At 66.3% G+C, this 115,343-nt stretch carries 101 protein-coding genes, 2 tRNA genes and 2 pseudogenes (1 of these 105 running past the window's edge); 48 read left to right on the top strand and 57 right to left on the bottom strand.

The window, feature by feature from the left end:
* Window positions 1-2,427 (top strand): DUF4118 domain-containing protein (locus QN350_RS00005; protein WP_323515569.1); only part of this gene is annotated, 2,427 nt, incomplete at its 5' end.
* Window positions 2,428-3,141: a response regulator gene (locus tag QN350_RS00010; RefSeq protein ID WP_281534915.1), complete on the top strand. Its 714-nt coding sequence runs from the start codon at window positions 2,428-2,430 to the stop codon at window positions 3,139-3,141. It begins immediately after the preceding gene.
* Window positions 3,142-3,266: 125 nt separating this feature from the next.
* Here QN350_RS00010 and QN350_RS00015 read toward each other — a convergent pair whose 3' ends face one another.
* Entirely contained in the window at window positions 3,267-4,583 is a 1,317-nt protein-coding gene (locus QN350_RS00015; protein ID WP_323502370.1) for a ScyD/ScyE family protein, read from the bottom strand.
* Between the two features lie 336 nt (window positions 4,584-4,919).
* Here QN350_RS00015 and QN350_RS00020 point away from each other — a divergent pair, with 336 nt between their 5' ends.
* From QN350_RS00020 to QN350_RS00060, 9 genes are read left to right on the top strand one after another with little or no spacing between them, the layout of a single operon-like run.
* Window positions 4,920-5,828: a xanthine dehydrogenase family protein subunit M gene (locus QN350_RS00020; RefSeq protein WP_322139811.1), complete on the top strand. Its 909-nt coding sequence runs from the start codon at window positions 4,920-4,922 to the stop codon at window positions 5,826-5,828.
* A 4-nt stretch (window positions 5,829-5,832) separates the two neighbouring features.
* Window positions 5,833-6,438: a (2Fe-2S)-binding protein gene (locus QN350_RS00025; RefSeq protein WP_322139810.1), complete on the top strand. Its 606-nt coding sequence runs from the start codon at window positions 5,833-5,835 to the stop codon at window positions 6,436-6,438.
* On the top strand, window positions 6,435-8,828 hold the full coding sequence (locus QN350_RS00030) for an aerobic carbon-monoxide dehydrogenase large subunit (RefSeq protein ID WP_322139809.1): 2,394 nt from the start codon (window positions 6,435-6,437) through the stop codon (window positions 8,826-8,828). The genes QN350_RS00025 and QN350_RS00030 overlap by 4 nt, the downstream gene beginning before the upstream one ends.
* Before the next feature lie 11 nt (window positions 8,829-8,839).
* Window positions 8,840-9,835: an XdhC family protein gene (locus QN350_RS00035; protein ID WP_322139808.1), complete on the top strand. Its 996-nt coding sequence runs from the start codon at window positions 8,840-8,842 to the stop codon at window positions 9,833-9,835.
* A gap of 2 nt (window positions 9,836-9,837) precedes the next feature.
* On the top strand, window positions 9,838-10,776 hold the full coding sequence (locus QN350_RS00040; protein WP_322139807.1) for a MoxR family ATPase: 939 nt from the start codon (window positions 9,838-9,840) through the stop codon (window positions 10,774-10,776).
* A 10-nt stretch (window positions 10,777-10,786) separates the two neighbouring features.
* Entirely contained in the window at window positions 10,787-12,112 is a 1,326-nt protein-coding gene (locus tag QN350_RS00045) for a vWA domain-containing protein (RefSeq protein ID WP_322140422.1), read from the top strand.
* A complete protein-coding gene (locus tag QN350_RS00050) occupies window positions 12,102-12,923 on the top strand; it encodes an SRPBCC family protein (RefSeq protein ID WP_322139806.1) in 822 nt (273 codons plus the stop codon). The genes QN350_RS00045 and QN350_RS00050 overlap by 11 nt, the downstream gene beginning before the upstream one ends.
* A 9-nt stretch (window positions 12,924-12,932) precedes the next feature.
* Complete coding sequence (locus tag QN350_RS00055; RefSeq protein WP_322139805.1) at window positions 12,933-14,135, top strand: XdhC/CoxI family protein; 1,203 nt, start codon at window positions 12,933-12,935, stop codon at window positions 14,133-14,135.
* A gap of 2 nt (window positions 14,136-14,137) precedes the next feature.
* Window positions 14,138-16,135: an amino acid transporter gene (locus QN350_RS00060; protein WP_322139804.1), complete on the top strand. Its 1,998-nt coding sequence runs from the start codon at window positions 14,138-14,140 to the stop codon at window positions 16,133-16,135.
* A gap of 73 nt (window positions 16,136-16,208) precedes the next feature.
* Here QN350_RS00060 and QN350_RS00065 read toward each other — a convergent pair whose 3' ends face one another.
* The 3 genes from QN350_RS00065 to QN350_RS00075 form a co-directional block, all read right to left on the bottom strand.
* Window positions 16,209-17,201 carry a hypothetical protein gene (locus QN350_RS00065; protein WP_322139803.1) on the bottom strand — a complete coding sequence of 331 codons (993 nt, stop codon included), beginning with the start codon at window positions 17,199-17,201 and terminating at the stop codon, window positions 16,209-16,211.
* 326 nt (window positions 17,202-17,527) lie between these two features.
* Entirely contained in the window at window positions 17,528-18,916 is a 1,389-nt protein-coding gene (locus QN350_RS00070) for a glutamate decarboxylase (RefSeq protein ID WP_322139802.1), read from the bottom strand.
* A 201-nt stretch (window positions 18,917-19,117) separates the two neighbouring features.
* Entirely contained in the window at window positions 19,118-19,414 is a 297-nt protein-coding gene (locus tag QN350_RS00075) for an antibiotic biosynthesis monooxygenase (protein ID WP_322139801.1), read from the bottom strand.
* A 263-nt stretch (window positions 19,415-19,677) separates the two neighbouring features.
* On the opposite strand from QN350_RS00075, the gene QN350_RS00080 reads away from it, so the two are divergent.
* Window positions 19,678-20,283 carry a PadR family transcriptional regulator gene (locus tag QN350_RS00080; RefSeq protein ID WP_322139800.1) on the top strand — a complete coding sequence of 202 codons (606 nt, stop codon included), beginning with the start codon at window positions 19,678-19,680 and terminating at the stop codon, window positions 20,281-20,283.
* Window positions 20,284-20,323: 40 nt separating this feature from the next.
* Here QN350_RS00080 and QN350_RS00085 read toward each other — a convergent pair whose 3' ends face one another.
* On the bottom strand, window positions 20,324-21,196 hold the full coding sequence (locus QN350_RS00085; protein WP_322139799.1) for a LysR family transcriptional regulator ArgP: 873 nt from the start codon (window positions 21,194-21,196) through the stop codon (window positions 20,324-20,326).
* 72 nt (window positions 21,197-21,268) lie between these two features.
* Between QN350_RS00085 and QN350_RS00090 the strand changes: the two genes are divergently transcribed.
* The 3 genes from QN350_RS00090 to QN350_RS00100 all read left to right on the top strand — a co-directional run bounded on the left by QN350_RS00090 (window position 21,269) and on the right by QN350_RS00100 (window position 23,547).
* On the top strand, window positions 21,269-21,880 hold the full coding sequence (locus QN350_RS00090; protein WP_322139798.1) for a LysE/ArgO family amino acid transporter: 612 nt from the start codon (window positions 21,269-21,271) through the stop codon (window positions 21,878-21,880).
* Between the two features lie 84 nt (window positions 21,881-21,964).
* Window positions 21,965-22,231 (top strand): hypothetical protein, encoded by a 267-nt coding sequence (locus QN350_RS00095; RefSeq protein ID WP_322139797.1) that lies wholly within the window; start codon window positions 21,965-21,967, stop codon window positions 22,229-22,231.
* 62 nt (window positions 22,232-22,293) lie between these two features.
* Window positions 22,294-23,547 carry a hypothetical protein gene (locus QN350_RS00100; protein WP_322139796.1) on the top strand — a complete coding sequence of 418 codons (1,254 nt, stop codon included), beginning with the start codon at window positions 22,294-22,296 and terminating at the stop codon, window positions 23,545-23,547.
* A 102-nt stretch (window positions 23,548-23,649) separates the two neighbouring features.
* Here QN350_RS00100 and QN350_RS00105 read toward each other — a convergent pair whose 3' ends face one another.
* From QN350_RS00105 to QN350_RS00115, 3 genes are all read right to left on the bottom strand, one after another.
* Complete coding sequence (locus QN350_RS00105) at window positions 23,650-24,054, bottom strand: hypothetical protein (protein ID WP_322139795.1); 405 nt, start codon at window positions 24,052-24,054, stop codon at window positions 23,650-23,652.
* 69 nt (window positions 24,055-24,123) lie between these two features.
* Window positions 24,124-24,759: a hypothetical protein gene (locus tag QN350_RS00110; RefSeq protein ID WP_322139794.1), complete on the bottom strand. Its 636-nt coding sequence runs from the start codon at window positions 24,757-24,759 to the stop codon at window positions 24,124-24,126.
* Between the two features lie 14 nt (window positions 24,760-24,773).
* Window positions 24,774-25,496, bottom strand: coding sequence for a pyridoxamine 5'-phosphate oxidase family protein (locus tag QN350_RS00115; protein ID WP_322139793.1), 723 nt, complete (start codon window positions 25,494-25,496; stop codon window positions 24,774-24,776).
* 320 nt (window positions 25,497-25,816) lie between these two features.
* Between QN350_RS00115 and QN350_RS00120 the strand changes: the two genes are divergently transcribed.
* The 3 genes from QN350_RS00120 to QN350_RS00130 all read left to right on the top strand — a co-directional run bounded on the left by QN350_RS00120 (window position 25,817) and on the right by QN350_RS00130 (window position 27,938).
* The gene (locus QN350_RS00120; protein ID WP_322139792.1) at window positions 25,817-26,434 is read left to right on the top strand and encodes a CGNR zinc finger domain-containing protein; all 618 of its coding nucleotides are present in this window, start codon (window positions 25,817-25,819) and stop codon (window positions 26,432-26,434) included.
* Window positions 26,435-26,519: 85 nt separating this feature from the next.
* Window positions 26,520-27,068, top strand: coding sequence for an NADPH-dependent FMN reductase (locus QN350_RS00125; RefSeq protein ID WP_322139791.1), 549 nt, complete (start codon window positions 26,520-26,522; stop codon window positions 27,066-27,068).
* A gap of 84 nt (window positions 27,069-27,152) precedes the next feature.
* Window positions 27,153-27,938 (top strand): isocitrate lyase/phosphoenolpyruvate mutase family protein, encoded by a 786-nt coding sequence (locus tag QN350_RS00130; RefSeq protein WP_322139790.1) that lies wholly within the window; start codon window positions 27,153-27,155, stop codon window positions 27,936-27,938.
* An 8-nt stretch (window positions 27,939-27,946) separates the two neighbouring features.
* Here QN350_RS00130 and QN350_RS00135 read toward each other — a convergent pair whose 3' ends face one another.
* Together QN350_RS00135 and QN350_RS00140 are read right to left on the bottom strand one after the other, a co-directional pair.
* The gene (locus QN350_RS00135; protein WP_322140421.1) at window positions 27,947-28,309 is read right to left on the bottom strand and encodes a DUF2200 domain-containing protein; all 363 of its coding nucleotides are present in this window, start codon (window positions 28,307-28,309) and stop codon (window positions 27,947-27,949) included.
* A gap of 31 nt (window positions 28,310-28,340) precedes the next feature.
* A complete protein-coding gene (locus QN350_RS00140) occupies window positions 28,341-29,399 on the bottom strand; it encodes a DUF5684 domain-containing protein (protein WP_323515572.1) in 1,059 nt (352 codons plus the stop codon).
* A gap of 206 nt (window positions 29,400-29,605) precedes the next feature.
* Between QN350_RS00140 and QN350_RS00145 the strand changes: the two genes are divergently transcribed.
* Window positions 29,606-30,286 (top strand): GNAT family N-acetyltransferase, encoded by a 681-nt coding sequence (locus tag QN350_RS00145; RefSeq protein WP_323507845.1) that lies wholly within the window; start codon window positions 29,606-29,608, stop codon window positions 30,284-30,286.
* A gap of 393 nt (window positions 30,287-30,679) precedes the next feature.
* A complete protein-coding gene (locus tag QN350_RS00150; protein ID WP_322139787.1) occupies window positions 30,680-31,786 on the top strand; it encodes a hypothetical protein in 1,107 nt (368 codons plus the stop codon).
* Between the two features lie 228 nt (window positions 31,787-32,014).
* On the opposite strand, the gene QN350_RS00155 is transcribed toward QN350_RS00150, so the two are convergent.
* The gene (locus QN350_RS00155) at window positions 32,015-33,199 is read right to left on the bottom strand and encodes a permease (RefSeq protein WP_322139786.1); all 1,185 of its coding nucleotides are present in this window, start codon (window positions 33,197-33,199) and stop codon (window positions 32,015-32,017) included.
* Between the two features lie 325 nt (window positions 33,200-33,524).
* Window positions 33,525-33,833: pseudogene (locus QN350_RS00160) on the bottom strand (trehalase-like domain-containing protein); the annotation flags it as partial.
* A gap of 31 nt (window positions 33,834-33,864) precedes the next feature.
* Between QN350_RS00160 and QN350_RS00165 the strand changes: the two are divergent.
* The 3 genes from QN350_RS00165 to QN350_RS00175 all read left to right on the top strand — a co-directional run bounded on the left by QN350_RS00165 (window position 33,865) and on the right by QN350_RS00175 (window position 36,904).
* A complete protein-coding gene (locus QN350_RS00165; protein ID WP_322139785.1) occupies window positions 33,865-35,256 on the top strand; it encodes a glucose-6-phosphate dehydrogenase in 1,392 nt (463 codons plus the stop codon).
* A gap of 149 nt (window positions 35,257-35,405) precedes the next feature.
* On the top strand, window positions 35,406-35,720 hold the full coding sequence (locus QN350_RS00170; RefSeq protein WP_134447109.1) for a hypothetical protein: 315 nt from the start codon (window positions 35,406-35,408) through the stop codon (window positions 35,718-35,720).
* Window positions 35,721-35,815: 95 nt separating this feature from the next.
* Window positions 35,816-36,904, top strand: a complete 1,089-nt coding sequence (locus QN350_RS00175; protein ID WP_323515574.1) for a sodium:calcium antiporter — start codon at window positions 35,816-35,818, stop codon at window positions 36,902-36,904.
* A 43-nt stretch (window positions 36,905-36,947) separates the two neighbouring features.
* Here QN350_RS00175 and QN350_RS00180 read toward each other — a convergent pair whose 3' ends face one another.
* Window positions 36,948-37,304, bottom strand: a complete 357-nt coding sequence (locus tag QN350_RS00180) for a DUF2254 family protein (RefSeq protein WP_323507807.1) — start codon at window positions 37,302-37,304, stop codon at window positions 36,948-36,950.
* Between the two features lie 534 nt (window positions 37,305-37,838).
* Here QN350_RS00180 and QN350_RS00185 point away from each other — a divergent pair.
* Window positions 37,839-38,516 carry a response regulator transcription factor gene (locus QN350_RS00185; protein ID WP_322139782.1) on the top strand — a complete coding sequence of 226 codons (678 nt, stop codon included), beginning with the start codon at window positions 37,839-37,841 and terminating at the stop codon, window positions 38,514-38,516.
* On the top strand, window positions 38,491-39,597 hold the full coding sequence (locus QN350_RS00190; RefSeq protein ID WP_323515575.1) for a HAMP domain-containing sensor histidine kinase: 1,107 nt from the start codon (window positions 38,491-38,493) through the stop codon (window positions 39,595-39,597). The genes QN350_RS00185 and QN350_RS00190 overlap by 26 nt, the downstream gene beginning before the upstream one ends.
* A gap of 33 nt (window positions 39,598-39,630) precedes the next feature.
* On the opposite strand, the gene QN350_RS00195 is transcribed toward QN350_RS00190, so the two are convergent.
* The 7 genes from QN350_RS00195 to QN350_RS00220 all read right to left on the bottom strand — a co-directional run bounded on the left by QN350_RS00195 (window position 39,631) and on the right by QN350_RS00220 (window position 51,247).
* Complete coding sequence (locus QN350_RS00195; RefSeq protein ID WP_322139780.1) at window positions 39,631-41,358, bottom strand: CopD family protein; 1,728 nt, start codon at window positions 41,356-41,358, stop codon at window positions 39,631-39,633.
* A gap of 61 nt (window positions 41,359-41,419) precedes the next feature.
* Window positions 41,420-46,975, bottom strand: a complete 5,556-nt coding sequence (locus QN350_RS00200) for an Ig-like domain-containing protein (protein ID WP_322139779.1) — start codon at window positions 46,973-46,975, stop codon at window positions 41,420-41,422.
* Window positions 46,976-47,188: 213 nt separating this feature from the next.
* Window positions 47,189-47,401, bottom strand: a complete 213-nt coding sequence (locus QN350_RS19920; RefSeq protein ID WP_369125164.1) for a helix-turn-helix domain-containing protein — start codon at window positions 47,399-47,401, stop codon at window positions 47,189-47,191.
* A gap of 220 nt (window positions 47,402-47,621) precedes the next feature.
* The gene (locus tag QN350_RS00205) at window positions 47,622-49,595 is read right to left on the bottom strand and encodes a cation-translocating P-type ATPase (RefSeq protein WP_322139778.1); all 1,974 of its coding nucleotides are present in this window, start codon (window positions 49,593-49,595) and stop codon (window positions 47,622-47,624) included.
* A 77-nt stretch (window positions 49,596-49,672) separates the two neighbouring features.
* Window positions 49,673-49,912, bottom strand: a complete 240-nt coding sequence (locus tag QN350_RS00210; RefSeq protein WP_322139777.1) for a heavy-metal-associated domain-containing protein — start codon at window positions 49,910-49,912, stop codon at window positions 49,673-49,675.
* 148 nt (window positions 49,913-50,060) lie between these two features.
* Window positions 50,061-50,885 carry a Crp/Fnr family transcriptional regulator gene (locus QN350_RS00215; protein ID WP_323515578.1) on the bottom strand — a complete coding sequence of 275 codons (825 nt, stop codon included), beginning with the start codon at window positions 50,883-50,885 and terminating at the stop codon, window positions 50,061-50,063.
* A 26-nt stretch (window positions 50,886-50,911) separates the two neighbouring features.
* The gene (locus QN350_RS00220) at window positions 50,912-51,247 is read right to left on the bottom strand and encodes a DUF2249 domain-containing protein (protein WP_322139775.1); all 336 of its coding nucleotides are present in this window, start codon (window positions 51,245-51,247) and stop codon (window positions 50,912-50,914) included.
* Window positions 51,248-51,386: 139 nt separating this feature from the next.
* On the opposite strand from QN350_RS00220, the gene QN350_RS00225 reads away from it, so the two are divergent.
* Entirely contained in the window at window positions 51,387-51,713 is a 327-nt protein-coding gene (locus tag QN350_RS00225; RefSeq protein WP_323507808.1) for a non-heme iron oxygenase ferredoxin subunit, read from the top strand.
* A 45-nt stretch (window positions 51,714-51,758) separates the two neighbouring features.
* Here the strand turns inward: QN350_RS00225 and QN350_RS00230 are convergent, their stop codons facing one another.
* From QN350_RS00230 to QN350_RS00240, 3 genes are all read right to left on the bottom strand, one after another.
* Window positions 51,759-52,457 (bottom strand): helix-turn-helix transcriptional regulator, encoded by a 699-nt coding sequence (locus QN350_RS00230; protein ID WP_322139773.1) that lies wholly within the window; start codon window positions 52,455-52,457, stop codon window positions 51,759-51,761.
* Between the two features lie 45 nt (window positions 52,458-52,502).
* On the bottom strand, window positions 52,503-53,618 hold the full coding sequence (gene moaA / locus QN350_RS00235; RefSeq protein WP_322139772.1) for a GTP 3',8-cyclase MoaA: 1,116 nt from the start codon (window positions 53,616-53,618) through the stop codon (window positions 52,503-52,505).
* A 228-nt stretch (window positions 53,619-53,846) separates the two neighbouring features.
* Entirely contained in the window at window positions 53,847-55,010 is a 1,164-nt protein-coding gene (locus QN350_RS00240) for a globin domain-containing protein (RefSeq protein ID WP_322139771.1), read from the bottom strand.
* A 216-nt stretch (window positions 55,011-55,226) separates the two neighbouring features.
* Between QN350_RS00240 and QN350_RS00245 the strand changes: the two genes are divergently transcribed.
* Together QN350_RS00245 and QN350_RS00250 are read left to right on the top strand one after the other, a co-directional pair.
* Window positions 55,227-56,549 (top strand): MFS transporter, encoded by a 1,323-nt coding sequence (locus QN350_RS00245; RefSeq protein WP_322139770.1) that lies wholly within the window; start codon window positions 55,227-55,229, stop codon window positions 56,547-56,549.
* Window positions 56,550-56,644: 95 nt separating this feature from the next.
* The gene (locus QN350_RS00250; protein WP_281534875.1) at window positions 56,645-57,184 is read left to right on the top strand and encodes a chlorite dismutase family protein; all 540 of its coding nucleotides are present in this window, start codon (window positions 56,645-56,647) and stop codon (window positions 57,182-57,184) included.
* Between the two features lie 10 nt (window positions 57,185-57,194).
* On the opposite strand, the gene narI is transcribed toward QN350_RS00250, so the two are convergent.
* From narI to QN350_RS00280, 6 genes are all read right to left on the bottom strand, one after another.
* A complete protein-coding gene (gene narI / locus QN350_RS00255; RefSeq protein WP_281534874.1) occupies window positions 57,195-57,968 on the bottom strand; it encodes a respiratory nitrate reductase subunit gamma in 774 nt (257 codons plus the stop codon).
* Window positions 57,965-58,657, bottom strand: coding sequence for a nitrate reductase molybdenum cofactor assembly chaperone (narJ, locus tag QN350_RS00260; RefSeq protein WP_322139769.1), 693 nt, complete (start codon window positions 58,655-58,657; stop codon window positions 57,965-57,967). The genes narI and narJ overlap by 4 nt, the downstream gene beginning before the upstream one ends.
* On the bottom strand, window positions 58,654-60,318 hold the full coding sequence (narH, locus tag QN350_RS00265) for a nitrate reductase subunit beta (RefSeq protein ID WP_243013471.1): 1,665 nt from the start codon (window positions 60,316-60,318) through the stop codon (window positions 58,654-58,656). Before narH ends, narJ begins: the two co-directional genes overlap by 4 nt.
* Window positions 60,319-64,041 (bottom strand): nitrate reductase subunit alpha, encoded by a 3,723-nt coding sequence (locus QN350_RS00270; protein WP_323515621.1) that lies wholly within the window; start codon window positions 64,039-64,041, stop codon window positions 60,319-60,321.
* Between the two features lie 144 nt (window positions 64,042-64,185).
* Window positions 64,186-64,896, bottom strand: coding sequence for a helix-turn-helix transcriptional regulator (locus QN350_RS00275; protein WP_322139768.1), 711 nt, complete (start codon window positions 64,894-64,896; stop codon window positions 64,186-64,188).
* Window positions 64,897-64,903: 7 nt separating this feature from the next.
* Window positions 64,904-65,668 (bottom strand): helix-turn-helix domain-containing protein, encoded by a 765-nt coding sequence (locus QN350_RS00280; RefSeq protein ID WP_322139767.1) that lies wholly within the window; start codon window positions 65,666-65,668, stop codon window positions 64,904-64,906.
* 73 nt (window positions 65,669-65,741) lie between these two features.
* Here QN350_RS00280 and QN350_RS00285 point away from each other — a divergent pair, with 73 nt between their 5' ends.
* On the top strand, window positions 65,742-66,962 hold the full coding sequence (locus QN350_RS00285; RefSeq protein ID WP_322139766.1) for a TIGR04053 family radical SAM/SPASM domain-containing protein: 1,221 nt from the start codon (window positions 65,742-65,744) through the stop codon (window positions 66,960-66,962).
* 81 nt (window positions 66,963-67,043) lie between these two features.
* On the opposite strand, the gene QN350_RS00290 is transcribed toward QN350_RS00285, so the two are convergent.
* Both QN350_RS00290 and QN350_RS00295 read right to left on the bottom strand, forming a co-directional pair.
* Window positions 67,044-69,704: a multicopper oxidase domain-containing protein gene (locus QN350_RS00290; protein ID WP_322139765.1), complete on the bottom strand. Its 2,661-nt coding sequence runs from the start codon at window positions 69,702-69,704 to the stop codon at window positions 67,044-67,046.
* The gene (locus tag QN350_RS00295) at window positions 69,701-70,885 is read right to left on the bottom strand and encodes a hypothetical protein (protein ID WP_322139764.1); all 1,185 of its coding nucleotides are present in this window, start codon (window positions 70,883-70,885) and stop codon (window positions 69,701-69,703) included. The genes QN350_RS00290 and QN350_RS00295 overlap by 4 nt, the downstream gene beginning before the upstream one ends.
* Before the next feature lie 241 nt (window positions 70,886-71,126).
* On the opposite strand from QN350_RS00295, the gene QN350_RS00300 reads away from it, so the two are divergent.
* From QN350_RS00300 to QN350_RS00310, 3 genes are all read left to right on the top strand, one after another.
* Window positions 71,127-71,726 (top strand): arginase family protein, encoded by a 600-nt coding sequence (locus tag QN350_RS00300; protein ID WP_323507809.1) that lies wholly within the window; start codon window positions 71,127-71,129, stop codon window positions 71,724-71,726.
* A 329-nt stretch (window positions 71,727-72,055) separates the two neighbouring features.
* Window positions 72,056-73,048, top strand: a complete 993-nt coding sequence (locus QN350_RS00305; RefSeq protein WP_322139763.1) for an NAD-dependent epimerase/dehydratase family protein — start codon at window positions 72,056-72,058, stop codon at window positions 73,046-73,048.
* Window positions 73,049-73,121: 73 nt separating this feature from the next.
* Complete coding sequence (locus QN350_RS00310) at window positions 73,122-74,114, top strand: AraC family transcriptional regulator (protein ID WP_322139762.1); 993 nt, start codon at window positions 73,122-73,124, stop codon at window positions 74,112-74,114.
* A 629-nt stretch (window positions 74,115-74,743) separates the two neighbouring features.
* On the opposite strand, the gene QN350_RS00315 is transcribed toward QN350_RS00310, so the two are convergent.
* Window positions 74,744-75,043, bottom strand: coding sequence for an SHOCT domain-containing protein (locus QN350_RS00315; protein WP_322139761.1), 300 nt, complete (start codon window positions 75,041-75,043; stop codon window positions 74,744-74,746).
* Window positions 75,044-75,111: 68 nt separating this feature from the next.
* Window positions 75,112-75,711 (bottom strand): sulfocyanin-like copper-binding protein, encoded by a 600-nt coding sequence (locus QN350_RS00320; RefSeq protein ID WP_322139760.1) that lies wholly within the window; start codon window positions 75,709-75,711, stop codon window positions 75,112-75,114.
* Window positions 75,712-75,851: 140 nt separating this feature from the next.
* Here QN350_RS00320 and QN350_RS00325 point away from each other — a divergent pair, with 140 nt between their 5' ends.
* Window positions 75,852-76,541, top strand: a complete 690-nt coding sequence (locus tag QN350_RS00325; RefSeq protein ID WP_322139759.1) for a response regulator transcription factor — start codon at window positions 75,852-75,854, stop codon at window positions 76,539-76,541.
* On the top strand, window positions 76,538-77,902 hold the full coding sequence (locus QN350_RS00330; RefSeq protein WP_322139758.1) for a HAMP domain-containing sensor histidine kinase: 1,365 nt from the start codon (window positions 76,538-76,540) through the stop codon (window positions 77,900-77,902). Before QN350_RS00325 ends, QN350_RS00330 begins: the two co-directional genes overlap by 4 nt.
* Window positions 77,903-77,908: 6 nt before the next feature.
* Here QN350_RS00330 and QN350_RS00335 read toward each other — a convergent pair whose 3' ends face one another.
* Complete coding sequence (locus QN350_RS00335) at window positions 77,909-80,002, bottom strand: copper-translocating P-type ATPase (protein WP_322139757.1); 2,094 nt, start codon at window positions 80,000-80,002, stop codon at window positions 77,909-77,911.
* A gap of 92 nt (window positions 80,003-80,094) precedes the next feature.
* Here QN350_RS00335 and QN350_RS19925 point away from each other — a divergent pair, with 92 nt between their 5' ends.
* The 10 genes from QN350_RS19925 (at window position 80,095) to QN350_RS00380 (ending at window position 86,198) form a co-directional block, all read left to right on the top strand.
* On the top strand, window positions 80,095-80,697 hold the full coding sequence (locus QN350_RS19925) for a DUF6153 family protein (protein WP_369125186.1): 603 nt from the start codon (window positions 80,095-80,097) through the stop codon (window positions 80,695-80,697).
* Window positions 80,698-80,851: 154 nt separating this feature from the next.
* Window positions 80,852-81,445 carry a DUF305 domain-containing protein gene (locus QN350_RS00340; protein WP_322139756.1) on the top strand — a complete coding sequence of 198 codons (594 nt, stop codon included), beginning with the start codon at window positions 80,852-80,854 and terminating at the stop codon, window positions 81,443-81,445.
* A 139-nt stretch (window positions 81,446-81,584) separates the two neighbouring features.
* Window positions 81,585-81,950 (top strand): BlaI/MecI/CopY family transcriptional regulator, encoded by a 366-nt coding sequence (locus QN350_RS00345; RefSeq protein ID WP_322139755.1) that lies wholly within the window; start codon window positions 81,585-81,587, stop codon window positions 81,948-81,950.
* Window positions 81,947-83,017 carry a M56 family metallopeptidase gene (locus tag QN350_RS00350; RefSeq protein WP_322139754.1) on the top strand — a complete coding sequence of 357 codons (1,071 nt, stop codon included), beginning with the start codon at window positions 81,947-81,949 and terminating at the stop codon, window positions 83,015-83,017. The genes QN350_RS00345 and QN350_RS00350 overlap by 4 nt, the downstream gene beginning before the upstream one ends.
* Before the next feature lie 110 nt (window positions 83,018-83,127).
* Window positions 83,128-84,105, top strand: a complete 978-nt coding sequence (locus QN350_RS00355) for a cytochrome c biogenesis CcdA family protein (RefSeq protein ID WP_322139753.1) — start codon at window positions 83,128-83,130, stop codon at window positions 84,103-84,105.
* Window positions 84,102-84,776: a peroxiredoxin family protein gene (locus QN350_RS00360; protein ID WP_322139752.1), complete on the top strand. Its 675-nt coding sequence runs from the start codon at window positions 84,102-84,104 to the stop codon at window positions 84,774-84,776. Before QN350_RS00355 ends, QN350_RS00360 begins: the two co-directional genes overlap by 4 nt.
* The gene (locus tag QN350_RS00365) at window positions 84,773-85,057 is read left to right on the top strand and encodes a hypothetical protein (protein ID WP_322139751.1); all 285 of its coding nucleotides are present in this window, start codon (window positions 84,773-84,775) and stop codon (window positions 85,055-85,057) included. The genes QN350_RS00360 and QN350_RS00365 overlap by 4 nt, the downstream gene beginning before the upstream one ends.
* A 1-nt stretch (window position 85,058) precedes the next feature.
* On the top strand, window positions 85,059-85,271 hold the full coding sequence (locus tag QN350_RS00370; RefSeq protein ID WP_322139750.1) for a hypothetical protein: 213 nt from the start codon (window positions 85,059-85,061) through the stop codon (window positions 85,269-85,271).
* Window positions 85,268-85,492 (top strand): hypothetical protein, encoded by a 225-nt coding sequence (locus tag QN350_RS00375; protein ID WP_322139749.1) that lies wholly within the window; start codon window positions 85,268-85,270, stop codon window positions 85,490-85,492. Before QN350_RS00370 ends, QN350_RS00375 begins: the two co-directional genes overlap by 4 nt.
* Window positions 85,493-85,583: 91 nt before the next feature.
* On the top strand, window positions 85,584-86,198 hold the full coding sequence (locus QN350_RS00380) for a DUF3105 domain-containing protein (protein ID WP_322139748.1): 615 nt from the start codon (window positions 85,584-85,586) through the stop codon (window positions 86,196-86,198).
* A 565-nt stretch (window positions 86,199-86,763) separates the two neighbouring features.
* Here the strand turns inward: QN350_RS00380 and QN350_RS00385 are convergent.
* The 3 genes from QN350_RS00385 to QN350_RS00395 form a co-directional block, all read right to left on the bottom strand.
* Complete coding sequence (locus tag QN350_RS00385; protein WP_323502330.1) at window positions 86,764-88,839, bottom strand: transglycosylase domain-containing protein; 2,076 nt, start codon at window positions 88,837-88,839, stop codon at window positions 86,764-86,766.
* Window positions 88,840-89,225: 386 nt separating this feature from the next.
* Window positions 89,226-89,849 (bottom strand): class I SAM-dependent methyltransferase, encoded by a 624-nt coding sequence (locus QN350_RS00390; RefSeq protein ID WP_322139746.1) that lies wholly within the window; start codon window positions 89,847-89,849, stop codon window positions 89,226-89,228.
* Window positions 89,850-89,988: 139 nt separating this feature from the next.
* Window positions 89,989-91,233 (bottom strand): chloride channel protein, encoded by a 1,245-nt coding sequence (locus QN350_RS00395; RefSeq protein ID WP_322139745.1) that lies wholly within the window; start codon window positions 91,231-91,233, stop codon window positions 89,989-89,991.
* 236 nt (window positions 91,234-91,469) lie between these two features.
* On the opposite strand from QN350_RS00395, the gene lgt reads away from it, so the two are divergent.
* The 3 genes from lgt (at window position 91,470) to QN350_RS00410 (ending at window position 94,607) form a co-directional block, all read left to right on the top strand.
* Window positions 91,470-92,426 (top strand): prolipoprotein diacylglyceryl transferase, encoded by a 957-nt coding sequence (lgt, locus tag QN350_RS00400; protein ID WP_322139744.1) that lies wholly within the window; start codon window positions 91,470-91,472, stop codon window positions 92,424-92,426.
* A gap of 540 nt (window positions 92,427-92,966) precedes the next feature.
* A complete protein-coding gene (locus QN350_RS00405; RefSeq protein WP_323507810.1) occupies window positions 92,967-94,430 on the top strand; it encodes an NAD(P)/FAD-dependent oxidoreductase in 1,464 nt (487 codons plus the stop codon).
* A 33-nt stretch (window positions 94,431-94,463) separates the two neighbouring features.
* Window positions 94,464-94,607: a hypothetical protein gene (locus QN350_RS00410; RefSeq protein WP_322139742.1), complete on the top strand. Its 144-nt coding sequence runs from the start codon at window positions 94,464-94,466 to the stop codon at window positions 94,605-94,607.
* A gap of 288 nt (window positions 94,608-94,895) precedes the next feature.
* On the opposite strand, the gene QN350_RS00415 is transcribed toward QN350_RS00410, so the two are convergent.
* The 4 genes from QN350_RS00415 to QN350_RS00430 form a co-directional block, all read right to left on the bottom strand.
* Window positions 94,896-96,002, bottom strand: coding sequence for a GGDEF domain-containing protein (locus QN350_RS00415; protein WP_322139741.1), 1,107 nt, complete (start codon window positions 96,000-96,002; stop codon window positions 94,896-94,898).
* A gap of 615 nt (window positions 96,003-96,617) precedes the next feature.
* Window positions 96,618-96,691 (bottom strand) — tRNA-Ile (locus QN350_RS00420).
* 9 nt (window positions 96,692-96,700) lie between these two features.
* Window positions 96,701-97,918 (bottom strand): glycosyltransferase, encoded by a 1,218-nt coding sequence (locus QN350_RS00425; protein WP_322139740.1) that lies wholly within the window; start codon window positions 97,916-97,918, stop codon window positions 96,701-96,703.
* A 181-nt stretch (window positions 97,919-98,099) separates the two neighbouring features.
* Complete coding sequence (locus QN350_RS00430) at window positions 98,100-99,026, bottom strand: DMT family transporter (protein ID WP_281534856.1); 927 nt, start codon at window positions 99,024-99,026, stop codon at window positions 98,100-98,102.
* Window positions 99,027-99,066: 40 nt separating this feature from the next.
* Between QN350_RS00430 and def the strand changes: the two genes are divergently transcribed.
* Window positions 99,067-99,633 (top strand): peptide deformylase, encoded by a 567-nt coding sequence (def, locus tag QN350_RS00435; RefSeq protein WP_281534855.1) that lies wholly within the window; start codon window positions 99,067-99,069, stop codon window positions 99,631-99,633.
* Between the two features lie 2 nt (window positions 99,634-99,635).
* Here the strand turns inward: def and QN350_RS00440 are convergent, their stop codons facing one another.
* The 16 genes and pseudogenes from QN350_RS00440 to QN350_RS00515 all read right to left on the bottom strand — a co-directional run.
* Complete coding sequence (locus QN350_RS00440; RefSeq protein WP_322139739.1) at window positions 99,636-99,941, bottom strand: AzlD domain-containing protein; 306 nt, start codon at window positions 99,939-99,941, stop codon at window positions 99,636-99,638.
* Window positions 99,938-100,721, bottom strand: a pseudogene (locus QN350_RS00445) (AzlC family ABC transporter permease). Before QN350_RS00445 ends, QN350_RS00440 begins: the two are co-directional and overlap by 4 nt.
* A 4-nt stretch (window positions 100,722-100,725) precedes the next feature.
* Complete coding sequence (locus QN350_RS00450; RefSeq protein ID WP_322139737.1) at window positions 100,726-101,601, bottom strand: sensor histidine kinase; 876 nt, start codon at window positions 101,599-101,601, stop codon at window positions 100,726-100,728.
* 96 nt (window positions 101,602-101,697) lie between these two features.
* Window positions 101,698-101,770: transfer RNA gene (locus tag QN350_RS00455), tRNA-Asn, on the bottom strand.
* A 131-nt stretch (window positions 101,771-101,901) separates the two neighbouring features.
* Complete coding sequence (locus QN350_RS00460) at window positions 101,902-102,924, bottom strand: D-isomer specific 2-hydroxyacid dehydrogenase family protein (RefSeq protein WP_322139736.1); 1,023 nt, start codon at window positions 102,922-102,924, stop codon at window positions 101,902-101,904.
* Window positions 102,908-103,750, bottom strand: coding sequence for a dipeptide/oligopeptide/nickel ABC transporter ATP-binding protein (locus QN350_RS00465; RefSeq protein ID WP_322139735.1), 843 nt, complete (start codon window positions 103,748-103,750; stop codon window positions 102,908-102,910). The genes QN350_RS00460 and QN350_RS00465 overlap by 17 nt, the downstream gene beginning before the upstream one ends.
* Before the next feature lie 5 nt (window positions 103,751-103,755).
* On the bottom strand, window positions 103,756-105,504 hold the full coding sequence (locus QN350_RS00470) for an ABC transporter ATP-binding protein (protein WP_322139734.1): 1,749 nt from the start codon (window positions 105,502-105,504) through the stop codon (window positions 103,756-103,758).
* On the bottom strand, window positions 105,501-106,616 hold the full coding sequence (locus QN350_RS00475) for an ABC transporter permease (protein WP_281534849.1): 1,116 nt from the start codon (window positions 106,614-106,616) through the stop codon (window positions 105,501-105,503). The genes QN350_RS00470 and QN350_RS00475 overlap by 4 nt, the downstream gene beginning before the upstream one ends.
* Window positions 106,617-106,618: 2 nt before the next feature.
* The gene (locus QN350_RS00480) at window positions 106,619-107,704 is read right to left on the bottom strand and encodes an ABC transporter permease (RefSeq protein ID WP_322139733.1); all 1,086 of its coding nucleotides are present in this window, start codon (window positions 107,702-107,704) and stop codon (window positions 106,619-106,621) included.
* An 88-nt stretch (window positions 107,705-107,792) separates the two neighbouring features.
* Window positions 107,793-109,421 (bottom strand): ABC transporter substrate-binding protein, encoded by a 1,629-nt coding sequence (locus QN350_RS00485; RefSeq protein ID WP_281534848.1) that lies wholly within the window; start codon window positions 109,419-109,421, stop codon window positions 107,793-107,795.
* Between the two features lie 156 nt (window positions 109,422-109,577).
* Window positions 109,578-111,446: a DNA primase gene (gene dnaG, locus QN350_RS00490; RefSeq protein ID WP_322139732.1), complete on the bottom strand. Its 1,869-nt coding sequence runs from the start codon at window positions 111,444-111,446 to the stop codon at window positions 109,578-109,580.
* 58 nt (window positions 111,447-111,504) lie between these two features.
* Window positions 111,505-112,752 (bottom strand): deoxyguanosinetriphosphate triphosphohydrolase, encoded by a 1,248-nt coding sequence (locus tag QN350_RS00495; RefSeq protein ID WP_322139731.1) that lies wholly within the window; start codon window positions 112,750-112,752, stop codon window positions 111,505-111,507.
* Window positions 112,745-113,932: a tRNA dihydrouridine synthase DusB gene (gene dusB / locus QN350_RS00500; RefSeq protein WP_322139730.1), complete on the bottom strand. Its 1,188-nt coding sequence runs from the start codon at window positions 113,930-113,932 to the stop codon at window positions 112,745-112,747. The genes QN350_RS00495 and dusB overlap by 8 nt, the downstream gene beginning before the upstream one ends.
* 66 nt (window positions 113,933-113,998) lie before the next feature.
* Complete coding sequence (locus QN350_RS00505) at window positions 113,999-114,133, bottom strand: hypothetical protein (protein WP_322139729.1); 135 nt, start codon at window positions 114,131-114,133, stop codon at window positions 113,999-114,001.
* Window positions 114,133-114,804: a DsbA family oxidoreductase gene (locus tag QN350_RS00510; protein ID WP_281534847.1), complete on the bottom strand. Its 672-nt coding sequence runs from the start codon at window positions 114,802-114,804 to the stop codon at window positions 114,133-114,135. Before QN350_RS00510 ends, QN350_RS00505 begins: the two co-directional genes overlap by 1 nt.
* 111 nt (window positions 114,805-114,915) lie before the next feature.
* Window positions 114,916-115,343 carry the 3' portion of an isoprenyl transferase gene (locus tag QN350_RS00515; RefSeq protein WP_322139728.1) on the bottom strand. The gene runs 403 nt beyond the window's last position, so 428 of the gene's 831 nt are visible here — the last part of the coding sequence; the start codon falls outside the window, past its right edge; the stop codon is at window positions 114,916-114,918.

Raw genomic sequence — 115,343 nt, forward strand, 5'->3', positions numbered from 1 at the left:
GGGCAACCCCCCGACCGCGCTGCGACGGCCGCGATGCTCGAGGGGCTCGAGGTCGTGCCGCGCCTCGTCCGGCGGCACCGCGGGATCGAACTCACCGACCTCGACCTCGACGCTGTCCTCGATCGCGCGCCCGCAATCGCACTCGTCGACGAGCTCGCCCACACCAACGCCCCCGGCCTCGCCCACGACAAACGGTGGCAGGACGTCCAGTCCCTCCTCGACGCGGGCATCGACGTCATCTCGACGGTCAACATCCAGCACATCGAGTCGCTCAACGACGTCGTTCAAAAGATCACGGGCGTCCCCCAGCGCGAAACCCTGCCGGACAGCGTGCTGCGGGCCGCGGATCAGGTCGAGGTTATCGACCTCGCCCCGCAGTCCCTGCGCGACAGGCTCGCCGAAGGCCACGTCTATCCCGCCGCCCGGATCGACGCCGCCCTGTCGAACTACTTCCGGCTCGGCAACCTCACCGCCCTGCGCGAGCTCGCGTTGCTCTGGCTCGCCGACGAGGTGGATACAGCGCTCAAGAACTACCGGGCCGAACACGGCATCGACAGCAAGTGGGAAGCCCGCGAACGTGTCGTGGTCGCGCTCACCGGCGGGCCAGAGGGTGAGACGCTGCTGCGCCGCGGGGCACGGATCGCCGGCCGCGCGGCCGGCGGCGAACTCCTCGCCGTGCACGTGATCAGCCAGGACGGGCTCCGTTCGGCCCACCCCGGCGCGCTCGCCGCCCAGCGAGCCCTCGTCGAGAAGCTCGGCGGCAGCTACCACCAGCTCGTCGGCGACGACGTCCCGACCGCCCTCGTCGAATTCGCCAGGGCCTCGAACGCGACCCAGCTCGTGATCGGGGTGAGCAGGCGAACCCGGCTCAAGGCCGCATTCAGCGGGCCGGGAATCGGCACGACGGTCGTCAGGGAGTCCGGGGACATCGACGTGCACGTCGTCACGCACTCCGCCGCGGGCGAGCGGAAGCGCCTCCCGCGGATCGGCGGTGCGCTCAGCCTCCGCAGGCGGCTGGCCGGCCTCGGCCTCGCCGTCGTCGGCGGGCCGCTGCTCACGGCGCTCCTCGTGGCGACCCACAGCGAGGAATCGATCACGAGCGAGGTGCTCAGCTACCAGCTCCTCGTCATCGTCGTCGCCCTCGTCGGCGGACTCTGGCCGGCCCTGTTCGCCGCGTTGCTCTCCGGGCTCACCCTCGACTACTTCTTCGTGAACCCGCTCTACACCGTCACAATCGCCGAACCCGCGCACGCCCTCGCGCTCGTCCTGTACCTGGCCAACGCGGGCGTCGTCAGCTACGTCGTCGACCTCGCCGCCAGGCGGAGCCGCAGCGCCCAGCGCGCCGCCGGCGAGTCAGAACTCCTTGCTACCGTTGCCGGCAGCGTGCTCCGCGGCGAGGACGCCGTCCCGGCGCTCGTCGCCAGGACCCGCGAGGCCTTCAACCTCACCGGGGTGCGCTTGTTCGCGGACGGGAAGCTGTTGTACTCGGACGGCTCGCCCGCGGAGGTCGGCCCGGACACCGCCCTCGCAACGGTCCCCGTCGGAACGCGGGGCACCCTCGAGCTCTCCGGACGCGACCTCGCCGCATCCGAACGACGACTGCTCGGCGTGATCGCGACCCAGCTCGACGCCGCGCTCGAACACAGCGACCTCGCGGAGACCGCGAGTGCAATCGGACCGCTCGCAGAGGCCGACCGGATGCGCAGCGCCCTTCTCGCCGCCGTCGGCCACGACCTGCGACGGCCGCTCTCCGCAGCGACAGCCGCCATCAGCGGGTTGCGTTCGGCGGAGCTCACGCTGTCGCCCGCCGACAGGGAGGAGCTCTTCGAGACGGCCGAGGAGAGCCTCGAGTCGCTCGCCGGCCTCATCACGAACCTCCTCGACGTGAGCCGGGTGCAAGCGGGCGCTCTCGCGGTCTCCCTGGGTCCCGTCGACGCCGCGGACGTCGTGCTCCCCGCCCTCGACGAGCTCGGCGTCGGGCCGGACACGGTTGAACTCGAATTCCCGCCCGGGCTGCCGCCGATGCTCGCTGATGCCGGGCTCCTGCAGCGGGTCGTCGTGAATGTGCTGGCCAACGGCATCCGCTTCTCGCCGACGGGCGGGCGCGTGCTCGTCTCGGCGAGCGAATTCGGCGGCGTCGTCGAACTGCGGATCATGGATCGCGGCCCCGGCATTCCCGCAGACCGGCGCGACGAGGTCTTCCTCCCCTTCCAGCGCCTCGGCGACACGGACAACCTGACCGGCCTCGGCCTCGGCCTCGCGCTCGCAAAGGGCTTCACCGAAGGCATGGGCGGGCGGCTCGAGGCCGAAGACACCCCGGGCGGCGGGCTGACGATGGTCATCGCCCTGCCGGCATTCGACCCCGCAGCGCCGGCCGGCCAGTCGGCCGAGACGGCCGCCGCCGCGGGCACTGACGAGGAGGCCTGAGTGAAGATCCTGATCGCGGACGACGACCCGCAGATCCTGCGCGCACTGCGGGTCACCCTCGGCGCGCGCGGCTACGACGTCGTCACCGCCAGGGATGGCGCCGAGGCCCTCGCCGCCGCCGCGCACGAGCATCCTGACCTTGTGATGCTCGACCTCGGGATGCCGCACCTCGACGGGATCGAGGTCATCGCGGGCCTGCGCGGCTGGACCCAGGTGCCGATCCTCGTCGTCTCCGGGCGCAGCGGCGCCGCCGACAAGGTCGATGCGCTCGACGCGGGAGCGGACGACTACGTCACGAAGCCGTTCTCCATCGACGAACTCCTCGCCAGGATCCGCGCACTCACCCGGAGGCTCGGCCCGGTCGACTCCGCAGCCGAACCGGTGATCATGCTCGGCGCGATCGCCGTCGACCTCTCGGCACGGAGCGTCGTGCGCACGGGCACGGGGTCCGGCTCAGATCCCGGAAAGCCGGAGACGATCCGGCTCACCCCGACCGAGTGGCGCATCCTCGAGTTCCTGCTGCGCAACCCGGGGAAGCTCGTGTCCCGGCAGTCACTGCTCACGGACATCTGGGGCCCGCACCACACGACGGACTCCGGCTACCTGCGCCTCTACCTCGCCCAGCTGCGCAAGAAGCTCGAACCCGACCCGGCGCACCCGCGTTACCTGCTCACGGAGGCCGGAATGGGGTACCGATTCACCCCCGATCCGTAGTGTCTGCAGGTCTACTGCTCGGCCCCTCGGTCACTGGCTGATCCCTCACTGGCTGATCCCTGCAACTGGCTGATTCCCGGCCGACCCGGCCCGCCCGGATGGACAGGCCGGGTCGGCGGCGGGGGTCAGTCGGTCGTGTCGTCGAGGGCGTCGCTCGCGGCGTGGCCTCCCGTCAGCGGAATGCGCACGAGCTTGCCCACCGGAGTCGGCGCCCCGTTCGCATCCGGAGTGATCGCATCCGTCGTGAGGTAGAGCGCACCGTGTCGCAGCTCGATCGCGGCCGGCTGTGACACCGCCACGAGCGCACTCGGCGTGTCAGAGCCTGGCTCGAGCACCGACACCTGGCCAGTTCCGGCCGGACCGCCGAAGAGCTCTGCGACGTAGATCGTGCCGTCGTCCTGCGAGACCGCGAGCCCCGTCGCGCCGACGAACCCGGTCGCGACAAGTTCGACCTCACCGGAGTCCGGATCGACCCGGTACACCGAGCCGCGCGCGCCGAGGCTGGCATCCTCGGGCCCGCCGGGGAGCGACGTCACGTAGAGCCACCCGTCCGGGCCGAGCTCGACGTCCGTCGGAACCGGTTCGAAGCGGTACTCGTGACCGGCGGCACAGGCCGGGAAACCGATGTCGGCGATCATCGCCGCGTCGATCGTGACCGGTTCGCTCGGCGGCAGCACCGCGGTCGTGGACACCGTTCCGTCCCAGTCGACGTGCAGGATCGCGTTGCCGCCCGCATCCGCCACGTACACCCCGTTCCAGAGGGCGAGCGACGCGTAGGGGTGCGTGTCGACGACCCCCGTGTATGTCGCGGGGACTAACGGCGGCTGGGTGGGATCGAACTGGGCCGCACACGTGGGGTCGAGGTCGACGAACCCGTAGCTGTTGTTCTGGTCCGGGTTCGCCGATTTCTCGTAGGCAGCGATGTCGGCGAGCTCGGCGTCGGTGCCGTCCGGCGCGATGGACCTGAGGGTGGCCGCACTGTGGTCCTGGGCGACCCTGGCGTAGTACACAGTGCCCTTGCGCGCGGTGACCGCGGAGATCTCCTCTCCCGGAGCGCTCGCAAGGGTCGATGTTGTCCCGTCCCTGGCGACTTTGGTGAGTTCACCCTTGAAATTCTGCGTGACGTAGACGGTGTTGTGCCGGCCGACCTCGAGGCTGAGCGGGCCGAGCAGGCCCTCCGCGAGGGTCACCGGTGTGCCCGTTCCACTCCCGTCCCTGGCGCCGTCGTCGTGTCCGGATTTCTGTCCGGCCGTGGCCGGGGTCGCGCCGAAGAGCGCCACCGCGAGGGAGGCGCACGCGACACCCGCGACGAGCCCCCTGCGCAGTCCTGTCGAGCCCAGTCCTGTGGAGTGCAGTCCTGTGGAGTGCAGTCCCGTTCCGTGCGATCCTGTTCCGGGCTGTCGTGTTCCGTGCAGTCCTGTTCCTTGCCCTGTCCTGGTCATGATCTCTGTTCTCTTCACGATCGGCTCTCGCCACGACCGAGGAGACAGAGGCGCCGGTGGACAAGCGCCGGCAGCTGCGCCGAGAGCAGATGACGGATACGTGTTGTCAAGCACCGCGGAGAGAACGCGTGATGCACAGCGTCTCCCGTGGAGGCCGGCACACACGAGTGCCGACGCTGGCAGATTAATCCGAAGCCTGTGCGTTGTCTAGGTCTTTGCCATGAACCCAGGGAAATGCCCGATGGGCGGCTCATTGACTTCATGGGGACCCGGGGCCACTATATGTGCATCCAGTGCCCCCCATTTCTGCCGGGCATGTCTCAATGGGGAGGGTCCGTGCAAATTCCTGCACCGTTCGAATATGCCCGCGCCGACACGGTCGACGACGCCATCGCCCTGTTGGCCCGGCACGGGCCGGAGGCCCGGATCATTGCGGGCGGCCACAGCCTGTTGCCGATGATGAAGCTCCGGCTCGCCAGACCGGAATGGCTCATCGACATCAACGACCTGTTCGAGCTCGACTTCGTGCTGCGGGACGGTGACCGGTTGCGGATCGGCGCCCTCACCCGGCACACCACCCTCCTCGAGTCCGCCGAGATCGCCGCGCTCTTCCCGATCGTCGCCGACGCCGAACGGGTGATCGCAGACCCGGTCGTCCGCAATCGCGGCACGATCGGAGGCTCGCTCTGCCAGGCAGATCCGGCGGAAGACCTCGCGACGGTCTGCGATGTGCTCGGCGCCGAGGCGATCGTTCGCGGTCCTTCCGGCGAGCGGATGCTGACTATGACCGAGTTCCATCGCGGAGCCTACGAGACCGCGGTCGCCGCGGACGAGGTGCTCTGCGAGGTACGGATCCCGATCCGTCCGCGCTCGGGAAGCGCATACGAGAAGGTCGAGCGCCGGGTCGGCGACTGGGCCGTCGCCGCGGCCGGAGCCGCGCTCTCGTTCGCAGACGACGGCACGATCGTGGAGGCATCCGTCGGCCTGACCGCCGTGGGGCTCGACGGCACGGTCGGCGCTGTCACCGAGCTGCTCCGCGGTGAGCGCCCCGGCGAGCCGCTGTTCATCGAGGCCGGCCGCCTCGCGGCGCTCGCGGCGGACCCGGTCGCCGACCAGCGCGGACCGATCGACTACAAGCGGCACCTCGCCGACGAACTCACCCGGCGCGTCCTGCGCCGCGCGACAGAACGTGCCGCGCAGTACGCCGGCACAACCGGGCATCCCACCACACCGCAGGAAGGCTGAGTCCATGCAGATCACGATGACGGTGAACGGAACCGACGTCACGAACGAGGTCGAACCACGCGTCCTGCTCGTGCACTACATTCGTGACGTGCTCCGGCTCACCGGAACCCACTGGGGCTGCGACACCTCCAACTGCGGCACCTGCGTGGTGCTCCTGGACGGCCAGCCGGTGAAGTCGTGCACCGTGCTCGCGGCGATGGCCGACGGCCATGCGATCACGACCGTCGAGGGCCTCGCCACCGGCGGCACGCTCGACCCCGTGCAGCAGGGCTTCATGGAGGAACACGGCCTGCAGTGCGGGTTCTGTACCCCGGGCATGATGCTCACCGCCCGCGCTCTCCTCGACGTGAACCCCCATCCCGACGACGCCGAGATCCGCCGGGCGATCTCCGGCCAGATCTGCCGCTGCACCGGCTACGCGACGATCGTCCGCTCCGTGCGCTGGGCGGCAGACCACCCGGCGGGCATGACCGAAGCGGATGCCGCCGATGGCGACCCCTCCGCGCTCGACGACTCCGCGGGCACGACCACCGACCCGGGCGGCGCCGCCGCGGAGGCAGCCCACGCGATCCCCGCAGCCCAGACGGAACCGGAAGAGGTGACCGCATGACCATCCTGCAGGAACACGCGCCGAACCCGGCGGCGGACGACGGAGACCGCCCGATCGGCTACGGTCGGCTGCAACGCAAGGAAGACCCCCGCTTCGTGCGCGGCCGCGGCCACTACGTCGACGACATCGTCCTGCCCGGCATGCTGCACGGCGCAATCCTCCGGTCCCCGGTCGCGCACGCCCGGCTCGTGTCGATCGACACGAGCGCCGCACTCGCCCACCCGGGCGTCGTCGCCGTCATCACGGGCGCAGACCTGCTCGGCCTCGGCCTCGCGTGGGCGCCGACCCTGTCCGCGGACGTGCAGGCGGTGCTCGTGACCGACAAGGTGCGTTTCCAGGGCCAGGAGGTCGCGTTCGTCGTCGCGGAGGACCGCTACGCCGCCCGCGACGCCCTCGAACTCATCGAGGTCGACTACGACGTGCTCCCGCCGCTCGTCGACGCGAGGAAAGCGCTCGACGCCGACGCGCCGGTCGTGCGCGACGAGATGGAGGGGCGCACCGACAACCACATCTTCGACTGGGAGGCGGGCAACAAGGCCGAGACGGATGCCGTTTTCGCCAGCGCCGACGTCGTCGTCAGCCAGGAGATCGTCTACCCGCGTTCGCACCCGGCTCCGATGGAGACCTGCGGCGCCGTCGCCGACTTCGATGCGGTGACCGGCAAGCTCACGCTCTACGAGACGAGCCAGGCGCCGCACGCGCACCGCACGCTCTTCGCGATGGTGGCGGGCATCCCCGAGCACAAGATCCGGATCGTCTCACCGGACATCGGCGGCGGCTTCGGCAACAAGGTGGGCATCTACCCGGGCTACATCCTCGCCGTCGTCGGCTCGATCGTGACCGGCAAGCCCGTGAAGTGGATGGAAGACCGCTCGGAGAACCTGATGTCGACGTCCTTCGCCAGGGACTACATCATGCAGGGCGAGATCGCCGCGACGAAAGACGGCAAGATCCTCGCCGTGCGCACCAACGTCCTCGCCGATCACGGCGCCTTCAACGCCACCGCGCAGCCCACGAAATACCCCGCCGGCTTCTTCCACATCTTCACCGGCAGTTACGACCTCCAGGCCGCGCACTGCTCGGTGACCGGCGTGTACACGAACAAGGCCCCTGGCGGGGTCGCGTACGCGTGCTCCTTCCGGGTCACCGAGGCCGTGTACCTCATCGAGCGACTGGTCGACATCCTCGCCGCGAAGCTCGAGGTAGACCCGGCCGAGTTGCGGCTGAAGAACCTGATCAAGCCCGAACAGTTCCCCTACCCGAACAAGACCGGCTGGGAGTACGACTCCGGCGACTACGAGCGTGCGCTGCGACTCTCGATGAAGATGGCCGGCTATGACGACCTGCGCCGCGAACAGCAGGCCAAACGCGAGCGCGGCGAACTGATGGGCATCGGCATCTCGTTCTTCACCGAAACGGTCGGGGCCGGCCCGCGCAAGCACATGGACATCGTCGGCCTCGGCATGAACGACGGCGCCGAACTGCGCGTGCACCCGACCGGCAAGGCCGTGGTGCGCATCTCGGTGCAGAGCCAGGGCCAGGGCCACGAGACGACGTTCGCCCAGATCGTGGCCGAGGAGATCGGCATCCCGCCCGAGGACATCGACGTCGTGCACGGCGACACCGACCAGACCCCGTTCGGGCTGGGTACCTACGGCAGCCGGTCGACCCCGGTCAGCGGCGCCGCCGTCGCCCTCGTCGCCCGCAAGGTGCGCGAGAAGGCCCGGTTCATCGCCGCCGCCATGCTGGAGACCCGCCCGGAAGACCTCGAGTGGGAGAAGGGGCGGTGGTTCGTGAAAGGTGACCCGAGCGTCGGCAAGACCATCGCCGAGATCGCGATGGGCGCATACGGCACCGTCGCCCTGCCGGAGGGGATCGACGGCAACCTCGACGCCGAGGTGACCTACGACCCGCCGAACCTGACCTTCCCGTTCGGCGCCTACATCTGCGTCGTCGACGTGGACCCCGGCACCGGGCACGTCGCGGTGCGCCGGTTCGTGGCCGTCGACGATTGCGGCACGCGGATCAACCCGATGATCATCGAGGGCCAGGTCCACGGCGGCCTCACCGACGGGGTCGGCATGGCGCTGATGCAGATCATCGAGTTCGACGAATCGGGCAACAACCTGGGCGGCTCGTTCATGGACTACCTGATCCCCACGGCGATGGAAGTGCCGGACTGGGAGACCGGGTACACCGTGACGCCCTCGCCGCACCACCCGATCGGAGCGAAAGGCATCGGAGAGTCCGCGACCGTCGGCTCTCCCCCCGCGATCGTCAATGCGGTCGTCGACGCGCTCTCCCCCTTCGGGATCACTCACATGGACATGCCCTGCACGCCGGCCCGGGTGTGGGCGGCCATCCAGGGTCGTCCCCGCCCGCCGATCTGAGTGCTGTCCCGATGCCACCGATTCCGGATGCCCTCGCCCGCAGGGCGCACGAGCTCACCGAACGCCGCGAGTCTTTCGTCCGAGCCACCGTCGTGCGCGCCCAGCGCCCGACGAGCGCCCACGCCGGCGACACTGCCCTGGTGGATGCCGCCGGCCGGATCGACGGATTCGTCGGCGGTGCCTGCGTCGAGGCATCCGTGCGCTACTACGGGCTCAGGCAACTCGCAGCGCGCGAGCCCCTCCTGCTCCGGGTCGTCCCGGGCGAACCGTCGGGCGTGACAGAGGAAGGCGCTGTCGAGGTGCGGAACCCCTGCCTCAGCGGAGGCGCCGTCGAGATCTTCCTCGAGCCGTGGCATCCGTCGCCGCGGGTCGTGGTGGTGGGTGCGACACCGGTCGCGCGGGCCCTCGCCGCCATCGGCGACGATCTCGGCTTCGACGTGGAGCTCACCGAGACGATGGCCACCCCGGCCGGGCCGCGCGCGGACGACGCCGCACTCATCGTCGCCTCCCACGGCCGGGAGGAGGAACCCGCACTCGAAGCGGCCCTCCGCGCGGGCGTGCCGTACGTCGCGCTCGTCGCGAGCCCCACCCGCGGGGCTGCGGTGCTCTCCTCCCTCAACGTCGACGCCGAGCAGCGCGCCCGGGTGTTCAACCCGGCGGGACTCGACCTCGGCGGGAGGACCCCCGGAGAGATCGCAGTCTCGGTCTTCGCGCAGCTCGTCGCCGAACGGGCCAGGCTGCGGGGCGCCGGCCTCGCCGCCGGCGAGCCCGTGCCCGGGGCGCAGAGCTCGGAAGACGGTCGCGCGAACCCGGAGCCGCCGAGCGCCATCGACCCGGTCTGCGGGATGACCGTCGCCGCGGTGCCCTCGAGCCTCCACTACGAGTTCGCGGGAAAAACGAGCTACTTCTGCTCCCCCGGCTGTCGCGCCGCCTTCGTCGCCGAACCCGAACGCTTCTCCCTCGCCTACCCCCATACCCACACCCTCGGCTCGACCGTGGAGTCCTGAGCATGCCACCGAGCGTTGAGCGAGCCCCGTCGAGCCCGGCCAGGGGCGGGGCCACGGCAGGAATGCGCGCTCTGGTCCCTGACGTGACGGCGTTCCAGGCGACACTCGCCGACGAGGACTACCTCGCTGACGAGGGCCTCGCGACGGCGCTCTTCCTCGCGGTCCGGCTGCCGCAGCCGATCCTGCTCGAGGGTGAACCGGGCGTCGGCAAGACCGAGGCCGCCAAGGCCCTCGCGAGGGCCCTCGACACTCCCCTGTTCCGCCTCCAGTGTTACGAGGGCATCGATGCGGGAGAGGCCCTCTACGAGTGGAACTACCCTCGCCAGCTCCTCGCGATCCGACTCGCGGAGGCCAGCGGGTCGGCGATCGACGAGAATGCGCTGTTCGGGCCGGACTACCTGCTGCGGCGCCCCCTCCTTCAGGCCATCGAACACCGCGGTCCCCGGCCGGCCGTGCTGCTGCTCGACGAGATCGACCGTGCGGACGCCGAGTTCGAAGCCTTCACCCTCGAGCTCCTCGCCGAGGCCGCCGTCACGATCCCCGAACTCGGCACGATCAGGGCCGCGTTGCCACCGATCGTGATCCTCACCTCGAACCGCACCCGCGACCTGCACGATGCGCTCACCCGGCGGTGCCTGTATCACTGGATCGACTACCCCGGCCCGGAACGGATCGCCGAGATCGTGCGCCGCCGGGTGCCCGGCAGTACCGAACGACTCACCCTCGACGCCGCGACGGCCGTCACCCGGCTGCGGTCCCTTGACCTCACCAAACCACCCGGAATCGCCGAGGCCATCGACTGGGTGGCCGCGCTCGCCGTGCTCGGCGCAGACCGCCTGGATCCGCAGTACGTCGCCCGGACCTGGGGGTCCCTGCTCAAGAACAGGGACGACCTCGATCTCGCGCTCGCGCGCGGGGCCGACTGGCTGGCCGGGAAGTGACGTGGCGGAGATGAACGGCCACACACCGCCGGTTGCGGCCCCTCGGGTCGAACCGGCCGCATTCGCGGCCGGGTTCGTCACCGCACTGCGCCGCGCGGGCCTGCCGGTTTCGGTCGACGGGGCCGCGCGACTCGCGAGCGCGATCCAGGTGGCGCCGCCGACCCAGCGCTCCGTTCTCTATTGGACGTGCCGCATCGTGCTCCTCTCGTCCAGGGACCAGGTGCCGGCGTTCGACGCCGTCTTCTCCGCCGTCTTCGACGGCCGGCTCGACCCGGCGGACCAGCGCGGCGACCCGAACGCGCCGCCGGCCATCGGCTCGGAGGCCAGGACCCGCCCTGCGCCGCGAGATGACCTCGCTGCGAGGAAGCAGGAGCCGCGCGACGGATCCGAGACCGGGGAGCCCACGCCGGCGCCCGCCGGAGGGAACGCGGATCCAGGAGCCGTCGAACGCGAGACCATCCTGATGCTCGCCTCGTTCGAACGCCGGCTGCACGACACCTCTTTCGCTCTCCTGAGCGACGAGGAGACCGAGCGAGTGCGGCACCTCGTGCGCCGGATCGCGCTCTCGACCCCGCTTCGGCGCAGCAGGCGGGTGCGCCCGACCCGCGCGGAGGGTGCCCGGCTCGACCTCAGGCGCACCGTCCGCGCCGCACACCGCACCGGCGAGGAGCCGATCCTGCTGGTCTCCTCCCGCCGCAGGGAAGAACCGCGCAGGCTCATCCTGCTCTGCGACGTGTCGGCGTCCATGGAACCGTACACGCGGGTGTTCCTGACCCTGCTCCAGGGCGCCGTCGCCGGCGCGAACGCGGAGGCCTTCGTCTTCTCGACCGGGCTGACCCGGCTGACCCGCCAGCTCGCCATCAGGGATGCGGACGCAGCGCTCGCGAGCGCTGCGGCGAGCACCTCGGACTGGGCTGGCGGCACCCGCCTCGGCGAGAGCATCCGCCGGTTCATCGACGAGCACGGTCGGCGCGGACTGGCCAGGGGCGCCGTGATCGTGGTGCTGTCCGACGGCTGGGCGCTCGACGACCCGGCCGTCGTCGCTGCACAGATGGCCCGGCTGCGCCGGCTCGCGCACCGGATCGTCTGGGTCAACCCGCGTACGGTCGCACCCGGATTCCAGCCGCTCGTCGGCGGGATGAACGCCGCCCTGCCCTACGTCGACGCCATCGTGAGCGGCCACAGTTATGCGGCGCTCGGCGAACTCGCCGACCTGATCCGCGCGGAACGACTCGACCCCCGCAGCCAGCCCGGTACCGCATCCGACACCGCATCCGACACAGACCACCGCACTCGACCCCACCCGACGACCAGAGGACACGACCATGCAGCTTGACAGCACCTTTTCCGTCACCGCGCCGATCGATGAGGTCTGGGCGACCCTGATGGACTTCGAACGTGTCGCCGGTTGCGTCCCGGGAGCGCAGATCCTGAACCGGCTCTCCGACGACGCGTACCAGGTCGGCATGAAGGTGAAGCTCGGACCGGTGGCCATGCAGTACAAAGGAATGATGAACGTCATCGAGCGGGATGCAGACGCCCACCGGGCGGTCTTCGAGGGGCGCGCCCAGGAGGCGCGCGGCCAGGGCACCGCGCAGGGAACCGCGACGCTCGTCCTCACCGAGGCGGATGGCACGACCCACGGCACCGTGAACGCCGACGTCGACCTCTCCGGGAAGGTCGCCGTGATGGGCAAGAGCATCATCGGCAGTGTCACCGACCAGATGATGGCACTCTTCGCGGAGAACCTGCAGGCGATGCTGAGTGAAGCCGGCGCACCGGCGGACACCGCACCGGCCGATAGCGAACCGGCCGAGATCGCACCCGCCGGTGCCGAGCCGGCCCCGACGGCACCGATCGACGTCGTCCGGGCGGCGGATACCGCCACGCAGGCACCGCGGAGCCCGTCGGCTCCGGTTGCTGCCCCGATTCGCCCGACCACTCCCCCGGTCTCGCGGAAGCCCGCGGCGGCGGCAGAATCGAGCCTCGACGCCCTGACCCTCGCCAAAAGCCTGATCATGGACCGTCTCAGCAACCCGGCCGTGCTCGCCGGCCTGCTCGTCGTTACCGGATTCGTGGGCTACCGCCTCGGCAAGCACAGTGGCGGCCGGCGCGCCGGGGATTCACGCCAGAGCCGGCGACAGTGAGCGACAGCCGTGCGTGACGTCATCGGAGACCTGCTTCCCGACTGGGAAAACGGGCAAACGGCTGCGCTCGCCACGGTCGTGCGCACGTTCCACTCCGCACCCCGGCCCGCGGGGGCATCGATGCTCGTCACGAGCGAGGGTGCCGTCGTCGGCTCCGTGTCCGGCGGGTGCGTCGAGGGCGCCGTCTACGAACTCGCGCGGGACGTGATCCGCACCGGACGGGCCGCCCTCGTGCGCTACGGCATCAGCGACGACGACGCCTTCGCGGTCGGCCTGACCTGCGGCGGCATCCTCGACGTCTTCGTCGAACCGGTGTCCCGCGAGACCTTCCCCGAACTCGACACGATCCAGCGGGACCTCGCGACGTCCGTTCCGATCGGCGTCGTCACCGTCATCGAGCATCCCGAACCCCGCATGCTCGGCCGGCACCTCATCGTCCGCGGCGACGGGGTGACCGGAGACCTCGGTTCCGAACGGCTCACCCACGTCGTGGGCGACGACGCCCGCGGTCTCCTCGCCGCGGGACGCACCACGACGATCGGCTACGGGCCGGAGGGAGAGCGCGACGGGGAGGGACTGCGCGTCTTCGTGGCGAGCTTCGCCCCGCGGCCACGGATGCTCGTCTTCGGCGCTGTCGACTTCGCCGCGGCCTTGACCCGGCTGGCCGACTTCCTCGGATACCGGGTCACCGTGTGCGACGCGCGCGCCGTGTTCGCGACCCCGGCGCGGTTCCCCGGAGCCGACGAGGTCGTCGTGGCGTGGCCACACCGCTACTTCGCCGAGCAGAGGGCCGCCGGCCTTCTCGACGCGCGCACCGTCGTCTGCGTGCTCACCCACGACCCCAAATTCGACGTCCCCCTCCTCGAGCTGGCACTCGACGACGGGAGTCTCGCCTACGTCGGCGCCATGGGTTCGCTGCGCACCCACGACGACCGCCTGGACCGGCTGCGCGCGGCATCCGTGCCCGAGGTCGCCCTGGCACGCCTGCACAGCCCGATCGGGCTCGATCTCGGCGCCCGCACCCCGGAGGAGACCGCGGTGTCGATCATGGCCGAGGTCATCGCCGGGACATGGGGCGGCACCGGTGAATCGCTCGGTGACCGCCGGGCGCCAATCCACCGCGACCCGGCCGAGCACGACCGGACCGAGTACAACGTGGCCGAGCAGGACGTCGACGACGTGCGCGACGATGCCTCCCGAAGGCTTGTCTGACCATGGACCCGACACCGGGCCGTGCCGTTCGTCCCGAGATTCCTGCGAGCGTGCCGAGTCCGATCCGGAAGCAGACGGCAAACGGCCCCCTCGGCCGCTGGCTCCTGGCCAACCGGGTGCAACCGGTGGGCCTGGAGAGCGCCGAGGGGACGACATCCACCCACCCGTGGTGGCAGGTGATGTGCCTCACCGGCGTCGACTACTTTTCGACGCTCTCCTACCTGCCCGGCATCACCGCGCTCGCCGCCGGCGCGCTCTCTCCCGTGGCCACCCTGCTCATCGTCGCGCTCACCCTCCTCGGCATGCTGCCGATGTATCGCCGCGTCGCGAAGGAGAGCCCGCACGGGCAGGGCTCCGTGGCGATGCTCGAGCGGCTGCTGCCGTTCTGGCGCGGCAAGGTGTTCGTGCTCATCCTGCTCGGCTTCGTGGCGACGAGCTGGATCATCACCATCACACTATCCTCGGCGGATGCGACGGTGCATATCCTCGAGAACCCCTTCGTACCGGGCTTCCTCGCCGGCCAGGCCGTGCCGATCACGATCGTGCTGCTCCTCATCCTCGGCGGCGTGTTCCTCCTCGGTTTCAGTGAAGCCGTGTCCGTCGCCATCCCCCTCGTCGCGGTGTACCTGCTCCTGAACGGAGTCGTGATCGGCGTGGGCCTCTACGACGCGTTCACCGAGCCCGGGGTGATCGCGACCTGGACGGACGCGCTTACCGCGCGCGGGAGCGGCTTCGGTGACATTCTCGGGCCGGCCGTGATCGCCTTTCCGCTTCTGGTCCTCGGGCTCTCGGGGTTCGAGACCGGGGTGAGCATGATGCCGCTCGTCGCCGCGGACGGCAGGAACCCGGAGGAGCGACTCGCCTCGCGGATCCGGAACACCCGCAGGCTACTCACGACCGCGGCCCTGATCATGAGCGTCTACCTTCTCTCGAGCAGCTTCGTGACGACGGTGCTCATCCCGCCGGCCGAGTTCGAAACCGGCGGCGCCGCAAGCGGGCGTGCCCTGGCCTTCCTCGCCCACGAACGGGTCGGCGAGGTCTTCGGCACGGCCTACGACGTGAGCAGCATCCTGATCCTCTGGTTCGCGGGTGCGTCCGCGATGGCCGGACTGATCAACATCGTGCCCCGGTACCTGCCGTCGTACGGGATGGCGCCGGACTGGAGCCGCGCCATCCGCCCGGTCGTGCTCGTGTACACCGGGGTGAGCGTGTTGATCACGATCGCTTTCCGGGCGGACGTGAACGCGCAGGCCGGCGCGTACGCGACCGGGATCCTCGCGATGATGGTGTCCGGCGCGGTCGCCGTGACCATCTCGGCCGTCCGGCGCAGACAACATCGCGCAAGCCTGGGCTTCAGCATCCTGTCGCTCGCACTGCTCTACGCCCTCGGCGCGAACATCATTGAGAAACCGGACGGGATCACGATTTCGGTGTTCTTCATCGCAGGCATCATCGCCGTGTCCCTGATCTCACGCGTCTCACGGTCGACCGAGCTACGAGTGGACAGCGTTGAGTTCGATGAGGCTGCCCGGACGTTCGTTGCCGATTCCCTCGTCTACGACGGTGCCCTGAACATCATCGCGAACAAGCCCCAGAGTGGCGATCGTGCCGAGTACGCAGCGAAGGAGGCGGACCAGCGGGGGATGAATCCGGTTCCCGGAACCGCGGACGTACTCTTCCTCGAGGTCGAGGTCATCGATCCCTCCGGCTTCAGCAAGATTGTGCACGTCCGGGGTGTCGAGATCGAGGGCTACCGGGTGCTGCGCGCGCAGAGCCCGGCGGCGCCGAACGCCATCGCGGCGATCCTGCTCGCCCTGCGGGATGCCTCCGGGGTACGCCCGCACGTCTACTTCGAGTGGTCAGAGGGCAACCCGCTCTTCCACCTGATGCGCTATCTTCTGCTCGGCCAGGGCGACACGGCCCCGGTCGTGCGGGAGATCATGCGGGAGGTCGAACCCGACCCCTTGCGTCGCCCCGGCACGCACGTCGGCGGCGGCTGACTGTCCCGGATCGGGAACAGCCTGCGACACAACCGATGGTCGAGTTCCCGCGCGAACTCTCCCGTTCGCGTCACTAACCCGCGCTGTTCGCGACAGCAAGTTCGGCCAGGCCCTCGGCATCGCGGGCCTGGGTGCCGCTGTCGGTCACTCTGGAACCGTCGACGACGACCACGAATGCCCCGTCGATCACGCCCTCCGCCCAGCAGGAGGACTCCGCTCCGCCGGTCGGGCCGCAGCGGAACCGCGCCTCAGGGACCCCTGTGACGGTGAGCTCCACATCGGTGGTGATCGGCGAGGTGTAGGTGGTCGGCCAGACCCATGCCGCACCGGGAATCACCGTCGCCGTTCGGGTTGAGGCTGTCCCGACGGTGCATTCGAAGCCCGCGGCGATGGCCACGGCTTCGTGCAGCAGTCGGTCTGCGGTGCCCTGCTCGAGGTCGAACCCCGGCGGGGTGGCCTCCGAATCGCTCCGCGATCGCCGGTTGTCGGCGACGCAGCCCGCGGTCGTGCTCCAGTGCGAAGCCGGCTGCACGAGCGGCGCGGGCTCTGTGCCGGTGGCCGCGATGGCGTCACTCGCGGATTGGGCAACGGCGCCGAGCGACGAAGCGGTTGCGGACTGGTCCGAGGACTGGCCGGTGATCGTGACGCGGTACCACGTCGAACCCTCGAGCAGATTGAGTCGGCACACTCCCCAGACGGCCATCACGTCGGCGGGATAGCAGTAGCCGAATGTCTCGTCTCCAAGATCGAGATCCGAGAACGGCACCGTCGGCTGCGAAGCGGGCGGCGCGGCCTTCTCGGCCGTGAACGCCGCGGCGGCCTGCGGAAGGACCTCGAGGACCACGGTCGTGGACCGGTCGGCGTTGGCCCACTGGCAGTCGAAGTAGCCGGTCTGAGCCGCCGCGATCGTCGCGGGTCCGTCCTGACCGGGCCCCATGCCGCGAAGTGACAGGACGTTCGTCGGGATGCCGGGCGTCACCGGCGGGGCGACGGAGGGACCCAGCAACGCCGGATCGGTCTCGGGTACGAGCCCCGCCGCCAGGCCGGCAAGCGCGGCCGGCGTCACGGCCGCACTGCACGACAGTGTGAACGTGGGCGTGGCGGGTGAACTGGCCGACGATGCGACTGTTTCGTCTGGTGTGGGCGACTGAATGGCCGCCCCGGTACCGCTCCCGGCGGAGGGAGCGCACCCGGTGAGCGCCAGTACCAGGACAACACCGGCCACAAGACAAGACGACGCGGAGAAATGCTTGATCACGAGTTGAAACCCCCACATATTCGGCCCGACGGCCGCCCCCACTGGACAGGAAGTCCTGCCCTGATTGGAATCTACAGCCGCGCGGTCACCTGCGGACAGCAATTCCATTCGGGTTTGTAACAATCTCGCAGGAATCAGTGCGTGAAGCCGGGATGCTGCCCCTCGACGGGCATCGGACCCTCGAGCCTGTCGAGATACGCCGTCTCCTCCTCGATCACCGTGAGCAGGCGCGCGGCGAGGTCCATGCTGAGCCCATTGCGGACAACGATCCGCTGGACCGTCATCTCGGATAGGTTGTCGGGCATCCGGTAGGCGGGGACGAGCCAGCCGTGGGAGCGCAGCCGGTCCGACAGGTGGAAGAGGTTCCAGTTCCGGGTGTGGCCGGGGGTGAGGCGCCAGGCGAAGACCGGGATATCCGACCCGTCATTCCACAGGGTGAAGGCGCCGATCTTCTCGATACCGCGCGCAAGGTACCGCGCCACGTCCTGGGAAGACTGTTGCACGGCACGGTAGCCCTCGAACCCGAGCCGGAGGAAGAGGTAATACTGCAAGAGCACCTGCGCGCCGGGACGGGAGAAATTGAGCGCGAACGAGGGCATGCTCCCTCCGAGGTAGCTGACGTGGAAGACCAGGTCCTCCGGCAGTAACTCCTTCGCACGCCAGACGATCCAGCCGAGGCCGGGGTAGACCAGGCCGTACTTGTGCGCCGAGGTATTGATCGAGTGCACTCGTTCCAAGCGGAAGTCCCACTCCAGTTCCGGCTGCAGGAAGGGTGCGATCATCCCCCCGGAGGCCGCGTCCACGTGGATGGGTACGGACACTCCGGTTCGCTCCTGGATCTCGTCGAGGGCGGCGCTGATCGCCGCGACCGGCTCGTAGACCCCGGTGTACGTCACGCCCATGATCGCGACGACTCCGATGGTGTTCTCGTCGACATAGCTCGCGAGGTCGTGCCCGTCCAGGCTGGGATGCTCCTCACTGATGGGTACGAATCGGGGCTCGACGTCCCAGTAGTTGCAGAATTTCTCCCAGCACACCTGTACAGCCGAACTCATCACGAGGTTGGGCTGCGCGGTCGGCAGTCCGGCAGCGCGCCGTGCCTGCTGCCAGCGACGTTTCAGGGCGAGCCCACCGAGCATGCATGCCTCTGACGAGCCGATCGTCGAGGTGCCGACGGTCTTCATCGGTTCGGGCGCGTGCCAGAGGTCGGCGATCATCCGCCAGCAATACTCCTCGATCGCCGCGGTCTGTGGATATTCGTCCTTGTCGACGATGTTCTTGTCGAAGGCCTCTCCGTAGAGCCGACCGGCGTGATCGTCCATCCAGGTTCCGACGAAGGTTGCGAGGTTGAGCCGGGCGTTCCCATCGAGCATGATCTCGTCGTGGATGATCTGGTACGCCGTTTCCGGCTCCATCGGGTCCGCGCCGAGGACGTAGCGTGGCGCAACAGTGTCCTCGCCCGGGCGGGCGAAGAGCGGGTTGATCTCGAAGAACTCCGGATTGAACTCTGGGTTGGCCTGCATGGGGTCTATGCTGCCGCATCAACCCGGCATTCGACTGCAACCCCACCAACCAACCACCCGCTCTTCCACTTGATGCGCCACCTCCTGTTCGGCCAGGGCGACACCGCCCCGGTCGTCCGGGAGATCATGCGGGAGGTCGAACCCGACCCGGTGCGCCGCCCGGGCACCCATATCGGCGGCGGCCGAGGGCTTCGAAGCAGATCAGGTAGCGGCGATGATGTCGATCAGGCGGATGTCGGGGTCCCCCACGAGCAGGGTCGGCCCATGTTCGGCGAGTGCTGCGGGGATGGCCCCGGTGAGGTGTGTCTGGCGATCCGCCTCGGTGTCGAAGGTATCGAAGATGCCAAACGTGTCGTCATTGACCCGGAAGGCGTACCAGGTACGGGTGCCCGGCTCGGCGGCGGCCAGCGCCTGTGCACCGGCGAGGAAATCCGCGACGGCCTGTTCCTGCCCGGCCTGGGCTTTCACGAGAGCCAGCACACCGTATTTGAGCGTCATCGCATCCTCCTCTACACTTCGGGCCGCCGGACGGCGGCCCCGTCGTGAGCATAGGAAGAGCCGCCCGAACCGGCAAGGGGCGGCGGCACCGTCACGCCCGGTTGAGTACTCCCGGCCGGGTGCTCCGGGCTGAGCACTCCAGCTGCGTATTCACTGCTGCGTATTCACTGAGAATCAGCGCTCACGATTATTCACCGATATATCTTTAATCCATCGCCGAGCCTCGTCCTCGGAGACCACCCACTTCACGATTGGACACCAGCATGCACAACGATTTTCGCGAACCCCATGCCCACGACTCCGGCGACCGGCACGAGCGCCGCGGCTTTGGCCGGGGCGCTGGGCCGGGCTTCGGCGCCGGTTTCGGCGCCGGCTTCGGCCCCGGCTTCGGCGGTTTCGGACCGCGCGGCTTCATGCCGCCGGGAGCCCAGCGCAAGCTCAAGGGTGACGTCCGCCTCGCCATCCTCTCGCTGCTCTCAGAGGCCGCCTACAACGGCTACGGCCTGATCAAGGAGATCACCGAACGGTCGGGCGGTACCTGGCGCCCGAGTCCCGGTTCGGTATATCCGACACTGCAGCAGCTCGTCGACGAGGGACTGATCGCCCCGACCGGTGACGGCACCGGCACGGAATTCCAGCTCAGTGAGTCTGGCCGCGCCTACGTCGCCGACAACGCGGAAGCGCTCGCCCACGTCTGGGACAGCTCGACGGCACGCGTCGAGGCCGAAGCCAGCCTGCACGAGAGCGTCGCAAAACTCATGGGCGTCATTCATCAGCTCCGCTTCGCCGCGACTCCCGAGCAGCGGGCAAAGGCCGTCACCCAGATCGACGAGCTCCGACGCTCCCTCTACGGGATCCTCGCCGACTGACGACAGGTCCACTGACGACGAAATCCCCGGACCACAGCCTTCAATCGAGGCGCTCGGCCGCCGCGCCGCGGATTGCCTCATAAATCGCCGCGAGAACGGGCGTGTGCAGCGTCCACTGTTGCCAGTAGAGCACCACGTCGATGTGCGAGCCCGGCGCGAGATCGACGAGCACCCCGTCGGCCTCTCCGGTGAGGATCTGCTGGTTCGGCAGCATTCCCCAGCCCAGCCCGAGGCGGACTGCCTCGGCGAAGTCCGCAGAGCCCGGGATCGAATGCCGGGGCGGTGAGAGCGGTCGACGACTCCGCCTCCGGAGGAACCGATCCTGCAGGTCGTCTTTCGCGTCGAAGACGACCATCGGTGCCCGGGCGAGCGCGTCCGCCGTGGGGCCGGCGGCGAACCACCGGGCGGCGAAGCCCGGGTTCGCCATCGGCCGGTACCGCATGCTGCCGAGCCGGGTGACGGAGCATCCGTGCACCGGACGCGCATCGGTCGTGATCGCGGCCATCACCGTACCCGCGCGCAGTAGCTCGGCCGAGTGATCCTCGTCCTCACGGCGCACGTCGAAGGTGATCGAGTCTGGGAGGCCGGCGAGGGCCGGAAGCACCCAGGTCGCAAGCGAGTCGCTGTTGACGGCGAGCGGCACGCCCGCCCGCGCCTCAGACTCGGACCCGGAGATGACGTCCTGGACGAGCGCCTCAATCTGCCGGGCGAGCCTCAGGTAGGGCAGTCCGGCATCCGTGATCTCTGTGGGTTTCGTTCGCCGCACGAGCACCCGGCCCGCCGACGTCTCGAGGGCCTTGATGCGCTGGCTCACCGCGGACGGCGTGATGTGCAAGGCCGCTGCGGCAAGGTCGAAGGAACCACGATCGATCGTCGCCGCGAGGGCCCTGAGCTGCGCGTTGTCAATCGTCATGATTAGCCAGACTAATGCCAGCTAAGAAAGTTTCGTTGTACTCACCTGTGAACGTCGCTGTACGGTCGGAGGATGATCCTCACCACCCTCGCCGGTCTCGGCTTCGGCCTGTCCCTCATCGTTGCGATCGGCGCCCAGAACGCGTACGTGCTGCGGCAGGGACTGCGCCGGGAACACGTGCTCGCCGTGGTCATCGTCTGCGCGGCCTCCGACGCGATCCTGATCCTGGTCGGCGTCGCCGGGTTCGGGGCGCTGATCCGAACGGTGCCGTGGCTGCTCGTCGTGGTGAGGGTCGTCGGCGCTGCATTCCTGCTCGGCTATGCGGTCCTCGCGGCGCGTCGGGCCGTCCTCCCTCGGCCGCTCGACACCTCGGTCGTCGGCACTGCCGCGAGCCTCACCCAGGTCCTCGCGACGACCGCGGCGCTCACCTGGCTCAACCCGCACGTCTACCTCGACACCGTGGTCTTCCTTGGCTCCGTCGCCGCAGCCCACGGCGACGAACGATGGTACTTCGGCCTCGGGGCGGCACTCGGCAGTGTCGTCTGGTTCACAGCGCTCGGTTTCGGCGCCCGGCTGCTGCGCCCGGTCTTCAGCCGGCCGGTCTCCTGGCGGATTCTCGACATCGGGATCGCCGGGATCATGACCGTCATCGCCGTGAGCCTGCTGTTCGGGATCGGAACCTGAGTCCGCGATCGGAGTGTCCGTGCCTGCACCGGGTTCACATCGGACCCCAAGGCAACCGATAGGAACCGAACCTACGTTCGGTTCATGTCGAGGAAAGGACCCACCATGATCGCCGCCGCACTTCAGTCCCGTTCGCCCAGCGACGTGCAGGTGCGCGCCCTCTCGAGACGGGAGTGGCGGGTCAGCGACTCCCGGATCGCCAAAGACAACGCACTGAGCGTGATCGGCTTCATCGCCAGGAACCGCGACGGCTACGAGGTGATCGAATTCGGCACCCCGGTCGCCCGGACGGTCCGGCCGGATCTCGCGAGTGCGATCTCCTGCTTCGTGAGCGAGGCGCCGCCGGCGTAGGAAGGCACCCCGCGGTCGGCGACTCGGCCACCGCATCCCCGAAAGCGCGACAGGATAGGGAGATGACTTCTTCGCGCGCGGACACGGTACCGCTGGTGGAGGACGAACGCACCGGCGATGGCCGGTCCGACGTGGAATCCGGGGCGCTGATCGCCGCCGCGGTGGGCGCACTGGCGGGTCTCCTCGGTGCGGTGATCGTGTTCGGTGGCCGTGCCGTCGGCCTGGCTGGTGGAAATTCCGTCGGCGGAGTGTCGGCCCAGATTGCAGGTCTGATCGGAATGCCGATCTTCGCCTGGTCGTATGTCCGTTTCACCCGCCACTCGGCACGGTGGCGACGTCGTGCCCGTATCCGGCGCATCTTCGACACCATCGGGCTGTCACTGACCGGTGCGGCCATGGCCGGCCTCCTGATCAGCTCGGTATACGCGGTGTTCCAGCTCGCCTTCCGCGAGCTGCTGCTCGACCCGTTCGCTGCGGCCCTGTTCGTCACGCTGACGGTCGGTGCGAGCGCCTTTGCGTTGTTCCTCCTCGCCGCGGAGATCACGACAACCCGCCTCGCCTCCTTGCTCGGCCTGTTCCTCGCCGCCGGGGTGTTCTCGAGCATGCTCACGGCGGCCGACCCGCGCTGGTGGCAGGCGAACTTCAGCGCGCTCGGGATGGGCAGCGCAACCTCCGCCTATGCGTTCAACCTGACGATCCTCCTCGCGGGACTCGTGATGACGACGCTCGCGGACTACCTGACCCTCGACCTGCGCTCACGGCGCAGCGCCGCCGGCAGCGATCTTCGCGGCGTCCCGCTCGTGCGGATCATCATCATCGTCGTCGGCGTTGCGCTCATCGGTGTCGGCCTCGTGCCCGTCGACGTCAGCTTTCCCGTGCACAACACGTTCGCGACCTCTGCCGTCGTCGGTTTCGTGGCGCTCATCGTGCTGGTCCCGCTCGTCCTGAAGGACCTCCCCCGGAGCTTCGTCGTCACCACGACGGTGTTCGTGCTCGCGATCGGCGGAGCGGTGCTGCTCTGGTACCCGATCGGGTATTACAACCTCACCGCCCTCGAACTCGTCGCGGTGCTGATCGTCTTCGCGTGGTTCGTGCTGTTCGTGCGCAACGCGTCGGTCGTCGAGCCGGCAGCGGATGCCGCGGTTCCGCTGGCGCAGGCTACTTCCGTGGCCGCTGTGGGGGCGGGGGCGTCGGAGGCTGCGTCACAGCATCCGCTGCCGGACGAGGGAAGAGGGGGCCGCGCCGCAGGCTGGCTCGCCCTCGGCGGACTCCTCGGCGTCGTCGGGTTCGCCATCGGTCGGCTGGGCCGCCGCTGAGGCAGTGCCTCCCTCGGTGGGGAGAGCGCCGCCGCACGCATGGTGGCACCCCGGCCGTCGAGTGATCGAAATCCGCGGATCGGTTGTCAGCTCCCTTTCGCGTCAATGGTGGCTCAGGTGGTCGTTGTCCTTCCAGATGCCGTCGCCGGGCATGTCGAGGCGGTCGGTCAGCGGCACTCGCCAGAGAGGCGTTTCGGTGGGTTCGCCCCAGTAGTCCGTGACGCGCACAGCTTCCCCGTTCTCGAGTTCTCCGATGGTCACGTTGCGGTAGAGGCGTCCGTCGCCGTAGTTGCAGGTCCACTCGACCACCAGGACGTCCCCGAGACGAAGGCGTCTGCCGACTTCCAGGGTCAGTTCCGCGAAGTTGCCCTCGACGCTGCCGATGAGTGTGCTGGTGCGCACGATTTCGCCCATTTGCGGCCATTGCCGTACGACATTCTCGGCCAGGGGTACGCCGAGAATGTAGGCCAGGCGGGTCTCGCCATTGGACTCCAGATTCGCATTCATTCAGTTCACATTCCTTCCGCGGTTCAGTTCAGTCGGCGCCTTACACCGCGCCACATTCCGGTTGTGCGATTAAACCTCGTCCGGGACGGTGAGGGAACGCCAGAGTATCGCTGCCGCGTACGTGCGGAACGGCCGCCAGTGGCGGCCCGTCTCGTGTGCCGCCGCCACACTCGGGATCTCTACGCTCCCGTTGAGACGCTTCAGGGCTTTTCGCAGTCCCACGTCACCGGCAGGGAAGATATCCGCGCGATGCAATTGGTGGATCAGGAACATTTCCGCAGACCAGACTCCAATGCCTGTGACCGCGACCAGCGCCTGAATCGCGTCGTCGTCCGAAAGTCCACCCATGTTCTCGATGTCCAGGACACCCGAATCGACATGCTCGGCGAGATTGAGCAGATAGCCCGCCTTCGATCGAGAGGTGCCGAGCGCCTTGATCGAGTCCTGGCCGAGGCCGAGCACACTTTTCGCCGTCGGGGTATCGCCGGTCGCATCCGTCAGGCGGTCATAGAGGAGGAAGGCCACCGTGGTGGAGATCTGCTGCCCGAGGATGTGCAGGCTCATTCCGGCGAAGTTGCTGCCGGACGTGCGCCCGCCGTCGTGGAACTCGAACGGGTCCGGTGTGCCGCACTGGTCGATGAGGCGACCGAGGTCAGGGTCCATCTGCGCGAGGGCGGCGTAGGCCTGCCGCTGGGATTCGGTCATCGGAACCGTCCTTGTCAATCGGTCAGCGCGCGGTTGCGCGGATACGGGTTGTGAGTGATTTCCCGGGCCGGAAGAACCTGGCCGGCCACGAGGCGTTGCAGGGCGAAGCGAGCAATGCGGCCCGTGTGTCCGTCATCTCCGGGGCGGCCGGGTTCGCCCCACTCGATCCGGGTCGTGCCGGATAGCTGCAGCGACTGGCCGGTTGTGAAATCAATGAACAACAGGGCAGCTTCGGGGTTGACGGCGATGTTGCCGAAACTATTGAAGAGGTTATTGCCCTGATAGTCGGGCCACCACAACCCGTGCTCGTCTGAGCGGACGAATCCGGCCGGACCGCCACGATGGGAAGCATCGGAACCCCTCTCGGGGTTCACTGTGCCGAGGAAGAACGTGTCGGCGGCACGGATCAGCTCACGGTCGTCCGTCGAGAGGGTGCTGCCGTGTCTGACGTGATCGCCACCCGCCCCCTCGATTTCATTCGGCACGAGAACACGTTGCTGGATGTATTGCGGGCAATTGCCGTAGGCCTGTTCGACCTCTACGACAAGGAGATCGCCGCCGCTCACGGTGAGGGTGCCGTTGATACGCACCCGGCGCCGGGTGGCGAATTCAACCGTGACCATCCCGATCTTCTGACCGGTCTGCAGCCCGCGGAGTGGGTCGCCCGCGGGGATCACGGCATGAACCGCCACGGAGGTGTCGGACAGCACCTCCAAAAAACCGGGACGGCCGGTCAACGGAGACGTCCAGAGGCGCCCGGAACGATCCCTCCCGGAGATGACGAGGAACGTTCGATCACAGAGAAACCCGGCCATCCCGGCGGTCAGCGCGACAGGCCCGAGCATCCCTGACAGGCGGGCCGCATCCCGCGTGACCCCGGCCCTGCGCTGCACGGCCAGCTCTCCGGGGTGGAAGCCCACGTCAGCGAGCCGGGGTATTCCGATCATCGTCATCATCTCCTCGGGTTCTAATGCATCAACTTGCTTTCATCCGTGACAATATCTATCACGTTTCTTCTAACGTATGCAAGTCAATTCTTCCGTGATAGTTTGTGCAAATGGGAAACAGAAACTCGGACCGCAACTGGGCGCTCGCCGACGAGCCGATGCCGATCCGCCTGATGGCGACCATCTGGGCCGACTCAGAAGGCCTGCACGACGACTTCGCGACACCCACAGGCGTCAATGCCTGGCTGGATGCCGTCGGCATCGATCGGGCAGACGCGGCAACGACTCGGGGCGAGTTCCTGACGGCACGGAATCTGCGGGACGCGGTGCGCAGACTGGCAGCCCACGTTACGGGCGACGATCGCCGCGCTGCCGAATCGCCCGCGTCGAGCGTGGCGGACGCGGTGCTCACCGTCAATGCCGCCGCCAGCCAGCGGCCGATCCTTCACCTGCGACTGAGCGGAGCGGCTCTCGAGCTCTCCCCCGAATCCGCGGTGTCTCCGAGGATTGCCGGACTGGCCGACGTCGCCTACGAAGCCCAGCACCTGCTGGGCGAAAACGCTGCAGCGCTGCGCGCGTGCCATGCGCCCGGATGCGTGCTCTATTTCGTGAAGACACACCCCAGGCGGGAATGGTGCTCGGTCGCCTGCGGCAACCGTGCTCGCGCTGCGCGGCACTACCAGACCGTACGCTCCGCACGTGTGGCACACGAACTCACGGCCCGCTGATGTGCGTGGGCCGAGGACGGTGATTCGACGAGACGGTGCTTCCGACTTCTTTCCTCCGCCCGTGGCCTGAATGGGAAATATGAAGATGAGACTCCTCCTTGTTTCGGGCAGCACCCGGCAGTCTTCAACCAACAACGCGGCGCTGACCACGGTGCGCGACCTGGCGCCGACCGGCTCGGTCGCACTGGTGTACGAGGGCTTGTCTGCCTTGCCCGCCTTCAATCCGGACGATGACCACGACCCCGTTCCAGGAGCGGTCGCGGAGTTGCGACAAGAGATCAGCGACGCCGACGTGGTGGTGTTCAGCACGCCGGAATATGCCGGGACACTCCCGGGCAGCCTCAAGAACCTTCTGGACTGGACGGTCGGTAGCAGCGTTTTGGCCAGGAAGCCGGTCGCGTGGATCAACGTGGCCTCCCCGGGCCGCGGCCACGGTGCGCTTGCCACACTGAGATCGGTACTGGGCTATGTCGACGCCGAGGTACTCGATGGAGCGTGCATCGACCTCCCGATCGGACGGGATCTGGTTGCGGCCGGGGCCGTCGCGACGCAGCCCGAACGTGAAGCGTTGGCCAGCTGGTGGGTGACGATGCAGGAGCATTGGCCCGCGAACAAACTCGACGAGACGCGTTAGCGTTCGGACCGGCTTGCGCGCTCGACAGCCGCTAGTACGCTGACGAGAGTTCATCGATTCGGCTGGCGCGGGACAGGAACAACGATGTCGACTTTTCGGCAACTCCACTACCTTGACTCACCACTCGTGTTGCCGAATGCCTGGGACGTCGGCTCGGCTCTGGCATTCGTGGACGCCGGATTTCCGGCCATCGGCACGACGAGCTTCGGCATCGCGGCCAGCGCCGGGTATCCGGATGGCTTCCGGTCGAGCAAAGCGGCAACTATCGCCCTCGCGGCGCGGCTGGTTCGCATGTCCGTCCACATCACAGCGGACGTCGAAGACGGCTACTCCGACGACCCGGCCGAGGTAGCGGAGTCTGTCGCCGAACTGGGTGCCTTGGGTGTGGCCGGCGTCAATCTTGAGGACAGCCGGGACGGACGTCTCGTGGCCGTATCGACGGCTGCTGCCAAGATCAGCGCCGTCAAACGGTTCAGCCCCGACATCTTCGTCAATGCGCGGGTGGACAACCTGTGGTTCGCCGAGGAGGCAACGGTCGAGGCGGTCCTGCTTCGTGCGCGCGCATACGCCGACGCCGGGGCCGACGGAATCTTCGTGCCCGGCCTGGTGAACCCTGAGGATATCCGGAGGATCACGGCGGATGTCGCGCTTCCGGTCAACGTGCTCGCGCATCCCTCCCTGACTGCGGCCGAGCTCGGCGAACTGGGCGTGAGGCGTGTGAGCTCGGGATCGCTGCCGTACCGCGCAGCCATCGACAGTGCCGTCGAGTCTGTCACGGCCCTGCGTGACAACCGTCAGACACCGAACGCGACGTCCTACTGGGACGTTCAGGCTCGCCTTGTGACCTTCAGCCAGCGCAGCACGAACTGATCGGAAGCTCAGGCCGCGCTGGTCACGGCAGGTGCACGAAGCACCTTGCCCATGGGCCGTCCCTTCGCCAGCTCGTCGACGAGCTTGTCGAGGTAGCGAATCTTCTGCATGAGCGGGTCCTCGATGGTCTCCACGCGGATGCCGCAGACGACACCGGTGATCAGCGAGGCGCTGGGATTCATCGGCGCCTCGGCGAAGAACTGCTCGAAGGTGGTTTCTCCCTCGGAGTGACGGCGTAGCGTCGTGTCGTCGAATCCGGTCAGCCACATGATCACCTGATCGAGTTCGGTCTGCGTCCTGCCCTTGCGCTGCACCTTCGCTACGTAGAGCGGATACACCGCTGAGAACTTGGTTCCGAAGATCCTGGACACGGTGCCAGCGTAGGCGAGGGGTGTCTCGGGGTCAATCGTCTCCGAAACCAGAGGCACGTGAAGGAGTCGAGCCATAGCCTTCGAGGGGAGGCTGGTACCCGTGTAACGCGAGCAACTCCGGCGCATACTGCTCGTCACGGCCACCAAGGATGAACGCCCAAACGAACGGGAGGAATATGCCGAGCACCAGCATCCCGGAGTCTTTTCTGAACGCGATCCCGATGCGGTACATGCCGATGTAGATGAACACAGAGGAGACGACACTGCCGCCAGGGACAAAGCCCAGCCACATCCAATTGCCGCTCTGACCACCGAGCCGCAGCAGCGTCCACGTCTGCACGAAGGGAACCCAAGCCTTCCAGGCGGGTATCCCCGTTTTGCGGAAAAGACTCGCAAGCGACGCCGCAAAGAGGAGGTAGCTCACGAGGAACGACACGAAAACGGTTCCCGCGGTCGCCGCGAGGATCAGACCGAGTGCCGGCGCAAGGGTGCCCCGATCGAAGGCACTGAGAGGCCCCTCATTTGCGAGTGTGGCGAGTGGAGCCGAGAGCGCGCGATTGTTCGCGTCGATCGCGAAACAGGCGACAAACCGATTCCCGGCGACCCACTCCTCCTCGGTCGGACTGAACCAAACGTACGTCAGCGAACTGGGGACGCCGGAATCAAATGCACCACCGCAACGCGCGTCGCCGACCGAATTGAGCTGAGATGTCGACGGGTAATCGCCGGCAGGGAAGGTGAATGTGTTGTAGACCTCGCTGCCGTGCGGGTTATCGCAGTCGAGGATGTTGACGGTGTCGTAAACGATTGTCGTCGAGGAGACGTCCGTGCACTGTCCTGGCGTGAGCTGTATAAACGGTTCAGCCTGAACGAACAGAGAACCATTCAGATCGGGCGCACTGGGCGCCCCGCTCGTCACTGCCGATGAAGATGACAATGACGATGACGATGACGATGACGATGACGATGACGATGACGATGACGATGAGCATCCCGAAAGGGCCACAACGGCGAGCACACCGATGATTCCGCCGAAGACTGCTCGTCGTGCCACAAGTGCGGGCCGCAGTGGACCGGTGCGTGTCGTCATTGTGCTGATCCTAGGGGCCCGCAGAACGATGATCCGGGCAACGCATATGCGGCGTGTCGCCGCCTGGCGACATCGGGCACGCCGTGCAGTCGCCGTGGGATGCTGATTCTGTGGAGTTGAACACAAGTGCCGATGGACCGGTCGTTGTCATTCGACCGTATGGTCACGGAGATGCCGCAGACACGTTGGCCATCTTTCTTGCCGCAGTGACCGAAACCGCTGCCGCACACTACTCGCCGGAGCAGATTCGAGCGTGGGCTCGGCCAGAAGCACGTGAGCTATCCACGTGGCATACGGCGAGGCAGGTACGGAACAGTTACGTGGCAACCGTGGATGGTGTGCCGGCGGGTTTCTCCGACGTGGACACTGCGGGATATATCGACATGATGTTCGTTGCCCCTAGCTACCTAGGACGCGGGGTGGCATGGCAACTGATCGCCCATGTGAAGGCCCGCGCGCGCCAACAGCAGCTGACGGAGCTGACTGCCGATGTCAGCATTACAGCCCGCCCCTTCTTTGAGCGCTCCGGATTCACCGTCGAGGCAGAACAAAATCGAGTGACGGCTGGCGTGCAGTTGACCAATTACAAGATGAAGAAGAGGCTCGTCAGCGGCGAGGTGTCCCTCAGCGGGCAGCTGGTTTGTCTCACCCAGGACCAAGCGGGAATTGTCCGGGACCATCTACAACTGCACCTTGACCTCACCCGCGCCGAACCGGGATGCCTTGCGTTCAACGTCACCCGGACGAGCAATCCCCTGGTGTGGCAGGTCGAGGAGCGCTTCGAGCACGCATCCGCCTGGGAAGCCCACCAGGAACGTGTCACCGGCAGTGAGTGGGGTCACGCCACCGCGGGAATCGAACGCCGCTACTCCGTGATCGGACTCTAGCCGCTCGCCAGTCCCGACAGGTATCCATCCGTGACACCCCCGGTGGGTAACCTTCTGCCTCCGCAATTCACGCTCCGTGCACGTCACTCACGGTTCCCTTCAGACACTTTCGAGGCGCGCTTGGCTAACGGGCGTACTTGCCGCGAATCTTTCGCGTGGGTCATTCGTCTCACGGGCACATGGGTCCACCCTGCCTGGACTCGATCGCATGGTCAGCTATCGTCGCCCGACGCCGCGATGCCCGTTGAGGGATCCCCAACTCACGTCGGGCGCTCAGTCAGGGTTCGGCTCGTGCGGCGGGCGTCCGAATAGCGGTACCGGCTTCCGTTCGGGGTTCCACTACAGCGGTAGAGCCGCACCCCGGTCTGCACTGGATCCAATTAGGGTGACCATATGACTTTGGAGCCCGTTGCCCTGCTCGCCGGCCCTCACGGTCGACGCCTGTGCCTCGAGTTCGTTCTAAAGAGAACCTGGGACAGTGAATCCTCAGACGCTCATGAGCTTCGTCAAGCCATTTTCTTCGCCGCCTATGATCTCGACCCTGGCCGAGAAACTTCGCGTGTGCTGTTCGGCCCAGGTCCCGAACAGTTTCCACAACCCACTCCTTCACCTGAAGACGTAGCGCGCCTCCTCGACACAGTGCCGCTCGCGGAGCCGCACGAAGGCGCCATGCTGCTCTCACTGACCGCCGCCGTGGACGGGGCCCGCTACTGGCAGGAGCCCGACGGCGAAGACGTACTCACCGTCGCACCCGCGCTCCACGCCGCGCTCGCCCGCATCGCGACAAGCATTGTGGCCTCGCCACACGCGAGGTGGTGGGCAACGCCATTGGACTCCGAGCAGTGGGCCATCACCTTCGTCGAAGCGGACGCCCCACACCCAGCGGCCAAGAATGGCGTCCGTCACACTCTTGAGCAGTGGAGGGCAGCACAGCTCGAGGAGGAGACCACCGCTAAGCGCGAGCGACCAACCGACCCCCGCGCCCCGTGGAGTGGAACCTGGTGGTCAACACCTCCTGCCGCTCTGACACGGACAACTCGGTCGTTGGACGGCTGGGGCCCTGTGGGCCTCCGGCTCATCGAAGATGGCTTTGGTTGGGAGTCGGCGACAGCCGAACAAATCGTCGTTCCCCGTGACGCGCGGGTCTACGAGATCGATGGCCCCACAGCATGGGCGAATTTGTGTCGACGCTACCCGTTGGAAGTCACGGCGTCCCGTCGTCACGACTGGTACCGCGCCACGGGCCGCATCGGCCGTTGGGCTATTCCGGACTGGACGCAGGTGCAGCACGACATTGACGCGGTCCACCTCTCGGCCGGCGGCTACCTGACGACGTCTGGGCGGGCCATTGCGGTCCAAGACGATCTGGCGACCGTGCTCGCAGGCTGGAACCCCGACCAGACCTACTGGTTCAGAGACGTCACCCGACGCACTTCAACCCATAAAGCCTGGATATACGACCAGAAGGCCGAGAACTGGGAACTGTCGACTGCTCGATAAGGGTTCTTTTCTGGGACAGACCAAGGTCGACGGTGCAGATGACGACGGAGCGGCGGGTGGCCGAGTCCGTTATGCGCCGTATCAGCGTTGCCGGTCAGGGAGCCTAGCACCGGGGTCTGCCTCGCGCTGATCGGCCGGGTGCGCCAGGAGTTCGGCTCGACGAAGGACGTCTGGTCCTAGACCGAATACAGAGTGCGTACCAGGAGGCCGCTCATCCGGCCTCTCCCCCTAAGCCGATGCGGCCTCATCCGTGGCGGGCGTCCCGTCCTGGACCTCGGGTGATCCGCCCATCATCGCCAGCATCGACCGGCTCCCGGAGCGGAAGAACACGATCAGCAGGGCGCCGGCGAGAACGATGGCGGCAATGTTCAGCCACGTCGTGTAGTTCCAGCTGATCCCGGCTTCGACGATGGTCAGGTTCCGATCGGCCGGCACAAGTGAGAGCGGAATGAAGAGCAGCTCGACCGCGTAACCAGCCAGCACCATGGCACCGTAAAAAATGGCGGTGATCCGTGCTGCCGGCTTCCATCCGTAGTACTTCTTGTAGATCAGGATGATCGGAATGATGATCAGGTCGGCGAAGATGAAGCTCACGACGCCGCCGAAGCTGATGCCGCCGTTCCACAGCACCGCCGCGAGCGGAACGTTCCCGACGGAACAGACGAAGCTGATCATGGCCAGCAGGGGGCCGATCAGCGGGCCGAGAAGGAACGACAGCGTTGGGTCGTTTTGGAAGAAGATCGCTTGCAGCCATTCCTTGGGCACCCAGGCCGCGAACGCACCCGCGATCAGCAACCCGATGACGATGTCTCGGAGCACCGCGGCCCAGTCCATCACGAAGTACCGCGAAACACTCGTCATCCCGGCCGAAGAAAATAGGCGCTGCAGGAATCCCCTGTCGCTCTGCACCGACATGTCCATTGCGGCATGCCCCTCCATCGAACCGGCAACACCTTTTTCTGCCTGCTGTCGGGCCGCGTCGACGATTCTGCCGCCCATCCACAGTCGGAAGCCCAGCGCCACCAGGATGATCATGATCGGACCGCCGACGAATTCAGCCAGGGTGAATTGCCAGCCCATCACGAACGCGAGGATGAGGCCGAGTTCCAGGACAAGGTTGGTGGACGCGATCTGGAATGCCATCGCGGACGTGAAGCTCGCGCCCTTTCGGAACAGGGCCCTCGCCAGGGCCACCGCAGCGTAGGAGCACGACGACGATGCCGCTCCGAGGATCGAAGCCACGCTGATCGCTCGCGGGGAGTCGTCGGCCATCAGCCTGGTGATCCGTTCCTTCCGCACAACGGCCTGGATGATGCCCGAGGTCGTGAAGCCGAACACGAGCGGCCAGAGGATCTGCCACGCCATCGACGCGGCTGTGAGCAGCGCATTCAGGATCGACTGAAGAATATCCACTGTATGACTCCCTGTGATTTCGTGCGGTCGCCACCGGCGACCGCCCTATCATTCCAGCACTATCACGTCCGTGCCGGATCGTTGTCACCGCCCTGGGTACGGGCGGCCTCCTGCTTCTTGAGTCATGCGAAGTAGCCGGCGATGGGAACGTCCGTGGACGAGTGCGCGATGATCGAAAGGGAGATCACGACGACGATCAGGTGAAAGAGGTGATCGGCGTCTGCATTGCCGCTGTCGAGTACCAGCAGCCCATAGAGTACGGAGGCGAACCCTTGGGGCCGAACCAGGCCGCGGTGGCGCGTTCCTCCCACGGTAATTTGCTTCCCCGGCGGATCACATCCGCACGCCGGTCGCCGTGGGGCATGAAGTCGGTGACCTCCACCGCGCCCTCGGCGGTCTCCCAGCGCGTGACCAGGATAAAGCTGTCTTCTTCGTACCGCCGGGATGTCGACAGAACCTCGCCCGCCGGTGCAAGCAGCCATCGCCCATGATCCACGGTGCCCAGTAGCGCGCCGAAGATGGACGGAGAGTCGAACCGAGGGAAGCAAAGCCAGTCACTGCTGCCATCCCGTCCCACCAGTCCGGCCGTGTGGCAGTCGCCGATCAGAGCGTAGTCCTCGATGTGCAGAGCCATTTCTGCAGTCTTGCAGAGGTAGTCTGTGCCCATGGTTGACCACATCGGGACTCTCGTCATACTCGGAGCGGGTGGGGATCTCACAAAAAGGTTGCTGCTCCCGGGCCTGGGCCAGCTGCTCAGTAGCTCCCGAGGCTATGACCTTCGACTGATCGGTGTCGGGTTCGACCCGATGACCGATGCCGAGTGGCGCGCCCGCATTGTCGAGTCATTCGCCCAGGGAGGACCCGGGAGCCCCCGGTCGACGAAGGTGGCACACAATTCGGTCTACCTCCAGGCAGACGTGACGAAACCAGATGACCTCACCCGCATCCTCGCTGCCACGACAGGCACACCTGCGCTCTATTTCGCGTTGCCTCCACACGTGACGGTTCTCTCGATAGCCGCGCTGGAAAAGGTCGGATTGCCGAAGGGCGCCGTCCTCGGAATGGAGAAGCCATTCGGGACCGACCTGCGAAGTGCCCAGGCGCTCAACCGGCAACTCGCCAAGCTTCTGCCGGAGAAGCACATCCATCGAGTCGACCACTTTCTCGGCAAGTCGACCGTGCTCAACCTGCTCGGTCTCCGTTTCACCAACCGCATGTTCGAGCAGGTCTGGAGCGCCGAACACATTGAGCGAGTGGATATCGTCTTCGACGAGGCCCTCGGCCTCGAAGGTCGCGCCGGATATTACGACAAGGCAGGAGCACTTGTCGATATGATCCAGAGCCACCTGCTTCTCGTGATGGCGCTCACGGCCATGGAGCCCCCGTCGAGTCTCGACGCCGACGACCTGCGCGGATCGATGGCCCAGGTACTGCGCGCCACCCACGCCTGGAAAGGCGACCCCGTTGCCGCTGGCCGTCGCGCTCGCTACACCGGAGGCACGATCGAGGGGCGGAAGCTCCCGGCCTACGTGAAAGAGGCCGGCGTGAATCCGGAACTCGATACCGAGACGCTCGCGGAGGTGACCGTCGGAATAGAGAATTGGCGCTGGGCAGGTGTTCCGTTCCGATTGCGCTCAGGAAAGGCTATCGCCGACAAGTGTCAAAAGATCGTCGTGACTTTCAAGGACGTACCGCACCGACCATACGGCTTCACCGGCAACCCCGGGCCCGCGCGACTCACCATCTCGCTGACCCCGGACAGCATCGAACTCGAACTCAACATCAACGGCGAAGTCGATCCCTTCACCCTCGACCGGGTCAGCCTGAATGTGCAACTCGCGAAGGGAGAACTCGGACCCTATGGCGAAGTACTCCACGGCATCCTCTCCGACGACCCCACCCTGTCGGTGCGGGCAGACGCGGTAGAAGAGTGCTGGCGAATCGTCGCGCCGATCCTTTCCGCCTGGCGGAAGGGCGCGGCGCCGATCGCCAGCTACCGAGCCGGCTCGGGAGGCCCCGCCGCCTGGCATCAGCATGTCGGAAGACGGCGGACCTGACAGACCAACGCCCATCCATTTCACACCGAAAGGGCCTACGAAGAAAAAATAGCGTGGATGCGGAAGTCTCACGTTGTGACGCCTGCACAAACGGATCAGGGCCTACGCTGCGATTAGTGAGGCCGTTTCCAACAGAAAAGGAAGAGAACATGCCAACAGACCAGTATCACGAGCCGCCTCAGGAGTTGTCTGCGGAGGTCCGCACGTTCGCCAGGATGTGCGCAAGCCTCTCCGAAGAAGCCGAAGCAATCGGCTGGTATGAACAACGCATAGCCGTTGAGCAGGATTCCGCCGCCCGCGCCATCATGGAAGATTCGCTCGGCGAAGAGTACAAACATTTCAGTATGGAACTGGAGTTTCTGCTTCGCGCGAAGCCGAAATGGCGGGAAATCGCTCAGGGCATCCTCTTCACGGACGGCGATATCGTCTCGCACGGCGAGAAGGCGGAGGCGGAAGCCGATTGAGCGCGCCGCGCGCGTTCGCCACAATGTAGCGGACAATGGCTCTTCACGCCTGACCGGGTGCTCAATTCGTTTCGAGAACAGGCGGGAGCGGATAGGTGTCCTTGCTACCCCTGTGGCTGTTGATCACGATCTTCGCTGCTGCCGGCACGGTCGTCTGGTTCGCCGGCATCCAACTGTCGAAGACCACCGACATCATCGACTCTCGATTCCACCTCGGCAGCGCGCTCGGCGGCCTCATCGTGTTGGCTGTCGCGACGAACCTGCCGGAGATTGCGATCACGGTCAGCGCCGCGATCAGCGGCAACGTCGATGTCGCCGTGGGGAACATCCTCGGTGGTATCGCCCTGCAAACAGTCGTCCTGGTCGCGTTGGACGCATTCGGCAAACGAGGCAAGGACGTCAAGCCCCTCACCTATCGAGCGGCCTCGCTCACGCTGGTGCTCGAAGCGATGGTCGTCATCGCGGTCCTCGTCGTCGTCGTGGCGGGAAGTCAGCTCCCGTCGACCCTCGTGTTCCTGCGGTTGGCTCCGGCCGGGGTGCTCATCGCCGCGCTCTGGGTCACCGGGCTTCTTCTGGTGCGCCGGGCTGGGGCGGGCCTTCCGTGGCACGAGAACGGCAACGCTCCCGCGAGCAGCCGGCATCAGGGCGGGCATCGTAATCGCACATCCAGTTCGAATCCAGACGCCAGTGGAAGCGGCGGCGGCACAAAAATGAGCACTGGGACGGCCGTAGCGATGTTCGCGGTCTCGGCAGTGGCGACCCTCGTCGCCGGCGTCGTTCTGGAGGTGTCCGGCGATGCCGCGGCGAACCAGCTGGGAGTCTCTGGAATCATCTTCGGTGCCACGATCCTGGCCTTGGCGACCTCGCTGCCCGAGCTCTCCACCGGTCTGCAGTCCATCAAACAGGGCGACGACAACCTCGCCATGAGTGACATCTTTGGAGGAAATGCCTTCCTCCCAGTGCTCTTCCTGATCGCCACTGTCATCTCCGGCAAAGCCGTGCTGCCCTCCGCGAGCGCCACCGACATCTACCTGACCGCGCTGGGCATCCTGCTCACCTTTGTATACGCCATCGGGCTCATTTTTCGGCCGATGCGCAAGATCGCGAGCATGGGCGTCGACTCCGTGGCCGTGCTCTGCCTGTACCTCGTCGGTATAGCGGGGCTCTTCACCATCGTGTCCTGACCGCGCGGCGGGCGTACCCGGTCCCCAATCGGCCCTGACGTCGTCACCACTCACAGGCATCCGTCCGACCCGGCAAGTCCGAGCGCCAGTGCGGGACACTCCACGATGCGAGTGAGGAGGGCACTGATGTGCCCGAGCGCGTGCGAGGCTGTGGTCGGATCATTGATCCCCAAGACAGCGCCCGCACCGCGATATCCACGATCTCGTGCACGCCATAGTCGACGTCCTGCGCGGCCGTCCGCTCGTAGCCGATCACGTGCGCGACGAACGGCGCGCTCGACGGCCTCCCGATACGCAGCGAGCTGACCGTCGCCGCTGCCCCACCAGTGGGCCAGCGGCGTCCACGTGACGATTGGCATTCAGTGCCACGAAGAACATGATGCAGGTGCGTGACGCGCACCGCGGCAGAGGCTCTGCGTTGGTCCGGATAACACGTTCATGGCGGATCGCGCGGCGACTGCAAGGACAGGGTCCCGGGGTCTCGGATATCCAATCCAGTCGCGTGACGAGAAGATCCCCGGTCGTTGATATCTGCGGCTGCACGACTACTTCAGGGCGTTCGATCGCTGCCTAGGCGTAAGGGAGAGGTAAGCCGATCAGGATCCTATCGATGCGCAAGGCAGCCAGGCGTCCAGCGAATATTATTTGGCGTTCCAGCATCCTGAGGTGGTTCCTGGAGCGTCCCGACCTCGAGGCAGGAAATGCGGCGTGGCACTCTTGCAGCACCGCGCCGCCACTCGGCAATTCCCCCGATTCTTGCCCCTTTTTGGGGACATCCCTTGTCCTCCTTTTAGAGGACATCAGCGCTACGTTACCCATGCGCCGTTGAACGCTCGACTGTGGGCGCAGATAAGAACTGAAGTGGCGAGATCTCATGACCCCCTAGTGGCTAAGCTGCCGCCCGCGGCACAGGCGGGAAGGAACGGACACCGACGTGAATCGCATCGTGGTTGTCGAGGATGAGCCTCTGGTGGGCCGTCTTCTCGGTCGCGTCCTCGGTGGCGCCGGATACACGGTCACTGTGGTGGGCACGGCGGTCGACGCCCTGACGGCGATCCGCACGGTCGACCCAAACCTGATTATCTTGGACCTCGTACTGCCTGACGGACGCGGCGAGGACGTCCTCGCCGAACTGATGCGATTCCGTCCGTCGAGTCGGGTCCTGGTCCTGTCCTCAATGACTCAGGTGGCTACCAGGGTCGGTGTCCTGAATGGCGGTGCGGTGGATTTTCTGGCCAAACCGTTTGCCAACGCCGAGCTGCTGGCCCGGGTCAATACGCGCATCCGAACGCCCACATCGTCGCAGGCATTGACCGCGACGGTCAGCCGCTACCTCCGCCGCGCCGGTGTCGAGATCGATCTGCAGGAACGGGAACTCGTGGTCGACGGGCGCCGAATCTCGCTGACGCAACGGGAATTCATGCTGCTGTTCCATCTCCTCCAGCGGGCGCCCGAGCCGTGCACCCGGGCCGAGCTGCTCGAGCGGGTCTGGGGGACGAAATTCGACACCGGCACGAACGTCGTCGATGTCTGTATTCGCCGGCTGCGGTGGAAGCTGTCAAACGAAATGATTGAAACGGTGCGCAATGTCGGATATCGGATCACGGCCTAAGGCAGTCCTCGTCGCCGCGTGGGCGGTGTTCGCGGGAGTGAACTGCTACCTCACCTTTGCGTTACCCGGCAAGGAGACCATCCCCTATCACCTTGTATGGGCCAGTTTTGCGCTCCTGTACGGACTGTGCCCGTGGCCCCGGCGTGCCACCCTGATCGTCTTCGCCATTATCACGACCGTTACCGGGGTCGCACTGGTCCGTCACGCACTGGCAGGGACCATCGGATGGGAAGAATGCAGCGAGATCGTCCTGATGAGCGGCATCATCTCGGTGCTGATCTGGCATGTGAACCGGCACTGGACCGCTCAGGCACGACTGAGGGCATTGCAGCAGGCCGACCGTCACCGCAGCGAACAGAGGGAGAACGCCGCCCGGTTCGGTTCGCACGAGGTGCGCACCCGTCTCACCATCGCCAATGGCTACGCGCAACTCATCGCCGACCAGTCGGTCGAGCCGACGGTGCGCGAGGACGCCGAGCTGGTGGTGGCCGAACTCGTCAAAGCGTCCGCATTGGCGACCAACCTGCTCACGCTGGTGCGAGTCGCGGAGCCGTCGGGCCCCGAGTCTGTCGACGTCGACCAGATGCTGGCCGAGGTCCTTCACCGATGGTCGGTGACCGCCGACCGAACCTGGAGCGCACAGTGCGCTGTCGGCCCCGTGCAGGGCGACAACGAGCGGCTTGAGGCAGTGCTGGATTGCCTGATCGAGAACGCGGTTCGATTCACCGGTCCAGGGGACTCCATCGCGATGACGGCGGACGCCCGGGGCGACGAGCTGGTGCTGACCGTCCGGGACACCGGGGCGGGCATCCCCGCCGCCGATCTGGATACAGTCTTCGATATCTTCCAGACTGCGTCCACGGCAGGCGAGCGGGCCGGTAGCGGGCTGGGCCTGGCCATCGTCAAGGCCGCCACGGAAGCCCACGGCGGAACTGTCTCGGTGGTCAGCTCCCTCGGAATAGGCACCACCTTCACCCTCCGATTGCCGCTACTGCTGTCCCCGGCCGCCGCGCTCGGAGAAAGCGCCTTCGATTCGGCTGACAGCGATCCTCTCGGGGATTTGATAGACGTCCGCAGCTGAGGCCGTCACGGGCCTCGTCGGGACCGGATTGGCTCAGCCCACGACAACCACATCGGACACGGCCGCGGGCTGCTCCAACTCGTTGACCCGGACGGCGGCGGTGATCTTCCACTGACCTGCCACGGGCAGTACGACCACGGCCCGGTAGCTGCCAGGTATCTTCCCGGGCTCGACCTCGGCGGCCAGCGGTCCGAGGCTCAGGTTCGGTTCGGCGACACTGACCTGCGGCATGGTGAGCGGCACGAGGGGATCGCCCCCAGCGTCGGTGAGGTTGAAGGTGATGACGTTGACCCCCGGAGCGCCCGGGCTGAACAGGCCCGTCAGGTGGCCCGTGCCGAGGTCCGCGAGCAACGGGGTCCCGACCGAGGCGGCCTGAGCCGGCTCAGCGGCAGTGTCGGTCGCCCGCGGGTTCTGCATCGTCAGGACTGAAGTCAAACCAATGACCAGTACCAACCCGACCGCCTCCAGGCGGATGGCCAGTGCCAGCCTTCGCCAGGCCTGCGACGTGATGTCCTCGCGCGCCAGGCGAGGGACGAGCACGAACCGATTCCACGCCGCGAGGGCGACGATCACCGCAACCATGCCTAGTTTGGCCAGCAATAGTCGACCATAAGCGCTGTCGACGAGGGCCGGCACCGAACCAACGATCACCACCGCCATAATGGTCCCGGTTACGCCCAGCAGGACGACGAGGCCACCGGCCAGGCTCGAGAACCTGCCCAGGATCACGGCGGCCGCGGCAGGGTTGTCCTTCCTCCGTCGGGCGCGGGTGAGGTGTAGGACCAGAGCCACGAGACCACCCAACCACACCGCTGCCGTCGCAGCGTGGACCAGGTCGGCGCCCATGACCAACCAGGCAGGTCCGAAGGTGCGGGTGTGGCCGACGGGCAGCACCGAGACCAATGCGACCCCGGCCCCCACCGTCCCGACCCAGAAGCCCACCCGGCCAGGCAGCCGCACCCGGAGGAGCATTAGCGACGTCCCGGAGGCGGCGAGGAGCAGAGCCACCGCTGGCGGTCCCGACCAGCCCGTGCTGAGGATCGCCGGATCGAACAGCGCGCCGAGACCTGCCCCCCGCACCCGCACCTCGGTGAGGGGCACCAGTAGGACGTAGGCGCTCACCGCGACGGCTGCGGCCCCCCGGCGCAGCCGCCGACCCACTGAAGTGGTACGGGCGACGAACAAGTCGAAGACCGTAAGACCCACGAGACTGAACAGGCCCAGATAGCCCAAAGCGGTGAGGACCGCGTACAGGATGTCCACCGATCGTGCGTCGGTCGGGGCGATGGTGGGGACCGATGCGCCGGCCCGGCCCACGGCGAACGCCAGCACCCCTGACTCAGGGTGCGAGTCATCGGAAACCACCCGCCAGCCGAGCACGTAGCTGCCCTCGGCGAGGCCGGACGGCAGGGTTGCCCGGACCGTCGCACCCACCGCCTCGACAGGCACTGTGCGATGGGCGTTGCTGCCGTCGTAGAGCTGGAAGCCGTCGGGGACAAGGAAGACCGGCTCGTCGAAGGTCAGCTCCACAGAGCTGGGCGCAGCGGCCAGCACCGCGCCCGCAGTCGGCGTCGTGGACAGCAGCTCGGCGTGCGCCGAAGCGGGTGCCGCGGGTAGCGCCAGGGTCAGGGTCAACGCTGCGAACAACAGCCCGAGGATCCGGCGGGCGAGGAGCCCTCGGTCTCGCGGTTCCCGGCCCCGGGTTTCGTGGGGAGTCCTTCTCGGCACAATCAACTCCTCGTCCTGCTTGAGGGTGCCCACGCTGGGCCGGTGACACCGCCACCCGGTACCGTATTCCGGGCGGCGGTGTCGTGGGGGGGTGCTAGTTGCCCGTCGTGAAGTTCCAGGTGACGGGCGCCAGCAGGTTGCCAGCGGTGTCCTTGATCCCGCTGCTGAGGGTGACGGTGTACTGGGTGTTGGCCCGCAGGGTGCCGGTCGGGGTGAGTGTCGCCACCCGTGTGGTGCTGGAGTAGCTGACCGCTGCGGTGACGGCGGCGCCGGTCGACGTCCGCTTGATGGTGAAGTTCCCGCTCGCCGCGGCCGGGCTCGGCAGACCGGTGACCGCCTCACTGAAGGTTGCGGTGATGCTCGCCGTCCGACTCACCCTGGTGGCGTTGACCGCCGGGGTCCGAGCCGTGACGAATGGAGCGGGACCGGTGATGAAGGTCCACGTCTTGGCGGTGAGCTGGTTCCCGGCCACGTCCTTGACCGCGTTGGTCAGGGACAGGGTGTAGGTGAGGTCGCTGATCAACGGGGCGTCCGGGGTCAGCGTGGCGATGTGGGTTTTGGCGTTGTAGGTCACCTTCGAGGCGATGGTCGCCGCCCCCAGCTTCAAGGTGAAGTTGGGCGTGCTGGCGGCGGTGGTGGGTAGGCCGGTCACGGCTTCACTGAACGTTGCCCGCAACGGGGTCCTTCCCAGACCGACGCCGGTGGCTCCGGCTACGGGGTTGGTGCTGGTCACCGTCGGGCTGGGTCCGGTGATGAAGTTCCAACTCGTCGCCGCCACCGAGCCTCCCGACACGCTCTTGATGTCCGCGGTCAACGAGAGGGTGTAAGGCGTGTCAGCGATGAGTGCCGACGTCGGGGTGAGAGTGGCCGTTTGCGTCGTCGCGCTGTAGGTCACCGCAGCCGGAACGGCCGTGGCGCCCTGCTTCAACGTGAACGTGGTGTTGCTGACGCCGGTGACGACCTCGTTGAAGGTGACGGCCGGCAGGACGTTGGTCGCCACCCCGGTCGCCCCGGGTAGGGGGTTCTGAGTCGTCACCTTCGGCGTGGTGGAAGCTGTGAGCACTGGCACGGACACCGTGTTCCCGGCCGCGTTCCAAGCTGTGACCCGGTAGCCGTACTGCCCGATCCCCGCCGTCTGGTCGGTGTAGGTGGTGACGTTCGCCAGGGTGGTGGCGAACGGGGCGTACGCGCCGAGCGTGCCATCGACCAGCGGCGCGCGCTCGATCTTGTAGCCGATCTCGTTCTTCGCGTTGCCCCAGGTCGTGGGATCGGTGATCGACACCGGGGTCCCGTCTGTCCAGCTCAGCAGCACGTCATTGGCGGGTCGGGTAAAGCTCAGCACTGACGTTTCGGGGAGGGTACGAGGGGCGCTGACAGAGATGGGCCTCATCATGTCCATTTCCTCGTGGCTGAGGATGTGGCAGTGCCACACGTACTCCCAGCCGTAGTTGGTCATGACGTTGCTGATCGGGGTGATCGGATTACCGTTCGTGTCGGTGTTGTTGAACCCGGCTTCGGTCCCGTTCGGGCCGGTCGTCGAGCCCTGTGCGCCGAGCGGCATCATCGGGTTGAGCGGCCGGATGCTGTCTGGGATGGCGAACGGGAGTTTCGGCAGGATGGGTCGGACCGCAATGATCGTGTCCTCCAATGGGCTGACGCGCACGGTGTCTTTCCAGCCGAGTTCTGTCGGTTCGGGCGGGATGATGATGTTGTCCCAGGTGACCCTGTTCAGCACCTGCACGTCGTTGAGGTGGAAGTGCAGCGGGTGGGTGTCCACGCCGTTGTGCGTGATCTTCCAGATTTGCGTGCCGTCGGCGTTGGTCGAGATCGGGGTCACATTGAGGCTGTTCGTCCCCGCGGTTCCGTCGAGTTTCTCCGTGGCGGGGTTGACGTACGGGTAGAGGATGACGTTTTGCAGCAGGGGTGTGGCTCCAGGCGCCTCCAACCCGATATTGCCGCTCATTCGGCCCCACTCGTCGAAGTTCGCTGAGTTCGTCTCGTCGTGGACGGCTTTACCCTCGATGGGAATGCTGAGCTGGGTGCCCGACAGGGTGTCGAACTTGAACTTGTCTCCTCCTTGTTCGGCGATCCGGGCGAAGCCGTCGCACTTGGCGGCGGGGTTGGTGGCCGTGTTGCAGTAGCCGCTGCCGACGAAGCTCGTCCCGTAGGCCTGGTTGTACGCGGCCTGACCGACAACGATCGGGTTCTGGCTGGACTCGAAGACGCCGGCGGGCTTGCCGGCCGCGTCGGTGTGGTGATCGAACGCCGCCATGAGCTTGCCCATCTGGTCAGCCGTGGTGTTCGGCCGGTCGAAGGCCAGTGCGGGTGCGGTGTTGGAGATCTTGACCTGCATGACCGATCGAGTGTCGGGCCCGTAGCCGGGCAGAGTGGTGGGCGCGCCGGCCGGGGACATGTCCGGTCCACCCGTGTAGTAGTCGTACCCGGGGATCCGGCCTGGGAACGCCGCCGGTGCGTCGTTGTAGAGAATCAGCGTCTTCCCCTTGTAGGCAGAGAAGTCCACGATCACGTCGGCCCGTTCGGCTGGTGCGAGCAGCAGCGAGTGCTGATCGACGTTGCCGACGTCGAATCGGGTCGCGTCGGTGATCCACGTCGTCTCGTGGGCGGGGACCACGGCCGGGGTCGGCAGGAAGCCGCCCTCGTTGCCGATCTGGATCCAGTCAGGGCCCTTGGGGCTCTTCGTGGTGTCCGGCGTCGGTGTGACGACCGGGTCGGTCTGCGCCAGGGAGACCTCGCTGGACTTCAGCGCGACCTCGGTGCCGGTGGCGGGATCGGCAACGTACCAGGACAGGTTCCAGAACCGGTCGTCGGAGCCGTTGAGGATCCGGAACCGGTACGTCTTCGGCTCCATGGTCGTCGTCGGGTAGGCGGTGCCGTTTACGACCGGTGTGTCGTGGAAGGCCTCCATGCCGACCGAGTTGTTGGGCGTCGAGGGTATCAGGGCCGGCTCGCAGAACTTAGCCACGTTCGGGTCGCAGGTGGGGTCGTAGTAGGGGTTGGCCATAGGCGGGTACTTGGCGTCCTTCGCCGGCGGCCAGAACCACGGGCCGTAGAACCAGCGACCGAACGCGCTCATCCCGCTGGGGTCGCCGGGGTTCTGCGCGGGCATGTAGACGTGCGGCTGCCAGAGGTTTCCCTGCCCGCCCCACTTCGCCGAATCCCAGGTCGGGTCGAGTTGAGCCATCCGCGTCGCGCTCGGCACGAAGGTCTTGTCCTGGATGGTGAGCGACGTGCCCATGCCGAGACCGTCAAGGGCGCCACCGGGAGCCATCAGCTTCTGTTCGGTGTCGTCGGTGATCATGTAGCCGGCTTCCTCGCCGGCGTACACGTTGAGACGCGTGATGCCCCACGAGTGGTCGTGGTAGAACATCATCCGTGCGCTCTGCTGGTTGGTGTAGAAGAAGGTCTCCGCACCGGGACCCGGGTCCGGCATGTCCGGCACGTTGCTGACGCTGACACCCTTCGGGTACGCGGTGTTCTCACCGGTCGGGGTGACCCACTGGTGTGGCGTACCGTCGCTGATCCACGGGGTGATGCCGCCGTGCAGGTGCAGCGTGGCACGGTTCTCCGAGTAGCACGTGGTCGGCTTCGGCGTCTGCCCGCACATCGGGTTGCGTACACCGTCGAGGACGCTCTTCTCGTCCTTCGCCATGTCCATCGGGACCTTGGTGGTGGGGTCGAGCGTCATCATGTCGGGCCCGGCACCAGCACCCATCACCGTGGTGTCGACGGGGAGGAACAGGTCGCCGGCCACGCCGGTCGGCAGCAGGTTGCGGAACAGCACCCGGACCGGCTTGTTCTTCGTGGCCATGATCGTCGGGCCGAGGTAGTGCGGTTTGTCCACCCCGGTGAAGCTGATGGGACTGTCGGGCAGGGAGGGGTCGAGGTTGGCGTTGCCGAGTGCAATGTTCTTGCCCGGGACGACACTGGTGGAGAGCTGGACATACCCGCGGAGAAGGGTGGCCGGCAGGTCACGGTGGAACTTCATCCGGTACTGCACGACCGCGATCTCGTAGTAGTCGGTGCCGGGGTAGGTGGTGGTGTCGGGCACTGCGATCGGGATGTACTGGCCCAGGTCGTTGGCGTTGGCCTCTCCCTGCCCAGGCAGGGTATCGACGAATTTCTTGATTCCCGGGGTGAGGTAGCCCGCTCCAGGAGTGGTGACCGCGATGTCGGTGACCGACCCCTTGACCGCCACTTTGGCGGTGGCACTGGCGCCCTTGTCGGCCGTGCCGACGGTGTCGGCGATCGTCACGGTCGGTGCTGAGTCGTAGCCCGCGCCGCCGCCGGTGACGTCAATGCGGGTGACGCCGATGGTGGCCTCGACATTGGCAGGCTGGGCGGGAGCGGTCTTGCTCGCGTCGGTGAGTGTCACGGTTGGGGCGGAGGTGTACCCGCTCCCCGCATTCGCGATTGCGATGCCCGTGACCACGCCGTTGACGTCCATCGTCGCGGTACCGGTGGCCTGCTCGCCATCGGGGAGGTCAGGCTTGGAGATGTTCAGCAGCGGCTGGGTTTGATAGCCCTTGCCGCCGTCGGTCAGCTTCAAGTTGTCAAGCTTCCCGCTGGCCAGTGCGTGAGCCTCGGACCCCGCAATGGGGTTCCCGCCCGTCAGGGTCACGGCAGGTGCGGTGAACCCGTATCCGGTCTCGTTGACGGCGATGCCTGTGATGACGCCGGTCGCGATCTTGGCGGTCGCCTTGGCCACCGTGGTCGGGGTGACCCCGGCGGTCGTGATCTCCACCGTCGGCGGGACCGCGTAGCCGGCACCTGGACTGGTCACAGTAACACCGGAGATGGCGCCCGTTTTCGGGTCGACCGAGGCCGTCGCTTCTGCGCCCGTGCCCGGGTCGGTGATGGTCGGCGTGACGTCGGCCCCGAAGGAGTAGGTGCGGTCGTGGGAGAAGTCCGGGTAGTTCGAGGCTCCAAGTTTGACCGTGCTGCTCGTGGCCGGCGCGATGTTGTTGGCCAGGGTCGTGTCACCGCTCGCCGGTGTGCTCAGGGTGTCGCCGTTGGCGGGGACGTCGGTGTCGACCGGGATTCCCTGCCCGTAGAACCCGATCACGTCGTCCTTCTGCACTGTCACCGCCGGCACGGAATAGGTCTCCACCTCTCCACTGGCCACGGTCGGCGTCGGCACCTTCAGTTCGTCGCTGGCGTAGACGACGCTGTACTCCCCCGCAGTACCGGTGGGGCGCAGTACCAGCGCATGGAAGAGGTTGCCCGCCGAGGTGGTGGGGCTCGATCCGGCAGTGCCCTGGTTCCAGCCCTGGAAGTCGTTGAGAACGCCGGCGGGCAACTTGGTGTGGTCGAGCACCACCAGCACCGGACCCACCTCACCAGTCGGCTTCGCGTAATCAGTCGCGTACTTGCGCTCGGTCAGCGGATTGCCGTACAAGACCGGTGTCGGGGTCCCGACGCTGATCTTCACCATCGCGTCCGCCAACGTCTGCGGGCTGTTCGCCCAGTTGGGGTATGGGCCGAAGTAGTGTGGCACCTTCGACATGTCGGTGGCGCTCGAGGGAACTGCGGCCTCCGCCACACTTGGTCCGAAGAAATTGCGCATCCCCCCAAAGGGGCCCATACCGCTGATCACCAACGCGAGCGCCACGATGGCGGCCGGCCCGGCCAAGCGACTCCTTGGGGCCCGGAGGAAGGGTGAGTGGGCAGATCGTTGCATGGTCGTTCTCCTGACACTCGGAGCGAGGGCTACGGACGTATGCGACGAGGATGCACACCGAATGTCTGCAACGAGCCGTTTATGACATAAGTGTCATCTTGTGGGAAACGGTGGCGACGTGGCCAGCGTCCGGCTGACCGCGTGTCTCTGACGGTTCACCTAGGTCTATCCGCGCAACGAAGAAGCGCGGATCTCAGCCCGGCGGCTGGCCGGTCCAACCGCGGTCTCGGACCACAGTCGTCCCAAAATGCCGGACGGGCCGCGGCCGTCAGTGCGCAGGTCGTAGATTGCCTGCACGTGCACACCGAGATACTCGGCGAGCTCGCTTGTCGTCAGTACAGGCTCTAGACCGAGCCCAAAGAGTCGTTCAGTATCCATAACCCGTAGGTATTCGAGGTCAATTGCCCCTCCCGCGAGGACAAGAAACCCTGATCAAACCATAGTTCGACTAGGGCGACCGGGACTTGAACCCGGGACCGACGGATTGCGACGGGCCCTTCCTGGCCGAGCGACTCTTCTTCCGAGACCTAGTTGCATCTTGACTGATCTCGATCTGATCAAGAGTTCCTTGCGATGTTTGAAGGACGCCCCGGTGGGATCACCGGGTGGCGCTTCGAAGATCCCGGTCATCGGCATGGACACCAGGTTCGTCAAGACCCACCCCGCGGCCTAACCCGCCCAAGGCGGGTGGGCGCGCCTCGCTGTGCCGTTCATGCCGACGCAAGAGGCGCATGGCGTTGACAATCACGATCAGCACAGACGCTTCGTGCACGAGCATTCCGATAGTCATCGTCACTCCGCCCAGGAGCACGCCGAGCAGGAGCACGGTCACGGTGATGAGCGCGATGGCAATGTTCTGTCGCATGGTGTTCACCGTGCGGCGGGCGAGCGATATGGCCTCGGGGAGCTTGAGCAGATTGTCGCCCATTAGCGCGATGTCTGCGGTTTCGACCGCGACGGCCGATCCGGCGGCTCCCATCGCCACCCCGATATTCGCCGTGGCGAGGGCGGGAGCGTCGTTGACGCCGTCACCGACCATGGCCACGACGTAGCCCTCGGCCTGCAGGCCGGTCACGACAGCGAGCTTGTCCTCCGGAAGGAGCGACGCACGCACCTCGTCCACACCGGTGACGGAGGCGACGGCATGAGCGACTAGTGGCGAATCGCCGGTCAGCATGATGACGAGCTTCACCCCGGCGGCGTGCAGGTCAGCCACCATCCGGGCGGCGTCGGCACGCACCTCGTCCGCCACCCCGATGACACCCGCGACGGTCCCGTCGAGCACGACGATCATGGGCGTGCGGCCGGCCTGGGCCAGCTCGGTGGCCGCCTGAGTCGCGGCATCCGTGTCGATGATCGAGTACTGCGCCAGCAGTGCCGGGTTGCCGATCAGCACGCGGCGGCCTTGTGTGGAGACCACGATGCCCTTACCCGGAACCGGCTCGGTTGACTCCGGCAGTCCCGCGCCGTCCAGACCCTCGCTCCTGGCGGCATCCAGAATCGCACGAGACAGCGGATGCTCGGAGCCGGCTTCGGCGCGCCCAGCCCAGCCCAGCACGTCGGCCCTGGTCAGGGCGGGATTCAGCACGACAACATCAGTGACCCGCGGGCGACCGATCGTGAGTGTGCCGGTCTTGTCCACGGCGACCGCGGTGATCTTCGCAGAGGTCTCCAGGAACTCCCCACCCTTGATCAGGATGCCGTCCTTCGCAGCCCGGCCGATGCCGGCGACGATGGACACGGGGATCGAGATGACGAGCGCTCCCGGACAGCCGATGACCAGCAGCGTGAGCGCCAGCACGATGTCCTGGGTGACCAGCCCGACGACGATTGCGAGAACCAGGATTACAGGGGTGTACCAGGCGGAGAACTGGTCCATGAACACCTGGGTCTTGGCCTTGGCGTCCTGCGCCTCTTCGACCCGGTGGATGATCCTGGCCAGGGTGGTGTCGGCGCCGACTCCGGTGGCGCGCACCTGCAGGAACCCGCTCCGTGCGACGGTACCGGCGAACACTCGGTCCCCCGCCATCTTCTCCGCAGGCATGGACTCACCGGTGATCGACGCTTCGTCGAGGGCACCGGCACCGCCGATGACCTCCCCGTCGACGGGGACCTTGGCGCCGTTCTTGATCAGCACCGTCTCGCCGAGCATCACGGCGGCGGCGGGCACTTCCACCTGCTCACCGTCGCGAAGGGTGATGGCGATATCGGGGGCGACCGCAACGAGTTCTGCCAGCGCAGATCGGGTCTTGTTCAGCGTCGCGGTCTCGAGGGCGTGACCGATGGCGAAGAGGAACGTCACCGCGGCCGCTTCCCAGTACTGCCCGATGATGACCGCGCCGATGGCGGCGACGGCGACCAACAGGTCGATTCCGATGACCTTCGCCCACAGCGCCCGCGCGGCGGTGATCACGATGTGGGTCCCGGCGACGATGGCCGCAGCCACCATCAGGATGTTTCCGACGATGTCGGTGCGGGCGATCTGAAGGACCACCAGCGCGGCGACGATCAGCGCTCCAGAGACGGCAGGGACCGCCCACCGGTTCGTCATCCAGGTCCGGATGGTTTCCATGGCATGTACCTTCCTGAGCTTCGACGTGCGTGGGCTCGGTGCTCCTGCCGACTCGCCGGCAGGAGCATCCGCCGAGGTCAGAAGGCGGCCACGCGCGCGCTGTAGCCGGCCTTGGCGACGACCGCGATCAACTCCTCGACGCTCACAGTGGATGCGTCGTGCTCGATTTCGATGCGGGCCGAGGCGAACTTCACCGTGACGGCGGTGACCCCGGGTACGCGGCCGACCTGCTTCTCGATCTTGGCCACGCAGGACGGGCAGGAGAAATCCTCAGCGCGCAGGCTGGTGTGGGTGATGGTTGGCGCGATGGCGCTCATGGTGTGGCCTTTCGATGGGAACAGCCCCGGAATTCCGGGGTATTTACGACGCTACTTCGCCCTCTGTGAGGGGACCATGACGGCGGTCACTTGTCCGCAGGTCACCGCCGAGGGGCTGCTGCTGCTGCGGACGCGGGTGAACCGGAGGTCATCTCGCCGCGAGCAGGCCATCCGCGTCGAGGACCGCGGTCCAGCGGCGTCCGGTGTCGATCAGGCCACTACGGCGGAGCCGGCTCATCGCGCGGGACGCCGATTCCGCGCTGGTACCGGCCATGGCGGCCAGGTCAGCCCGGCTCAGCGGTAGCTGGATCAAGGTCGTTCCGGGTGCGTCTCCCGGTACCCCGAAGGTGTCGGCGAGGCGCAGCAGGCCGGTTGCCACCCGTTTTGTGACTGTGGCTGAGGCTTGTTCCTGTTCGGCGGAGCGGGCGCGGGCGAGGCGACCGGACACGACATCAAGTACGCCGAGCGCCACCGACGGATGCGCGAACATCACTTCGCGGAAGGCTCCGGCGTCGATCTGCAGGGCACAGGTTGTGACCAGGGCGAGGGCCGTCTCGGTGTAGCCGCTGCCGCCCGCCCAGGTGAGGCCGCCGAGCACGTCGCCGGGGCCGAAGAAGTCCAAACTGGTGCGCTGTCCGGTGGCGGTAGTGCGGAAGGCCTTCACCTGGCCGGCTGCGAGCAGGTAGACGTGCTCGGCGGGCTCGCCCGCGCTGAACAGCGCCTCGCCCGCGGACCAGGCCAGCGACTCCATCCGCGCGCCGATCGACGCCAGCTCGTCGCCGGACAGGCCCTGGAACAGGCCAATCTGCTCGAGGATGCGCCGTTGCATGGCCGGAGGGCACGGGTGCGGTCGCCCACAGGTGCTGCGGAGCGGCACCGCGCGCAGAGGCAGCGCACGCAGGTGCGGCTTGGGTAGGTGCAGGGTGGGCCGCGTCACCGAGGCCTGCGTCACGGTGTTCGGCTTCTCACTCATGGCAGCACCTTGAGGATACAGTGGGGTCAGTTGGCGCGGGTGAGGCGGATCGTCCAGGTTTCGGGCCCGTTCTCGAGGTAGGAGATCAGGAATTGGCCGGGGCGGCTGCTTTCGAGCTGTCCGAGCAGCGGCAGCGGGTTGTGTGAGGCGATCAGGTCCAGGGCGAAGCCGGGTTGGATGGCGCCGAGAGCTCCGAAGATCGTGGCATGCCGAATGGCGTGCGGGATGGTGCGCGAGTCCAGGACGATCTGCTCGATGTCTTCATGGCCACAGGCGCAGGCGTGCGCTTCGGGCCGTGCTTCATGATCGGCCGGTTCGGCGCCGAGGCGGCTCGATGACAAGATGATCGGTTCGGCGGTCATGTTTTCTCCTTCAGGCCCGGTCGAATGACCTAGAGTTCCATTATAGAGGATGAGTATCCTTTTAAAAGGGATGTTCGTCCCGACAACAGCGCCGGAATGTGATTGAACCGGCAGGATTGAGGAGCAGGTGGCCACCAGGGTGTGCGCAGAATCGGAACTTGAGCTCGGCGAAGTGATTAAAGCGATCGTCGACGGCGTCGCAGTAGCCCTCGTGAAAGACAGCGCCGGCAACTGCTTCGCGCTCGGCGACATGTGCTCGCATGCCGACATCGCACTCTCCGAGGGCTTCGTCGAGGGCGACGACCTGGAGTGCTGGGCCCACGGCGGCCGCTTCGAACTGTCGACCGGACGGGCACGCACCCTGCCTGCCTCCGAACCGGTTCCGGTCTACCCCCTCACCATCGTCGACGGCGACGTCTACGTGGATGTCACAACCCTGGTCGACGTGGCCGCCTACGTCGCCTGACACGTGCGAACGGCGAGAAGAGCCGAGCCCGTATCCCGTGTCTTCCTAGGCCGAAGGGGTGCTGGCGGGCAGGTGCACCATGCAGAGGGTGGGCTGCACGAAAGGCTCCAGTCGAATGCTCGCTGCGTCATGACCGAAGGTGCGCACGAGACCCTGCATGAGGCCGAGGTGTACCGAACAGACCACATCGGGGTTGGCCCGCGCCTCGGCCCGGAACGGGCAGGCGGTCAGGGCGATCGCTGCCTCGGTGCTCCGCAGTTCGGGCTCGAAGCCAATCTCGGCGAACACCCGCAGCAGCGAGGACACGACGTCGGCGGCCGGAACGCCGGCCGCCGGACCGTCGGATTCCGCTGCATCCGCCCCTGCCGCGTACTGCCCTGACCAGTGCTCTCCGGCGCGAACCGCGCGGGCGCGGCCGGCATCGTCGTCTTCGCCGATCACAGCGGCGAGGCTCTGGGCGAGCTGCTGCAGGGCCGAATCAACCGGCAGCGGTGCTGCTACCGCACTGAACAGCACACGGGGTCGGCCGCGCTGGCCGACCCCGGCCACCTTGTGCTCGACGAGCCCGGCGGCCTCGAGCTGCTCCAAGTGAAAACGCGCGGTGGTGATGTGCAAGCCAAGGGCGTCGGCAACGGGGCCCACACCCAGCGGTACGGCTGATTCACTGATCAGGGCCAGCGCGCGACGTCGCGGCTCACTGGCCAGAGCGGCATGCCGGGCATCGCTCTGAGTGGTCGCAACCATGCGTTCAGAGTATCAGGGCGCGGTTAAACCGTCCCGGACGCGCGGTCATCCGCCGATGTAGGACATCTCGATCCTCTTGCCACCTGGTGAGCGGACCGCACCGGTCTGGGCGCTGCGCAGCTGGGAGGCGCGGTCGGTTCGCTGACGCCAGACGGCGCCCATCGCGGCGGAGATCTCCTCGTCGCTACTGCCGTTGCGCAGCAGCTCGCGCAGGTCGTGGCCCTCGCTGGCGAAGAGGCAGGTGAAGAGCTTGCCGTCGGTAGAGACCCGGGCCCGCGAACACGCGTGACAAAACGACTGGGTGACGCTGGAGATCAGGCCGATCTCACCCCCGCCGTCCTGGTAGCGCCAGCGCCGGCTGGTCTCGCCGGTGTAATTGGGGGCCACTTCTTCCAGCGGCAGTTCGGCGTGGATGCGATCGCGCACCTCGCTGGACGGCAGCACGGCACCCATGTCCCAGCCATTGCTCGTGCCCACGTCCATGAACTCGATGAAGCGCAGAATGTAGGGTGTGCCTTTGAAATGCCGGGCCATGTTGACGATGTCCTGGTCGTTCTGGCCGCGCTTCACCACCATGTTGATCTTGATCGGGCCCAAGCCCACCGCGTGCGCGGCATCCAGGCCCGCCAGGATGCGGGCGACCGGGAAATTGACATCGTTCATGGCACGGAATGTGGCGTCGTCAAGGGAGTCAAGGGATACCGTCACGCGCTTGAGGCCGGCGTCCTTGAGCGCCTGGGCCTTCATCGACAGGCCGGAGCCGTTGGTGGTGAGGGCGATGTCGACGGGCCGGCCGGCTGGACTGCGGAGCGCCGCGAGCATCTCAATGAGTTCCTCGAGGCCTTTGCGCAGCAGCGGCTCGCCGCCGGTGAGCCGAATCTTCTCCACCCCATGCGCAACCGAAATTCGAGCCAGCCGGGTCATCTCTTCAAAACTGAGCATCTCGTCCCGCGGCATGAACGCGAAGTCCTTGCCGAAGACCTCCTTGGGCATGCAGTAAACGCAGCGGAAGTTGCACCGGTCGGTGACAGACAGCCGGAGGTCGTGCAGCGGACGATTGAGGGTGTCGACGAGGCGGGTATCCGGGGTCGGGGCAGGTCCGACCGGCACTGCACCGGCCAGGGGCTCGATAGGGTGCACGGGGATCAGTGCGCCGGACATATACCGACCCTAACCCCGTGCGGTTGGGATCCGCCGCACCGATGCCGCCCGCGGATGGCTGGCCAACGCCGCATACGTAGTCGTCGACCCCGTCGGGCGTGCCGCGGGCGCTCCACGAGCGCCCCGTCCTGTGACAAATCCGGCGGCGCGATGTTCGCCTTCGCCGGCGGCGCCGGCGTGGCGGTGGGCACCGTCCTCCCGGAGCAGACGGACATCGTCGCAGGCACCTCAAACGCCGGCGAGCCAGAGGTCCGGACCGAAGATCTCGTAGTGGATGCGATTGGCCGGGACTCCTGCCGCCAGCGCCTGCGAGCGCAGGCTGCGCATGAACGGGAGCGGCCCGCACAGGTAGACCGAAGCGTTGTCGGGAATGGTCACATTCTCGAGAGACATGAATCCCTCGTGGTGTCCCGCGCTCGGGATTTCCAGCCAGAGCTCCAGCTCGGCGGCCTCGAGCAGGGCGATGTCCTCGCTCATCTGGTCGCGCAGCGCCCAGCGTTCCAGGTTGCTTTCGGCGTGCAGGACGAGCACTTCGCGCTTCGAGGCACCGTCCACCAGCGAACGCAGGATGGACGCGCTTGGCGTGCAGCCGATGCCGGCCGAGGCCAGGACGAGCGGGCCGTCGCCCCGGTCGAGGGTGATGTCCCCGCAGGGCACGGAGAGGATCAGTGTGTCGCCGACCTGTACGTCGCGGTGCAGGGCTGGGGAGACCTCGCCGTTCGCGTCCAGCTTGGTGGTGAAGACGCGTGTCGTGGCCGTGCCGGCTGACAAGGAGTATTGCCGCACCTGATGGATGCCGTCGGGCATCCGCACGGTGACGCTCACGTACTGGCCGGGCAATGCGGGCGAGACCGGGGTGTCATCGGCCGGTTCGAGGGTGAACGTGACGGCGTCGGTACCGGCCGCTTCCTTCTTCACGACGACCCAGGGCGCGAGGGGCTTGTCGCTTGCGAGGCCGGAGTACAGCCCGCTCTCCATCTTGATCAGGGCGTGCGCCATCAACCAGTAGACCTCGGTCCAGGCGCCCGCGATCTCCGCTGTGACGACGTCGCTGAGCTCGTCGGCGATGGCTTCGAAAAGGTATTTGTAGACGATGTCGTACTGCTCGGGCCGGATGTCGAGGGAGACGTGCTTGTGCGCGATGCGGGAGAGCATCGCCTCGGGAGTGGTCTCGGGATTCTGAACCAGGTGCGTCGCGAACACTGCGATGCTGCCGGCGAGTGCCTGCTGCTGAGAGCCGTTTTTCTGATTTGAGCGGCTGAACAGGCCATTGAAGAGCTCGGGGTGGGCGGTGAGCATGCGGCCGTAGAAGTTCCTGGCGATTTCGGGCATGCGCTCGCCCACGAGGGGCAATGTCGCTTCGATCAGGGGCAGAGACTGGGCAGAGAGCATGTTGACTCCAAACATTAGGTATTTAAATCAAAACTATCATTTTTATTTCTTACTGTTGGATTTTGCGCAGTTCACCTGAACCGATCCCTGCGATTCGACCTGATCACGCTGGATTCATTTTTCACGGTGTTCCGCGATTGTCGCCGTCGGTCGCCGAGGTCAGGGTGGTAACTACGCGGGCGCTCACGCCCGAAACCACCTAGTCCGAGGAAGCACATGTCAGGCTCTTCCACACTCCTCCCGTCGAAACTCAAACCCGATCTCTCCAACTGGGATCCGGAGAACGAAGAAACCTGGGATTCCAAGCTCGCCTGGCGCACTCTGTGGATCACGACCTACACACTCACCCTGAGCTTCGCCGCCTGGTATCTCGTCAGCGCCATCGCACCGCGGCTCAATGACATCGGTTACACCCTGACTCCAGGCCAGCTGTATTGGCTCGTTGCCGTGCCCGGGCTTGCCGGCGGACTCCTACGCCTCGTCTTCATGTTTCTGCCCCCGATTATGGGCACCCGCGCGCTCGTCGCTATGTCCTCTGCACTGCTCGTGCTCCCGATGCTCGGCTGGACGCTCGCGGCCCGCGACACTTCAACTCCGTATTGGGTACTCCTTGCCCTCGCTTTCGCGGCAGGGATCGGCGGCGGAACCTTCTCCGGTTTCATGGCCTCCACGAGCTATTTCTTCCCTAAGCGTCTCGCCGGCACCGCTCTCGGCCTGCAGGCGGGGATCGGAAACTTCGGCATCGGGCTGATCCAGCTGCTGCTGCCCTGGGTTGTCGGCTTCGGCCTGCTCGGTACTGCAGCACTGACCCCGCAGAGTAGCGCGAAGGGCCAGCTGGTCTGGCTGCACAACGGTGGACTCGTCCTGATCCCGTGGGCGCTTCTTGGAGTTGTGATGGCGATTGTCTTCCTGCGCCGGGTGCCCGTGACCGCCAACTTCCGCCAGCAGATGGACATCTTCCGCATCAAGCACACCTGGCTCATGACGGCGATCTACCTCATGAGCTTCGGGCTGTACAGTGGCCTCGCTGCCCAGATGGGCTTGATCATCCTGAACGTCTACGGCCACTTCCCGCACGCGCCGAACCCGCTTGCCTTCGCCTTCATCGGTCCGCTCGTCGGCGCCGCCGTCCGCGCGGCGTGCGGCCCCCTCTGCGACAAATGGGGTGGCGCGGTCTTCACTCTCATTGGCGCCGTCGGCATGGTCGCCGGCACTGTGTTCACGTCATTCTTCCTGGCACCTACAAGCGTTGACCAGTTCTGGGGCTTTCTCAGCGGGATGATCGCGATCTTCTTCTTTGCTGGCTTCGCCAATGCGGGCACCTTCAAGCAGATGCCTATGATCTTCCCGAAGCGTCAGGCCGGCGGCGCCATCGCCTGGACGTCCGCGATCGCAGCTTTTGGTCCATTCATCGTGGGTATCGCCCTGACCCTGGTCAGCCCGACCTCGTTCTTCGTCGGCTGCGCGGTCTTCTGCGTCTTCTGCACCTGGCTGACCTGGCATTTCTACGCACGACCGGGCGCTCCCTTCCCCGGTTGACCTGAGCAGACTGATCCGAGCGAACTAAACCTCGGAGAGCAGGCCCGCCGTTCCTGGCCCATCGGGCCGAGCGGCGGGCCTGCTAACGTGACAGCATGGCGCTCACGCAATTCACCGCAGGCGCCACTGGCACCTGGCAGATCGATCGCATTCTCGCTGTCACGGGTTCCACGCTTGCCCTGGCCGGACGCCTTGAGGTATCGGCGCTGCCGCCGACCGCACGCCCAGATGCCGTGTGGATGCTGAGCGGCGCCACGAGCTACAAGCGCTATACCGAGCGCGCCGAGCAGGCAGCTCTCGATGCCGCCCAGCCTGCCCTCGGCCGACCAGAGGCCCGGTGCGCCGCGCTCATCCCGATCAGAAAGACCGCCCGCTGGTGGGATCTCCCCCAGGATGAGCGGAGGGCGGTATTCGAGGAGACGAGCCACCACATCGCAGTCGGGCTCGAATACCTGCCCGCGATCGCTCGGCAGCTGTACCACAGCCGTGATCTGGGTGGACCCTTCGATTTCCTAACCTGGTTCGAATACGCGGCCGGGGACGCGTCCGCGTTCGAGGAACTCCTGGCACGGCTGCGCACGAGTCGCGAATGGGACTACGTCGAACGTGAAGTCGATATTCGTATCAGCCGCTAGACCCACCGATTCAGCGGCGGGCGGCATCCTTGTCCCGGGCGGAGGTCGGCAGTACGCTCTTTTCCCAGCCGCGTCGGGCCTTACGAGCCCCGGATCCCCGATGCGTGTCCCGCGAGCGGTAGACGATGTACGGGCGTACGAAATAGCCGATCGGCGCCGAGAAGACGTGAACAAGCCTGGTGAAGGGCCACAACAGGAACAGCAGTGTCGCGCTGAGCACGTGCAGCTGGAAGAAGAATGGCACGTTGGCCATCAGAGCAGGGTCAGGCTGGGCTGAGAGCAGGCCGCGCACCCATGGCGAAATCGTGCCCCGGTAGTCATATCCAGCACCGAGCACCTGGAAGAGGACCGTCGCTGTAGTCCCAAACAGCAGGGTCGCCCCCAGGAGGGCGTACATGACCTTGTCCATCACCGTGGTCGCGAGCAACACCCGGGTGTTGAGCCTGCGCCGGTAGATCAGGATGGCGAGCCCGGCGAGCGTGAGCACGGCCGCGATACTGCCGAGCCAGGTGGCGCCCACGTGGTAGATCTCATTGGAGACACCGACGAACTCGAGCCATTCCTTGGGCACGAGCAGGCCAACCACGTGGCCGCCCAGCACCATGAGGATGCCGTAGTGGAACATCGGTGATCCCCAGCGCAGTAGCCGGTTTTCGTAGACCTGGCTCGAGCGGGAGGTCCAGCCGAACTGGTCGTGCCGATAGCGGAAAATGTGGCCGACCACGAAGACGGCCATGGCCGCGTAGGGGAACGCCACCCACAATAGAAAGTCGATCGGGTTCATACCCTGAGTTCCTCACTCGCAATGCCGGACGGCGAAAATGGTTTGAGGTTGCCGAGGAAGGTCATACCGACTGTTTCGGTCGGGGGGCCCTCGTTGACGAGGTTGAGATATCGCTCCCGAGTTTCCTCATCGATGGCAGGAAGCGAGAGCGACACGGCCTCGACGACGTGCGCGTAGGGACTCTCGATGGTTTCGAGTGCGGTGCGGAGCACCTCGATGCCGTCCCGATGAGCCGCGAGCAACTCCTGCGCGATGGGCGAATCGCTGAGCGCCGAGAATTCGAGGACCATAGGCAGGTAGTCGGGCAGTTCGTCCACCGCAACCTCCCAGCCGGCGGCATGATAGGCCTCGACAAAACGCACGAGGGCCATGCCGCGACGGCGCGTATCGCCGGCCGCGTAGTACGAGAGATACGGGCAGCATTTGCGTTTGAGGTCGAAGGTCGCCGTGAAATGCACCTCAAGTTCCTGCTGGCCCATCTCCCCCGCGGCGGTCAAGAACTCCTCGAAGGCGGTCCGAAGCGGATGCGGAAGCAGTGCGACAGACTCCGCGACCGCACCGAAGCGCGCACGACGCGTGGTGGTCGGATAGTCGAGCAGGATCGACGCCGCCATGTGCGCGATGGCCCCGTCCTCGGCACTGAGCGGGATTGCCGTGACTTTGCGGGGCGGAAGCTTCGGGAGCCTCATGCGGGGCTCCCTGCGTCAGCTACCGGCGGGAACAAGCCGTCCGGTCGGCCACCGCCGTTCCAGTTCAGGAGGTTGATCCGGCCAGGCGTTGTCGGTTTGGTCTTCTCTCCGCCTTTGCCGATCATCTCGTTGTAGTTGTCGACGGTGGCGTTGAACGGCATTCCCGGAGTCTTGCCATAGGGTCCCGCGGTCGAGGTCGGACCGCCCATGCCTGGTCCCCCGTCCGTGTCAAGCGAACATGCCAGCTCTTCGAGCTCGCGAGCGGTCTCCACGTGCGCCTTGGGAATGACGTAGCGATCCTCGTACTTGGCGATCGCGAGGAGCCGGTACATCGCTTCGATCTCGGTGCCGGTCATGCCGACGGCCGCGGGAATCGACTCGTCGCGGTCCTTGCCGAGGTTGATGTCGCGCATGTACGAACGCATCGCGGCGAGCTTCCGCAGCGAGGACTCGACCGGGACGACATCGCCGGCCGAAAACAGTCCGGCAAGGTATTCGACGGGAATTCTCAGCTTGTCGATGGCCGCGAACAGGGTACGGGCGTCCTCGCCGTCGTTGTTCGTCGTCGAGATGACGTCGACGACCGGGGACAGCGGCGGGATGTACCAGACCATCGGCATCGTGCGGTATTCGGGGTGCAGCGGCAGCGCCACCTTGTACTCGGAGATGAGCTTGTAGATCGGGCTGTTCTGGGCGGCGAGGATCCAGTCGTCCTCCATACCTTCCGCCTTCGCCGCGGCGATAACCTCGGGGTCGAACGGGTCGAGGAATACCCCGCGCTGGGCCTCGAGCAGGTCCTGGTCGTTCTCGATCGCGGCGGCGGCGAGCACGGCGTCGGCGTCGTAGAGCATCAGCCCCAGGTAACGCAGCCGGCCGACGCAGGTCTCCGAGCAGATGGTCGGCTTGCCCTGTTCGATCAGGGGATAGCAGAGCGTGCACTTCTCCGCCTTGCCGGTCTTGTGGTTGAAGTAGACCTTCTTGTACGGGCAGGCCGAGACGCACATCCGCCAGCCGCGGCAGGCATCCTCGTCGACGAGGACGATACCGTCCTCCTCGCGCTTGTACATCGCACCGGAGGGGCACGCCGCGACGCAGGCCGGGTTCAGGCAGTGCTCGCAGATTCTGGGGAGGTAGAACATGAAGGTGTTTTCGAATTCCATCTTCACGTGCTCGCTCATCGTCGCGAGGATGGGGTCGTCAGCTGCGGTCTCCTGGGAGCCGCCGAGGTTGTCATCCCAGTTGCCGGACCACTTGATGTCCATGTTCTTGCCGGTCAGGAGGGATTTGGGCCGGGCGACGGGGCTCTCAGTGCTGAGCGGCGCCTTCGTGAGCATGTCGTAGTCGTAGGTCCACGGCTCGTAATAGTCGTCGATGACGGGCAGGTCGGGGTTGTTGAAGATCGTGGCGAGTCGCTTGAGGCGGCCGCCGGAGCGCAGTTTCAGGCGGCCGCGCTTGTTGCGCACCCAGCCGCCGTTCCACTTCTCCTGATCCTCGTACCGCTTCGGGTAGCCGAGGCCGGGCCGGGTCTCGACGTTGTTGAACCAGACGTATTCAACGCCGGTGCGGTTGGTCCAGACCTGCTTGCAGGTGACGGAGCAGGTGTGGCAGCCGATGCACTTGTCGAGATTCATGATCATCGACATTTGGGCCATTACGCGCATTTAGTACTCAACCTCCTGGCTGCGTCGACGGATCACGGTGACCTCATCGCGTTGGTTCCCGGTCGGGCCGAGGTAGTTGAAGGCGAACGACAGCTGGGCGTAGCCGCCGATCAGGTGACTGGGCTTGAGCAGGATTCGGGTCAGCGAGTTGTTTGTCCCGCCGCGCATGCCGCTCGTTTCAGCGATCGGCACGTTGATCGTGCGGTCCTTCGCGTGATACATGTACACGGTGCCTTCGGGCATCCGGTGCGACACGATCGCCCGCGCGACGACAACTCCGTTGCGGTTGTACGACTCGATCCACTCGTTGTCGCGAACGCCGATCTTGTCGGCGTCCTGCGGGGACATCCAGATGGTCGGGCCTCCACGGGACAACGAAAGCATCATCAGATTGTCCTGGTATTCGGAGTGGATCGACCATTTCGAGTGCGGCGTCAGGTAACGCACGGCGACCTCCGCCCGGCCCTTCGACCCGGTCGAACCGGTCGCCGCCGTCGAGCCGACGATCGAGTCGTCAAAGAGACGGTGCATGTCGAGAGGCGGCCGGAAAATCGGCAACTGCTCCCCCAGCTCGATCATCCAGTCGTGGTCCAGGTAGAAGTGTTGCCGCCCGGTCAGCGTGTGCCACGGCTTAAGCCGCTCGACGTTGATCGTGAAGGCACTGTAGCGACGGCCGCCGTGCTCACTGCCCGACCACTCCGGGGACGTGAGCACCGGGACCGGCGCACCCTGGACATCCGAGTAGGTGAACCGGCGGCCCTCATTGTCGCTCGCAAGGTCGGCGAGCTTCATACCCGTGCGCTCCTCCAACTGACGGAAGCCCTGAGTGCCCAAGCGCCCGTTGGTGGTGCCGGAGAGTGCGAGCACCATCTCGCATGCATGGCTCGCGGTCGTCAGGCGCGGACGGCCGGCGGCCGGGCCGCTCTCGACCAAGCCGTTCTTCTTGCCGAGATAGTCGACCTCGACATCGGGGTTGAACTTGACGCCCTTGGTCACCATGCCGAGCTTCGCCGTGAGCGGGCCGAGAGCACCGAGCATGTCGGCGAATGCCGGATAGTCGCGCTCGACGACGACGAGCTTGGGCATCGTGATCCCGGGCACCAGTGGCTGGCCGTATTGCACAGTTCCGTGCGGGGTTGCCATTGCGTCGGGAGTGTCGTGACTCAGGGGAACTGCTACGAGGTCTTTTCGCACACCGAGATGTTCGACAGAGAATTCGGAAATCTTCTTCGCCAAGATGTGGAAGATGTCGAAGTCGGTCTTCGCCTGCCACGGCGGGGTGATCGCGGGGTTGAACGAGTGAATGAACGGATGCATGTCCGTCGTCGACAGGTCATTCTTCTCGTACCAGGTGGCCGGCGGCAGCACCACGTCGCTGAAGATAGTTGTCGAGGTCATCCGGAAGTCGCTTGTGACGAGCAGGTCAAGCTTGCCCTCTGGCGCGGATTCGTGCCATTTCATCGTCTTCGGGCGCTTTTCGGACGGGGACTCCGGCGCGCGCACGGCACTCGTGGTGCCGAGCAGGTGCTTCAGGAAGTACTCATTGCCCTTGCCGGAAGAGCCGAGCACGTTCGCCCGCCAGACCACCATCACGCGCGGGAAGTTCTCCGGGGCGTCCGGGTCCTCGACGGAGTAGGCGAGGCTGCCGTCCTCCAACGACTCGACGACGTACTGGGCCGGGTCGACTCCGGCCGCGACTGCGTCGTCGACAAGGTCGAGCGAGTTGCGGTTGAAGGTCGGGTAGCTGGGCATCCAGCCGCGCTTTGCCGACTCTACGAGGCAGTCCGCCGTCGTGCGGTCGGCGAAGGTGCCGACCCCGAGCGGGCTCGAGAGCGTGTCGGCGGAGAGGCCGTCGTAACGCCATTGGTCGGTGGCGAGGTAGAAGAACCCGGTGCCGATCATCTGGCGGGGAGGACGAACCCAGTCCAGTCCGAACGCGTACTGGCCGTAGCCCGTGAGGGGGCGTACCTTCTCCTGCCCGACGTAGTGCGCCCAGCCGCCGCCGTTGACGCCCTGGCAGCCGGTCATAGTCGTGAGTGCGAGGAAGGCGCGGTAGATGGTGTCGGAGTGGAACCAGTGGTTCGTGCCCGCCCCCATCAGGATCATTGAGCGTCCGCCCGATTCCTCGGCGTTCTGTGCGAACTCGCGCCCGATGCGTTCTGCGGCCTGCATCGGTACGGAGGTGATGCCTTCCTGCCAGGCGGGGGTGCCTGGGGAGGTTTCATCGTCGTAGCCGGTCGGCCAGACACCGGGGAGCCCGTCCCTGCCGACGCCGTACTGGGCGAGGAGAAGGTCGAAGACGGTTGTCACGAGTTCTCCGGCGACGCTCCGTACGGGCACACCACGGCGGATGATGCCTGCGCCACCGGCCTGCTGTTCGCCGGCCTCGTCTGTCGTGGGCGAAATGTCGAAGCGGGGCATGTCGACGGCAGCGGATGCACCGTCGTAGTCGGGCGCGTCCATGATCGAGAGCAGCGGGTCGACGCCCTCGAGATCGAGGTTCCATTTACCGACATCTGTTTCGGAGAAGCGGTGCCCGATGGATCCGTTCGGGATGATGGTGCGGCCGTCCTGGTCGAGGAGGATCGGCTTGAACGCCGCGCTCGCGACCGTCGGCTCGGTGTCGGGGAGGGCATCCGCCGTCATGAACTTGCCGGGCACCCAGGCGTCGCCGCGTTTCGTGAGCATGATCAGGTAGGCGGAGTCGCTGTAGCGCTTCATGTAGTCGACGAAACGCGGGGTGCGCCGGTCGACGAGGAACTCCTTGAGAACGACGTGGCCCATTGCGATCGCAAGGGCGCCGTCGGTGCCGGGGTGCACGGCGAGCCATTCGTCGGCGAACTTGGAGTTGTCGGCGTAGTCGGGCGAGACCGTGATGACCTTCTGGCCGCGGTAACGGGCCTCGACCATGAAGTGCGCGTCGGGGGTGCGGGTGACCGGCACGTTCGAGCCCCACATGATCAGGTACGACGAATTCCACCAGTCGGCGGATTCCGGGACGTCCGTCTGGTCGCCGAAAACCTGCGGGCTGGCGACGGGGAGGTCGGCGTACCAGTCGTAGAAGGACAGCATCGTGCCGCCGAGCATGGAGATGAAGCGGTTACCGACGCCCTGCGAGACGATCGACATCGCCGGGATCGGCGAGAAACCGGCGATCCGGTCCGGCCCGTAGGTCTTGATGGTGTGCACGTGTGCGGCGGCGACGATTTCCGCGGCCTCGTCCCAGCTCGCGCGCACCAGGCCGCCCTTGCCGCGAGCGCTCTTGTAGGCCTTGGCGGACTCGGGGTTGCCGGTGACGTCGGCCCAGGCGAGCACCGGGTCGCCGAGGCGTGCCTTCGCCTCACGGTAGAGGTTGAGCAGCACGCCGCGCACGTAGGGGTACCGCACCCGGGTCGGCGAGTAGGTGTACCAGCTGAATGCTGCGCCGCGGGGGCAGCCGCGGGGTTCGTACTCCGGCGAGTCCGGGCCGACGGAGGGGTAGTCGGTCTGCTGGGTCTCCCAGGTGATGATGCCGTCCTTGACGTACACCTTCCACGAACAGGAGCCGGTGCAGTTCACGCCGTGGGTGGACCGCACCTCCTTGTCGTGGGTCCAGCGGTCGCGATAGAAGCTGTCGGCGTCCCGGCCGCCTTCGAGGAACAGGGAGCGCAGGTCCGGCGAGGTCTCGCCCCTGCGGAGGAAACGACCGAGGTTGAGGATGCTGTCCGCAATCGGACTGTCGATACCCGGCTTCGTGCCCGGCTTGCCCGCGTTCCGCTTGGAAAAGCTCGAGTCCTTGAGAGTTTTCACGACGTACCCCTTGCACTCCCGGGCATCACCGCAGTCAGCAACAGCCTCGCTACTGAGTCTCACGGGCACCCGAACGGGCTACAAGCGGAAAACGCCGTGAATAATAACCGCGTCGGTCTCGGTGGGCTCCCGAACCGGTCCGGCATCGGCCCCCTCGGATTCCTCACACTCAGCACCCTCGTCCGAGTGCCGGAGATCTAGTGTGCAGGAGTCCGGCTCGTCGAGCGGATGCAGCGCGTCGGCCGTCAGCGGACCGCCGGTCTGCTGCAGGATCCCCTGGAGCAGGCCGAGGTGCACGCGACAGACCTCCGGGTGTTCCTTGACCATCTCGCTGTACGGACAATCGTGCAGCCTGACGTGACGCCCGTCCGCGTCGATCCTCCCGTCGAACCCCGTCTGGTCGAGGTGGTCGTCGAGGGCGTCCAACTGACGCTGGAGCGGTGAGTCGATCGCCGCGGTGAGGGGCAGCATCCGCCGCACCTGGTCGCCCCGGCGTTCGGCGGCCTCGACCTTCGCAATCCGGATCGAGCCCTCCCGATGGTCGACACCGGCAGCCGCACTGTAGAGCATCCGCGGCCGGCCCTTGACGTCGCGCTCTTCGGGTTCGCATGTGACGAATCCATCGTTGATCAGGCGTTGCAGGTGTTCCCGTGTCGTGTTGTGGTGCAGCCCGGAAGCCTCGGCAAGGTCACCGACCGTCATCGTCCCGCGCTGTTGCAGAAAGTACAGCAGTTTGATTCTGCTGAACGAGGCGAGCGTGCGGTAGCTCGACGGTGGGCGTGAGGACATGGGTCTACTATCCGCTCTTTGCCAGGAAGCCGCCATGCTGTGCCGCGTTTGCGGGGTAAATCACTTGTGCGACGCATACCCCTGGGCGCACGAACGGCTCGAGGCGGATGCCGATTGTGGGCGCGTGCATCCGGTCCAGCGCACCCTGCATCAGTCCGCGGTGCACCGAGCACACAATGGCGCTGTGGTCTTTCGCAACGTCGAGGAACGGACAGTGGTGCAGCTCGATCGCGGTGCGGTCCTCCGACAGGGCGGGGGCGAAACCGACGCCGTCGAGGATCTCGACCACCCGGTCGATCGCTTCAGCAGGATCGATCGGACCGGCAGCCGGCTCGTCGACGGGCACGTACTGCTCCGACCAGCGTCGCCCTGCGTCGGCGGCCCGTTCACCGCCCACGCGCGCGTCAGGGGCTCCTGCGGCGAGGCCGTCCGCGAGAAGGCCCGCGAGGAGCCGGTAGGAGTCCACGGAGGTCCCGGATTCTGTAGGTCCGGCGGAACCGGGGGCTGAAGGGTCCGTCTCGGGCGCGACCGCGGTGTAGAGCAAGCGGGGACGGCCGGGCCGTGTGCGCGCCTCGATCGCCTCGGTCACGAGGCCGACCTCGAGGAGCCGGTCGAGGTGTGAGCGAACGGTGTTGGGGTGCAAGCCGACCGCCGCCGCAAGTGCGGGAACGTCCAGGGGCGCCAGGTTAGTGCGGAGCACGTCGAGCAGGGCGACGCGGCTCACGCCGGAGAGGGCCCGGTGGGTACGGGCATCGAGGTCGGGGACAGGCACACCCCTAGTTTTCCCTATAAGTATGGTAAAAACAACTGAGGTGCGCATTCGAGCTGCACCGGACCAGGATCACGTGACTGACACCGCAACACGCGCAGTTCGGTACCTGCACCACGATGCCGGAGAGCGTCCCTTCATCGTGATCTGGGAGGTGACCCGGGCCTGCCAGCTCGTCTGCACGCATTGCCGTGCGGACGCCATTCGCACCCGCAATCCCTTCGAGCTGACCACCGACCAGGGCCGGAAGCTCCTGGACGATCTCGCATCGTTCGGCACGCCCCGCCCGCTCGTCGTCCTCACCGGCGGCGACCCCTTCGAACGCCCCGACCTCCCCGAACTCGTGGCCCACGGAACGGGCCTGGGGCTCAGCATGGCCCTCTCGCCCTCCGTCACTCCGCGCCTTACCCGGGAGGTGCTCGTCGAGCTGCACGAGGCCGGGGCGAAGGCGGTGTCGCTCTCCCTCGACGGGGCATCCGCGGCGACCCATGATGCCTTCCGCGGTGTCGACGGGGTCTTCGACGACACGATGGTCGCCGCACGGATGGTGCGCGACGTCGGCTACCGCCTGCAGATCAACACGACCGTCACCCGCGACACCGTGCACGAGCTCCCTGCGATCCTGAAGACGGTCCTCGAGCTCGGCACTACGCTGTGGAGCGTATTCTTCCTCGTCCCGACCGGGCGCGGAAAGCTTCTGAACGCGCTGACCGCCGCCGAGGCCGAAGAGGTACTGCACTGGCTGCACGATGTCTCCGAACTCGTCGCGATCAAGACGACGGAGGCGCCGCACTTCCGCCGGATTGCGATCCAGCGCGCCGGTGCCGCCGATCTCGATGCGGCGTTCCCCGTCGGCCCGTTGCGTGCCCGGTTGCGGCGCGACACCGCGGAGCTCCTGACCGGGGACGAGCCCAGGCGCCGCGCCCCCCGCGCCCCGATCGACGTCAACTCCGGACGTGGCTTCGCATTCGTCGACCACGTCGGCGCGGTCTACCCGAGCGGGTTCCTGCCCGTTTCGGTCGGTTCGGTGCGCAAGCAGCCGTTCCCCGAGATCTACCGGGAGGCGCGGCTACTCCAGGAGCTGCGCACCCCGGATTCCTTCGGCGGCCGGTGCGGCGTCTGCGAGTTCCGCTCGGTCTGCGGCGGCTCCCGTTCGCACGCGTACGCGGTCACCGGCGATCCTCTCGCCGAGGATCCGAGCTGCGCCTACCAGCCCGTGGCCCCGTCCCGGTCCCCTGACCCATTCGACGGACTCCCTCGGCGCCAAGCTCTTCGTGGATCAGTTCACGAGCAGTAGGGGCGAGTACGGGCCCGCCGACTCCGGCGTGGCTACTCGGGATTTTCGACGCTCTATCTTCCCGGCGTTTTCAGACCAGGTTCACTGTGTGACGGCAAAGACCCCGCGGGCACCCTTCTCCGCGTCCGACATCACGTGGCTGACGAATGGGTAGTGCCCGGCCTCGGGGAAGGTAAGTTCGACGAAGCCGCCCTGCGCCGCGGCGAGGTCGAGCACCTGCGCCCCGCCCGTCCCGGTGCTGCCGCCGTCGCGGAGCAGGTAGTCACCCTCTTTGAAGACTGAGTTGAACTGCCCGCCCACCACGTGGAAGGAACTGCCGACGTTGGGTCCGGCGTCCAGAACCCAGATGCGCACTGCCTCCCCCGCGCGCGCGGTGAGGGGCCGGTCCGCATACTGGTTGGCATACCCGTTGAAGGCCAGCAGGTCGGGGAGCTGGGTCGCCACCCGCGCCGCGTCGACCTCCCCGCCCTCCGGCCCGAGGTAGAACTCGGACTGGACCAGAACGTACTCCGCGGAAACGGGCGCGAGCCCTGGCGGGTCGATGATCACCGCCCCGAACATGCCGTTCGCGATATGGGCGGACATCGGCATCGTCGAGCAGTGATAGAGCCAGATCCCCGACCGGGTCGCGGTGAAGCGGTAGGTCAGGCTCTCCCCCGGCATGATCGTGCGCATTGGCTTGTCGGGGGCGAGGGCGCCGGCATGAAAGTCGATCGAATGGTCGATGGTTCCGCCGTTGACGAAGGTGATCTCGAAGACATCGCCGACGTGACCGTGCAGGGTCGGCCCCGGCGCTGTCCCGTTGTACGTCCACAGGGTCTGCCGGACTCCCGGCGAGACCTCCGTTTCGACGTTCTGAACGGTGAGCGTGAACTTGTGCACGGTGTCGGCGGATGCCGGTGCGAGCCGGGCATCACGGGCGGCAAAGTCCGCCGCGGGTTGCTTCATCAGGTCCACGTCCTTTGCGGCGGATGGCGCACCACTCGCACCGGCATCTGCGCCCGTTCTCATGTCCATCCCGCCCATGCCTGTCGCGTTCGAGCCTGTCCCACTCGCGCCACCGGCCACCGTGACGGAGAAAACCATCCCGAGCTGTTTGTGGCCGGCGATCGAGCACCAGCCGGCGATCGCTGCTCCGACGACGCCTGCCTCGATGACGGCCGTCGTCCCGGGGCTGACCGAACCGGAGGTGATGCCGGTGTCGAGGACCAGGTTGTGCACCCGGTCGTCGGCATTGGTGAGGTTGATGACGAGGGCGTCTCCGACGGGCACCGAGACGGAGTCGGGACTGAACCGCATCCCCGCCATAGTCACGTCGACCGTCGTGGTGTGCCCGGTCGCGGGGACCGAAATGACAGAGAGGCCGCCGGTCACGCCGAGGGCCGCCGGGTCCATCGCAACGCCGACCGTCACAGCGAGCAGCAGGGCACCGGCCGCGACGACGACGGAGCCGGTGCGCCTCGGACGCGACGGCGGCAGGGCGGGCTGCGCTGCGGGCGGCAAGGCGGGACGAGAGCCGGGAACCGGGGCGGCGGCATCCGCCGGTCTGCGCAACATCCGGTTGGTCTTCAGCGCCCGAGTCATCAGCGCCAGGAAGGACGCGAGGGCGGCCACGACGAGGAGCGAAAGGGCGACCTTCACCAGGCTCGGGACCGGCAGGAGGTACAGCACGAGGCCGCCGTTCACGATGATGACGCGAAACAGTCCACCGCGCTCGAGTTCACGGCTCGTGGCCTTGACGACCCGCGGGCCACCGCCGAGTACGACCGGCAGAAGATAGGTCAGCGCGCCGAGCAGAATCTGCGCGGCGAAGCCGACCAGGAAGGCCGGAACGAGCTGTTCGAGCCCGTCGGCAGCGGCGGTCCAGGTGGGGGCGACAGTGACGGAGACGGCGAATCCGAGGGTGCAGAGGCCGAACCAGGCCAGGGCGCTGCCGAGGCTCCACCCGGCGAAGGTCACGGCAGGCGCTGAACGACCCTGGCGGATGACGTCGGCGAACACCAGGTACAGCCCGGCGAGATAGGCCACCACGCCGAGACCGGCAATGACGCGTTCCCCGAGCAGGCAGCCGAGGCCGAGCACGGTGAGGCCCGCGAGGAAGAGGGGAAGGGTCCAGCGCGCTGCCGCGCGGGTGCCGTCGGTGACTCGCACGTGCAGGATGGTCGGCCAGAGCAGGGCGACTGTCCCGATCACGGTCAGGCCGGCCCAGCCGAGCAGGTTGAGTCCGATGTGGGCGATGAAGAGGCGCGCGTAGGTGTCCTCCGAGTCGTCCATGCGCGCCATCAGGATTCCGAGGGTGACCCCGATGGCCAGGGCGGCGCCGGCCGCGACGTAGTAGCGGACGAGCGGTGCGAACCGGGAGGGCAGCGCGCCACGGGACTGCACGGCGAGGATAGTCGCGTGCCCGAGCGCGTTCGCGCCGACGAGGATGCCGCCGACGAGGACGACCAGCCACCAGCCGCCGATCATGCCGGTGATCACGAGGATGGCTCCCACTGTGTGGGCCGCGAGGCGCCAGCCGAGTGAGACGCGACCGCCGGGAGCCGGGTGCCTGAGGAGGGTGTCGGCGAAGTGCTGGCTCCAGATCAAGACCGCGCTGCTGACCGCGCCGAGGAGCAGCAGGTGCACCATGAGCCAGGGTGCGACCGGAAGGAACCGATGCACGATGACCACGACGAGGGTGAGGAAAAGCCACGCCGGCACCAGGATTCCGGTAATGATGTGCCACAGCCGGCGGGTCATCGGCGCGTTCCCAGTGATATCGTTGCGCGGCCGCGCGGAGAGGCCGTGCTCGACTCACGCCTGACGGGTTTCGGAGGCGCGCCCACAAAGACGGAGACGACGGAAACACCCACGAAGAGCAGTACGGCGACAATATTCGCGAAACCGCCCCACTGCACCAGAACATCTAGCCCTCTGGCGTCTCCGCCGACCACACGCACAAGCAGCGAAGCGTGCATGAGAACAACCGGCCCGTACATCAAAGGACGATAGGGCAGCGGCCGGCGTAGCACGGCAGGCAGGATTGTCGGCGCATGCGCCATGATCATGGAGATCACGAAGCCGAGGAAGACGGAGTGCACGACGGCGTCATACGCAGGGCCGACGTATCCGGGTCCCCACAGGATCCAGACCAGGCCGACGACACCCAGCCAGCCGTAGCCGGCGAGCAGGCACAGGGCCATGTAACGCGGCAGTCCCTTCGACCTGACAAGCCGCGTCGCCACGTCGTATCGCACGAGCCACGAGACGAGACCGAGCAGCGCGAAGCCAAGCACCGGATATCCCAGGACAGGCCACAGCAGTGCCAGCACGACGCCAGAGGCCAGGACCAGGGCTACCGCGAGCAGCCACCGCTCGGCCCGCTCGTCGACGGTTGGTGAGATCCGGGCGAGTTCGAGGCGTTCCCCGGCGATTGTCAGGACAAGGAAGAGGGTCATCGCCGGGATGAGTTGAGGCACCGGGACACGTCCCCACCAAAGAATTGTCGCGGCGAGGCCAAGCAACGCCCCGAGGGCCTGAACGGCGCTGGAGGTCGAGGGCTGCCGCGCCCAGATTGCCCGATAAATCGCGAGCAGCACGATCGATCCGGCCACGAGGGCGATCTGGCCGACAAAGAGCGGAATCGAAGATACAAGCGCAATTCCGCCGGCGCCGAGGAGACCGGGAGACAGGAACGCCCAATTCCGACGGATGGCGACAGCGCGTTCGAGAACAACGACCGTTCCGACAAAGCCAAAGACCATGAGCGGGCCATGTACATCGGCGAGGCGGGCTGCGATCACCGGTGCCGGCAGGCCGAGCAGAATGAGTGCCCCATCGAGTCCCGCAAGCAAGGCGACGCCACCGAGGAGGAGAAGTACGATCCGGCCGCCGCTTCGCCGGCTTGGCCGCGTCGGTAGGTAGTGGGACTTGGGCGACATCGTGGCACTCCTCGAGCGTGGCCGCTCATCAATTAATCCGATTGGGTCGATCCCGCGCGGCGCAATGTCGAGACCGCATCTGCCGTTGAACGGTGAGGTCCTCCGACCAGTCACCGGCTGCGGACGCTCCAACGTTGCCAGGAGCGGCAGTGAATGGTCGGAAGCAGTCAGATCAAGGGAAAGTTCGGGCTGGATCGCTCCGGAGGCGCCGAAGTTGGTTGCGTGGCGGATGGCGTACGGGATGACACGGCTGTCAACACGGTGCCCTTACTGTCGACGTGGTTGCAGTTACACGTGTGCGCTGGACCCTACGCCTCCGCCGGATCGACGAGGGCGGCCTGGTTCCTGGGCGGTCAGGGCGATCGGTTCGACGGTCATATGGCTCTCCTGTGGACGGGACTCGGGTGATGATTCGATTTTAGTGCATTTCCGTCCGTTTTATTCGGTATCGATCCATATCCGTCATTGTGCGCGGGAATCGTTCCACGCGACCGGCAGCGTGAGACGTGACGCAAGTGACGAATTTGGCTGTCACAGTGTGGGCGGAATCGAATCTTGCCGTGGAACACGCGGTGAAGGTCGTCAAGCGTGTACAAAATGTGGCACGGAAGATTACGAAAAAGACGGAGTGGCGACGATCGTCAAGCGCATCCGCAATCGTGTCGAGGGTCGGCCGATCTACATCTCCATCGATATCGACGTCCTCGACCCGGCCCACGCGCCAGCCACCGGCACACCGGAAGTCGCCGGACTCTCCACCCGAGAGTTATTCGCCACCCTTCGAGGGCTGACGGGCATCGGAATCCTGGGTGCCGACATCGTAGAAGTGGCGCCAGCCTAAGACCACGCAGCTTTGACAGGGCTGGTAGCGGCGCACACCGCCTGGGAAGTGCTCTCACTCACGGCCTATGACAAAGAGCACTTCGGCCTCTAACCAAATGGCTCTGAAAACGTATGGCCACCGGGAATCGAACCCACGGAAAAATGGGGCTGCCGGTTAGCACCGTCCGAAGAGGTTCGCCTGTGCCACCGCTACCATCATGACCTTTGCGCCGGTGGCGCGATTTGCCGCTGAAGTGGCGCGATCTGCCATTGATGCATTGTGCGGGAGCGGCCACGCTGGTATTTCGTCGTCAACAGCGCCAGCACCCAGCAGAGGAAAGTTTGACTATGACCACCGTTCTTGTCACCGGAGCGTCTGGCTTCATCGCGAAGCACATCATCCGTGAACTACTGGAAAACGACTACACGGTTAAGGCGTCGGTTCGCTCGCCTCAAGGACGCCACCAGCTCGAAGTGCTTTTTCCCGATGCCCAACTCGGCTTTGTTACCTTGGACCTCCTGAAGGACGAAGGCTGGGCCGAGGCGTTTGAGGGTGTGGATGTGTTGATGCACACAGCCTCGCCCTTCCCGCAGGCCACACCCAAGGATCCTGAGGAGCTCATTCGGCCGGCCGTCGACGGAACCTTGCGTGCCCTCAAGGCCGCTCATTCGGCGGGCGTTCGACGTGTCGTGCTGACGTCAAGCTGCGCCGCGATCTACAAGGATGAAAACAAACCCAAGATGGCAATCTCAACCCGGGACAACTGGACCGATCCGTCGGGTCCTGACACCGCGGCATACGAGGCCTCCACGACTCTTGCCGAACGAGCTGCGTGGGACTTCGTTGCCCTGCACCCCGAAATGAAGCTCACCACAATCAATCCGGGCGGCGTATTCGGCCCGCCGATGGATGACCACTTCAGTACTTCACTGTTCTACATCGAAGAGTTTCTTTCGGGTCGAGTGCCCGCCGTGCCGCACATGAATGCCCCGGGCGTGGACGTTCGCGACGTTGCTCGCATGCACGTGCTTGCGATTGACAACGAAGCCACTGTTGGTCTTCGTTTCCCCGCCGTGGCCGGGGCCCACTATCTGGTCGACATCACCAGGGCGCTCAAGTTGGCCCACCCGGACCGCAGGATTCCCACCCGAGAATTACCCAGCTGGCTGATTCGGTTCATGAGCCAGTTCATCCCAGTGCTCCGAGCCGCGCGCAACGACCTGGGCCGTAATATGGCTGTCGTGGGAACAGATGCCCCGGAAGTCATGGGCTTCGAGTACATCCCCTTCCACGAGTCGGTGCGGGCGTCGGCCCAGTTCTTGGTCGAACGCGGCAAGTAGCGATTGACACTCTCAATTTGATCCCTTGGTCACAATCTGGTGATCACGGGGCGAACGAAGAAGGTTTGAGCGCATGAACGACGCAGAGAACTATCGGGTGAACCCCGGCCTCAAACTGCTTCTCAGTGATGCCGGTATCAACCCCGACGACGTGCTGCGCCGAGCCATGCTCCCGCACGACCTGTTCGCCGGGGAGAAGGCCTGGCTTACCCCCGAGGAGTTCTTTCGTCTCTGGGGGGCAATGGAAGACGAGGCGGATGATCCATTGCTGCCGATTCGCATCGGCCAGTCAATCTCGGTGGAGACGTTCGATCCTCTTGCCTTCGCTGCCCTGTGTAGCCGAGACCTCAACTCGGCAGCCCACCGGGTGGCAGGGTATAAGCGCATCGTCGGGCCGATGCGCTTGGTCGTCGAGACCACCCCAGCCGAGACCTCCATGGAACTGCAGTGGCCAGACTCGACCGTTGCACCACCGTCCTTGGCGATGGTCGACCTGGTGTTCATCGTCGCGCTTGCTCGCATCGCGACGCGTTCGTCAATCCGGCCACTTAGGGTCTCGAGCCTCGTCCCTCCGGAGCACACCGACGAATATGCGGACTTTCTCGGCGTAGCCGTCTCACAGGGAATCTCCTGCAAGGTCATTTTTTCTGCGGCGGATGCGGCCCGCCCCTTTCTGACGGTCAATGAGTCGATGTGGCAGACGTTCGAACCTCAATTGCGTCTTCGGCTCGCGGAGCTGCAACCCGGCGCTTCCTCGGCGGAACGGGTGCGGTCCGCGCTCGTGGAACTGCTGCCGACTGGCGACGGTTCGATGATGGGAGTCGCCCGCGAGCTGTCGCTGAGCACTCGGAGCATGCAGCGTAAGTTGAAGGCAGAGGGTACAAGCTTCCAGGAGATCCTGCATCGCACGCGCGAGGCTCTCGCTCGGCACTACCTCTCACAGGCAGCCATGACCACCGACGAGATCGCCTTCCTCCTTGGGTTCAACGACCCGCGTTCCTTCTACCGAGCCTTCCAGTCCTGGACTGGCCTAACTCCACGAAGCGCCGAGCTCGAGGCGGTCTGAGCCATTTGCCGGCGGGATCTGCACGGTCACTTCGCGAATGGTGAAGTGCTCGAAGAAGGGCAGCACGAGCACGCGCAGCTCCCGCTTGTAGGTGCCCTTGGTCCGTGGGCACGGTCCACGTCGAGCGTCACGTCCTCGAGCCAGGCCTCGGCAAGCATCGGGAAGGGCGAGCCCGCATTCAGCGAGTCACCGACCCCGTCGAGTCCTCTTGACTATTTACTCAAGTCTCTTGAGAAACGACCAAACTAAAAATCCTGGTCAAAAGACACTTTTTGGTAGGGCGGCCGGGACTTGAACCCCGGGACCGACGGATCCGGTCGGAATGATACTCGCGTTCGCGATCGACTGGAGCAATATAGATTGATGTCGTTTCGATCAGGGTTTCTTGTTCTTGCTGGGTTTCATTTTATCGCCAGGTCTCGATTGGTCTGGGTCGATCTGGAGTCAATAAGCGGTGAATAAACGTGCGCGCATCAAGTTGTCAACAACGCTTTCATCGTAAGTCGGGGGCCTCGGATCCCCCAGCGTCACGATCGTCTCAGTCGGCCGGTTCGCAGGCGCAGACCACTCGGTGGCGCGACATTATGCAGCCGTCTGGATGACCACCAAGGAGCTTGGCGTGATCTTGTCTAGTGCTCCGTACTCATACCGTCGTCAACTCCGCCCGACGGAATGCCGAGCACCTTCAGTTGTGCCCGATATTGTTCTGCGGTCACATCGCCGGCGGCGAAGCGCTCGTCCAGAATCTGACGAGCCTTGCTCGGCTGCACGACTCCTGCAGCGGGCAACGGTGCCACCTGCTGATCGTTGCGCTGTGCCGAGGCGCCAGCAGATCGGACTGCCCAAATGATCAGTAGAACTATGCCCACGATGACCAGGATTCCAAACGGCCAACCCCACACCATGTTCATTCCGTTGCCCCACATCATTTTGTCTCCTTCGTTTGTTTGGTTTCGATTGCTTGGAATTGCTGGGGACCATGCTGGTCCCGTCGCTGTCAGGTCACGGTCAGTTCCCGATACATCCCGGCGGCGTAGTGGCCGCGGAGGTTGCAGATGACTTCGTAGCGTCCGGGTGCGAGGTCGAGGGTCACCCAGCCTGCGCTGCCCGGAGCGATACCTGTACCTTCACCGGCCTTGCACGTGGCGGAGGCCTCGCCGAGACTTGCGGTTTCGTCAACTTTGCTCCCGCCGGAGATCGACCGGCTGCCCGCGACCTGCGAAGCCGCGAGCGGAAGTATGACGAGCTCGTGGATGACGCTGCCGTCGTTGGTGGCGAGGAAGGAGACGGTTCCTGAGTTGACGTTGGACCGGTCGAGGCTGAGGTTCATGGCCCCGCGGGGCATCATTCCGTTCCCGGAGATGCCGCCCATCATCCCGTTGTTGCCGCCCATCATGGAACCGCCCATGTTCCGCAACGATACGTTCACGACGGTGCCAGCAAGCCGTGGTGTTGTGCAGGATGATCCGCCCGCCGTACCAAAATCCGGCGCCCCGCCGTTCATGGCGCTCACGGCACCGACGGACAGCCCGGTGAGACCGACGATCGTCGCGACGGCGCCGGCGATCCCCGTGGCGATGAGTGTGTTCCTGCTCATGATGTTCCTCCTTCAACGAGTGGGTTGATGTTTCCCACTCTGCGTGTCTGGTGTGCAGATCGACTGGCGTGCGTGTGGAGATGGTGTGGAGGTTTGCGGCGACGGAGTCTTCGCCCGAATGACGCGCGTTAGGGTGAGGTATGCCCACCGTGCTGGTCGTCGAGGACGAGCGTGATATCCGCGACATCCTCCGCCGCTACCTCGAACGAGCTGGATTCGCGGTGCTCACGGCCATGTCCGGTGCGGAGGCACTGCGCCTTCTGTCTGCGTGCGAGCTGGTGCTTCTCGATCTGGGCCTTCCCGATATCGACGGCACCGACATCCTCCGGGAAATCCACACTCTCGGGACCCTCCCGGTGATCGTTCTCACGGCGCGCAGCACAACGGAGGACCGCATTCAGGGGCTGGAACTCGGTGCAGACGACTACGTGACGAAGCCGTTCAGCCCCCACGAAGTCGTGCTGCGCGTGCAAGCCGTCTTGCACCGGTATGGCGGTTCGACGACCACGACGGGGCCGACAAGCTACGGCGGCCGACGGTTGCGAATCGATGACGGTGCCCACCAGGCGTGGCTCGATGGCGCCGCGCTCGACCTGACTCCGACCGAATGGGGACTCCTCGCGGCGATATCGACCGCTCCTGGGCGGGTCTACTCGCGGTATGAGCTGGTGAATCGGGTGCGCGGCTACGAATACGCCGGGTACGAGCGCACCATCGACTCCCACATCAAGAATCTCCGCCACAAGCTCGGTCCGGGCGGTGCCGACATCATCGAGACTGTCCTCGGCGTCGGCTATCGACTTGCGCTCCGTCAGGACGAGTTGTCATGAGGATCCTGGGCCTCGGCTCCCTGGGACGCCGGCTCCTGCTCGCGTTCGCGCTCGTGGCCGTGTCGTCGGTGCTCGTGATGAGCGTCGCCGCCCTGGTCGGCGTGGATCGGGGCGTGCAAGTCACGCAGCAGGCCGACCGACAGCAGATCGCGGACTCCGCGGCCGCAGCAGCTGCCGATGCTTATCGATCGGCCGGAAACTGGGCGACAGCGGAACTGGGCCGCACCCTCGCAATCGGTGACGCTGCGTCCGCCGGTCTCACGGTGGTGGACATGACGGGTACAGCTGTCCAGTCGAGCGGTGGAATGATGGGCGGCAACGCCGACGGGCAGGGCATGGGGATGGGGTCGGCGATGGGCCAGACCGTGGCCTCGGCACCGGTCATGGTCGACGGCGCCCAGGTCGGCACGGTTCGAATGACGTTCGGCATGATGGCCCGGACCACCGTGTTCGACGTCACCTGGTCATGGATCGCCGTCGCCGCCGTCGTCGCCCTCGTGATCGCGCTCGGCGCAAGCTGGTTCGTCACCCGGCTGCTCGTCCGCCCGATCCGGGCCATGACGGCTGCCGCCCGCTCGTTCACGGCCGGTGACCGGCAGGCTCGGGCCACCGGGCCGGCTCCGGGTGAGCTCGGTGAGCTGGCCTCCGCGTTCAACGGCATGGCCGACGCGGTCGTCCGCTCCGATCGTGATCGGCGCACTCTCACCGCGGACGTGGCCCATGAGCTGCGCACCCCGCTCGCGGCGCTTCAGGCCGGACTCGAGGAACTCCGTGACGGCCTCGTGGAGCCGACACCCGAAAGCCTCGCGGGGCTGCATGACCAGTCTTTGCGGCTCGGACGCATCGTCGCGGACCTGGCCGAACTGTCGGCCGTCGAGACGGCAGGACTGTCACTGCACCTGGCCACCGTCGACCTCGCCCAGGTCGCCCGCGACGCCCTGTCCGAGTGGGAGTCGCGGCTGCGGGCCGCCGGCCTCACCGTCATCGCGGAGCCCGTCGGGCCAGCCTGGGTGCGCGCAGACGCCGACCGAATGCACCAGGCCGTCGGCAACCTGCTTGCCAACACCGCCCGCTACTGCCGGCCGGGCGACTGCGTGACCGTGACCGTGACGGTCGACGACGGCCGGGCGGCACTCGCTGTCTCCGATACCGGCCCCGGCATCGCCGCCGACGAGCTCCCGCACATCTTCGACCGACTCTGGCGGGGCCGGGAGGCGGTACACGTGTCCGGCTCGGGAATCGGCCTCGCCCTGGTCCGCGAACTCGTCACCGGACACGGTGGCACCGTCGATGCGACATCCGTGCCGGGAACTGGGACGACGATCACCATTCGGCTGCCAGGAACGGCCCGACCGCTCTGACTCCGGTCAGTCGCGTGTGACCTCGACGTCTCGTGGCAGGCGAAGGCGCTTCAGCATCAGCGCATTGACGGCGACGATCACGCTGGAACCGGACATCGAAATCGCCGCGATCTCCGGGGTCAACCGGATGCCGAACCCGGGGAAGAAGACGCCGGCGGCGATCGGCAGCGCGACGGCGTTGTACCCGACAGCCCACCCCAGGTTCTGCCGCATCTTCCGAACGGTTCCCTTCCCGATCCACAACGCCACAGGGATATCCAACGGATCGGATCGCATCAGGACGACGTCCGCCGTGTCGATGGCGACGTCGGTACCGGCCCCGATCGCGATCCCCAGGTCGGCCTGCGCCAGCGCCGGGGCGTCATTGACTCCGTCGCCAACCATGGCAACGCGTTTGCCGGCGGCCTGAAGTTCGGTGATCTTCGCGGACTTGTCTTCGGGCAACACCTCGGCAATCACGGTATCGATCCCGAGCTGGGAGGCGATGCGCGCGGCGGTGGCTCCGTTGTCTCCGGTGAGCATGACGACCTGGATCCCGGCGTCATGCAGGGCGGCGACTGCGGCAGCAGCGGTCGGGCGCACGGCATCCGCCAGCGCAACGACGCCGGTCGCCTTGCCGTCCACGGCCAGCAGGACCGCGGTGCGTCCTGTTGACGCCAGCGCATCTCGCTTGTCCTTGACTGGTTCGATATCAACGCCTTGCGCGGTCATCAGCTTGCGGTTGCCGACAAGCACGCGGCGCCCGCTCACGGTCGCCCCGGCCCCGTGCCCGGGTACGTTCTCGAAGTCGACGGCGTCGCCCACGGTCACACCCCGGCCCGCAGCGTAGCTGACCACCGCAGCGGCAAGCGGATGCTCCGACTCGCGCTCCACCGCGGCAACGAGTGCCAGCAGTTCGTCCTCGTCGATTCCTATCGCGACGAAGTCGGTCACTTCCGGCTTGCCCTGGGTAAGGGTGCCGGTCTTGTCCATCACCACGGTGTCGATCCGTGCGGCCGTTTCCAGCGCCGTCGCGGTCTTGAACAGGACGCCACGCTTGGCACCCAGTCCGGTCCCGACCATAATCGCCGTCGGGGTCGCCAGCCCGAGCGCGTCCGGGCACGTGATGACGACCACGGTGATCGCGAACAGCATCGCCGCCGGCACTGTTGCGCCCGCCAGCAGCCACACTGCCAGGGTCACGATTCCGCCGATCAGTGCCACCAGTACCAGCCAGAACGCCGCCCGATCGGCCAGGCGCTGGCCGGGCGCCTTGGAATTCTGCGCCTCCTGCACAAGCGCGACGATCTGGGCAAGTGCGGTGTCCGCGCCCACCTTCGTCGCTCTGACCCGGAGGGTGCCCGTGGTGTTCACGGTCGCGCCGATCACCGTTGAGCCGGCCGTCTTAGCCACGGGAAGACTCTCCCCGGTGACCATAGACTCATCGATATCCGAGTCGCCGGACTCGACCGTGCCGTCGGTGGGGACCTTGGATCCCGGACGCACGAGCAGCAGGTCGCCCGGAACGACCTCCGCCGTGGGAATTTCAACGGGTTCCCCGTCGCGGATCACGAAGGCCTGCGAGGGCGCGAGCTCGAGCAGTGTGCGAACAGCATCATTCGCGCCGCCCCGTGCCCGCATTTCGACCCAGTGCCCCAGAAGCACAAAACTGGCCAGCACGGTGGCGGCCTCGTAAAAGACGTCGCCACCGCCGGTCAGGGTGACGACCACGCTGTAGAGCCAGCCCGCTCCGACGCCGACGGCCACAAGCACCATCATGTCGAGCGTTCTCGCCCGCAGCGCCCGGTAGGCGCCGTCGAAGAAGATCCACGCGGAGTAGAAGATCACCGGCAGTGACAGAATCAGGGCCGCTATGTCGTCACGGAGCCCGAAGGGTGCCGGAAGCGTGAACCCAATAACTTCGCGGCCGATCGGCGATAGAAGCGTGATCGGAACGGACAGGACTGCGGCCACCAGGAACCGGTTGCGCATATCCCGGATCATGGTCCCCATTGTCATGGTGCCATGGCCGCCGCCGCTGTGCCCCATGGCGTCTTGCCTCGTCGTGGTCGTGGCTGCCGCATGCGCATGCATGATCCTGGTCTCAGTCGATGGGCTCATATGAACGATCCTCTCGAGGAAATTGCTGGTGCTCGACACTGTGTTTCGCGGTGCCTACATCAACAGCATATACCCCCCATAGGTATGAGAGGATGGCGACCTCCGGCCGTTCGTCGTCGAACACGGTCGGCCCTCTCAGACCGCGCGGAGCATCCGTTGACTACAGTGTGAGCATTGCCGCCTGCGGACGGCACGGGAAGAAAGGGAACGCCGTGGTGGAAGCTCAGCCGTGCAGTCGCGCGTTCACAGCCGCCGCGCAACTGCGTCGTTCGCTCGTCGGAATCCTCTCGCTTGCAGCCATCGTTTTCGGATTGGTAGCGATGCATGCAGGGATGGCGGCAGAATCCGAAGCCTCGCCACATTCCCACGCCATGTCCGACGCGCAGTCGAACGTTTCAGTCCTCAGCGCAGGGGGGTCGGACTTCGAACTGCCGTTCGCCTCGATTTCCAGTGCATCTGCGTCGGGAACGTCTCACCTGCCGTCGACTTGTCTCGGCATGTGTGCCGTCGATTGCCTCATGACAGGGTCCGCGTGTACTGCCGGACTCATCGCGCACTCCCCGAATCCTGTCGCCCAGCACGCGATTACCCTCGTTGTCCCGCGCTCCGCCGTGCGCGCAGCACCCACTCTCCCGCTGCGCCTCCCTCCACAACGACCGCCCTCGCTGACGGCCTTGTCGATTAGCCGCGTCTGATCAACAACCGGCTGTGAGCCTCCCCCCGGTGCGGCGGACTCTCGCCGTTCCAGCGATTTCCGTGTCTCGCTTCACCCGAGAGCACGCTCGCCGTCTCCGGATCTTCTTCCGCAGACGACAATCACAACCCTTTGTTTGACAGATTGGACTCCCCTTGATTTCCCTTCGCATTCCCCTTCTCACCGCCACCGCACTAGCCGCAGCCATTGCCTTGTCCGCCTGCTCGGCCGGTGCCACCACGGCCGGCGGCGCCAGTGCATCTGCATCCTCCGCCCCCGCCGCATCGACAGCGGTGTTCAACGATGCCGACGTCTCGTTCGCCATGCCGATGGTCGACCACCACCAGCAGGCGATAACGATGGCCCAGACCATGCTGGACAAGACCGGGGTCGATCCTCGCGTTACCGCTCTCGCCGAGCAGATCAAGGCGGCCCAGGGGCCGGAGATCACGATGATGAGTTCCTGGGTCACCGCGTGGGGTGCGACCGCCGCCAACATGCCCGGAATGGACATGAGCTCCGGTTCCATGACCGATGGGGACATGGCCGCGCTGGACGCCGCGACCGGCCCGGCCGCGGACAAGCTGTTCCTCCAGCAGATGATCCAGCACCACCAGGGCGCGATTGACATGGCCAACGTCGAACTCAAGGACGGGCAGAACCCGGACGCACAGGCGCTCGCGACGAAGATCATCGCCGACCAGACGGCGCAGATCACGCAGATGCAGGACATCCTCGCCGCCATGTAGCCGACCCGTTGACAGGCCGCGGAGAGCTGTCGGCACTCCGCGGCCCCAGTCCGCCTAATCAACTTAGGTGACTAGGATTAGAGTGAACTCACTTTCCGGTCGGTTCGCGAGGAACAGCAATGTTCGAAAGGGCTCGACAATGGCAAAGTTCGGTGATCTGGAAAACGCGATCATGAACGAGGTCTGGCAGGCCGAGAATCCGCTGCTGGTGCGGGAAATCCTCGACAGGCTCAATCGCGGGCTCGCCTACAACACCGTTCAAACGGTCACCGAGATCCTCAATCGCAAGGGCTGGCTCAGTAAGGAACGGGACGGCCGCGCATTCCGCTATGGTCCCGCGGCCACCCGGGACGATTATGTGTCCGGACTCATCCGCGAGGCGCTGTCTTTCGCCGACGATCGGGCGGCAGCACTCGTTGGCTTCGTCGACGAAATGCCCGACGACGAAGCCGCTGAACTGCGCCGTCTGCTTGCCGCCGCGCAGGACAACGAGCCGAAGTCGTGATTGTCGCAATCACCCTGACTGTGTACGCGATAGCTCTTTCTATCGCAGTCCCCCGGCTCCTGTTGCGCGCGAACTGGGTCGATCGCGCGCCCCGGCTCGCGATCGCGTCCTGGCAGGCCCTGACTGGCGCTGTCGTGGGCTCGCTGGCCCTCGCCGGCCTGTCCTTTGCGATTCCCATCGCAGGCCTGGGCGGAAAGGGCATCATCGACGTCCTCCAGGCTTGTGCAATGGCGCTGCAACAGCAGTATTCGACGCCGAGCGGTGCCGCCGTCGGTATTGGTGGGGCGCTGCTGGCCGGCGCCGTCATCACGCGCTGCTTCTGGGGCCTGGCATCAACGGGCGCCCGAATGTCACGGGAGCGCACGGCACATCGTCGAGTTCTCGACATGGTTGGTCGCCCGGATTTCGATCGCGACATCGTCATCCTCGATTCCACGGAAGCGGCGGTCTACTGCATGCCGGGAATCCACCGGCGCACTGTCGTGACCACGGCCGCGCTTCACGCTCTGACGGACGAGGAGCTCATCGCGGTTTTGGCCCATGAGCGCGCGCACCTCACTGAGCGGCATGACCTTGCCCTCGCATTCTCCGTGGCACTGTCGCAGGCCTTTCACGGGCTCCCGCCTTTCCGGCTGGCTGCGCGGGAGACGGCTCGCCTGGTCGAACTTCGTGCCGACGATGTCGCGGCTGCACGAACTCACCGGCTCACGGTCGCGGCGGCGCTCCTGGCCGTCGCAGCCATGCCGCCGCATGCAGTACCGGCCGTCGCTCTCGGAGCCGCTGGAACCGGGGCTGCAGCCCGCGTCCGCCGGCTCCTCCCTCCACGCCAATCCGTGGGCCGCTTCCCCACGTGCGTCGCAGCGGTCGCGATCGCGCTGCTGCTGATCGCGCCCGGACTCGCCCTCGGCTGGCCGGCCGTGACGAGCGCAGATCATGCGTTGTGCCCCGTCGAGCCGGTAACCAGCCTGTCGGCGTCCCTTTCTCCGACGTCCGGCAGCGCGCCTGCGCCTGCTGCACATGCCCCGTGTGCCGTCGACAGCATGGACGAGGGTCGCTTCTCGAGCTGACTTTCAGCTTCGGCACGCCAGTTAGACAACCGCATCACAATCACCTAATCTCCTTAGGAGGATAGGTGAATGTCCGCGCAGGACGCGGCCCGGGTGAAGGCGAAGAATAAATGGAAAATCTACTGTTCGGCGGCACTCTGCTCGCCGCCTTTCTGGGCGGCCTGGTTGCCCTGCTCGCGCCCTGTTGCGTATCGGTGATGTTGCCCGCCTACTTTGCGTCGGGCATGCGTCGGCGTTCCGGCATCGTGGGAGCGACCCTGGTCTTCGCTGCCGGGGTCGCCACGATCATCGTGCCGATCGGGTTGGGAGCAACGGCCTTGATCGGGCTGATCTCCGGCCAGCACGCGATCGTCTTCACGATCGCCGCCACGGCGATGCTGATTGGAGGCATTGCGATGCTGTTTGGCTGGAAGCTGCAGCTTCCGATGCTTGCCCGCCGAGTTCCCGCCGGCCATGGCCTCGCCTCGGTCTACGGACTCGGAGTGTTCTCCGGTGCGGCCAGCTCGTGCTGCGCTCCGGTACTCATCGGCGTCGCGGTCCTCTCCGGCGCAACCGCCTCGTTCCCCGCGGCCCTGGCCGTTGGCCTCACCTATGTGACCGGAATGGTCGCCCCCCTCGCCATACTGGCGCTGGTCTGGGACCGTAAGGATTGGGCCTCAAGCAAGTGGCTTCAGGGACGCCAGATCACACTGCACCTGGGCCGGCACCGCCGCAGCCTCGCCGTCGGCAGCTTAGGTTCCGCCGTCCTACTCATCGTGATGGCCATCCTCACCTATATTCAGGCCGCGGTCGGACCCGGGATGACCTCAGGCGGCTGGCTCGCCCAGTTCGGCGCCGACCTACAACACAGCGTCTCCGTCGTAACCAAGGCGCTCGCCTGGCTTCCGGGCTGGGCCGTCGCAATCGTGCTGGTTGCTTCCAGCGGCTACTTCGTGTGGCGCGCCGCCCGCAACACCGAACCAAAGCCCCCGGAACCAACCACGACGACACCCGACGGGCCGGTTCAGTCCACCGACTCTGAATCCAGCTGCTGCAGCGATGCAGCCCTCGAAACCCCCGCACGCACAGGACAGGACACCACCAAATGAGTTCCGCCCCCAAAAACACGCAACAGTCCCCCAGTATCCGGTCCCGCCGCCCCGGCTGGTTCGGCTGGATCACCGGGCTGCTGATCGCCGGCATCGTCCTCGCCGGGCTATACGGCGTCTTCGCCAGCGCGAACACCCCGAGGACGGCAGCCACCGGTACGACGACGCAGTCGTCGTCGTACGACGTCGGAACCCCCGGCATCGGCCAGGTCGCACCAGGCTTCACGCTCGCCGACAACTCCGGCGGACAGGTGTCCCTGGCCGACTACACCGGCAAGAATGTGCTGCTCTTCTTTCAGGAAGGCCTGGCCTGCGAACCATGCTGGACGCAGATCACCAGCCTGGAAACGGACGCAGCGAAGCTCCAGTCCGCGGGAATCGACGCCGTCGTGTCCATCACAACCGACCCGGCCCAGCAAATCGCCCGGAGAACCAACGACATGGGCCTCAAAACCCCGGTCCTGTCCGACCCCGACCTGGTCACCTCGAAAAAGTACCAGGCCAACGAATTCGGCATGATGGGCACCAGCACCGATGGGCACAGCTTCATCCTCGTGGGCCCCGACGGCACCATCACCTGGCGCGCCGACTACGGCGGGGCTCCGAAATACACCATGTTCGTGCCCGTCGACCAGCTTCTCCTCGACTTGAAGACCGATACGACGTCATGATCGCCCTGACCCTGCTCACTCAAAGCGACTGCCCCTCCTGTATCGCGGGAAAACGAGTGCTTGCCGAACTGTCCGCCGAATTCGCCCTCCACATCGACGAGGTCGACGTGAACAGTGACACCGGCCGTGCCATCGCCCGTGAGCAGCGGCTGGCCTTCACCCCCGGGCTCGTCGCTAACGGCCGGCTGATCGCACACGGGCGTCTATCCACCCGCGCCCTCCGGCGGAAATTCACCACCATGATCGAAACCACCCAATCGACCCAACCAGAAGGATCCTGACATGCAGCAATTCCTCTACATACTCCCCGCCCTGATCTGCCCCGTCGGGATGGGCCTGATGATGTGGTTCATGATGCGCGGACGCCGCCACGGCAAGACCGTCGACGGTCCTGAAGAACAGGAACTCGCCCACCTCCGCGCCGAAGTCGCCGCCCTCCGCCCCCAGGCCGCGGCATTCGACGAACGCCACCCCGGCACCGGACCGAACGCATGATCCCCATTCTGATCTCCCTCGCCGCTACGGCGCTTGCCGCGGCGCTGACCTGGCGGTTCTGCATGCGCCCCATGCTGCGCGGCCGAACCGCCCTGGGTGACGCCGGGTGCTGCGCGAAGCCGGCGACAAACGTCCAAGCAGACATTCAGGCCGCCCGAGCCGAACTCAAGTCGCTACAGGACACCATCGGGTATATTTCACCTGACCCGAAGGACAGCTGACATGGCTCGTGAAACACCCCCACACTCGGACGACCACTCAGCTGGCGGAGGTCACGAATCCGCGCCTGGAACAGGCAAACAGCAACGAGCCGTGCGTCGGGCAGAAAAAGTCGCCGCACTCAAGCGTGAACAATCCAAAGCGAAGCGGAACCGAAAGATCGGGATCGCCGCAGCCTGGTCCGCTGCAGGGATCGTCGTGCTCGTCATCGTCCTCGTCGTCACGACCACGGGCGCCCCAAAGAACGCGGCAGCACCAACATCCGTTGACGGCGTGCAGACCTTCCCGAACCAGACCTCCCAGCACGTCACCGGAACCGTGAAATACAATCCGCTGCCACCGGTAGGCGGAGACCACTCCGTCACGCTCCTGAACTGTGGCGTGTATTCCGACAACGTCCCCAACGAAAACGCAGTGCACTCGCTCGAGCACGGCGCCGTGTGGGTCACCTACGACGCTTTAAAAGTGACGGGTGATCAGCTCGCAGCTCTGCGCAAGGAGATCCCTGCGACATACGCGATCCTGTCTCCGTTCGCCGGTCTCCCGTCATCGATCGTCGCATCGGCCTGGGGCACGCAGCTCGACATCAGCGACCCGGCCGATCCCCGACTCGCGGCATTCATCGCCAAGTACCGGGGCGCCGCAACTGCTCCAGAACCCGGCTCCCCGTGCACCGGAGGCCTGGACGGACCGGGCAAGGTGTCCTGACCTGCAGCGTCGCCAAAGAACACCAGATCCACGATTGAACGTCCAGACATGTGAGTACAACAAACATGAAGGGGTTCAGCGGGATGGGCTGGACAGGACCATGGATGATCTTCGTTCGACTTCAGACGCACGCCACGCGACACACGCCGAAGACTCGTCAAAAGACACTTTTTGGTAGGGCAGCCGGGACTTGAACCCGGGTCCGACGGATTTAGACCGAGGGACTTTCCTCCACTCGCCTCACCTCGATCGACCTCGACATACCTCGACCTGACCGGGAATTACTTGTTCTGTTGCTTCCATTTTCATCGACATGTCTCGACCTGTCCAGAGCGACCTCGAGCCAATATGCGCTGAATAAACGTGCACACATCAACTCGCAGATTCGACCTGCACGGTGACGCCCTCGTCTAGATCCGGCAACGGTGCACGCGCAGAACCGCGGAGGGTTCGGTGATCAGGCTGACCAATTGGAGGCCGAGGAGCCTCGCGATCCAAACCGATTCACCAATCCATTTGTCGGCAAGGTACAGAAGAGTGCAGACGGGGCGGGCCTGCACGACACTCAGCGTCCGCCGACCGCCACGGCGAAGGCGGCTCCCCCATACTTGGCGTTGGCAACGCTCATGATGGCCGGCCACATCCGGTGTCGGGCTGTGGCGGCTTGCTGGCCGTTGAAGTATGTGGTGCGCTGGTCCTTGTCACCGGTGACGCTCATCACACCGACGACGGTGGCGACCTTGCTGCTCGCTCCGCCCATCCAGGTGTCCTTGTTGCCGTCTGTGGTTCCAGTCTTGCCGATCATCGGTACCTTCGGGCTCGTGGCACCGTAGGACTGCGTCGCGGTTCCCCTCGTCATGACCTGTTGCATCGCGGTCGCCATTCCTGCCGCGATCGTGGGGTCAACCGACTGGTGACAATCGCTAGCCGGCACCGGGAGGGCCGTTCCATCGGATCCGGTGATGTGGTCGATCACGATCGGGCTGCAGGTGGTGCCGTTGTTGGCGATGCCCGCGAAGGCGACCGCCATGCTCAGCGGCGCGACCTCATTGGTGCCGAGCACCGCGGAGGCGCCTTGTTGCAGAGGATTTCCGTCGGCGCGCGTCACATCGAAGGCTTCGGCGGTCTTGCGGATGGCGCACAGGTCAAGTTTCTTCGCCATGCCGATATAGCCGGTGTTGATCGAGTTGATCGTGGACTCAAGGGCACTGTAGTTCGAGCTGGTCTCTGACGATGAGTCGTTTTTGGGGCTGTAGCCGGGGAAGCTCACGGTGCCGCCGGCCGCACAGCTGTCGCGGAAGGTGCCCCAGTTGGACTTGATGCGAGAGTCGACCCGCTCATTGAGGGAATGCCCCTCGGTGAGCCACTCGGCAAGGGTGAACAGCTTGTACATGGATCCGGGCTGGAACCCGCTGGACCCGCCCTGGTCGATGTTGGTGTTGTAGTTGATACCGGTGTAATTCGCTCCGGTCGCCTGGACGGCCGGGTCCTGGCTGTAGTCCTTGTTCTGCGCCATGGCGAGAACCTTCCCGGTACCGACGCCGACGCTCACGGCCACGCCGCCGACGTCCCAGCCGGGGAACGTCGAGGGTACGTTGGCCTTGACGGTGGCCTCTGCCGCCTGCTGCAGGTCGAGGTCGAGAGTCGTATAGACGTTGTAGCCCCCGCGGCGGAAGCTCGCCATCCGGGTGGTGTCGTCAGCGCCGAAGACTGGGTTGTTCTGCAGGGTGTTCACGACGAGGTCGCAGAAGTACGCGCTGCCGCCGGCGGTCTGGCAGCCGGTCGACGGCACGTGGATGCTCGGTTCGATCGGGGCGGCGATCGCGGCGTCGTGGTCGGCCTGGTTGATCTTGCCGTACTTCAGCATCTCGTCGAGGATGTAGTCGCGGCGGTCCTTGTTCGCGGCGTAGCCGTTGGCTGCACCGTTGGTCGCGCTGTCCGGCTGGTCGAGCTGGAACTTGACCGGGTTGTTCACGATCGCCACGAGGCTCGCCGCCTGCGGCAGAGTCAGCGTCGCGGCGGTCGCACCGAAGTAGTACTCCGCCGCGGACTCGATGCCGTAGACCGTGCCCCCGAAGCCGGTGATGTTCAGGTACGAGCGGAGGATGTCATCCTTCGAGTACTTCTTCTCCACGCCGATCGCAAGGCGCATCTCCTTGAGCTTGCGGTCGGGAGTGGTTGCGGTCGCCGTGTCATAGCAGTCCGACCTCTTTTTGGCATCTGTGAGGACTTCGCACTCTTGCACGAGGACGTTCTTGACGTATTGCTGTGTTATCGACGATCCACCGCGGGCGGTTCCACTCGCGATGGTCGTGACGAGCCCGGTCACGGTGCCTTGAAGGTCGACGCCGCCGTGCTCGTAGAAGCGGGGGTCTTCACCGGAGGTCGCGGCGTCTTTCACGAACTGGTTGATCGCATCCGAGGCGACCTCGACCCGGTTCTGGTCGTAGAACGAGGCCAGAAGCGTCTCGGTTCCGTCGGCGCGCGTCGCGTAGATGTTGCTCTTCTGCGAGAGCTGGTCGATCTTGAGATTGTCGGGGAGGTTCTCGAAGACATTGATCGTGTCCGTTGCTGCCACACCCGATAGAGCGAGAGCGGGAGTGACCGCGGCCGTCACGAGAACACCGGCGATGGCACTCATCGCAACGAATCCCACAAGGCCGCCCAGGGCCCCGCGAGACTTTCCAGTTTTTGCACGCATATTCGGTACCTTACGGACCAGATCTGGGATGACATGGAGATCTCTTGCGGTGAGGTGCCCTGAAAATGAGGGTTCCCTCAAAATGGAGGTCTATTTCAGCTCATGGCAGCCGTTGCCGGGATAGTGCTCAGCGCCGGCTTCCCCACGGCCGATCCACAGCTCGTCGATAGTGCACAGTCACGGTGATTTTCGCGAACTGTGAGCACGCCACAATCCGCTGCGACCCGGCGACGACACGCGTGACGAAATGGTCGCGCCGACGGTCCGAGTTCAGGACGTGAAGGCCTTCCTTAAGACCCCCCCCCCGAGGTAAATGGCAGAGGGTTTCAGCCGATGGCAACCAAGACCGTATCGAGGGCTACTCCGCCGGCATGATCAGCCGGGGACTCGGGATCGGTGGCCAGGTCGCGGCTGACAGTCTCGCAGCGCAGGATCCGTTCTTGTCCCACGATCGAGGATAGGAGTTCGGGCGTATAGAGAATGTCGGGATTGCCGGGGCCGGGGCCTCCTGCGTCTATGTTGCCTCGATCGTGACCGAGGACAAGGAGGTGCCCGCCCGGAGCGAGCCAGCCAAGCGCCCTGGCCAATACGATTCGGAACAGTTCCTCCGGCAGGTGAAGGTACATCACCGTGACCAGGTCAAAGCGTTCCTCGGTTTGCCAGGTCGTGGCATCCGCGACCAGCCAGTCCACATCGACGCCGGCCGCCCGGGCGTGCTCCCGGGCCTGGGCGATTGCCTCGGCGGAGAAGTCAAGCCCGGTTACGTGCCAGCCACGGTTGGCCAGCCAGATCGCGTTACGGCCGTCGCCTGAGGCCAGGTCGAGGGCACGCCCAGGGGTCCAGGTCGCAACAATGTCCTGCACGAGCTTCGCCGGCATGGCCGACCAGAGCCGGGCGTGGTCGCCGTCCTGTGCCTGCCGGTAACGGCTATCCCACTCGTTCGCGTCCATTGGGGAGTCCCTTCGATCAATCCGGCTTCCGGCGTGGCAATTTTCGCACGGTTCGCTGCCGGGGACTGAGCGACGCACGCGCTTACCCGTCCTGACTGCCGCGAGCCACTGACCGGACTCCATCGGCACGTGATCCGCGTCAGTCGACGCCGAGGAACCGTCTCCGCCCGAGGAGGTATTCCACGACGACAGCACCCGCAACCGCAAGCGTCATGGGGATCAGCAGCGCCGGCCCCTGCCCGGTGAATTCGAGCACCAGAACCAACGCTGTCAGGGGCGCGCGCATGGCAGCTCCGAGAAATGCCGCTGCGCCGACGAGGGCGAAGGCCGCCGCCGGGGTCCCGGGCCACAACACGTCCCAGAGCCCTCCGGTCACGATACCGAACGCGGCGCCAATTGCGAGGGAGGGCGTCAGCGTTCCTCCGGCAGCACCGCTCCCGATCGTGCCGATCGTGGCCCCCACCTTGGCGACGAGCAGCACCGCCACCAGCCCGATCGGCAGGATTGCGTCGAATGCGGTCTGGCCGAGTGATCGCCCATTGCCGAGGATTTCCGGGAGAACGAGCGACAACAGTCCAATGGCCGCGAACACCAGCGGCATGACGACAAGAATCCTCCAGCCCTGCGGACGCCGCTTTTCAGACCAGGCGGCCAGGCGCACGAAACCGACGGCAGCGATTCCGATCACGGGCCCGGCAAGAAGGGACCACACCATCAGGGAAGCCGTTTGGGTGAACTGAGGCACGGAATACAGCGGGGTCGTGGGCACAACGATTTGCGCGACCAACGTTGCGATCGCGGACGTGGCCAGGGCCGGCAAGACGGTGGCGAGACTGACCTCGGCGAGCAGGATCTCGACGGTGAAGAGCGCTCCCCCGAGCGGGACGTTGTAGACGGCGGCGAGCCCTGCGCCTGCGCCGCACGCGACGAGGACACGACGTTCGCGGGCATTGACGCCGGCCTTCTCACTGAGCCAGCCCGCACACAGCGCACCCAGCTCGCGGGGGGCCATTTCACGGCCGATGGATGCACCCAACCCGACAATCACAATCTGCAAGGCCGAGTTGGCCAGGGTCGCGAGCACGGGCATCCGCTCGCCCGCGACGCTTCGATCCACCGCGACGATGGGTCTCCCCCATCGGCGGAGCGCCCACCAGCCAACTGCACCGATCACGCCCGCGACGCATAGGGCGATCACGCGTGTTTGAGGTGAGGAGTGGGCCAGGCCGTCGAGGTAGGTGCCTTCCGAATAGCCGTAGGCGAGGTGCTGGATCGTTCGAAGGAGCACGCTGACCGCGAGGCCGCCGAGTCCTGCCCCTATGCCGACGAGCGCCGTGACCACGACGATTCGGGCGACCCACGACGGAGTAACCGAATTCGACACGGGTCTCACGTTTCGATCGTAGCGTTCGGGATCGCCCCGCTGGGTGCGCCGGTTGTCCAGCGGTCGCAACTTTATGAGAACCCTCCCAGCATCCGCTCTCGACGGCTGCGCTGGTGCGGTGATTCAAGCGGGCCAGCATAAGCTTTTGGCGGTTCGAGACATCGGACTTCTCCGGGACCTCTGGGAGACCTTCGTCTGCCAGCTGCGCACATGCGCACGATCGAAAGGTGAACGCGGTGGTTCACGCCAGCATTCCGAGCCCATCCATCAGCTATTTCGATCTGGGGCCCCTGCGTGTGCATTTCTATGCGCTGTGCATCCTGACCGGAATCGTCATCGCCGTCTGGTTGTCCTCGGCCCGGTTGACGGCCCGTGGCGGCAAGCCGGGCATGGTGATGGACATCGCCATGTGGACGGTCCCGATCGGAATCGTCGGTGGTCGCCTCTACCACGTCGTCACTCATCCCACCGATTACTTCTTCCCCGGCGCGGACCTGTGGAAGGTGCTGTTCGTCTGGGAGGGCGGACTCGCGATCTTCGGTTCGATCCTCTTCGGCAGCATCGGAGCCTATATCGGCTGCCGTCGGGCCGGCATCAGATTCTTCTCGTTCGCTGACGCCCTCGCCCCCGGCCTGCTCCTCGCTCAGGCGTTCGGCCGTTTCGGGAACTACTTCAACCACGAGCTCTATGGTGGCCCGACGACCCTCCCCTGGGGACTCGAGATCGAGTCGACGAACGCGGCCTTCCCTACGGGGCTGCCGGCCGGGACGCTCTTCCAGCCGCTCTTCCTCTACGAAATGATCTGGAACGCGATCGGTGTCGTGCTGATCATCTTCGTGCTCGAGCGCCGGTTCAACCTCCGCTGGGGCAAGGCCCTCGGCTTCTACCTGCTCTGGTACGGCGCCGGACGGGCGTTCCTCGAGTCGCTCCGCCTGGACCCGACCGAGTATTTCCTTTTCGGCCTCAAGATCAACGTGGACATCGCGCTCCTCGCCGCCATCGCCGGGATCGTCCTCATCATCGTCCAGACTCGACGCCACCCCGGACCGGAACTGTCGATCTATCGAGATCCGGAGGAGCCCGCGATCGACGACCTGCCCAGGACGGATGCCTCGTCCGGCTCAGACGCGGATATACGCCCAGCCCTCGAACTGCCGAACGGTCAGATGAGCGACAGCCGCAGGGACGACTGACACACTCGGCAGCAGATCAGCAGCATCCAGCCCGACAGACCGGCTCCGTGTCGTCGGCTGTCCCGGCATCCGTCACGGACGGCCGCCGGCTCTCGGGAACAACGGGCGGCACGTGGTGCATACTTCGCCATCTTCGGTGCCATCGATGTCGCCTGGCGTACCTGACCGGCGCTGGCTACGTGTTGCCTCGTGTTCGCTGTTCAGCCGTGCCAGCAAAGCCCAGACCAACAACGCGATCGCCGCGACGCTGACGAAAGGACGAATGCCCGGCTCGAGCAAAGGCACGGCGGTGCGCAGATCGGTCGACAGACACGAGCGCCGGCCAGCGCAGGTCACACAGGGTGGCATCTGCACCGTTGGGTGCATCGACATAGCTGGCCGCGACCAGACCGATCAGTCCGGCGCCCAGGCTGTGATCACTGTTTTCATGGTGTCACTTATACCCCAATAGGTATTTTCCCACGTCACACTCAATACCCCCTGAGGTATAGGAGTATGGTTCAGATCAACAGCATCGCAGCTGGGATTGAGGGGTCTGACATGGCACGAGTCGTCATTCTGGGAGCCGGGGTTTCCGGACACACCGCAGGACTATTCCTGAAGCGGCGCCTGGGCAGGAACCATGAGGTAGTGGTGGTGTCACCGAACTCGAACTGGAACTGGATCCCCTCGAACATCTGGGTCGGAGTCGGCAAGATGAGCCCCGACAAGGTTGTCTTCCCTCTCGCCCCGATCTACCGGCGGAAGAAGATCGTCTTCCGCCAGGCCAGGGCCGTCGCACTGCGACCGGACAAGGATACCGACAGCCCCCGCGGAGCCGTCGATGTCGTATACACCGACCCGAAGCGGGCCGGCCAGACCGAACGCATCCGCTATGACTACCTCATCAACGCGACGGGCCCCCGGCTGAACTTCGAGGCGACCCCGGGCCTCGGCCCGGACGCCGGTCACACCGTGTCGGTCTGCACGCCCAGCCACGCCGTCGAGGCGGCCAAGCACCTGGCCACCGTCATCGAGACGCTGAAGACCGGCCGACGGCAGACCCTGGTGATCGGAGTGGGCCACGGAACCTGCACCTGCGAGGGAGCAGCATTCGAGTACGCCTTCAATGTCGAACATGAACTCCGCGCGGCAGGGGTCCGGGAACGGGCAGAGGTCATCTACCTGACCAACGAGCACGAGCTGGGCGATTTCGGCGTCGGCGGCATGACCTTCAGCCAGGGCGACCACAGGATCACGAGCGAGGCCTGGATGGAATCGCTCTTCCGCGAACGGAAGATGAAGGCGATCACCCAGGCCGCGGTCACCGAAATCGAACCCGGCCTCATCCACTACCGGCAGATCGACGGCACGGACAACACCCAGCCGTTCGATTTCGCCATGCTTCTCCCCCCGTTCCGCGGCGTGAACCTTGAGGCCTTCGACAGAGACGGAGCCGACATCACCGGTTCGATCTTCGCCCCTAGCGGGTTCATGCGGGTCGACGCGAACTACGAAGCCAAACCCTTCGACCAGTGGTCGGCGCAGGACTGGCCCAAGACCTACCAGAACCCGCTGCACCACAACGTGTTCGGGATCGGGATCGCGTTTGCCCCGCCGCATGCGATTTCCCGCCCCTATTCGACCCCCGACGGCGTCCTGGTCGCCCCGGCGCCGCCCCGCACCGGCATGCCCTCAGGATCGATGGGGAAGGCCGTGGCTATGACCATTTCGGACATGATCCTGACCGGCTCCACCGAGCCAACCCACACGGCTTCGATGGGCGAGATGGCGGCCGCCTGCATCGCCTCGACGGGAACGGGAATGCTCTCCGGTACCGCGGCGGCCATGTCGATGTCACCCATTGTGCCGGACTACTCCCGGCACCCGAACACGGCCGGCCGCGATCCCAAGGAGACCACCGGCGACATCGGGCTCGCCGCGCACTGGGTGAAACGGATGCTGCACACCCTCTTCATCTACAAGGCCAAGGCATACCCGCTCTGGTACCTCATCCCCGAATAACCCGCCTCAACGACACGATCAACGGAGACCAGCATGGATAACGCCCAGGCTCGAATCGATACGGCGCCGCTACCGGGGATGCGCGAGCTGCGACGCCGAAGCAACCTCGTCCAGCAGCTCATTCGCTTCCTGAGCCTGAACTGGACGATGTACCGACTCGCCAAACATCACGACTAGCGAGCCCTGACACCCACGGCCGGCGTCGGCATCGGCGGGGCAACCCTGCTCCAGCGCGACCGCTCGGGACATTCGGCGAGCAGGCGCTCGACCGCGTCGACCCCGCCGGCAAGATAGTCCGCCCACTCCGGCGCCCCGCGACAGCGTGCACAGCGTCGCCCGGGTGCGCCCAAGGCGCAGCGGTGTATCGGCCATGAGAACGAAGGCTCGACCAAGGTGGGCTTTTTCGCCCGGTTGTTCTCCGCCCGCTGATTGGGTCCCGTACTGCCACCAGGCTTGCCGGGCCGCTTAAAGGCTGGGGGCTGAGGTTCCCTGTGTGTGCATTCCCTGCGCGCCAGGCGCCGGATCGGCGCCGCCCATGACCTTGTCCGAGGCCGGTCTCGGACCGCGCTCTACACGGGCGCTCATGTGTACTGAGTTCCGCCCCGCATTCTTTGCGGCGTACATTGCGTCGTCGGCCTCGGCCAGGAGTGCGGCGAGGTTGCCCTCGGTGCTGCCGTCTCCGATACTGCAGCCCACGCTCACTGTCACCGCCATGTCGCGGTGCGTCGTCTCCACGATGCTCCGAACGTGCTCCGCAAGGGCCAAGAGGTGCTCCCGGTCGGGAACGACGACGAAGAGAGCGAATTCTTCCCCGCCCAGCCGAACGAGAAGGTCGCTTGTGCGCGTTCCCCGCTCGATCGCACCCACGGTGTCGGTCAGCACCTGGTCGCCGCGTTGGTGCCCGTACGTGTCGTTCACGGCCTTGAAATGGTCCAGATCGAGAACGAGACAGCCGAATTCCTGGCCGGTTCGCTGTGCGAGTTCGCTCAGTGAGGGCACCCGATCGGCCATCCCACGGCGATTGACCGCGCCGGTGAGAGGGTCGGTCAGTGTGAGGTCGATAGCGCTGTCCCGCTCAGCCTTCAGGAAGCGTCGGAGCATCATCACTACCAGTGTGGCGGCAACGGTCATACCAACGAAAGTTGCGGCAGTCATCGGAGCCTCTGACGACCTCAAGAAGATGATCGAGATCCCCAGCGACATGGCCACCGCGCTGTAGATGCTGGCGGGAATGAGGTCTACCACCGCCGCCACCGCAACGGACAATATCAAGAAAGTGAAACCGCTCACGGTCGCAAGGGCCACGGATGTCACGGAGAGCCCGGAGGCCACGGAACCCGCCAGCGACAACACGAGCACAGCTGCGATGATCGGACGACTTAACGACCGGTGACGATACGACACGATCAGAAGGGCGACTAGCGCTCCGGCGATTGCCAGCAGGAACAGCGTCGCGGGCTGGGCATGTCCGACGAAGAATCCCGCGATGACCACAGCGCGCCCGGCCACGATCACGACGAGCGCGCGCAATACCGTGGCGCGGAACCTCTGGAACGAGGGAGTCTGCTGCATCAGCTTGCCTGTCTTCCCCCGCCCCAGTGACAAGTTCGAAGCTCAGCTTAGTGATTTGACCGGCCCCGTAAACGGCCCCACGTCCGCGTCTCACTTCCCGAACGTCATTGGCACCTCAGGCTCGATCGGCGTGAGCCTTCCGAGTCCGCGATGCCGACAAGGCCGGCGGTAGGTCCGTTCCATCCAAATCACGCTCACGATCCCTAGTCTCAACAGCGTCGGCCCGGAAAAATACATCGGACTTCAGACCCACGCCACGCGACACGCGCCGACTCAAGGACTATGGCAAATCTCCTCATCAGGGAGACGAATTTCACGAGCCGGCGATGCGTTCCGAGCGAATAAGTGGTGAATAAGAGTGCGCGGCATCACGTGCCACAAGCCAGAGCTAAACAAACGTACAGATCAGCGCGCATTCTCGAGACCACGCGTCACGTGAACCCATGACCGTTCGCAGTACCGGGCGAGTCGCCGCCAAACAAGAAAATATAAGTGCTGTTCAGACCGTTGTTCTGGTCCACCCGCGCGAAGCAGAGTCGAGTCCTCTTGACTATTTTCTCAAGTCTCGCAAGAAACGACCAAACTAAAAAATACTGGACAGAATGCACTTTCCAGTAGGGCGGCCGGGACTTGAACCCGGGACCGACGGATTATGAGTCCGCTGCTCTAACCAGCTGAGCTACCGCCCCCAACCGCGGTCACTCCGGGGAGTGGGCGGCGGCCTCTGACGTGATCGCATCGACCACCGGTTCCCCACGATACAGGCTCTCGAAAGTGTCGAGCGTGCGATTGATGTCGTGGGCACCGATCAGCCTGAGCGACTCGTGCTTGAGAGCGTCGAGTGCCTCCGGGGCGGCCGTGAGCACGAGGGTCAGCTTGTCAGCCAGATCCTGAGCGCTGCCCGGTTCGAAGAGGTACCCGTTCTGCTCGTCGTGGACGAGGTGCGGCAACGCCATCGCGTTGGCGGCAACGATCGGCAGGCCTGAGGCCATCGCCTCCATGGTCGCGATGCTCTGCAGCTCGGCGATCGACGGCATCGCGAACAGGGTCGCGCGGGTGTACGCGTCGCGCAGTTCCTCATCGGTGACATAACCGCGGAAGACGACCCGCTTGCTGATCCCGAGGCTCTGGGCGAGGTGCTCGAGGTTGCGCTTCTGGTCGCCGCCGCCTACGATCTCGACCTGGGCATCCAGTTCGGGCGCGAGCAGTGTCACAGCCTGCAGAAGCACATCGATCTGCTTCTCACTCGTCACACGGCCGACGAAGAGGATCCGGTTCTCGGTGCGCGGCTCGAAGGACGGCGAATAGTTGTGGGCGTCGATGCCACACGAGATCGCGAGCACACCCTCGAGTCCGGTGTACTTCTCCAGGAACTCGGCGGCGCGCACGGTCGGCGTCGTGACGGCTTCCGCCCGGCCGAAGGTGCGGCGAGCGGCCTTCCAGGCCATCTTGATCAGCCGCTCGTGCATGCTCTTCGGAATGAGCGTGAATTCGAGCATGTTCTCGGGCATGAAGTGGTTCGTGCCGATGATGCGGATGCCGCGCTTCGCTGCCTCGATCGTGACGCCGCGACCGATGTTGATGTGGGACTGGAAGTGCACGACATCCGGCTTGAAGGTGTCCAGGATTCGACGGCTCTCCGCATGGATCAGCCACGGCAACGCGTAGCGGAGCCAGTCGTGCGGGTACCAGCGCCAGCTCTTGATCCGGTGCACAAGGAACGTCTGGCCCTCGTGCTCTTCGGTCCAGGTGCCGTGCTTGGCCGAGGCCGCCGGCGCGAACACCTGCACCTCGTGGCCGCGGGAGGTCAGGCCGGCGGCGAGACGCTCGGCGAACTTCGCAGCACCGTTGACATCAGGTGCGAACGTGTCGCAAGCGATGAGGACCTTGATCGGCTTTTTCGAACCCGGTGCCACAGGGGTCGAACCTAGTGGCGAAGCGGTCGAGTCTGACAAAGTGAGGGTGTCCCAACGTGTGTGGGCCGGAGGTCGTCATCCGGCGGTAATTCAGGTCTTGGACGGCACGAAAGCGGCCGACATCTCCTAGCACCCTATTCTAGATCCGCATGTTCTCGCCCAACCTCGGCGACGGCGCGCCCTATTCCGATACGGTAACGGATGCCTGCGGGTGGTGCCGGGACAGCAGAATGACACCCCAGATTGCGATGGCGCCTGCGACTGCGAACGCGACTCCCGCCCACACGGGGGCTTGGGCGATCTCGCCGAGGACGACGATGCCGATTCCTACCGCCACCAGGGGATCGATCACGGTCAGGCCGGCGATCACGAGATCCGGCGGTCCAGACGAGTACGCGTTCTGCACGAAGTAGGCGCCGAGAGCCGCCGCGAGGAGCAGGCCTGCGACGCAGGTGAGCGTGAGCCACTCGAAATTGCCGTTCTGGGTGCGGTTGATGATCACCTTGGCGAGGGTCGCGACGAAGCCATAGAGCACACCGGCGCCTGTGATGTAGAAAATCGCCTTGAACTGGGTGTGCAGCAACGCGAACGCGACAACGAAGGTGACGAGCACGCAGCCGAGCACGATCAGGATGGTGATGAGGTTCTTGTCGGTGACGGGCTTGTCGACGGCGAAGAAGGCGGCGACGGTGACGAAGAGTCCGATACCGCCGACGCAGAGCGCGATCGCGATCTTCGAGGCCCGGTTGACCGGGGTCTTGGTCACCCGGGCATTGACGATCGACGTGATCACGAGGGCGACGGCACCGAGGGGCTGCACCACGATGATCGGGGCGAAAGCCAGGCTCGAGAGCTGGAAGACGATGGCGAGGCCGAGCATGAGAGTGCCGATCACCCAGGACGGCCGGCGCAGCAGGAGCAGCAACTGGTGCGGGTCGAGCCCTCCCGTGACCGCAACGGTGTTGGCCTCGACCTTGTTCACGCCCCGGTGCTGGAACTGGGCTCCGAGCGACAGGAACACTCCGCCGATCAGGGCGAGCGGTATGCCGATCGCCTGGCGAGGGTCGACGGGGAGGTCGACGGTGAAGTCAATCAGGTCGAGGTGCACTCAACGACCCTACGACGGAACAGCCCGATATCCTTGCTGAATGGCCGTTCGCTCAATTGTTATTTTCGGGGACCCCGTCCTCCACACCCCCGCCAAGCCCGTCGAGACCTTCGACCAAGAGCTCCGCGATCTCGTCCAGGACATGTTCGAGACGATGGACGCGGCCCCCGGGGTCGGCCTCGCCGGCCCGCAGGTCGGCATCCCGCTGCGCCTGTTCACCTACGGCTACCTCGACGACGACAACCGGCAGTGGCGCGGTGTCGCGATCAACCCCGAGCTCTGGATCACTCCGGTCCCCGCCGGGGAGGCGGACGAAGACGAAGACGTCGAGGGGTGCCTGTCGTACCCGGGCGAGCGATTCCCGCTGCTCCGTTCCCCGCGGGCGATCCTCCGCGCCGTGGACCTCGACCAGAAGCCGTTCGAAATCCACGCAGACGGCTGGCTCGCCCGAATTTTCCAGCATGAATACGACCACCTCGACGGCACGGTGTATGTGGACCGCCTCGAGCACTTCTACGCGAAGATCGCCACGAAGGTCACCCGCAAGCGCGGCTGGGGCGGTCCGGGCCTCGCCTGGATGCCGGGAGTCGACAACCTCGACGAATAGGGTCAGAAAAGGGCGCGGATGCCTGCGGCTACGAGTGCGGCCGCGATCACGACGACGATGAACGGCACCCGCAGGGCGAACAGGACGACCGCGACGAGGACGGCGGGCACCCGGGCGTCGAGGGTCACTCCTGTCCCCGAGCCGAGCGTCTGCACCGCGATCAGGGCCGCGAGCAGGGCGACGGTCACGAGTTCGCTGATTCTCGCCGGGGCCGGCTTTCTCAGCACCGCGGCCGGCACGAGGTAGCCGGCGAGCTTGAGCAGCACACAGGCGATGGATGCCGCGATCACGATCTGCCAGAGGGTCACCGGCCATTCCCCCGCGGTGAAGTTCCGCCCTCTGTGCCTGGCTCTGTGACGGAGCGCTCGCCCGCCCAGTTGAACCAGCCGACGACGACCGCGACGAGCGCTGCTGCAAGCACGGGCAGCCCCGGCGCGAGAACGGGCGTCAGGGCCGTGGCCGCGACGAAGGCGGCCACCGCGACGACGAGGGCCTGCCGCCGCCTCAGGCGCGGCCAGAGCAGGCCGACGAAGGCGGCCCTGGGCCCCGGCGGCCGCGGCGTCGAGGCCGTACGAGCGGGTGTCGCCGAGGGTGTTGCCGATCAGGCCGCCGACGAAGGTCGTGAGGTTCCAGCCGGCGAACACGATGAGGCCCGTCACCCAGAATCCGCGGCGGCTCGACCGCGCCGTCGGCTGGGCGAGTGCGACGGCCGTCGATTCGTCGATCGTGATCCACGCGGCCGCGAACCGGCGCAGCCAGCCACGGCCGACGATGGGCGCGGTACGAATGCCGTAGAGGCCGTTCCGGGTGCCGAGCAAGGCTGCGCCGGCGATGGCCGACGGCCCGGCGGCGACCCCACCAGCCGCGAGCACGCCGATCAGGGCGAACTGGGAACCTCCGGAGAACATCACCAGGCTGAGGAACGCCGTCTGCCACAGCGTGAGACCGGACGCGACGGAGAGAGCGCCGAGGGAGAGCCCGTATGCGGCCGTCGCGACCCGGTCGAGAGCCCGGGCTTCGAGCCCCTGGGCTGCGGTATCCCCGGCAGCGTCGGAGTCGGAGTCGTCGGCAGGGACCTGGGCACTCATCCCGCTACCGGGAGAGGTTCACGCCGTGCACACCGTTGTGGTAGCGCAGAGACGGGAAGACCGCTGACACGGAGAAGCCGACTCCGGGGACGGTGCCCGCCGTGAAGGTGCCGCCGAAGAGCGCTGCGCGCTCGCGCATCTGGGTGATGCCCGCGCCGGATACGCTCTCGCTGAGCGCGTGCAGGTCGTCGTCGATCGTGTAGCGGGTGCGCGCGGCGATCTCGTCGGGGTCGGAGCTCACCCGGCGGGCGGCCGCGCGGATGCCGTCGTCGTCGACGAGGAGCTGCAGGCCGTCCCTGGTCCAGGCGAAGGAGACGTTCGCCGCCGTGCCGCGACCGCCGTGGGTGAGGGCGTTGGCGAGTGCGCCCTGCAGGATCCGGAAGATCGCGAGTTCGGCGCCCGGCTTGAGCGGGAAGCGGTCACCGGATTCGGCGAAGCTCACCTCGAGGCCGGCGTCGCGCATCACCCGGAACAGGTTCCGCGCAGACTGGAGCCCCGGCTGGGGCGTGTCGACGGCTTCACCTTCGCGCACGATCGTGAGCACCCTGCGCATGTCGGCGAGGGCGACCCTGCCGTCCTCGACGAGGGCGGTCGCGACCCGGACCGCGCTCGCGGGGTCGTTCTCCGCCGTATACCGGGCGCCCTCTGCCTGGGTGATCAGCCTGGCGACGTTCAGCACCGCGCCGTCTTGAAGCTCCCGGATGATCCCGAGGCGACCGTTCTGCTCAGCGAGGGACAGTTCGAGGTCGATACGCATCCGCTCGGCCGCCGTGCGGTCGAAGATGATGCGGCGAAGGCGCACCGCTGTGAGGAGCCAGAGTACGAGCAGGATGACGACGACGGCGGCGAGCACGCCGGCTGCGAGGGGCCAGAACTCCACGGTGTCGCCTTTCCAGAACTTCCAGACGAAATGAGAAATCAGAATGCAAGAGAAATAGAAAAGGCCACCCGGGGTGGAGCCCTGAGTGGCCTTTCGCTCCCCGACTTGGACTCGAACCAAGAACCGTCGCATTAACAGTGCGATGCTCTGCCAATTGAGCTATCGAGGAAAAGCTGGAACAGCGTTTCCGCTTGAACAGCGTTATTACTTTACCAAGAATCGGCCGTTCGCCAAATCGAGGGCGGGAGGCGGTCGCCTCTCGGCGGCTCGGCGGCGGTTCGGCACCGGTTCGGCACGGGCTCAGTACCCGCGCTGCGGGTCGACGACGCCGACGAAACGGCCGTCGCCGAGGAAGGCCCGCACGTTGAGCCGGATCCGTTCGGCGAGGAGCGGTGCGGTCATCTCGGGCGTGTCAGCGGAGTGCGGCGTGATCAGGCAGCGCGGCTCCGTCCAGAGCGGATGCCCGTCGGGCAGCGGTTCCGGTTCGGTGACGTCGAGCGCTGCGCCGGCGATGCTCCCCGCGGCGAGGGCCGCGACGAGGGCATCGGTGTCGATGAGCGGACCGCGACCGACGTTGACGAGGTTGGCGTTCCGGTTCATCAGCGCGAGCTCGGGGGCGCCGATCAGGTGCCGGGTGTCCGCGGTGAGGGCGGCGGCGAGCACGACGACGTCGGCATCGGGAAGGACCTCGTGCAGAGCGCTCGTCGGGACCGTGCGCGCCGCCCCCGCCACAGGCTCGGTGGAACGCCGCACGACCGTCACCGTCGTTCCGAATGGTTCGAGCAGCCGGATGAGTTCGAGGGCGATGCCTCCTGCGCCGATGATCACGACATGGCGCCCGTAGAGGGACCGTCCCTCCGGCAGCGTGCTCCAGCTGTGGGCCCGCGCGCGCTTGGGCAGCACCCGCAGCAGCGCGAGGGTGAGGGTGAAGGCGTGCTCGGCGACGGGCTGGGCGTATGCGCCCTTTGCGCTCGTCCAGAGCAGGCCGGGGCGGTCCTGTTCGGCCAGGAGGTCGCTGAACGCGTCGACGCCGGCCCAGGGCAGCTGGACCCAGCCGATGCCCGGATAGTCGTCGAGGGCGGCACTCAGCTCGTCCGCCCGGCCGTAGGAGAGCCAGATCAGCCCGCGGGTCGCGCTCGAAAGCGGTTCGAGCACTCCCCCGGCCGCCTGCACCGCCCAGCTCGCGGTGTCTGCGGGGTGCGGGAGGATCGCAATCGGCCCGCCCGGTGGCCGTCGCCCGGCCGGGACGGCGGTGACCGTTCCGGCTAGAACGGCCTCGTGCTGCGCGGCCTCGTGCTGGGCCGGCTCAGGAATCGCTGTCATGGTGTCCGTCCTTGGTGAGTGCCGCCGCCAGGTCTGCGACGTAGGGATGCCACGGGTCGGCAAAGACCTCGTCGATCGTGCCGAGTCCGACGAGAACACCCTGGTGCAGCACGGCGATCCGGTCGGCCACCCGTCGGAGCACGGCGAGGTCGGAGCTGATCACGACGGCCGCGAAGGCTCGCTCGCGCTGGAGCTCACCGATCAGGTCGACGACGGCGTCACGGACGGTGACGTCGACGCCCGCGAGCGGCTCGTCCGCGATCAGGAGGGCAGGGCCGAGCACGAGCGAACGGGCGAGTGCGACGCGTTGCCGCTGGCCGCTGCTGAGCTCGTACGGGTATTTTGTGAGCACAGTGAGCGGCAGGCGCACGGCGTCCACCATGGTCGCCACGAGCGCACTGAGGGCAGCGGGCTGGTACCGGGCGTCGCGCTCGAGCACGGGCTCCGCGACGAGTTCGCCGACGTTGAGCGTTGCCGGAAGCGTCTGGCCGGCGTCCTGGGCCAGCATGCCGACCTCGAGGGTCAGCCTGGCGAGCTTGCGGCGGCTGATGCCACGCAGCCGCAGGCCGAGCACGGTCGCCTCGCCGCCGATGATCTCCGGCCGAACGTCCGTGCTGCCCGCCGATCCCCCGCTCCCGGAGAGCACCCTGGCGAGGGTGCTCTTGCCTGAACCGCTTTCGCCGAGCACGCCGAGCACCTCGCCGGGGTCGACCCTCAGGGTGATCCCGCGCAGGGCCGCGAAGGAGTCGCTCGCTCCGTGGGCCGGATACGAGACCGAAAGGTCATCCATCGCGATGGGAAAGGTCCATGCCGCGCCGCGAGTCATGCTTTCTATCCTGCCGTACGAAGCTCCCGCAACTTCTCACGGCGTTCGGCCTGTTCCACCGGGTCCGGAACGGGCAGCGAGGCGAGCAGGCGCTGCGTGTACGGATCCTTCGGGTCGCCGAGCACCTCAGCGCTCGTGCCCTCCTCGACGAGCTTGCCGTGGTACAGCACCGCGATGCGGTCGGCGAGGATATCCACGACGGCGAGGTCATGGCTGATGAAGAGAGCCGCGAAACCGAATTCACGCTGGAGCTCTGCGAAGAGTTCCAGGACGCGGGCCTGAACGGAGACGTCGAGCGCCGAGGTGGGCTCGTCGGCGATCAGCAGGCTGGGTTCGAGGGCGAGTGCCCTCGCCAGGCTCGCGCGCTGCCGCTGGCCGCCGCTCAGCTCGTGCGGGTACCGGTCGCCGTAACTGCGCGGGAGCTGGACAGCCTCGAGCAGCTCGTCGACCCTGGCCCGTGCCGCCGCCGGGTTCTTCGCCCGGCCGTGCACGATGAGGGGCTCAGCGACGCAGTCGGCGATGGTCAGCAGCGGGTTGAAGCTCGATGCCGGGTCCTGGAAGACGAAGCCGATGTCGCTGCGGAGCTTCTTGAAGGCGCGCTCCTTGAAACCGTTCATCTGATGGCCGTGCACGGTCAGGGAGCCGTCCGTCACCCGGGTCAGGCCGGCGATGGCGCGGCCGATCGTGGTCTTGCCGCTTCCGCTCTCTCCGACGAGCCCGAGCACTTCGCCAGGGCGGATGCTGAAGCTGACGCCGTCGACGGCGGTGAAACCTCCGCGGCCCAGCCGTCCCGGATACTCGATCCTCAGGTCCTGGGCGACGACGACGGGCGTCTCGACGGCCCAGCCGGGCTTCCGTGCGGTCGCCCGGTCGGCGGCGTGCACGACTCCCTGGCCGAGGTGCGGCACGGCGGCGAGCAGCTTCTTCGTGTACGCGTTCTGCGGGGACGCGAACAGGGTGCGGGCATCCGCTTCCTCGACGACCTTGCCCTGATACATCACCGCGACCCGGTCTGCGAGGTCGGCGACGACGCCCATGTTGTGGGTGATCAGCACGATCGCCGTGCCGAAGTCGTCGCGGCAGCGACGGAGCAGGTCGAGGATCTCGGCCTGGACGGTCACGTCGAGCGCGGTGGTCGGCTCGTCGGCGACGATCAGGCCGGGATCCAGCACGAGGGCCATGGCGATGACGACCCGCTGCTTCTGACCTCCGGAGAACTGGTGCGGGAAGTAGTTCACGCGGATCTCGGGGTCGGGAATGCCGACCCTGCCGAGGATCTCGACGGCCTTCTTCTTCGCCTCGGCCCGGCTGAACTCGCCGTGGGCGCGGATGCCCTCCATGATCTGCCAGCCGACGGTGTAGACGGGATTGAGTGCGGTGGACGGTTCCTGGAACACCATCGAGACGTCGGTGCCGCGGAGCTGGCGGAGCTTCTGCTTGCCGACGGAGATCACGTTGTTCGTGCTCGAGCCGTCCTTGCTGCTGAGGAACACCGCCCCCGACGACGTCGCGGTCTCGGGAAGCAGGCCGAGGATCGTCTTGGCCGTCACGGTCTTCCCGCTTCCGCTCTCGCCGACGATCGCGAGCACCTCGCCGGGCGCGACCCGGAGGCTGACCCCGGCGACGGCGTGCACGGCGCCGGCATCGGTCGCGAATGTCACCGTGAGATCGGTGATGCTCAGCACGTCGGAGCTGCGCGCGGTGCCGGGCACGCTGCCGGCGGGCTCGGGGGCGGTCGTGAATGCCTCGGTCATGACCGGTCCTCGAATCCTTCGTCGGTGAAGCTGTCTATGTCGGCGTCGATCCCGTCGGCGCCGCCTTCGAGGCCGTCGAGACCGCCGGGGCCGCCCGTGAGCGTGCCACCGGGTACGACGGAGGTCGCGGCGACGACCGACACGACCTTGCCGACCGAGCGGCGACCGCGGAGACGGGGGTCTGCGAGGTCGTTGAGGCTCTCGCCGACGAGGGTGATGCCGAGCACGACGAGCACGATCGCGAGCCCGGGGAACAGCGAGGTCCACCAGATGCCGCTCGTGACATCCGAGAGCGCCTTGTTCAGGTCGTAGCCCCACTCTGCCGCTGCGCTCGGTTCGATGCCGAAACCGAGGAAGCCGAGCCCGGCGAGAGTCAGGATCGCCTCTGAGGAGTTCAGGGTGAAGATAAGCGGCAGGGTACGGGTCGCGTTCCGGAGCACGTGCCGGAACATGATCCGACCGTTGCTCGCGCCGAGGACCCGGGCGGACTCGACGTACGCCTCCGCCTTGATCCGCACGGTCTCCGCGCGGATCACGCGGAAGTACTGCGGGATGAACACGACGGTGATCGAGATCGCCGCGGCGAAGACGCCACCGACCAGGTCGGACTTTCCTCCGGAGATCACGATCGACATCACGATCGCGAGCAGCAGCGAGGGGAACGCATAGACGGCGTCACAGACGACGACGAGGATGCGGTCGAGCCAGCCGCCGAAATAGCCGGAGACGAGACCGAGGAACACGCCGGCAAAGATCGACAGCAGCACCGCGACCACGATCACGAACAGCGCGGTCTGGGCGCCCCAGAGCACGCGGGAGAGCACGTCGTAGCCGCCGACGGTGGTTCCGAGGATGTGCGCGCCGCCCGGGGGCACCTGGGCGCCGAACGGGCCGTTCGCGTCGCGCAGCTGGCTGAAGCCGTACGGAGCGACCACCGGGGCGAAGACGGCGGTGAGCACGAACAGTCCGGTGATGACGAGGCCGGTGACGAGCATCCCGCGTTGCAGGCCCACGCTCTGCTTCACCTGGTGCACGACGGGGAGCCGGTTCCAGAGGGCGGCGAGGCCGCCCCTGGTGGCGGGGGCGATAGTGGTGTCCGGTGCGTGGCTCACGGTCAGTACCTCACCCTCGGGTCGATGATCGCGGCGATGATATCCACGATGAAGTTGGAGAGCGCCACGATGACGGCGAGCAGGGCGACGATGCCCTGCACGGCGACGAAGTCACGTGCCTTGAGGAATTCGGAGAGCATGAAGCCGAGCCCCTTCCATTCGAAGGTGGTCTCGGTGAGCACGGCACCGCCGAGGAGCAGGGCGATCTGGAGGCCGATCACGGTGATGATCGGGATCAGGGCCGGTCGGTATGCGTGCTTGGAGACCAGCCGGAACTCGCTCACCCCGCGGGACCTGGCGGCATCCACGTAGTCGGTGCCGAGGGTGCCGATGACGTTGGTGCGCACGAGGCGGAGGAAGACGCCTGCGGTGAGGAGGCCGAGGGCGATCGCCGGGAGCACGGCGTGGGCGAGCACGTCCATCAGCACGGCGGGGTTGCCCGTCATGATCGCGTCGATCGTGTAGATGCCGGTCTTGTTCGGCAGGAACTGCATTTGCAGTTCCGAGCCGGTCGTCGCCCGTCCCGCGACGGGCAGGACCTTGAACCAGACCGAGAAGATCAGTTTCAGCAGCAGCCCGGAGAAGAAGACCGGGGTGGCGTAGCAGAGGATCGCGAAGATGCGGAGGGAGGCGTCCTGGCTCTTGTCGCGGAAGTAGGCCGCGACCATGCCGAGCGGAATGCCGACGATGAAGGCAACGAGGAGCGCGTAGAACGCGAGCTCGGCCGTGGCGACGCCGTAGGTCAGGAGCACGTCGACGACGGGCTTGTTGGTGCTGATCGTGCTGCCGAAGTTGCCGGTGAAGATCTGGCCGAGGTATTCGAAGTACTGGATCAGGATCGGCCGGTCGTAGCCGGCCGCTTGGATGCGTTCGGCGAGCTGGTCGGCGGTCAGGCGGCCACCGAGGGCGGCCGTGATCGGGTCGCCGGTCGCGCGCATCAGCCAGAAGACCATGGAGACGAGGATGAAGATCGTCGGGAAGATGAGCAGGAAGCGGACCGCGATATAGCGACCGATCCCCCCGCCTGGGGAGGTTCGTTTACGCCGGGTGACCTGGGGGGCCGTCGGGCGCGCTGCCACTGTTGTCATCACTGCCTATCGATCGAGAAAAATGGAGGGGGGCACCCAGCTTCACGGCTGAATGCCCCCCGGTCACAACTGATGAATAAAGCCGAACTTAGCCCTTCTTCAGCGCCGCGTAGCGGAACTTGAAGGATGCGTCGAGCGTGTCTTTGGCGCCGGTGACGGTGCTTCCGGTGACGGCGACCTGGGCGCCCTGGAGGAGGGGCAGGGTCGAGAGCTGGGCTGCCACCTTGTCCTGGATCTCCCCGATGAGCTTGGTGCGGGCGGCCTTGTCTGTCGTGACGGCCTGCTGCTTGATCAGGTCGTTCACGGCGGCGTCGCTGTAGTGGTTTCCGACGAAGTTGCCATCGGCGAAGAACGGCGTCAGGTAGTTGTCCGCATCCGAGTAGTCCGGGTACCAGCCGAGCTGGTAGGCGGGGTATGCGTCCTTCACACGCTCCTTGGAGTACGTGACGTACTCCGTCGAAGCCAGGTTGACCGTGAAGAGGCCGGAGGCGTCCAGCTGGTCCTTGACGAGCGCGTATTCATCGCTCGAGCCGGGGCCGTAGTGGTCGGTGTTGTACTGCAGGTTGAGGGCGACGGGGCTCGTGATGCCGGCAGCCTCGAGGGTTGCCTTGGCCTTGGCCTTGTCCGGTCCTCCGTTGCCGTCGCCGTAGAGGCCCTTGAGGGACTCGGTGGCGCCGGTCATGCCGGCCGGAACGTAGGAGTAGAGCGGCGTGTACGTGCCCTTGTAGACCTGCTTGGCGATCTCGGCACGGTCGACGAGGTCGGCGACGGCCTGGCGGACGGCGAGCGACTTGGCCGGGTCGGCCTCGGGCGTCTTCGCGCCGAACGGCTGGGTGTCGAAGTTGAAGACGATGTAGCGGATTTCTCCACCGGGTCCGTCGACGACCTTGACCTTGTCGTTGCCGCGCAGGTCATCGATGTCCGTCGAGGACAGGCTGCGGAAGGCGACGTCGATATTGCCTTCCTGCACGTCGAGCTTGAGGTTCGACGCGTCGGCGTAGTACTTGACGTTGACGACATCCGTCTTCGCCGGGCCGAGGTTGCCCTTGTAGTCCTTGTTGGCCTTGTAGCCGATGAGGTTGTTGAAGTCGTAGCTCGTGATGACGTACTGGCCTGCGAAGGCGTTCGCCTTCACGATGTCGGCGTCTGGCGTGATCGCGGTCGCCGAGAAGGTCTCCTCGTCGACGATGACACCGGCAGGGCTCGACAGGATCTGCGGGAAGACCTGGTCGTTCGCGGCCTTGAGGGTGAAGACGACGGTGGTGTCGTCGACGGCCTTGACGCTGTCGAGGTTGTAGAGCAGCGTCGACGGGCCGTTGGCGTCCTTGATCTTCAGCTGGCGGTCGAAGCTGAACTTCACGTCGGAGGACGTGAGCTTGTGGCCGTTGGCGAAGACGAGGTCGGGCTTGAGCGTGACCGTGTACTCGGTCGGGCTCGTGAACTCGGCCTTGGTCGCGATGTCCGGCGTCACGTCGGCGGTGCCGTATGCGCTGTTCATCAGGAACGGGAAGACCTGGTTCATCACGGCGAACGAGCCGTTGTCGTACGAGCCGGCCGGGTCGAGCGTCGTGACCTTGTCGGTCGTGCCGATCAGGAGGGTTCCTCCGGCGGTCGCTGTGGTGCCGCCGGCCGAGCAGCCGGCGAGGACGAGCGCGGAAGCGGCGACGAGCGCCAGTCCCCCGATCAGCCTGGTGCGCCTGGTGGGTGAAAATGCCATGTGCGTGAGCCTCTTTCTCTCGGAATGCGGCAGAGGCGGCATGCGAGGGAGCCGCACCTCTGCATTGCTGTATCGAAAGGAATATCACGAAAAACGCAGTCTGCCCGAATTCTCGCCAGAATATTTACCTAGCTGCAACACGCGAGGTCTGCTCAGTTACTCATCCCGCAGGTTACGCCGCTCGAGTTCGACGCGCATGAGTTCGCGTTGCAGCGCCGTGTACGGCACTCGGTCGGTGGGGTCCGCGCGTTGCAGCCGGCCGAGCAACTCGGCCTTCTGGCGGAGGAAGTCCCGATCGATCAGGGCGACGGTCACGTCGCGCACGTAGCGTTCGACTTCGCGTTCGGTGCGCTCGGGGAGGGGCGCCATCGCCAGGTCGGTGACCAGATTCTGCAAGGGAAGCGGCACGTCCGCGACCACACGCTCGATCCAGTCGGGTGCCGAAAGGGTGTCCAGGTTCGCGGCGATCGCGTCACGAACGACCGCGAGGGACTGGTGGGCGAAACCGGTCTGCACGGCCCGTTGCAGCAGTTCGACGCCGACGAGGGCGGGACGCTGGAGCATGGCCATCAGCCCGTCGCGTTCCAGGCGGGTGATCGGGTCCGTGGGCAGTTCGACCATCGAGAACGGCCGTTCGCGCACGGGCTCGCTGCTCTCGCCGCCTCGGCCAGTGGCGGATGTCCCAGGTGCGGTGCGTGATCGGCTGAGCGCGGCGGAGACAGCCCGGCCGACCTCGCCGAGGTCCATGCCGAGCATGCGGGCGAGCTCGTGCGTGTAGCCGGGCCGGAGGGCGGGATCGCGGATGTCGCTCACGAGCGGTGCCGCTGCCCGCAGGGCGGAGACGCGTCCTTCGACGGTCTCGAGGTTGTACTGGGCGAGGAGCTGCCGGATCATGAATTCGAACATCGGCTTCTTCGATTCGATCAGCCGTTGCACGGCCCCGTCGCCCTTGTGCAGCCGCAGGTCGCAGGGGTCGAAACCCTCAGGCGCGACGGCGACGAAGGTCTGCGCGGAAAAACGCTGCTCCTCGCTGAACGCGCGGACGGCGGCCTTCTGGCCCGCGGCATCCGGGTCGAAGGTGAAGACGACCTCCCCGACGCCGCTGTCGTCGCCGAGGACGCGGCGGAGGACCTTGATGTGGTCGACTCCGAACGAGGTGCCGCACGTCGCGACGGCGGTCGTCACCCCGGCCAGGTGGCACGCCATCACGTCGGTGTAGCCCTCGACGACGACGACCTGGTGGCTGCGGGAGATGTCCCTCTTGGCGAGGTCGAGTCCGTAGAGCACCTGAGCCTTGTGATAGATCGGGGTCTCCGGCGTGTTGAGGTATTTGGGGCCCTTGTCGTCCTCGAGGAGCTTGCGCGCCCCGAAGCCGATGGTCTGCCCGGTGATGTCGCGGATGGGCCACACCAGGCGGCCGCGGAAGCGGTCGTAGACACCGCTCGAGCCCTCCCGGCTCGACACCAGGCCGGCGAGGGTCAGCTCCTCGTCGGAGTAGCCACGGCCGCGCAGGTGCCTGGTGAGTTCGTCCCAGCTCTTCGGCGCGAAGCCGATCCCGAACCGGGTCGCGGCGTGCGCATCGAAGCCGCGTTCGCCGAGGAACGTGCGACCGACGGCAGCGCCGGCGCTGCCGAGCTGGTCGACGAAGAACTCGGCTGCGGCCTGGTTGGCCGCATAGAGACGCGCCCGGTTCGTGTGGTCAGGCGCATCCGCCCCGCCGCCCTCGTAGTGCAGTTCGAGGCCGACCCGGCCCGCGAGCCGTTCCACGGCCTCGCTGAAGGTGACGTGGTCCATCTTCTGCAGGAAGGAGTAGACGTCGCCGCTCTCGCCGCAGCCGAAGCAGTGGTAAAAACCGACCTGCGGGCGCACGTGGAAGCTCGGGCTGCGTTCGTCGTGGAAGGGGCACAACCCCTTCAGGGAGCCGACGCCGGCCGATTTGAGGCTGACATAGTCGCCGACGATGTCGGCGATATTGGTTCGGGCCTTGACCTCTTCAATGTCGCTTTGTCGAATCAGGCCTGCCATAGCTGAATGTTATCCCGCCGCACGTCCGACTTCGGCACGGGCCGGGTTCTGCACAGGCTCAGTTCTGGATCAGGCGCTCGTACCAGGCGAGCGCTGACTGGTCGGTGAGGCTCGCGACCTGGTCGACGACGACGCGCTTGCGGGCGGCGTCGTCCGCGGCCGCGTGGAAGTCTTCCTTCGAGCCGGCGTCGAGGTGTTCGTCGCCGGTGGCGAGAAGCCGATCGGCGAGCAGGGTCAGCACCTGACGCTGCTGCTGGTAGATCGGTTGCCGGGTGTTCTTCGACATCACGAAGGCCGCGACGACGCCCTTGAGCACGGCGATCTCCGCTGCGACGTTGGGCGGCACCACGACGTGGGCGCCGAAGCGCGCGATGCGCTCTGCCGGATAGGCCTGTCGGGTGGCGTACACGGCCGCTCCGGAGAACCGTCCGATCAACTGGCTCGTCAGGTTTTTGAGGCGACCCTGGTCGCGGCGGCCTGCCGTCCAGCCGCGCAGCCACGAGTCGAGCGCGCCGAGGCGGTCGTATGCCGCAGCGAGGTCGGCATGGGAGACGGCGCCGCCGATCCAGGCGTGCATCGACGAGACGAGTTCGGTGCTCGCACGGCCGTTCAGGGCTGCGAGGTCGAGGTAGCCGTTGACGACGGCATCCTCGAAGTCGTGCACGGAGTATGCGATGTCGTCGGAGAGGTCCATCACCTCCGCTTCGATGCACAGCATCCGGTCGGGGGCGTCGGCACGCATCCACTCGAAGGCCGGGAAGTCGTCGGGGTAGTACCCGAACTTGGCGCGGCCGCTGGGGTCTGACACGGATTCGCCGGCGGGCCACGGGTACTTGCAGCTCGCGTCGAGGCTCGCACGGGTGAGGTTGAGTCCGTAGCTGTGGCCGTCGGGGCCGAAGACCTTCGGCTCGAGGCGGGTGAGCAGGCGCAGTGTCTGGGCGTTGCCCTCGAAGCCGCCGATGTCGAGGGACCAGGCGTTGAGCGCCTTCTCGCCGTTGTGGCCGAATGGCGGATGTCCGAGGTCGTGAGCGAGGCAGGCCGTGTCGACCACGTCGGGGTCCAGTCCGAGGCGCTGCGCGAGCTCCCGGCCGATCTGGGCGACCTCGAGGGAATGGGTGAGCCTGTTCCTGGCGAAGTCCAGGCCCGCGGTGGGGCTGAGCACCTGGGTCTTGGCGGCGAGGCGGCGGAGGGCGCTCGAGTGCAGCAGCCTGGCGCGGTCGCGCGCGAAATCGCTGCGCCGGGAGCTGTGTTCCTCCGGGAAGTAGCGTTCCTCGTCGAAGCTCGTGTACCCCGATCGGTTAGCCACCGCTGGTGTCTCCTTCGCCCTCGGTGAGCCGGGCGCGTTCGGATCCGACGAGTTCCTGCGAGTCGAGCCAGTGCTCGGGCAGGCTGGTTCGCTTGGGACTGCCCGCCCGGCCGCGGGGACCCTCGGCGCCGATGCCCGGGTATTCCTGGGTCGGGTCGAGGGTGCCGAGCAGGTCGTCGAGCTGGGCGAGGGAGACGACGGAGGCGAGGCTCGCGCGCAGTTCGCCGCCAACGGAGTACCCCTTGAAGTACCAGGCGACGTGCTTGCGCACGTCGCGGCAGGCGCGTTCCTCGCTGTCGAAGAATTCGGTGAGGAGCTCGGCGTGCCGACGGAAGGTATCGGCCACAACGCCGAGGTTCGGCTGGATGAGCGCGGCTCCCGCACCCTCCGCCGGCCCGAACGCCGCGGCGAGGTCGCCGAACAGCCACGGGCGGCCGAGGCAGCCACGGCCGACGACGACGCCGTCGCACCCGGTTTCCGCGACCATCCGAACCGCGTCCTGCGCGGACCAGATGTCGCCGTTGCCGAGAACGGGGATGCTCGTGATGGCCTGCTTGAGGGTCGCGATCGCCGACCAGTCGGCCTGGCCGGAATAGTAGTCAGACGCCGTACGGGCGTGCAGCGCGATGGCGGAGACGCCGGCGCCCTCAGCGGCCCTCGCGGCCTCGAGGTACGTGAGGTGGTCGGAATCGATTCCCTTGCGCATCTTGATCGTGACCGGAACAGCCCCTGCCGCGTTCACCGCGGCTTCGACGATGCTCCGGAAGAGTCCGAGCTTCCAGGGCAGGGCGGCCCCGCCGCCCTTGCGGGTCACCTTGGGAACCGGGCAGCCGAAGTTGAGGTCGATGTGATCCGCGCGGTCCTCGGAGACGAGCATCGTGACGGCCTCGCCGATGGTCTTCGGGTCGACCCCGTAGAGCTGGATGGAGCGGGTGGTCTCGCTCTCGTGGTGGTCGATGAGGCGCATCGAGCCCGGGGTGCGCTCGACGAGGGCGCGCGAGGTGATCATCTCGCTGACGTAGAGGCCGGCGCCGAATTCCCGGCAGAGGCGGCGGAATGCGGTGTTGGTGATGCCGGCCATCGGTGCGAGGACGACGGGCACGTCGAGCGTGAGCGGGCCGATCCGCAGCGCGGGGACCGGCGTCGGGTCCGTGCGCGAAGCCGTGAGTGCAGGAGTCATTGGGTCAATTCTCCCAGATGCGGGCGCTCGTGCTGACCCGTGCGACCAACCCGCACCGATCGAGGCCTAGATTCCGCAGGAATCGCCCTCGCAGCTCCCGGCGCCGGATTGGCCGAGGAGCTGGATGAACGGGGTGACGGGCGGCGCCGGGACCGCGGCGACGGGGACAGCGGCGACTGGGACAGCGGTGACATCGGTCATCAACGGTTCTCCCCTGCTGCTGCGGTCTCGTTCTGGTCGGCCTGGGCCTGGCGGAGGGCGCCGGCGAAGGCCTCGGGGTCCTGGGCGCCGGAGATGCCGTACTTTCCGTCGATCACGAAGAAGGGGACGCCCTGGATGCCGTAGGCGTTCGCCTGTGCGACATCCGCCTTGACGTCGGCGAGGTACTCGTGTGCGGTGAGGGCCCGCACGACGTCGGCGCGGTCGAGTCCGATCTCGGCGGCGAGGTCCGCGAGGTCTTCGATGCGGCCGACGTGCCTTCCGTCGACGAAGTAGGCCTTGAGCAGGCGTTCCTTCATGTCGAGCTGGCGTCCGTGCGCCTTGGCGTAGTGCAGGAGCTCGTGGGAGATGACGGTGTTGGTCTGGTGCACCGAGTCGTAGTCGTAGTGCAGGCCGACGCTCTCGGCGATGCCGGTGACCCGGGCGAGCATCTCGGTGACCTGGGCAACGGGGATGCCCTTGCGCTCGCTCAGGTAGTCGATGGGACTGCCGGCGAAGTCGACCGGGGTATCGGGGGCCAGCTCGAAGCTGTGGTACTCGACCTCCACGTCCCCGTCGAAGAGGGCGGCCCCTGCCTCGAACTTGCGCTTGCCAATGTAGCACCAGGGGCACTGCACGTCGGACCAGATGTCGACCTTGATAGTTTCGCTCACACCCGACCCAAGCCGCCGGTCCCCCGATCTATTCCCCGTGCCGCGCGAGGTGTCGCATATCGACGTTAAACGCGCCCACGAACGTCGATTCGCGACACCTCAGGGAGGGGATCAGGCGGTCGGTGCGTCGACGGCCCCGCCGTAGCGGCGGTTGCGCGCGGCGTAGAGCTCGATCGCGTGCCACAGCTCCGCCCGACCGAAGTCCGGCCAGAGGGTGTCGAGGAAGACCATCTCGGCGTAAGCACTCTGCCAGAGCAGGAAGTTGCTCGTGCGCTGCTCCCCCGAGCTGCGCACGAAGAGGTCGACGTCCGGGAGGTCTGCCGTGTAGAGCTGGCGCTGGATCGCCTTCTCGGTGATGCCGGAGGGCTTCAACCGGCCGGCGGCGACCTCCTCGGCCAGCGCTCGGACGGCATCCGTGATCTCGGTGCGCCCACCATAGTTGACGCACATCGTCAGGGTGAGGCCGGTGTTGCCCGCGGTGAGGCGCTCGGCGTACTGCAGTTCGTTGATGACGGATGCCCACAGTCGCGGCTTACGGC

This window comes from Cryobacterium sp. 10I5 (genome assembly GCF_035019865.1).
Taxonomy (GTDB): Bacteria; Actinomycetota; Actinomycetes; order Actinomycetales; family Microbacteriaceae; genus Cryobacterium; species Cryobacterium breve_A.

What these genes read in the sequence shown, in the direction of transcription:
- QN350_RS00015 (WP_323502370.1), bottom strand. Translation starts at nt 4,583, where the DNA reads ATGACCAGGACAGGGCAAGGAACAGGACTGCACGGAACACGACAGCCC.
- QN350_RS00025 (WP_322139810.1), top strand. Translation starts at nt 5,833, where the DNA reads ATGCAGATCACGATGACGGTGAACGGAACCGACGTCACGAACGAGGTC.
- QN350_RS00030 (WP_322139809.1), top strand. Translation starts at nt 6,435, where the DNA reads ATGACCATCCTGCAGGAACACGCGCCGAACCCGGCGGCGGACGACGGA.
- QN350_RS00035 (WP_322139808.1), top strand. Translation starts at nt 8,840, where the DNA reads ATGCCACCGATTCCGGATGCCCTCGCCCGCAGGGCGCACGAGCTCACC.
- QN350_RS00040 (WP_322139807.1), top strand. Translation starts at nt 9,838, where the DNA reads ATGCCACCGAGCGTTGAGCGAGCCCCGTCGAGCCCGGCCAGGGGCGGG.
- QN350_RS00045 (WP_322140422.1), top strand. Translation starts at nt 10,787, where the DNA reads ATGAACGGCCACACACCGCCGGTTGCGGCCCCTCGGGTCGAACCGGCC.
- QN350_RS00050 (WP_322139806.1), top strand. Translation starts at nt 12,102, where the DNA reads ATGCAGCTTGACAGCACCTTTTCCGTCACCGCGCCGATCGATGAGGTC.
- QN350_RS00060 (WP_322139804.1), top strand. Translation starts at nt 14,138, where the DNA reads ATGGACCCGACACCGGGCCGTGCCGTTCGTCCCGAGATTCCTGCGAGC.
- QN350_RS00070 (WP_322139802.1), bottom strand. Translation starts at nt 18,916, where the DNA reads ATGCAGGCCAACCCAGAGTTCAATCCGGAGTTCTTCGAGATCAACCCG.
- QN350_RS00075 (WP_322139801.1), bottom strand. Translation starts at nt 19,414, where the DNA reads ATGACGCTCAAATACGGTGTGCTGGCTCTCGTGAAAGCCCAGGCCGGG.
- QN350_RS00080 (WP_322139800.1), top strand. Translation starts at nt 19,678, where the DNA reads ATGCACAACGATTTTCGCGAACCCCATGCCCACGACTCCGGCGACCGG.
- QN350_RS00085 (WP_322139799.1), bottom strand. Translation starts at nt 21,196, where the DNA reads ATGACGATTGACAACGCGCAGCTCAGGGCCCTCGCGGCGACGATCGAT.
- QN350_RS00090 (WP_322139798.1), top strand. Translation starts at nt 21,269, where the DNA reads ATGATCCTCACCACCCTCGCCGGTCTCGGCTTCGGCCTGTCCCTCATC.
- QN350_RS00095 (WP_322139797.1), top strand. Translation starts at nt 21,965, where the DNA reads ATGTCGAGGAAAGGACCCACCATGATCGCCGCCGCACTTCAGTCCCGT.
- QN350_RS00100 (WP_322139796.1), top strand. Translation starts at nt 22,294, where the DNA reads ATGACTTCTTCGCGCGCGGACACGGTACCGCTGGTGGAGGACGAACGC.
- QN350_RS00105 (WP_322139795.1), bottom strand. Translation starts at nt 24,054, where the DNA reads ATGAATGCGAATCTGGAGTCCAATGGCGAGACCCGCCTGGCCTACATT.
- QN350_RS00110 (WP_322139794.1), bottom strand. Translation starts at nt 24,759, where the DNA reads ATGACCGAATCCCAGCGGCAGGCCTACGCCGCCCTCGCGCAGATGGAC.
- QN350_RS00120 (WP_322139792.1), top strand. Translation starts at nt 25,817, where the DNA reads ATGGGAAACAGAAACTCGGACCGCAACTGGGCGCTCGCCGACGAGCCG.
- QN350_RS00125 (WP_322139791.1), top strand. Translation starts at nt 26,520, where the DNA reads ATGAGACTCCTCCTTGTTTCGGGCAGCACCCGGCAGTCTTCAACCAAC.
- QN350_RS00130 (WP_322139790.1), top strand. Translation starts at nt 27,153, where the DNA reads ATGTCGACTTTTCGGCAACTCCACTACCTTGACTCACCACTCGTGTTG.
- QN350_RS00140 (WP_323515572.1), bottom strand. Translation starts at nt 29,399, where the DNA reads ATGACGACACGCACCGGTCCACTGCGGCCCGCACTTGTGGCACGACGA.
- QN350_RS00150 (WP_322139787.1), top strand. Translation starts at nt 30,680, where the DNA reads ATGACTTTGGAGCCCGTTGCCCTGCTCGCCGGCCCTCACGGTCGACGC.
- QN350_RS00165 (WP_322139785.1), top strand. Translation starts at nt 33,865, where the DNA reads ATGGTTGACCACATCGGGACTCTCGTCATACTCGGAGCGGGTGGGGAT.
- QN350_RS00170 (WP_134447109.1), top strand. Translation starts at nt 35,406, where the DNA reads ATGCCAACAGACCAGTATCACGAGCCGCCTCAGGAGTTGTCTGCGGAG.
- QN350_RS00190 (WP_323515575.1), top strand. Translation starts at nt 38,491, where the DNA reads ATGTCGGATATCGGATCACGGCCTAAGGCAGTCCTCGTCGCCGCGTGG.
- QN350_RS19920 (WP_369125164.1), bottom strand. Translation starts at nt 47,401, where the DNA reads ATGGATACTGAACGACTCTTTGGGCTCGGTCTAGAGCCTGTACTGACG.
- QN350_RS00205 (WP_322139778.1), bottom strand. Translation starts at nt 49,595, where the DNA reads ATGGAAACCATCCGGACCTGGATGACGAACCGGTGGGCGGTCCCTGCC.
- QN350_RS00210 (WP_322139777.1), bottom strand. Translation starts at nt 49,912, where the DNA reads ATGAGCGCCATCGCGCCAACCATCACCCACACCAGCCTGCGCGCTGAG.
- QN350_RS00215 (WP_323515578.1), bottom strand. Translation starts at nt 50,885, where the DNA reads ATGAGTGAGAAGCCGAACACCGTGACGCAGGCCTCGGTGACGCGGCCC.
- QN350_RS00220 (WP_322139775.1), bottom strand. Translation starts at nt 51,247, where the DNA reads ATGACCGCCGAACCGATCATCTTGTCATCGAGCCGCCTCGGCGCCGAA.
- QN350_RS00230 (WP_322139773.1), bottom strand. Translation starts at nt 52,457, where the DNA reads ATGGTTGCGACCACTCAGAGCGATGCCCGGCATGCCGCTCTGGCCAGT.
- moaA (WP_322139772.1), bottom strand. Translation starts at nt 53,618, where the DNA reads ATGTCCGGCGCACTGATCCCCGTGCACCCTATCGAGCCCCTGGCCGGT.
- QN350_RS00240 (WP_322139771.1), bottom strand. Translation starts at nt 55,010, where the DNA reads ATGCTCTCTGCCCAGTCTCTGCCCCTGATCGAAGCGACATTGCCCCTC.
- QN350_RS00245 (WP_322139770.1), top strand. Translation starts at nt 55,227, where the DNA reads ATGTCAGGCTCTTCCACACTCCTCCCGTCGAAACTCAAACCCGATCTC.
- QN350_RS00250 (WP_281534875.1), top strand. Translation starts at nt 56,645, where the DNA reads ATGGCGCTCACGCAATTCACCGCAGGCGCCACTGGCACCTGGCAGATC.
- narI (WP_281534874.1), bottom strand. Translation starts at nt 57,968, where the DNA reads ATGAACCCGATCGACTTTCTATTGTGGGTGGCGTTCCCCTACGCGGCC.
- narJ (WP_322139769.1), bottom strand. Translation starts at nt 58,657, where the DNA reads ATGAGGCTCCCGAAGCTTCCGCCCCGCAAAGTCACGGCAATCCCGCTC.
- narH (WP_243013471.1), bottom strand. Translation starts at nt 60,318, where the DNA reads ATGCGCGTAATGGCCCAAATGTCGATGATCATGAATCTCGACAAGTGC.
- QN350_RS00275 (WP_322139768.1), bottom strand. Translation starts at nt 64,896, where the DNA reads ATGTCCTCACGCCCACCGTCGAGCTACCGCACGCTCGCCTCGTTCAGC.
- QN350_RS00290 (WP_322139765.1), bottom strand. Translation starts at nt 69,704, where the DNA reads ATGACCCGCCGGCTGTGGCACATCATTACCGGAATCCTGGTGCCGGCG.
- QN350_RS00295 (WP_322139764.1), bottom strand. Translation starts at nt 70,885, where the DNA reads ATGTCGCCCAAGTCCCACTACCTACCGACGCGGCCAAGCCGGCGAAGC.
- QN350_RS00300 (WP_323507809.1), top strand. Translation starts at nt 71,127, where the DNA reads ATGACACGGCTGTCAACACGGTGCCCTTACTGTCGACGTGGTTGCAGT.
- QN350_RS00305 (WP_322139763.1), top strand. Translation starts at nt 72,056, where the DNA reads ATGACCACCGTTCTTGTCACCGGAGCGTCTGGCTTCATCGCGAAGCAC.
- QN350_RS00310 (WP_322139762.1), top strand. Translation starts at nt 73,122, where the DNA reads ATGAACGACGCAGAGAACTATCGGGTGAACCCCGGCCTCAAACTGCTT.
- QN350_RS00315 (WP_322139761.1), bottom strand. Translation starts at nt 75,043, where the DNA reads ATGATGTGGGGCAACGGAATGAACATGGTGTGGGGTTGGCCGTTTGGA.
- QN350_RS00320 (WP_322139760.1), bottom strand. Translation starts at nt 75,711, where the DNA reads ATGAGCAGGAACACACTCATCGCCACGGGGATCGCCGGCGCCGTCGCG.
- QN350_RS00325 (WP_322139759.1), top strand. Translation starts at nt 75,852, where the DNA reads ATGCCCACCGTGCTGGTCGTCGAGGACGAGCGTGATATCCGCGACATC.
- QN350_RS00330 (WP_322139758.1), top strand. Translation starts at nt 76,538, where the DNA reads ATGAGGATCCTGGGCCTCGGCTCCCTGGGACGCCGGCTCCTGCTCGCG.
- QN350_RS00335 (WP_322139757.1), bottom strand. Translation starts at nt 80,002, where the DNA reads ATGAGCCCATCGACTGAGACCAGGATCATGCATGCGCATGCGGCAGCC.
- QN350_RS19925 (WP_369125186.1), top strand. Translation starts at nt 80,095, where the DNA reads ATGGCGACCTCCGGCCGTTCGTCGTCGAACACGGTCGGCCCTCTCAGA.
- QN350_RS00345 (WP_322139755.1), top strand. Translation starts at nt 81,585, where the DNA reads ATGGCAAAGTTCGGTGATCTGGAAAACGCGATCATGAACGAGGTCTGG.
- QN350_RS00355 (WP_322139753.1), top strand. Translation starts at nt 83,128, where the DNA reads ATGGAAAATCTACTGTTCGGCGGCACTCTGCTCGCCGCCTTTCTGGGC.
- QN350_RS00360 (WP_322139752.1), top strand. Translation starts at nt 84,102, where the DNA reads ATGAGTTCCGCCCCCAAAAACACGCAACAGTCCCCCAGTATCCGGTCC.
- QN350_RS00365 (WP_322139751.1), top strand. Translation starts at nt 84,773, where the DNA reads ATGATCGCCCTGACCCTGCTCACTCAAAGCGACTGCCCCTCCTGTATC.
- QN350_RS00370 (WP_322139750.1), top strand. Translation starts at nt 85,059, where the DNA reads ATGCAGCAATTCCTCTACATACTCCCCGCCCTGATCTGCCCCGTCGGG.
- QN350_RS00375 (WP_322139749.1), top strand. Translation starts at nt 85,268, where the DNA reads ATGATCCCCATTCTGATCTCCCTCGCCGCTACGGCGCTTGCCGCGGCG.
- QN350_RS00385 (WP_323502330.1), bottom strand. Translation starts at nt 88,839, where the DNA reads ATGAGTGCCATCGCCGGTGTTCTCGTGACGGCCGCGGTCACTCCCGCT.
- QN350_RS00390 (WP_322139746.1), bottom strand. Translation starts at nt 89,849, where the DNA reads ATGGACGCGAACGAGTGGGATAGCCGTTACCGGCAGGCACAGGACGGC.
- QN350_RS00405 (WP_323507810.1), top strand. Translation starts at nt 92,967, where the DNA reads ATGGCACGAGTCGTCATTCTGGGAGCCGGGGTTTCCGGACACACCGCA.
- QN350_RS00410 (WP_322139742.1), top strand. Translation starts at nt 94,464, where the DNA reads ATGGATAACGCCCAGGCTCGAATCGATACGGCGCCGCTACCGGGGATG.
- QN350_RS00415 (WP_322139741.1), bottom strand. Translation starts at nt 96,002, where the DNA reads ATGCAGCAGACTCCCTCGTTCCAGAGGTTCCGCGCCACGGTATTGCGC.
- def (WP_281534855.1), top strand. Translation starts at nt 99,067, where the DNA reads ATGGCCGTTCGCTCAATTGTTATTTTCGGGGACCCCGTCCTCCACACC.
- QN350_RS00460 (WP_322139736.1), bottom strand. Translation starts at nt 102,924, where the DNA reads ATGACAGCGATTCCTGAGCCGGCCCAGCACGAGGCCGCGCAGCACGAG.
- QN350_RS00465 (WP_322139735.1), bottom strand. Translation starts at nt 103,750, where the DNA reads ATGACTCGCGGCGCGGCATGGACCTTTCCCATCGCGATGGATGACCTT.
- QN350_RS00470 (WP_322139734.1), bottom strand. Translation starts at nt 105,504, where the DNA reads ATGACCGAGGCATTCACGACCGCCCCCGAGCCCGCCGGCAGCGTGCCC.
- QN350_RS00480 (WP_322139733.1), bottom strand. Translation starts at nt 107,704, where the DNA reads ATGACAACAGTGGCAGCGCGCCCGACGGCCCCCCAGGTCACCCGGCGT.
- QN350_RS00485 (WP_281534848.1), bottom strand. Translation starts at nt 109,421, where the DNA reads ATGGCATTTTCACCCACCAGGCGCACCAGGCTGATCGGGGGACTGGCG.
- dnaG (WP_322139732.1), bottom strand. Translation starts at nt 111,446, where the DNA reads ATGGCAGGCCTGATTCGACAAAGCGACATTGAAGAGGTCAAGGCCCGA.
- dusB (WP_322139730.1), bottom strand. Translation starts at nt 113,932, where the DNA reads ATGACTCCTGCACTCACGGCTTCGCGCACGGACCCGACGCCGGTCCCC.
- QN350_RS00505 (WP_322139729.1), bottom strand. Translation starts at nt 114,133, where the DNA reads ATGACCGATGTCACCGCTGTCCCAGTCGCCGCTGTCCCCGTCGCCGCG.